This is a genomic window from Plantactinospora sp. B6F1 (assembly GCF_040120695.1).
Lineage (GTDB): Bacteria > Actinomycetota > Actinomycetes > Mycobacteriales > Micromonosporaceae > Plantactinospora.
Genome location: NZ_JBEEAC010000025.1, coordinates 1 through 88,509 on the forward strand (window position 1 = coordinate 1; position 88,509 = coordinate 88,509).

68 protein-coding genes and 1 pseudogene are annotated in these 88,509 nt (G+C 71.9%); 44 read left to right on the forward strand and 25 right to left on the reverse strand.

Features of this window, described 5'->3' with window-relative positions; all coding sequences use genetic code 11:
* Positions 1 to 444: 444 nt before the first annotated feature.
* The gene (locus ABNF97_RS25500) at positions 445 to 900 is read left to right on the forward strand and encodes a peptidase inhibitor family I36 protein (protein WP_349340062.1); all 456 of its coding nucleotides are present in this window, start codon (positions 445 to 447) and stop codon (positions 898 to 900) included.
* 82 nt (positions 901 to 982) lie between these two features.
* On the opposite strand, the gene ABNF97_RS25505 is transcribed toward ABNF97_RS25500, so the two are convergent.
* Positions 983 to 2,014, reverse strand: coding sequence for a CU044_5270 family protein (locus ABNF97_RS25505; RefSeq protein WP_130463531.1), 1,032 nt, complete (start codon positions 2,012 to 2,014; stop codon positions 983 to 985).
* Position 2,015: 1 nt separating this feature from the next.
* Entirely contained in the window at positions 2,016 to 2,564 is a 549-nt protein-coding gene (locus ABNF97_RS25510; RefSeq protein WP_130463532.1) for a sigma-70 family RNA polymerase sigma factor, read from the reverse strand.
* Between the two features lie 630 nt (positions 2,565 to 3,194).
* Here ABNF97_RS25510 and ABNF97_RS25515 point away from each other — a divergent pair.
* Positions 3,195 to 4,913 carry a hypothetical protein gene (locus ABNF97_RS25515; protein ID WP_349340063.1) on the forward strand — a complete coding sequence of 573 codons (1,719 nt, stop codon included), beginning with the start codon at positions 3,195 to 3,197 and terminating at the stop codon, positions 4,911 to 4,913.
* Positions 4,914 to 5,018: 105 nt separating this feature from the next.
* Here ABNF97_RS25515 and ABNF97_RS25520 read toward each other — a convergent pair whose 3' ends face one another.
* Positions 5,019 to 5,960 carry an aldo/keto reductase gene (locus ABNF97_RS25520; protein WP_130463534.1) on the reverse strand — a complete coding sequence of 314 codons (942 nt, stop codon included), beginning with the start codon at positions 5,958 to 5,960 and terminating at the stop codon, positions 5,019 to 5,021.
* 46 nt (positions 5,961 to 6,006) lie between these two features.
* On the opposite strand from ABNF97_RS25520, the gene pdxR reads away from it, so the two are divergent.
* Positions 6,007 to 7,512, forward strand: coding sequence for a MocR-like pyridoxine biosynthesis transcription factor PdxR (gene pdxR / locus ABNF97_RS25525; RefSeq protein ID WP_349340064.1), 1,506 nt, complete (start codon positions 6,007 to 6,009; stop codon positions 7,510 to 7,512).
* Positions 7,513 to 7,528: 16 nt separating this feature from the next.
* On the opposite strand, the gene ABNF97_RS25530 is transcribed toward pdxR, so the two are convergent.
* Positions 7,529 to 10,369 (reverse strand): immune inhibitor A domain-containing protein, encoded by a 2,841-nt coding sequence (locus ABNF97_RS25530; RefSeq protein WP_349340065.1) that lies wholly within the window; start codon positions 10,367 to 10,369, stop codon positions 7,529 to 7,531.
* A 374-nt stretch (positions 10,370 to 10,743) separates the two neighbouring features.
* On the opposite strand from ABNF97_RS25530, the gene ABNF97_RS25535 reads away from it, so the two are divergent.
* Entirely contained in the window at positions 10,744 to 12,021 is a 1,278-nt protein-coding gene (locus tag ABNF97_RS25535; RefSeq protein WP_349340066.1) for a pectate lyase, read from the forward strand.
* Between the two features lie 127 nt (positions 12,022 to 12,148).
* On the opposite strand, the gene ABNF97_RS25540 is transcribed toward ABNF97_RS25535, so the two are convergent.
* The gene (locus tag ABNF97_RS25540; RefSeq protein WP_349340067.1) at positions 12,149 to 13,864 is read right to left on the reverse strand and encodes a dihydroxy-acid dehydratase; all 1,716 of its coding nucleotides are present in this window, start codon (positions 13,862 to 13,864) and stop codon (positions 12,149 to 12,151) included.
* Between the two features lie 100 nt (positions 13,865 to 13,964).
* On the opposite strand from ABNF97_RS25540, the gene ABNF97_RS25545 reads away from it, so the two are divergent.
* On the forward strand, positions 13,965 to 14,987 hold the full coding sequence (locus tag ABNF97_RS25545; protein ID WP_349340068.1) for a zinc-dependent alcohol dehydrogenase: 1,023 nt from the start codon (positions 13,965 to 13,967) through the stop codon (positions 14,985 to 14,987).
* A 362-nt stretch (positions 14,988 to 15,349) separates the two neighbouring features.
* On the opposite strand, the pseudogene ABNF97_RS25550 reads toward ABNF97_RS25545, so the two are convergent.
* Positions 15,350 to 16,213, reverse strand: a pseudogene (locus ABNF97_RS25550) (MFS transporter); the annotation flags it as partial.
* 166 nt (positions 16,214 to 16,379) lie between these two features.
* Between ABNF97_RS25550 and ABNF97_RS25555 the strand changes: the two are divergent.
* A complete protein-coding gene (locus ABNF97_RS25555; RefSeq protein ID WP_349340103.1) occupies positions 16,380 to 16,967 on the forward strand; it encodes a CGNR zinc finger domain-containing protein in 588 nt (195 codons plus the stop codon).
* A gap of 85 nt (positions 16,968 to 17,052) precedes the next feature.
* Here the strand turns inward: ABNF97_RS25555 and ABNF97_RS25560 are convergent, their stop codons facing one another.
* The 3 genes from ABNF97_RS25560 to ABNF97_RS25570 form a co-directional block, all read right to left on the reverse strand.
* Positions 17,053 to 18,063 (reverse strand): aldo/keto reductase, encoded by a 1,011-nt coding sequence (locus ABNF97_RS25560; protein WP_349340069.1) that lies wholly within the window; start codon positions 18,061 to 18,063, stop codon positions 17,053 to 17,055.
* 165 nt (positions 18,064 to 18,228) lie between these two features.
* Positions 18,229 to 19,035 carry an SDR family NAD(P)-dependent oxidoreductase gene (locus ABNF97_RS25565; protein ID WP_349340070.1) on the reverse strand — a complete coding sequence of 269 codons (807 nt, stop codon included), beginning with the start codon at positions 19,033 to 19,035 and terminating at the stop codon, positions 18,229 to 18,231.
* The gene (locus tag ABNF97_RS25570; RefSeq protein WP_349340071.1) at positions 19,032 to 19,877 is read right to left on the reverse strand and encodes a fumarylacetoacetate hydrolase family protein; all 846 of its coding nucleotides are present in this window, start codon (positions 19,875 to 19,877) and stop codon (positions 19,032 to 19,034) included. The genes ABNF97_RS25565 and ABNF97_RS25570 overlap by 4 nt, the downstream gene beginning before the upstream one ends.
* Positions 19,878 to 20,074: 197 nt before the next feature.
* Here ABNF97_RS25570 and ABNF97_RS25575 point away from each other — a divergent pair, with 197 nt between their 5' ends.
* Positions 20,075 to 20,605 carry a DinB family protein gene (locus ABNF97_RS25575; protein ID WP_349340072.1) on the forward strand — a complete coding sequence of 177 codons (531 nt, stop codon included), beginning with the start codon at positions 20,075 to 20,077 and terminating at the stop codon, positions 20,603 to 20,605.
* Between the two features lie 298 nt (positions 20,606 to 20,903).
* Here the strand turns inward: ABNF97_RS25575 and ABNF97_RS25580 are convergent, their stop codons facing one another.
* The 4 genes from ABNF97_RS25580 to ABNF97_RS25595 all read right to left on the reverse strand — a co-directional run bounded on the left by ABNF97_RS25580 (position 20,904) and on the right by ABNF97_RS25595 (position 26,198).
* Positions 20,904 to 21,698 carry a carbohydrate ABC transporter permease gene (locus ABNF97_RS25580; protein WP_349340073.1) on the reverse strand — a complete coding sequence of 265 codons (795 nt, stop codon included), beginning with the start codon at positions 21,696 to 21,698 and terminating at the stop codon, positions 20,904 to 20,906.
* 71 nt (positions 21,699 to 21,769) lie between these two features.
* Positions 21,770 to 22,792: an ABC transporter permease subunit gene (locus ABNF97_RS25585; RefSeq protein ID WP_130463546.1), complete on the reverse strand. Its 1,023-nt coding sequence runs from the start codon at positions 22,790 to 22,792 to the stop codon at positions 21,770 to 21,772.
* Positions 22,793 to 22,802: 10 nt separating this feature from the next.
* Positions 22,803 to 23,984 (reverse strand): extracellular solute-binding protein, encoded by a 1,182-nt coding sequence (locus tag ABNF97_RS25590; RefSeq protein ID WP_349340074.1) that lies wholly within the window; start codon positions 23,982 to 23,984, stop codon positions 22,803 to 22,805.
* A 669-nt stretch (positions 23,985 to 24,653) separates the two neighbouring features.
* Positions 24,654 to 26,198, reverse strand: a complete 1,545-nt coding sequence (locus tag ABNF97_RS25595; RefSeq protein ID WP_349340075.1) for an FAD-dependent monooxygenase — start codon at positions 26,196 to 26,198, stop codon at positions 24,654 to 24,656.
* Positions 26,199 to 26,297: 99 nt separating this feature from the next.
* Here ABNF97_RS25595 and ABNF97_RS25600 point away from each other — a divergent pair, with 99 nt between their 5' ends.
* The gene (locus tag ABNF97_RS25600; RefSeq protein WP_130463548.1) at positions 26,298 to 26,915 is read left to right on the forward strand and encodes a TetR/AcrR family transcriptional regulator C-terminal ligand-binding domain-containing protein; all 618 of its coding nucleotides are present in this window, start codon (positions 26,298 to 26,300) and stop codon (positions 26,913 to 26,915) included.
* Positions 26,916 to 27,095: 180 nt separating this feature from the next.
* On the opposite strand, the gene ABNF97_RS25605 is transcribed toward ABNF97_RS25600, so the two are convergent.
* Positions 27,096 to 27,662 carry a DUF6624 domain-containing protein gene (locus ABNF97_RS25605; protein WP_207230561.1) on the reverse strand — a complete coding sequence of 189 codons (567 nt, stop codon included), beginning with the start codon at positions 27,660 to 27,662 and terminating at the stop codon, positions 27,096 to 27,098.
* Between the two features lie 96 nt (positions 27,663 to 27,758).
* On the opposite strand from ABNF97_RS25605, the gene ABNF97_RS25610 reads away from it, so the two are divergent.
* A complete protein-coding gene (locus ABNF97_RS25610; protein ID WP_130463549.1) occupies positions 27,759 to 29,075 on the forward strand; it encodes a family 43 glycosylhydrolase in 1,317 nt (438 codons plus the stop codon).
* A gap of 70 nt (positions 29,076 to 29,145) precedes the next feature.
* Here ABNF97_RS25610 and ABNF97_RS25615 read toward each other — a convergent pair whose 3' ends face one another.
* Both ABNF97_RS25615 and ABNF97_RS25620 read right to left on the reverse strand, forming a co-directional pair.
* The gene (locus ABNF97_RS25615) at positions 29,146 to 29,595 is read right to left on the reverse strand and encodes an FAS1-like dehydratase domain-containing protein (protein ID WP_349340076.1); all 450 of its coding nucleotides are present in this window, start codon (positions 29,593 to 29,595) and stop codon (positions 29,146 to 29,148) included.
* Positions 29,588 to 29,737, reverse strand: a complete 150-nt coding sequence (locus ABNF97_RS25620) for a hypothetical protein (protein ID WP_349340077.1) — start codon at positions 29,735 to 29,737, stop codon at positions 29,588 to 29,590. The genes ABNF97_RS25615 and ABNF97_RS25620 overlap by 8 nt, the downstream gene beginning before the upstream one ends.
* A 20-nt stretch (positions 29,738 to 29,757) precedes the next feature.
* On the opposite strand from ABNF97_RS25620, the gene ABNF97_RS25625 reads away from it, so the two are divergent.
* On the forward strand, positions 29,758 to 29,943 hold the full coding sequence (locus ABNF97_RS25625; protein WP_349340078.1) for a hypothetical protein: 186 nt from the start codon (positions 29,758 to 29,760) through the stop codon (positions 29,941 to 29,943).
* Positions 29,944 to 29,995: 52 nt separating this feature from the next.
* Here ABNF97_RS25625 and ABNF97_RS25630 read toward each other — a convergent pair whose 3' ends face one another.
* Positions 29,996 to 30,655 carry a methyltransferase domain-containing protein gene (locus ABNF97_RS25630; protein ID WP_130463561.1) on the reverse strand — a complete coding sequence of 220 codons (660 nt, stop codon included), beginning with the start codon at positions 30,653 to 30,655 and terminating at the stop codon, positions 29,996 to 29,998.
* Between the two features lie 141 nt (positions 30,656 to 30,796).
* Between ABNF97_RS25630 and ABNF97_RS25635 the strand changes: the two genes are divergently transcribed.
* The gene (locus ABNF97_RS25635; protein ID WP_130466094.1) at positions 30,797 to 31,708 is read left to right on the forward strand and encodes a helix-turn-helix domain-containing protein; all 912 of its coding nucleotides are present in this window, start codon (positions 30,797 to 30,799) and stop codon (positions 31,706 to 31,708) included.
* On the opposite strand, the gene ABNF97_RS25640 is transcribed toward ABNF97_RS25635, so the two are convergent.
* Entirely contained in the window at positions 31,678 to 32,325 is a 648-nt protein-coding gene (locus ABNF97_RS25640; protein WP_130463562.1) for a response regulator, read from the reverse strand. The two genes, ABNF97_RS25635 and ABNF97_RS25640, sit on opposite strands and share 31 nt — an antisense overlap.
* Positions 32,322 to 33,515: a sensor histidine kinase gene (locus tag ABNF97_RS25645; RefSeq protein WP_349340079.1), complete on the reverse strand. Its 1,194-nt coding sequence runs from the start codon at positions 33,513 to 33,515 to the stop codon at positions 32,322 to 32,324. The genes ABNF97_RS25640 and ABNF97_RS25645 overlap by 4 nt, the downstream gene beginning before the upstream one ends.
* Positions 33,516 to 33,700: 185 nt before the next feature.
* Here ABNF97_RS25645 and ABNF97_RS25650 point away from each other — a divergent pair, with 185 nt between their 5' ends.
* Complete coding sequence (locus tag ABNF97_RS25650) at positions 33,701 to 35,842, forward strand: MMPL family transporter (RefSeq protein ID WP_349340080.1); 2,142 nt, start codon at positions 33,701 to 33,703, stop codon at positions 35,840 to 35,842.
* Here ABNF97_RS25650 and ABNF97_RS25655 read toward each other — a convergent pair.
* Positions 35,829 to 37,217, reverse strand: coding sequence for an MFS transporter (locus ABNF97_RS25655; protein WP_349340081.1), 1,389 nt, complete (start codon positions 37,215 to 37,217; stop codon positions 35,829 to 35,831). The two genes, ABNF97_RS25650 and ABNF97_RS25655, sit on opposite strands and share 14 nt — an antisense overlap.
* 400 nt (positions 37,218 to 37,617) lie before the next feature.
* Between ABNF97_RS25655 and ABNF97_RS25660 the strand changes: the two genes are divergently transcribed.
* Both ABNF97_RS25660 and ABNF97_RS25665 read left to right on the forward strand, forming a co-directional pair.
* A complete protein-coding gene (locus ABNF97_RS25660; RefSeq protein WP_130463566.1) occupies positions 37,618 to 38,607 on the forward strand; it encodes a substrate-binding domain-containing protein in 990 nt (329 codons plus the stop codon).
* Positions 38,608 to 38,789: 182 nt separating this feature from the next.
* Positions 38,790 to 39,704, forward strand: a complete 915-nt coding sequence (locus ABNF97_RS25665) for a cation diffusion facilitator family transporter (protein ID WP_130463567.1) — start codon at positions 38,790 to 38,792, stop codon at positions 39,702 to 39,704.
* Positions 39,705 to 39,849: 145 nt separating this feature from the next.
* On the opposite strand, the gene ABNF97_RS25670 is transcribed toward ABNF97_RS25665, so the two are convergent.
* Positions 39,850 to 40,887 carry a LacI family DNA-binding transcriptional regulator gene (locus tag ABNF97_RS25670; RefSeq protein WP_349340082.1) on the reverse strand — a complete coding sequence of 346 codons (1,038 nt, stop codon included), beginning with the start codon at positions 40,885 to 40,887 and terminating at the stop codon, positions 39,850 to 39,852.
* 291 nt (positions 40,888 to 41,178) lie between these two features.
* On the opposite strand from ABNF97_RS25670, the gene ABNF97_RS25675 reads away from it, so the two are divergent.
* The 11 genes from ABNF97_RS25675 (at position 41,179) to ABNF97_RS25725 (ending at position 57,132) form a co-directional block, all read left to right on the forward strand.
* Positions 41,179 to 43,596, forward strand: coding sequence for a beta-xylosidase/alpha-l-arabinosidase (locus tag ABNF97_RS25675; protein ID WP_130463569.1), 2,418 nt, complete (start codon positions 41,179 to 41,181; stop codon positions 43,594 to 43,596).
* A complete protein-coding gene (locus ABNF97_RS25680; RefSeq protein ID WP_130463570.1) occupies positions 43,593 to 44,588 on the forward strand; it encodes an ABC transporter permease subunit in 996 nt (331 codons plus the stop codon). Before ABNF97_RS25675 ends, ABNF97_RS25680 begins: the two co-directional genes overlap by 4 nt.
* Complete coding sequence (locus ABNF97_RS25685) at positions 44,585 to 45,547, forward strand: carbohydrate ABC transporter permease (RefSeq protein ID WP_349340083.1); 963 nt, start codon at positions 44,585 to 44,587, stop codon at positions 45,545 to 45,547. The genes ABNF97_RS25680 and ABNF97_RS25685 overlap by 4 nt, the downstream gene beginning before the upstream one ends.
* A 56-nt stretch (positions 45,548 to 45,603) precedes the next feature.
* A complete protein-coding gene (locus tag ABNF97_RS25690) occupies positions 45,604 to 47,244 on the forward strand; it encodes an extracellular solute-binding protein (protein WP_130463571.1) in 1,641 nt (546 codons plus the stop codon).
* A gap of 114 nt (positions 47,245 to 47,358) precedes the next feature.
* Positions 47,359 to 48,903 (forward strand): GH39 family glycosyl hydrolase, encoded by a 1,545-nt coding sequence (locus tag ABNF97_RS25695; protein WP_349340084.1) that lies wholly within the window; start codon positions 47,359 to 47,361, stop codon positions 48,901 to 48,903.
* Positions 48,900 to 49,589 (forward strand): YesL family protein, encoded by a 690-nt coding sequence (locus ABNF97_RS25700; protein WP_349340085.1) that lies wholly within the window; start codon positions 48,900 to 48,902, stop codon positions 49,587 to 49,589. Before ABNF97_RS25695 ends, ABNF97_RS25700 begins: the two co-directional genes overlap by 4 nt.
* Positions 49,586 to 51,676 (forward strand): beta-galactosidase, encoded by a 2,091-nt coding sequence (locus tag ABNF97_RS25705; protein WP_349340086.1) that lies wholly within the window; start codon positions 49,586 to 49,588, stop codon positions 51,674 to 51,676. The genes ABNF97_RS25700 and ABNF97_RS25705 overlap by 4 nt, the downstream gene beginning before the upstream one ends.
* Positions 51,673 to 53,832, forward strand: a complete 2,160-nt coding sequence (locus ABNF97_RS25710) for an alpha-glucuronidase (protein WP_349340087.1) — start codon at positions 51,673 to 51,675, stop codon at positions 53,830 to 53,832. The genes ABNF97_RS25705 and ABNF97_RS25710 overlap by 4 nt, the downstream gene beginning before the upstream one ends.
* Positions 53,833 to 53,948: 116 nt before the next feature.
* On the forward strand, positions 53,949 to 54,650 hold the full coding sequence (locus ABNF97_RS25715) for a TetR/AcrR family transcriptional regulator (protein ID WP_349340088.1): 702 nt from the start codon (positions 53,949 to 53,951) through the stop codon (positions 54,648 to 54,650).
* A 294-nt stretch (positions 54,651 to 54,944) separates the two neighbouring features.
* Positions 54,945 to 55,931 carry an NAD(P)-dependent alcohol dehydrogenase gene (locus ABNF97_RS25720; protein WP_349340089.1) on the forward strand — a complete coding sequence of 329 codons (987 nt, stop codon included), beginning with the start codon at positions 54,945 to 54,947 and terminating at the stop codon, positions 55,929 to 55,931.
* 106 nt (positions 55,932 to 56,037) lie between these two features.
* Complete coding sequence (locus ABNF97_RS25725; RefSeq protein ID WP_130466097.1) at positions 56,038 to 57,132, forward strand: NYN domain-containing protein; 1,095 nt, start codon at positions 56,038 to 56,040, stop codon at positions 57,130 to 57,132.
* On the opposite strand, the gene ABNF97_RS25730 is transcribed toward ABNF97_RS25725, so the two are convergent.
* Positions 57,113 to 58,030: a hypothetical protein gene (locus tag ABNF97_RS25730; protein WP_130463577.1), complete on the reverse strand. Its 918-nt coding sequence runs from the start codon at positions 58,028 to 58,030 to the stop codon at positions 57,113 to 57,115. The two genes, ABNF97_RS25725 and ABNF97_RS25730, sit on opposite strands and share 20 nt — an antisense overlap.
* A gap of 217 nt (positions 58,031 to 58,247) precedes the next feature.
* Between ABNF97_RS25730 and ABNF97_RS25735 the strand changes: the two genes are divergently transcribed.
* From ABNF97_RS25735 to ABNF97_RS25795, 13 genes are all read left to right on the forward strand, one after another.
* Entirely contained in the window at positions 58,248 to 59,795 is a 1,548-nt protein-coding gene (locus tag ABNF97_RS25735) for a golvesin C-terminal-like domain-containing protein (RefSeq protein WP_349340090.1), read from the forward strand.
* A 184-nt stretch (positions 59,796 to 59,979) separates the two neighbouring features.
* Positions 59,980 to 60,525 carry a GNAT family N-acetyltransferase gene (locus tag ABNF97_RS25740; RefSeq protein WP_349340091.1) on the forward strand — a complete coding sequence of 182 codons (546 nt, stop codon included), beginning with the start codon at positions 59,980 to 59,982 and terminating at the stop codon, positions 60,523 to 60,525.
* A gap of 66 nt (positions 60,526 to 60,591) precedes the next feature.
* Entirely contained in the window at positions 60,592 to 61,683 is a 1,092-nt protein-coding gene (locus ABNF97_RS25745; RefSeq protein WP_349340092.1) for a winged helix DNA-binding domain-containing protein, read from the forward strand.
* A gap of 537 nt (positions 61,684 to 62,220) precedes the next feature.
* Entirely contained in the window at positions 62,221 to 62,919 is a 699-nt protein-coding gene (locus tag ABNF97_RS25750) for an SIS domain-containing protein (protein WP_130463581.1), read from the forward strand.
* Complete coding sequence (locus ABNF97_RS25755) at positions 62,900 to 63,961, forward strand: putative sugar O-methyltransferase (RefSeq protein ID WP_349340093.1); 1,062 nt, start codon at positions 62,900 to 62,902, stop codon at positions 63,959 to 63,961. The genes ABNF97_RS25750 and ABNF97_RS25755 overlap by 20 nt, the downstream gene beginning before the upstream one ends.
* Positions 63,958 to 65,433 (forward strand): condensation domain-containing protein, encoded by a 1,476-nt coding sequence (locus ABNF97_RS25760; RefSeq protein ID WP_349340094.1) that lies wholly within the window; start codon positions 63,958 to 63,960, stop codon positions 65,431 to 65,433. Before ABNF97_RS25755 ends, ABNF97_RS25760 begins: the two co-directional genes overlap by 4 nt.
* A 1-nt stretch (position 65,434) precedes the next feature.
* Positions 65,435 to 66,796, forward strand: coding sequence for a glycosyltransferase family 2 protein (locus ABNF97_RS25765; protein ID WP_349340095.1), 1,362 nt, complete (start codon positions 65,435 to 65,437; stop codon positions 66,794 to 66,796).
* A complete protein-coding gene (locus tag ABNF97_RS25770) occupies positions 66,793 to 67,629 on the forward strand; it encodes an HAD family hydrolase (RefSeq protein ID WP_349340096.1) in 837 nt (278 codons plus the stop codon). The genes ABNF97_RS25765 and ABNF97_RS25770 overlap by 4 nt, the downstream gene beginning before the upstream one ends.
* Positions 67,626 to 70,718, forward strand: a complete 3,093-nt coding sequence (locus ABNF97_RS25775) for a condensation domain-containing protein (RefSeq protein WP_349340097.1) — start codon at positions 67,626 to 67,628, stop codon at positions 70,716 to 70,718. Before ABNF97_RS25770 ends, ABNF97_RS25775 begins: the two co-directional genes overlap by 4 nt.
* Positions 70,715 to 76,294, forward strand: a complete 5,580-nt coding sequence (locus tag ABNF97_RS25780; RefSeq protein ID WP_349340098.1) for a non-ribosomal peptide synthetase/MFS transporter — start codon at positions 70,715 to 70,717, stop codon at positions 76,292 to 76,294. The genes ABNF97_RS25775 and ABNF97_RS25780 overlap by 4 nt, the downstream gene beginning before the upstream one ends.
* Entirely contained in the window at positions 76,291 to 77,844 is a 1,554-nt protein-coding gene (locus ABNF97_RS25785; RefSeq protein ID WP_349340099.1) for a class I adenylate-forming enzyme family protein, read from the forward strand. Before ABNF97_RS25780 ends, ABNF97_RS25785 begins: the two co-directional genes overlap by 4 nt.
* Positions 77,841 to 80,879, forward strand: coding sequence for a non-ribosomal peptide synthetase (locus ABNF97_RS25790; RefSeq protein WP_349340100.1), 3,039 nt, complete (start codon positions 77,841 to 77,843; stop codon positions 80,877 to 80,879). The genes ABNF97_RS25785 and ABNF97_RS25790 overlap by 4 nt, the downstream gene beginning before the upstream one ends.
* A complete protein-coding gene (locus tag ABNF97_RS25795) occupies positions 80,876 to 81,127 on the forward strand; it encodes a phosphopantetheine-binding protein (RefSeq protein WP_165436778.1) in 252 nt (83 codons plus the stop codon). Before ABNF97_RS25790 ends, ABNF97_RS25795 begins: the two co-directional genes overlap by 4 nt.
* 46 nt (positions 81,128 to 81,173) lie before the next feature.
* Here the strand turns inward: ABNF97_RS25795 and ABNF97_RS25800 are convergent, their stop codons facing one another.
* Together ABNF97_RS25800 and ABNF97_RS25805 are read right to left on the reverse strand one after the other, a co-directional pair.
* Positions 81,174 to 81,929, reverse strand: a complete 756-nt coding sequence (locus ABNF97_RS25800; RefSeq protein ID WP_130463589.1) for an NAD(P)H-binding protein — start codon at positions 81,927 to 81,929, stop codon at positions 81,174 to 81,176.
* 266 nt (positions 81,930 to 82,195) lie between these two features.
* On the reverse strand, positions 82,196 to 82,813 hold the full coding sequence (locus ABNF97_RS25805; protein ID WP_349340101.1) for a response regulator transcription factor: 618 nt from the start codon (positions 82,811 to 82,813) through the stop codon (positions 82,196 to 82,198).
* Between ABNF97_RS25805 and ABNF97_RS25810 the strand changes: the two genes are divergently transcribed.
* The 6 genes from ABNF97_RS25810 (at position 82,796) to ABNF97_RS25835 (ending at position 87,442) form a co-directional block, all read left to right on the forward strand.
* On the forward strand, positions 82,796 to 83,584 hold the full coding sequence (locus tag ABNF97_RS25810) for an ATP-binding protein (protein ID WP_130463591.1): 789 nt from the start codon (positions 82,796 to 82,798) through the stop codon (positions 83,582 to 83,584). The two genes, ABNF97_RS25805 and ABNF97_RS25810, sit on opposite strands and share 18 nt — an antisense overlap.
* 83 nt (positions 83,585 to 83,667) lie before the next feature.
* A complete protein-coding gene (locus tag ABNF97_RS25815) occupies positions 83,668 to 84,501 on the forward strand; it encodes a manganese catalase (RefSeq protein ID WP_130463592.1) in 834 nt (277 codons plus the stop codon).
* A 91-nt stretch (positions 84,502 to 84,592) separates the two neighbouring features.
* Positions 84,593 to 85,822 (forward strand): putative manganese transporter, encoded by a 1,230-nt coding sequence (locus ABNF97_RS25820; protein ID WP_349340102.1) that lies wholly within the window; start codon positions 84,593 to 84,595, stop codon positions 85,820 to 85,822.
* Between the two features lie 11 nt (positions 85,823 to 85,833).
* Positions 85,834 to 86,160, forward strand: coding sequence for a hypothetical protein (locus tag ABNF97_RS25825; protein WP_130463594.1), 327 nt, complete (start codon positions 85,834 to 85,836; stop codon positions 86,158 to 86,160).
* Positions 86,157 to 86,732: a hemerythrin domain-containing protein gene (locus ABNF97_RS25830; protein WP_130463595.1), complete on the forward strand. Its 576-nt coding sequence runs from the start codon at positions 86,157 to 86,159 to the stop codon at positions 86,730 to 86,732. The genes ABNF97_RS25825 and ABNF97_RS25830 overlap by 4 nt, the downstream gene beginning before the upstream one ends.
* 134 nt (positions 86,733 to 86,866) lie before the next feature.
* Positions 86,867 to 87,442: an AAA family ATPase gene (locus tag ABNF97_RS25835; RefSeq protein ID WP_130463596.1), complete on the forward strand. Its 576-nt coding sequence runs from the start codon at positions 86,867 to 86,869 to the stop codon at positions 87,440 to 87,442.
* 36 nt (positions 87,443 to 87,478) lie between these two features.
* On the opposite strand, the gene ABNF97_RS25840 is transcribed toward ABNF97_RS25835, so the two are convergent.
* Positions 87,479 to 88,198: a DUF998 domain-containing protein gene (locus ABNF97_RS25840; protein ID WP_130463597.1), complete on the reverse strand. Its 720-nt coding sequence runs from the start codon at positions 88,196 to 88,198 to the stop codon at positions 87,479 to 87,481.
* Positions 88,199 to 88,509: the final 311 nt, after the last annotated feature.

The following is an 88,509-nucleotide window of genomic DNA, read 5'->3' on the forward strand; positions in this document are numbered from 1 at the left end:
CTACGCTGTGGCACACGGCCACCGCACGATCTTCGGTTGTCCTCACAAACCATCGATGATCAACGCGGTGGCCGTCCTCATGCCCACGCCACGCCCATGGCCGAAGCCAAGTGACGTTGGAGTACTAAGCAAACCTCACGTATCCGCGTTACGGGGTCGCGTCCTGGGCGGAGCCAGGGCTAGCGTCGGCTGCAGGTTGTCCGTCTGTCCAGCGGACGAAACCGCTGGACAGACGGACAAGTCGCAGCCGTGGTGCAGCCACACCTCGGCCGCTGTCGCCCTCATTCCTATCCCGATGAAGGAGGTTGTATGAGGACGCGTTCCAGACTACTCGCAGCTGGGGTAGTCGCTGTTCTCTGCGTGACCGGACTTGCCGGTCCCGCGAATGCTGGCGCTGGCCAGCAGGTGCTGAGGGGATCGTCGGTCGCCTCGTACCAGGGCCGCATGATCGACCTGTCCAAGAGCTGGGAAGACGCCCAGGTCTGTGCCGTACTGTCGCGCAACGACGTGCGCTGCTACGCCTCAACTGATGAGGCCGCCGCCGCGCTCGCTGGCGAGGCGGCCAAGGCCAGCAGCGCCCGTGGCTCCGACGAGCCCGTCTCGCCTATGTCGACCTGGCATGGGTGCCCCGATGACTGGCTGTGCGTCTACGAGCACACGAACTGGGGAGGCCGGCGGCTTCAGTTCAACGACGAGCAGTGGCACTGGCTCGGCGACTACGGCTTCGTGGACCAGACCTCGTCGTGGACGAACAACCAGGGCGGCGGTCTGCTCGGCTGTTCTGGATCCGACTGGGGCGCACTCGGTAACGGCGCAGGCGACAACCGGAACCTCGAAGACTGTGCGGCGTCATCGAGTCTGGGCAGCTACGACAACCAGACCGAACACGTCCACGGCTGACCCTTTCCCAAACGGTTCCTCGTCCAATTAGCAATGCCAGCGTGGGTGGGGTGGCGCCGATCGGCACCACCCCACCCACCGGTTACCGGGGCATCGTCGTGTACTCCGCGCCGAGATAGGACCGGTAGGAGATGACCGCGGGAATTGGGACGTTCAACTTGCCCGCGCTGGTGGTGAGGACTTCCTCGTAGCCGAGGAACACCCCGGTACGCGGGTCGATGATGATCGTGTACTCGGTGGGTAGGCCGTGGACATCGGAGGTCATCGCGAACGCTTCGCCGGTACGGCCGGCCCGGTCGACGACTGTGCCCGCGACGGTCATCCCGGGAAGGTCGGCGAGCAGCCGCAGCGCGGCCGCTCGTTGCGCCGGACCCAGCAGACGCACACCGGCGAGTTCGGCGACGTCTTCCAGGTACTGAACCGGCGCGTCATGCTCGCTCCCGGCGGCGGTGAGCCACCCACGCACGGACTCATCGGCTGGCACGGCACCCCGCCAGCCCCTACGGAACTCGCCCGATCGGTAGTCTGTCACCTCTTCCGACGGCCCGACGCTCCCACCGTCCGCCAGCCACTTCCTCCGCTCCGCGTCCGACCGGAAGGTCGGTGGCAGCGCACGCTTGATCCTCCGACCGGCGTCGTCGTCGGTCCGCCAGGACCGCCACTCCTGCGGAACCACCACGGACGTGGTGTTTCCGCCGGAGACGGCGGAGTTCAGAAACCAGTTCGTCGAATGAAGGTGCTCCACCGTCCCGGGCGGCCGGACCGGCGCCGGGGCGGCCGAAGCGACCTCGGCGAGTTGCCGCAGCCTCGAACCGGCTGATTCGGCACTCACCGACGGCTGGTAGTGCAAGATCGGCGGCGTGGCCGCGTATACCGGCTGCGGCGCACGGGTCGCCTCGATCACGGCACCTGCCGCCACCGCCGTCACGGCAGCCGCTGCGGCGACCAGTAGGAGCCGACGCCGTGGCGCCACCCGCGCCGCCCCGACCACGGCAGGGGTGGACGCGAGAATCCGTCGAAGATCACGCCCCCGACGCTCCTCATCCGGCGGCTGTCCGCCCCGCGCGGGATCCAGACCACCCAGCAACTGCCGCATCTCATCGACAGCACCCATCTCATCCACCCCTTTTCGACACTGATGGCTCCACCACGGGACCGCTGTCCATCCGGTCGCCGCTGACGCGCAGGAGGCTCCGCAGCCGTCGACGGGCCCGCAGCAGACGCATCGCGAACGTCGCTCGCGAACACCCAAGGACCCTCGCCGCGTCCCCAGCGGTCAACCGCTCCCACGCCACGAGCCGCAGAACCTCCCGGTCCACCGCCGCTAACCGGTCGAAGGCCACCGCGACATCACGCCGACTGATCACCCCGTCCGCGTGATCAGCCACCACCGACTGGTCCGGCTCCGCCGCGACCCGCAACGCCAACTCCCGCCACCGCCGACGTCCCCGGACCTCGTTGGCCAACACATGTCGAGCAACGCCGTACAGCCACGCCAACGCGGCGTCGGACGGCACCTCGGCCAGACGACGCCAGGCGACCAGGAACACCTCCGCCACGGCGTCACCGACGTCCGACCCGACGACACGGCGGGCCACATACCGGTGAATATCACCGTGGTAACGCTCGTAGAGCTCGGTGAACCGTCGCTGCGCGGCGTCCATGACACCTCCTACCGTGCTTATGTCCGGCACAGCCCCAAACATCACACACAGCATCAGACGAGTTGCCGGAGAGCATCAGCAGCCAGGCCGGCATTCCACCAGCCGAGGACCCGCAGGCCGCCCGGACCCCGCAGGCCGCCCCAAAATCTGCCGGAGTCGGGTTGCCGGCCCAGAGATCTGCGGCGTTACCCGCAACCCCGCAGCGCTTCCGGATACGCCGCCGCTAACGGAGGACGTCCATCGTTCAGGTCACCGCCAGGCACGCCTGGCTGGCGTGACCCTCGGCTCGAACGCATCCTCACCTACCCCGCGCCACACCCTCGGACAGCCCCAGACACTCCTCCCTTCCACCCGTGACCAACCATCTCGAGGCCCACCGACAAGGTCATCAAGAAAACGACAGATCGATGAGAAAGAGCCACCGACAAAATGCTAAGAAACATTCGACCAAGCCCAGGTCAACGAGCTGCGGGCCGACATTTCAAACGAGAATCTACAACCAGCAACAACTGCCCCGCACAATAGACAGCTTTCTATAACGATGCTCCGGGCATATGCTCACGACGCCCTGTCGGCAGGAGCGCGACGCCGGGCCGGCGGGCGACTGTCGGATGCCCCCGGAGGAACCCGATGCCACGGCGATCCGGAACACCACGCTGGGCGGTCCACGCCGTCGTACTGACGGTGCTGCTGCCGGTGCCGCCCGCCTCCGCCGCGCCGGCCGGGTCCGGGTACCCGGACGGCCGCGACACCCGAGCACCGACGGCGACGCTCGGCCGGCCCCGGGCGGTCGACTTCGCCGTCTACGGCTTCAGCCAGTCCGACGTGCACGAGGAGGACCCACAGGTCTACGAACTCGTCCCCGACGTCACCATCCGGGCCATCGGAAAGTGGTCCACCAACGGCGACGAGGCGACCGACTACAACTTCGCGCAGATCCGGCGCTACCACGCCCGGGGCATCACCTTCATGGGCAGCGGGACGGCCAGCGTCATCTTCCGGCGGGACTTCGCCAGCACCGAGATCTTCGACGACATGTCGACCCGCGACGCCGACAACAACCCGGTGCCGCACGACGAGTTCGGCTTCCCCGACCCGGCCCGCCGGGGCAACATCTTCAATCCGAGGTACCGCGACCACCTGCTCGGCTGGGCAAAGATCCAGATCGACGGCGGGGTGGACGGGATCAACCTCGACGAGGTGAACGCCGGGTTCAGCGGCGGGCAGAAGTACGGCTTCAACGGTAACGAGGGCTTCGACGACTACGCCATCGCCGACTTCAACCGGTACCTGCTGGCGAAGTACCCGACCTTCACCGCCGCCGACTGGACGTCCCGGTTCGGCATGACCGACGACAACCTCGTCCGCGCCGACGTACCCGCCGACGATCTGACCCGCAACTTCAACTACCGCGACTACCTGCGGGCCAACGGCTGGAACCTCGACCCGCTCACCCCCGCCAACCCGATGGCCGCCGAGTGGGGGCGGGTGACCGCCAACCGGATGTACGCCGACGACCACTCGTTCACCGCCAGCTACCTGCGGCGGTACTGGAAGGAGATGGTCGACGAGCTGCGGGCGTACGCCCGGGACACCGCGCGCCGCCGGCTCCTGGTCAGCTCTAACGGCCTGCTGCCGTACGTCGACTTCAACAGCGTCGGGATGTACCCGTGGAACCCCGACGAACAGACCCCGGACTTCCGGGGCGCCGACTACGTGCCGGTGGTCGACGGGCACCTCGACGGCGCGAAGTCGTTGCAGGCCAACTACCGGTACCTCAAGGAGAAGAACCGCGAGATCGCCGGTGACGTGCCGGTGGCGGTCTTCATCGACTGGCCCAGCGACATGATGACCGACTACCAGAACCTGCCGCTCGCCGAGAAGCGGGACTACTGGCAGATCTTCGGCGCCGAGGCGTACGCCAACGGGCTCTTCCCGGCCTTCCACCTCAAGGACACGATCGGTGGCCCGACGGCGGAGCAGTCCGGGATGCTCGACTTCTTCCAGACGTACACCCGGTTCTACCGGGAACACCGGGCGCTCTACCGGGACAACGCACCAGGTCCGCAGCGGGTCCGGGTCGGGGTGGCCAACGTCGCGGCGAGCCTGCTCGTGCAGCGCGGCAGCGGGACCCGGACGCTGCACCTGGTCAACCACAACTACGACCGGGGGATCATCCCGCAGACCGGCGTCGCCGTGCGGGTCGACCTGCCGTCCTGCCCCCGGCGGATCGAGCTGGTCTCACCCGACTTCGCGGGGTCGCGGGCGCCGGCCTGGTCCTGCCGGCACGGCCGGCTCTCGGTCACCGTGGACCGGCTCGACTACTACGACGTGCTCGTGCTGAGCTGACGCTGACCGGCCGGTCAGCCACGACTGCCGGCCGGTCAGCCCCCGTGCCACGCCCGCGCCCGCCCCCGTTCCCACCGGGTCGGGCCACCGGGTCGGGCCGCCGGGTCAGGCCGCCGCGTCGAGCCGGGCCCGCTGCTCGGTGCTGAGCACCAGCGACACCCCGGCCAGGGCCTCCCGCAGCTGCGCGGCCGTGCTCACCCCGACGATCGGGGTGGCGGCCGGGTTGCCACCGGCCAGCCAGGCGAGCACCACGTGGTTGCGGGTGGTGCCGGTCTCCGCGACGATCTCGTCCAGTACCGCGAGCCGGCGCTCGGTGCCCGGGTGCGCGTACTCCGACGGAAGCGGCTTGTCCGCCCGGGTGTACTGGCCGCCGAGCAGCGGCGTGTACGCCCACAGCGACATCTCGGGGTGGCACTCCAGGTAGTCGACCACCTCATCGCTGACCGCGCCGAACCGGTGCACCACGCTCGGCCGGGTCCCGGGGCGGGGCCGCAGGTAGCTGAGCTGCTGCTGCAACACTGTGAAGCCGGTCATCCCGTTGGACCGGGCGATCTCCCGGGCCCGCTCCACCCGCCAGATCGCGTGGTTCGAGCAGCCGAGCGCCCCGACCGTACCGGCGGAGACGAGTTCGTCGAAGGCCGCTACGGTCTCCGCCAGCGGTGTGCGGTGGTCCTCCATGTGTGCCCAGTAGAGGTCGACGTGGTCCACGCCGAGCCGGCGGAGGCTGCCGTCGATCCCGTTCTTGATCGTCGAAGCCGAGAGGCCCTCCGCGGTCTCCGGATACCGGCCGGCCACCGTCGGCTCGCAGCCGACCTTGGTGCTGATCTTGATCCGATCGCGTACCCCCGGTCGCCGGGCCAGCCAGCGACCGAGCAGTTCCTCGCTCTGTCCGCCGTACCCGCTCGGATCCTTCCAGAAGGCGTAGCAGTTCGCGGTGTCGATCCAGGTGCCGCCGGCCTCGACGAACTGGTCCAGGAGTTCGAAGGAGCGCCGCTCGTCTTGGACAGTGCCGAAGTGCATGGCGCCGAGCGCGATGTTGTAGGTCATGACGGCAACGATAGGCGCGATCGGACAGGCGGTACGCTCCAATGTCGTGGCAGATTCCCAGACCAATTCGGCGTGGGCGACGCTGCTGGACATCGAGCCCCGGGAACGTGCCCGGCGTTCCCTGCACGAACGGCTGACCCGCGCGCTGCGGGCCGCTATCCGGGACGGTCGGCTCGCGACCGGCGCCGCCGTGCCGCCCAGCCGCGCGCTCGCCGAGGAACTCGGCTGCTCCCGCTGGGTGGTGACCGAGGCATACGCGCAACTGGTCGCCGAGGGGTACCTGGCGGCCCGGGTCGGCTCCGCCACCCGGGTCTCGTGGTCGCCGGAGAACGCGCCGGCACGCCGCCGCGCGGTGCCCCCGCCGGCGCAGCCACCGGTCCGGTACGACCTGGCACCCGGGTTGCCCGACCTGCGGGCATTCCCCCGTCGACGCTGGACCGAGGCGGTGCACTCGGTCACCGGCTCGGCCGCCCAGTACGACCTCGGTCCACCCGACCCCGCCGGCCATCCGGGACTGCGTGGCACCCTCGCGGAGTACCTGCGGCGGTCGCGCGGCGCCGACGCGCAGCCCGGCTCGGTGGTCGTCTGCGCCGGCATCACCGACGGGCTGTTCCGGATCTGCCGGGCACTGCGGGCCGAGGGGATCGCCGAGGTGGCGGTGGAGGAGCCGGGGTGGGGTCGGCTACGGGAGGCGGTGGTAGGCGCCGGGCTGCGGGTCTGCCCGGTGCCGGTGGACCGGGACGGGTTGCGCGTGGCCGAGCTGGCGCGCTCCGGCGGGGCTCGGGCGGTGGTGGTCGGCGCGGCACACCAGTTCCCGACCGGGGCGATGCTCAGCCCGGAGCGCAGGGCCGAGCTGGTCCGCTGGGCCCGGACGGTGGACGGGTACGTCGTCGAGGACGACTACGACGCCGAGTTCCGGTACGACCGGCGGCCGATCGCGGTGATTCAGGGTCTGGATCCGCGCCGGGTCTTCCTGGCCGGTTCGGTCAGCAAGACCCTCTCCCCCGCCCTCGGCCTGGGCTGGACGGTCGCGCCGCCGGCCCTGCTCCCGGCGCTCCGGGCGGCGAACGCCGTCGCGGCGCCCCCGCCCGTGCTGGACCAGCTCGCCCTGGCCACCTTCATCGACCGGGGTTGGTACGACAAGCACCTGCGCGCGGCCCGACGCCGGTTCCGGACCCGCCGGGACCTGCTCGTGCGGGAGCTCACCGCCCGGGTACCGGACGGCCGGGTGGCCGGCACCGCCGCCGGGCTGCACATCCTGTTGCACCTGCCGACCGGGACCGACACCGCGGCGGTGGTCGCCGGGGCGGCGACCACCGGACTGCGGCTGGCGGACCTCGACGCGTACCGGGCGGAGCCATCCGGGCCGCCCGCGCTCGTCCTCGGGTACGGCAACATCACCGACGCCGAGATCCCGCCGGCGGTCGGGTTACTGCGGGCCGCACTGGACGCAGCGCGGACGGCGCGCCCGCCGGGTCGGCGGGGCCGGGGAATGGAAGGTGGACGGGGCCGCCGCCAACGACCCGCTGGCGGCGGCCCCGGAATCCGGTGATCCGTCCGGTACCGGTTTACGGCGCGCCGGGTGGGACCACCCGGACGACCGCCCACTGGTTGCGGTGACCGGGCTGGAGCAGGTCGAACCGGACACCGAAGTTCAACCCGACCTCGCCCGGGTTGCCGGTGCCGGTCACGACCCCGCCACCCAGGTCGATGCCGTACTGGCTCCGCGCCGGCTTGCCGTTCGCGTCGACGATCCGCACCGAGTACGGTGCGTTGCCCTCGGAGGGCAGCACGACCGACGCGTCGGCGTCGCGGAAGAACAGCGGGTTCGTGGCGTCGAGGTCCGGCCGGTACTCGACGCCCGGGTACCAGCCCCGGCTGTCGGTGAACGACCTGACCCCGGGCTGCGCCTTGAACTTGGTGCAGTACGCGCTGAACGGCTCGTTCGGCGCCTCGAAACACTCGGTGAACGGGTAGGTCCGGCCGAAGCCGAACGCCGCGTTCGACGACTGCGGCCGCGAGGGCAGGTTGTCCAGCCCCGACGGGTCCTTCGCCGCCGCCCGGCCCTGTCGGCGGTACGGGTCGAAGTGCGAGTCCACGATCAGCAGACCGCCCTTGGACCCGATGCTCGGCGGGTCGAACAGGTTGTTGAGGGTCAGGTTCAGGTTGCCGTAGCTGGTGTCCCGGTACCAGACGAGCATGCCGGGGGCGTTGTACGGTACCCGGTTCACCTTCCAGGCACCGTCCCGGTTGTAGTTCGTCTGGTACGCGTACTTCAGGCCCTCGTCGAAGCCGTCGTGGTTGCGCCACTCGGCGAGGTAGTAGTGCGCGTAGGAGAACTCACCGGGCGAGATGGTCCAGCCGGCGCCGGTGGTGGTGGTGAAGCTGCCGACGGTCGCGGTCCAGCCGTTGGCGCCGCTCTCCACGTCGTCGGACCAGACGGTTGCGCCGTCGGCGGTGACCGAGAAGTCGTCGGTGAACCAGCCGGTGTCCTCGAACGCGGCGTCGGTGGCGTACCGCAGCCGCAGTTGCACGGTCTGCCCCGCGAAGCCGGTCAGGTCGACGTAGTCGTGCCGCCACTGCCCACCGGTGCTGCCGGTCAGCCCGTACCGCTTGTCACCGTAGTCGTGCATCCGGCCGTTCGGGTCGGCGTAGCCGTCGTCGGTGGAGACGAGGTCGCCGGCGGAGTCGAAGACCTTCTGCTCGGCCCAGCTGGCGCCACCGTCGGTGGAGACCTCGACGAAGCCGAAGTCCCAGTCCTCCTCGATGGAGTAGTTGTTCCAGAGCCAGAATCGCAGGTCACCGCCGGCCGGCAGCTCCAGGGTGCGGGTCAGCCGCACGTCGGCCCAGGACTGGTCGTTGTTGGTCCACCACTGGCCCTGGCCGCTGTGCGGGGTGGAGAGGCTGATCTGCTTGGGTGGCAGGTTCACCCGCACCCCGTCCTCGGTGCCGACCGGGGTCCGCGAGGTCTGCCCGACCTTGATCCGGGCCGGGTCGTCGCCGGGATTCAGGATCACCGGGTCGGCCCAACCGAGCACGAACTTGTCCCAGATGCCCATGTGGGTCGGGATGCCCTGGAAGATCGGTCCGGTGTGCGAGCCGGCGGACATCAGGTCCCAGAAGTCGACGTCCGAGTCGCCGCCGGAGCCGATGTCGTACAGGTCCGGCAGGCCGAGGTCGTGGCCGTACTCGTGGGCGAAGACCCCGACGCCGGAGTCCTCCGGCTGGACGATGTAGTTGCTGATCATCTTGTCGGTACCCGGGATGGTGTGGCCGGGCACGATGGCGGACGAGTGCGCCCAGATCGCGTACGGACCCTCCGCGCCACCGCCGCCGGACTTGTCCTCACCCGCGTGCACCAACACGAGGTGGTCGACGACGCCGTCCGGCTCGTTGAAGTTGCCGTCGCCGTCGGCGTCCGCGGTGTCCTCGATGTCGTAGTCGGCCCACGGGAAGTCCGGGTTCTGCGCGGCCAGCACGTTGACCGCGTCGATGCCGAGCGCGCTGGGCCCGGCCGGGTTGTCCGGGTGTCCGTTCATGTCCTGGCTGGCCCCGGCCACCCACTCGCCGTCGACCAGCGTGCAGGTGTCGGCGCCGTACCACGCCTCGGAGTGCGGCACGGTCACCCAGGGGGTCGCCTCGCCGTCCACGGTGTACGCGCCCTTGGACATCTCCAGGTACATGTTGCGCATGGTGTAGCCGCGCAGGTCGATGCCGCGCCGACCGTCCGGACCGCGCAGGTCGGTGCGGACCCGCTCGGTGATGCCCTGCCGGCTGTAGAGCATCCGGTTGTAGAACTCGGTGGAGAAGTCCGGCACCCACATCGAGTTGTTGTCCGGGTGCGACGCGTTCGCCGGGTTCGGGATGTTGTTGTGCAACGGTCCGTTCTGGACGCTGCCGGGCACGCAGTCGCGCTCGTTCTCCGGCGTGGTCGCGTCGTCGAAGGTCGCCCGTGGCACCATCACGCCGGTGAAGTCGTCATTGGCCTCGGGGTCGAACTCGACCAGGATGGTCAGCAGCTTCGCGACCTGCGTCTCGTCGGCCCGCTTGTAGCGGATGTGCCGGGGGTTCCTCCCGGTCCGGATCGCCTCGGCCTCGGTCTTGGCCAGCCCTCGGGCCGCCACCGGGTTGCCCTCGGCGAACTTCCGGCCGAACGCGGCCACCGGGTCCGGCTTCGCCTGCTTGATCTTGCGCTTGCCGCCCTGGACCACCACCTCGGGGCCGTCGCTGGGCCGCTCGACCTTCGGGTCGACATAGTTGATGTAGTAGTCCCGCTCGGTCGGCGTGAACCGGGCCGCCCGGTCCGCGGTCGCCGGCCCGGCACCGCTGACCGCCAGCCCGACCGACACGACCAGCAGCACCGGTACCGACGTCGCGAGCAGGCGCTTTCGCGCGCCGGCCCCTCTCATCCCCCCGCCGACTGTCACTCGTCGCACGTCCCTCCCCTTCCGCGCATGCGTGGAGCGAAGCAGCCACCCGGCGCAGCCGTGCGGACACGCGGGCAACGACAGGGACGCTATGCGACGACACGGTCATGGACAACCACCGTTGCCGTTTCGGCATCACACAACCGTCCAACCAGGCAGTCCGGGCAGGTCGGACCATCGGGCACGTTCCCGGCGGAGGGCGTCCGGCCGGTTCGGCGCGGGGGGCGGAAATCGCTCCACGGCTCAATCACCTAGACGAACGTCGATATCTCTACTACAGTGCCGCTCCATCGGCGACAGGAAAGCGCGTTCCTAGGGTCCCTGAACCACCACCCACGCTCCGGAGGTCCTCCGACATGACGCAGCACATGGCGACGACCGGCGTCGTCCGCCCCGTCAGACGCTGGCGGGCGGCAGCCCTCGCCGGCGTGACCACGCTCGCCACGGTGGCGACGATCGGCGTCGTCGACGTCGGCACCGCCTCGGCGGCGACCGTCGACACCAACGCGACCTACGTAGTCATCTCCCGACACAGCGGCAAGGCCCTGGACGTCTTCGAGTGGGCCACCAACGACGGTGCGCCGATCGTCCAGTTCGCCCGCAACGACCTCGCCGTCCAGCAGTGGCGGTTCGTCGACGTCGGCAGCGGCTACTACAAGGTCCGCTCGGTGCACAGCGGCAAGGTGCTGGAACTGCCCAACGCCAACGACGGCACCCGCCTGGTCCAGACGACCGACAACAACAACACCCGACAGCACTTCCGGCTCGCCGACTCCGACGGCGGGCACGTCCGGTTCATCAACCGGCACAGCGGCAAGGCCCTGGACGTCTGGGAGTGGTCGACCGCCGACGGCGCCCCGATCGCCCAGTTCACCGACCTGAACGGCGCCAACCAGCAGTGGCGGCTGGTCACCGTCGGCGGCGGGGGCACGCCCCCGACCACCCCACCGCCGTCGGGAAGCTGGCCCACCCCGACCGGACAGGTCAGCGTCAACGGCACCATCTCGGTCTCCGGCACCCTGGACGGCGGGATGCGCCGGTACTGCTGCATCGGCGACGGCGGTCAGGAAGAGGACCAGGACCCGATGTTCAGCCTCGCCTCCGGCGCCACCCTGCAGAACGTCATCATCGGCGCCCCCGCCGGGGACGGCGTGCACTGCTCCGGGCCGTGCACGCTGCGCAACGTCTGGTGGGAGGACGTCGGCGAGGATGCCGCCACCTTCCGGGGCAGCGGATCGCCGAGCTTCCTGGTCGACGGCGGTGGTGCGCGCAGTGCCAGCGACAAGGTCTTCCAGCACAACGGGCCCGGCACGCTGACCATCCAGAACTTCCAGGCCAGCAACTTCGGCACCTTCTACCGGTCCTGCGGCAACTGCTCGACCCAGCACCGGCGCAACGTCGTCATCCGCAACGTCACGCTGACCCGGCCCGGCAACACCGTCGCCGGAATCAACGTGAACTACGGCGACACCGCCCGGTTCACCGGGATCACCATCGTCAACGACTCCGGCCGGTCCATGGTGATCTGCCGGAAGTACAACGGCAACGACGACGGTGACGAACCCACCCAGGTCGGCACCGGCGCCGACGGCACCAACTGCATCTACTCCTCGTCCGACCTCACCTACCGGTAACAGCCGGCCCGGTCTACCGGTAACAGCCGGCCCGCACCGGGCGGGTCCGCGCGACACATGCGCGGGCCCGCCCACCCCGGCGCCTCGGGCACCGTCCGCCGGCACCCCGGCAACGGCGTCCCGCCGGTCAGTGCGACTCGCGGGCCACCCGGTCGCCGCTGGCACCTACCAGGAACTCCAGGTCGGCGCCGGTGTCGGCGCCGAGCACGGTGTCGACGTACAGTCGCTCCCAGCCCCGCGCCGGCTGGGCGAAGGCGGTGGTCATCGCCTCGGCCAGCGGTCGGGCCGCCAGGTCGCCGGCCGGGATGTCCACGTCGAGCCGACGCGCCTGCACGTCGAGCACGATCGGGTCGCCGGTGCGTACCCGGCCGAGCGGCCCACCGGCGGCGGCCTCCGGCGCGACGTGCAGCACCACGGTCCCGTACGCGGTGCCGCTCATCCGGCCGTCGCAGACCCGCACCATGTCGCGGACGCCCCGGCGCAGCAGCTTCTCCGGCAGCGGCAGGTTGGCCACCTCCGGCATCCCCGGGTAGCCCTTCGGTCCGCAGCCGCGCAACACCAGTACCGAATCGGCGTCGACGTCGAGATCCGGGTCGTCGAGCCGGGCGTGCAGCTCCTCGACCGAGTCGAAGACGACCGCCCGGCCCCGGTGCCGCAGCAGGTGCGGCGAGGCGGCGGCGGGCTTGATGATCGCGCCGGCCGGTGCGAGGCTGCCGCGCAGCACCGCGATCCCCGCCTCCGGCAGCAGCGGCGCGCTGCGGGTCCGGATCACCTCCGGGTCACTGATCTCGTGCCCGGCCAGGTAGTCGCCGATCGGCCGGCCGGTCACCGTCGGCGCCGCCGGATCGAGCAGGTCGGCGACCTGGTTCAGCACGGCCGGCAGGCCACCGGCCCGGTGGAAGTCCTCCATCAGGAAGCGGCCGGCCGGTTGCAGGTCCACCAGCAGCGGTACGCCGCTGCCGAGCCGGTCGACGTCGTCCAGGGTGAGCGGCACACCGACCCGGCCGGCGACGGCCAGCAGGTGCACCACCGCGTTCGTCGAACCGCCCAGCGCGGCCAGCGCCACGATCGCGTTCCGGAAGGACCCCTCGGTCAGCACCTGGCTCGGCCGGCGCTGCTCGGCGACCATCTCCACGATCAGCCTGCCGGTGCCATGGGAGCGGGCCAGCAGCCGGCTGTCGGCGGCGGGCAGACCGGCCGTGCCCGGCAGGGTCATCCCGAGTACCTCGGCGAGCAGCCCCATCGTCGAGGCCGTGCCCATGGTGTTGCAGTGCCCACGGCTGCGGATCATCGACGACTCGGAGGCGAGGAACCCCTCCGGGGAGAGCGTTCCGGCGCGTACCTCCTCGGAGAGTCGCCACACGTCGGTGCCACAGCCGAGCGGCACGCCCCGGAACGTACCGGTCAGCATCGGGCCGCCGGGCACCACCACCGCCGGCAGGTCGACCGAGGCGGCACCCATCAGCAGCGCCGGGATGGTCTTGTCGCAGCCGCCGAGCAGCACCACCCCGTCGACCGGGTTGGCCCGGATCATCTCCTCGATCGCCATCGCGGCCATGTTCCGCCACAGCATCGCCGTCGGCCTGACCTGCGTCTCCCCCAGCGAGACGACCGGCAGGTTCAGCGGCACGCCGCCGGCCTCCCAGATCCCGTTGGCGACGCTCGACGCCACCTCGTCGAGGTGCCGGTTGCAGGGGGTGAGGTCGGAGGCGGTGTTGGCGATCGCGATCTGCGGGCGTCCCTCGAACGCCGAGTCCGGCGCGCCACGCCGCATCCACGCGCGGTGCAGGTAGGCGTTACGGTCCGAACCGGCGTACCACTGATCGCTCCGGAGTACAGGCATACTCTCCATTATCAAGAACAACTTCGGGTACGCCCACGCCGTCCTCCCCGAATCCCGGCCTCGCCACGGCACCGCCGGGTCCGGGACGGTGAGCTGAGGCGTGCGTGCCTTCGTGGTGACCGGTCCGGGTGCGGCCGAGGTACGTGAGGTCGCGTCGCCGGTCGCCGGGGTGGGCGAGGTCGTCGTCGACGTGCTCCGGGCCGGGGTCTGCGGCACCGACGCCGAGTTCTACTCCGGGCTGATGGCGTACCTGCACAGCGGCGACGCCCGTTATCCGCTGCGGATCGGCCACGAGTGGTGCGGAGTGGTCTCCTCGGTCGGCCCCGGCGTGCACGACGGCTGGCTGGGGCGGCGGGTCACCGGCGACACCATGCTCGGCTGCGGCCGGTGCGCCCGGTGTCTCGGCGGACGGCAGCACCTCTGCGCGGACCGGCACGAGATCGGCATCCGGGGCGGCTGGCCGGGTGCGCTCGCCGAGCGACTGCCGGTGCCGGTCCGGGCATTACACCCGCTCCCCGACCAGGTCGACGCGACGCTCGGCGCACTGGTCGAGCCGGGCGGCAACGCGCTGCGGGCGGTCGAGGCGGCACAGGTCGGCCCCGACCGGCGGCTGCTGGTGCTCGGGCCGGGCACCATCGGCCTGCTGGTGGCGCAGATCGCGGCGGCCCGGGGTGCCGAGGTGCACCTGCTCGGCCGGGACGAGCCCTCGCTCGACCTCGCCCGCCGGCTCGGCTTCGGGTATGCCTGGACCGCGCGGACGGTGCCGGAGCCGGCGGCACTCGCCTTCGACGCGGTGGTCGACGCCGCCAACGACGAGCGGCTGCCGGCGTACGCGGTGCAGCGGGTGGAGCCGGGTGGGCGGGTCGTCTACATCGGACTAGCAGAACGGCCGAGCCTGCTCGACACCCGTGACCTGGTACTCAAGGACGTGACGGCGGTCGGTGTGCTCAGCGCCTCCGGCGGGCTCGCCGGCACGATCGAGCTGTACGCCTCGGGAGCGGTCGACCCGCGCCCGCTGGTGGCGGCGACGGTCGGGCTGGACGAGGTGGTGGCCGTGCTGCGGGGCGAACGCGACCCCGGATGGGGCGCCGCCCCGAAGATCCACGTCGATCCGCGCCGCTGAGTGTCGCTCGGCCCGGCCACGCGGCCGGATCGCACCCGCGGGATGCTCGTCGCCCTGGCCGAAGACCCGGCGGGCCGGAGCAGGCGTTCGCCGAACACCAGCAGCAGGGCGATCGCGCCGAGCAGGGCGCCGAGCAGGGCCGTGCTGTGCACGCCGTGGGTCGGCAGCGCGAGGCCGCCGACGAAGGCGCCCGCGGTGATGCCAACGTTGACGGCGGCGGAGACCGTGGCGGCGGCAAGGTCGGAGCGCCCGGGTGCCACCTGGAGCACGAGGCCGCCGAGCGTGGCGGTGAACGCGGCGAACGCCAGTCCGGCCAGGGCGATCAGGGCGACGGCCAGGCCGGGCCGGTGGCCGAACGCGTAGAGCCCGAGCAGTGCCGCCGACTGCAGGACGACGGTCGTGACCAGGGTGAGCCAGGGGCTGCGGTCCACCACCGCTCCGACGGCGAGGATGCCGAGCACGCTGACCACGCCCCGGACCAGCAGGACGGCCCCGACCGACGAGCCGGCGAGCCCGCTGACCTCGGTGATGAACAGGGCGAGATAGGTGTAAGCGGCGATGGCACCGGCGGTCGCCAGCACGGCCACCGCCACCAGCAGCCAGAATCGGCGGACGTCGGGCGTCGCGCCCCGGGCCGCATGTCCGTCCCCGGCCCGGGTCGAGGGCAGCAACGCGGCCACCACGGCGAGCACGAGCGCGCCGAGCCCGGACACCGCCAGGAAGGACGCCTGCCAGCCGGCCCGCTCACCCAGCCAGGTGCCGGCCGGCACGCCGAGGACCAGCGCGACGGTGCCACCGGCAAAGACCACCGCGACCACCCGCCCGCGCAGTGCCGGCCGGAACAGTTCGGCCGCGGCCGGCACCACCACCGCCCAGAACAGCGCATGGGTCGCCGCGGTCGCCATCCTGGCTGCCAGCAACAGCGCGAACGTGTTCGCCAACACGGTGACCGCGTTGCTGACGACGAAGCCGGCCAGCAGCGTCGAGAGCAGCCGTCGACGCGGAACTCTGCGGACCAGCGCCGTCAACGGGACCGAGGCGACCATCACCACCGCCCCGTACACGGTGACCAGCATGCCCACCCGCGCTGGCGCAACGGCGAGGTCTTCGGCCATCGGGAGCAGCAGCCCGACCGGCAGCGCCTCGGCGGTGGTGTAGAGGAACGTCCCACCGGACATGCCCGCCAGCGCGCCCACTGCCCGCCAGTGCCCCATCCGACCTCCCATGGTTACCCCCTAAACCAGTTATGCCGGAAACCGTAGCGCTGCCACCGAACCCGGTCAACTGGTAAAGTCGGTTTCGATGGAAACAGGCGAGGACGGGGCGCGGACACGCGACGACCCGACCCGGACAGGCATTGCCGGAACCCGGGCGGGCGCTGACGTGACGCGGATGCGTCTGGTCGGCGGCAACCTCGCGCTGGACTTCGTCAACACCCGCTCCGGTCCACCCACCGGGCCGCCGGACGACGACGTGCTCACCGGCTATCCCGAACTGGTCGCCTGGGCCGGATACGCGGGTGTCCTCACCGACACGGAGGCGGCGGCGCTGCGCCGGCTGTCCCGCGAGGATCCGGACTCCGCCCGGGTCACCTGCACGCGAGCCCTGCACACCCGCGACTATCTCGACGCGCTGTTCCGGGCGCTCGCCGCCGGTCGGAACCCCGGCCCGGACGTGCTGACCAGGCTGCGCGACGACGCGGCGGACGCGCTCGGCCACGCGCGGCTCGACCGGGGAAGCCCGTACGTCTGGAGCTGGCGGGACGACCGCAGTCTCGACCGACCGCTACGGCCGGTGGTGCACGCGGCGGTCCAACTGATCACCACGGGCGGGCTGGACCGGATCAAGGGCTGCGGCGGCTGCCGCTTCGTCTTCCAGGACGAGAGCAAGAACCGCAGCCGCCGTTGGTGCAGCATGGACGACTGCGGGACCGCCGAGAAGATGCGACGCTACGTGGCCGCCCGCCGCGCACGCAGATAGGTCCGCATCGCCGTTTCGCCGAACACCGCTCGACCGTCGACAGCGGCGCAGTCCTCGATCCGCCACAGGTGGTGCGCCCCGACGATCAGGGCGTACCCGCCCGTCGGGTGGGTACCGGCGCGTCCGGGCGGAGCAGTCCCAACCCGACCAGCTCCGACCAGAACTCGTCGGACGGCGGCTCGGCACCGTGCAGTGCGGCGTTCCGGCGTACCTGCTCGGGGTTGTGCGCACCGACCACCACGGAGGCGACCGCCGGATGGGCGGCGGCGAAGGCGAGCGCCGCCGCCGGCAGCGTCGTGCCGTGTTCGGCGCAGAGCGTGGCGATCGTCCGAGCCCGGTCCAGGATCTCGGCCGAGGCGTCGGTGTAGTCGTACGGAAGTCCGGCGTGCGGCCGCTCGACCGCGAGCAGCCCGCTGTTGAAGACGCCCGCATTGAGCGCCGAGACACCGCGCCGCTCGCACTCCGGCAGCAGCGTGTCCAGTGCCGGCTGCTCCAGCAGGGTGTACCGGCCGGCGATCATCACCGCGTCGATGTCGGTCTCGGCGACGAACCGGTGCAGCACCTGCCACTGCTTCGAGCCGATCCCGATGGCGCCGACCACGCCCTGGGCCCGCAGCTCGTGCAGGGCCGGATAGCACTGCTCCAGCGCCGGTGTCTGGTGGTCCTCCGGATCGTGGATCAGCACCAGGTCGATCCGGTCCAGGCCGAGCCGCAGCAGGCTCGCCTCCAGCGACCGCCGGACGCCGTCGGCGCTGAAGTCCCAGCGCCGCCGGTGGTCGGCGGGTACGTCGAAACCCTCGTCGTCGCGCCGCCCCGCCCCGGATCGGTCCGGTACGAGCAGCCGCCCCACCTTGCTGCTCACGGTGTACCCGTCGCGCGGCAGCGTACGCAGCGCGTCGCCGAGCCGCCGCTCGGAGAGCCCGAGCCCGTAGTGCGGGGCGGTGTCGAAATAGCGGATGCCGCATTCCCAGGCCGCCCGCACGGTCGCCAGCGCCTCGGCCTCATCGACCGCCCGGTAGAGGTTGCCGATCGGGGCGCAGCCGAGGCCCAGCGGGCTCACGGCCACCGTGGAGCGTCCCACCCTGCTCCCGGTCATTCGCCCGCCCGTCGCGCTCGTCGTCGGTCCGATCCGGTCTGCATGGCCGGTAGCTCCTTCCGCGATGCGTGCACCGGTGTGCGTCGTCCCGTCCGCCTGCCTGCCTGCCGATGTGGGATCGTCTCGTCCGTCAGCCTGCCGGCCGATGTGGGATCGTCTCGTCCCTCAGCCTGCCGGCCGGGGCGGGAGCCGCAGCCCGTACATGCCGCCGTCGACCCCGAGCACCGTGCCGGTGATCGCCCCGGACTGCGGGCTGGCGAGGTGGGCGATCGCCGCCGCCACCTCGTCCGCGCCGACCAGCCGGCCGGTGGGCTGGCGGACCCGGAGCGCGGCGAGTTCCGCCGCCGGGTCGTCGGCGGAGTCCAGCAGCCGGCGTACCCAGGGCGTGTCCACGGTGCCGGGGTTGACGCAGTTGACCCGGATCCCCTCCCGGACGTGGTCAGCGGCCATCGCCAGGGTCAGCGCCTGCACCGCCCCCTTGCTCGCGCTGTAGAGGGCCCGGTTGGGTAATCCGGCCCAGGCCGCGATCGAGCAGGTGTTGACGATCGCGGCGTGCGCCGAGCGGCGCAGGTGCGGCAACGCGGCCCGGGTCACCCGGACCATCCCGACCACGTTCACGTCGAGCACCCGGTGCCACTCCTCGTCCGGGTTGCTCTCCACGGTGCCCTGCGCACCGATTCCGGCGTTGTTGACGAGTACGTCGATGCCGCCGAGCGTCTCGACGGCGGTGGCGACCCCGGCGCGTACCGAGGCGTCGTCGGAGATGTCGGTGGCGATGCCGAGCAGGGGTGCGCGGAGACCGTCGGGATTCAGGTCCAGGCAGCCGACCCGGGCGCCCCGGGCGGCCAACAGGGTGGCGGTGGCCAGGCCGATGCCGGAGGCGCCGCCGGTCACCACCGCCGTCAGGCCGGTGAAGTCGCCCCGGTCGGTCGGGAAGCGTACGTCGGCGATCTCCGGTTCGCCGACGCTCATGCCTGTCCCAGTGTCTGGCGCTGCCGGCCCAGTCCGTCGATCTCCAGTTCGACGACGTCACCCGGGCGCAGATACGGCTTCGGCTCGGGCTGGCCGAGCGCCACCCCGGCTGGAGTGCCGGTGTTGACGATGTCGCCGGGACGCAGCACCAGGAAGTGGCTCAGGTAGTGCACGATCTCCGCCACCGGGAAGACCATGTCGGCGGTGTTGCCGTCCTGCCTGAGCCTGCCGTTGACCCAGAGCCGCAGCCCGAGGTTCTGCGGATCGGGCACCTCGTCGGCGGTGACCAGCCAGGGGCCGAGCGGGTTGAAGGTCTCGCAGTTCTTGCCCTTGTCCCACTGGCCGCCGCGTTCGAGCTGGAACTCCCGCTCGGAGATGTCGTGCGAGACGGCGTAACCGGCGACGCAGCCGAGCGCCTCCTCCGGGCTGGCCAGGTAGCGGGCGGTCCGCCCGATCACCACCGCCAGCTCGACCTCCCAGTCGGTCTTGGTGCTGCCGCGCGGCACCAGCACCTGGTCGTGCGGGCCGACCACGGTGTCCGGGGCCTTCATGAAGATCACCGGTTCGGCGGGGAGCGGGGCGCCGGTCTCCGCGGCGTGGTCCCGGTAGTTCAGGCCGATGCAGATGATTTTTCCCGGGCGCAGCGGTGGCCCGACCCGCAGCCCGTCGGGAAGCACCGGCAGACCTTCGACGTCGAGCCCGGCGAGCCGCTCCATGCCGCCGCCGGCCAGGAACGGGCCGTCCAGGTCGCCGACCACTGCGCCGAGGTCGCGCAACCGTCCAGCCCCGTCCAGCAGCGCCGGAGTTTCCTGCCCAGGCGCGCCAACCCGCAACAACCTCACCCGTCGCCCCCCAGAACTCCGTGCCCGACCCGCCAGGAATACCCCCGATGCCTACCAGGTGGCCTCGGGAGGGCACAAGAGCGGTCGTCCGCCCGGGACGACGGCGAATCGTCGGAATAGCGGTCAGAAACTGACCGCTATGAACCGTAGCGTCACGGTGACCAGTACGGCGAGGCGACTTGAAAAGGGTGATGACCATGTCGACGACGACCTCCGAGAGCACCGTGACCGGTGAGCGGGCCGATCTGCTGGAGTCCCTGGGCGGGGCGCGGCACTTCCTGCGCCTCACCGCGCGAGGGCTCAGCGACGAGCAGGCGGCCACCCGCAGCACGGTCAGCGAGCTCTGCGTGGGCGGGTTGATCAAGCACGTGACGGCGGTGGAACACCAGTGGACCCGGTTCATCATCGAGGGCACCTCGGCGATGCCCGCCGGTGACGATCCGGCCGGATACGAGGAGCACGCGGCCGGATTCCGGATGGAACCCGGGGAGACCCTGGCCGGGCTGCTGGAGGAGTACGAGGCCGTCGCGCGGCGCACCGACGAGCTGGTACGCACGCTGCCCGACCTCGACGCCGGCCACGAACTGCCGCCCGCGCCGTGGTTCCAGCCCGGTGCCAGGTGGAGCGCGCGGCGGGTACTCCAGCACATCGTCGCCGAGACGGCCCAGCACGCCGGGCACGCCGACATCGTTCGAGAGGCCATCGACGGGGCCAAGTCGATGGGTTAGCCGGGCGTGGTTCACGGCGAGCCCTCGCGCGGGCTCGCCGTGAGCGGTGCCGGGGTCAGGGAGCGAGGTCTCGGGGTACCACCTGCCCCGTCGGGGCGAAGCGACCGGTCAGCCGTTCCTGGCCAGCGGGGGCTCCATCTGGCTGCCACCGTCGTCGACCCGACCGTCGATCAACACCGCGCCGAGGCTGTAGCCGTAGTAGCCGTTGCCGAAGCTGAACACACCGGCGGCCGCGATGTACGGCGTACACCCGGCGGCTTCCGCCTGGGTGCCGTCGACCCGGCGGTCGCGCCTGGGGTCAGCCTTTCACCGCTCCGGTCAGTCCCCCGACGATCCGACGCTGGAAGATGCTGAAGAAGAGCAGCGCCGGGAGCATCGACAGGGAGGTGAAGGCGAGGACCTTGGCCGTGTCGACCGAGTACTGCGACGCGAAGGCCTGCACGCCGAGGGGCAGTGTGAAGGTCTCCTCCCGGTTGAGGATGAAGAGCGGCAGCAGGTAGCTGTTCCAACTGGAGATGAAGGTCAGGATGCCGACGGTGATGACCCCCGGCTTGGAGAGCGGCAGCACCATCCGCCAGAAGAAGCCGAGCCGGCTGCATCCGTCGATCGACGCCGCCTCCTGGATCTCGTCCGGAATGGCCCGGACGAACGGGACCAGGATGATGATCGTCATCGGGATGGCGAACCCGATCTGCGGGAGGATCACCCCGGGCAGCGTGTTCATCAGGCCGAGGGTTCGGACCAGGATGTAGAGCGGGGTGATCGCCACGGTCAGCGGAAACATCAGGCCGGCGGCGAAGAGCGAGTACATGGCGCCCTGGCCCCGGAACCGGTAGCGGGCCAGGATGAAGCTCGTCATCAGGCCGAGGGTGACCACACCGCCGGTGGTGAATCCGGCGACGATCGTGGAGTTGAGCACCTGTTGCCAGAACACCCCGCCGGTCAGCACGTCGAGGTAGTTTCCGGTCTCCCACGGGCTCGGCCATCCCGCCGGGTCGGTGGTGATCTGCGAGTTCGTGCGGAATCCGCCGATGACGATGTAGGCGACCGGGGCCAGCATCGCCCCGACGAGCAGCAGCGCGACGAAGTACACGGCCGGGCTTCCCCAGGCCGCTCTCCGGCTGGCTCGGGTCGGCCTGCCTGCGGCTACGGCAGTCGCGGACATCAGCGCTTCCCTCCGGTGATCGCGCCCTCGGTGTCACGGCGCAGGACGAACCGCTGGTAGACCAGTGCCACGACGAGCGAGACGAAGAACAGGACCACGGCCACGGCGTTGCCGTACCCGTACTGCCCGGCGTTGCGGCCGTTGGCCACCATGTACGTGGCCATCGTCGACGTCCCGGCCGTGGCGGCGACGTACTGGCCCCAGATGATGTAGACCAGGTCGAACAGTTGCAGGGCACCGATCATCGACAGGAAGGCCCAGATCCGGATCGTCGGCCCGAGCAGCGGCAGCGTGACACGGCGCTGGATCTGCCAGTAGGACGCCCCGTCGATCGCCGCCGCCTCGATCAGCTCGTCCGGGATGCCCTGCAACCCGGCGAGGAAGAGGATCACGGCGAACCCGATGTACTTCCAGGTGAGGATGCCCATCAGGGTCCAGATCGCCTTCTCCGGGTCGGAGAGCCACTCGCTGCGCAGCCAACCCAGGCCGAGATCCTGGAGCACGGAGTTGACGGCCCCGTCGCCCTGGAGCATCAGGCTCCAGCCGGTGCCGACCACCACCTCGGAGATCACGTACGGGACGAAGACGAGTACCCGGATGAGCGTCTGTCCCCGCATCTTCCGGTTCAGCAGCAGCGCGAGCAGGACCGCGGCCGGTCCCTGGAGCACCAGCGACAGCACGACGATCGCGGCGTTGTGCTGTAGCGCGTCGATGAAGGTGCCGTCCTTGAAGATGAACAGGTAGTTCTCGAGTCCCACGAACTCGGTGGGCGGGCCGTACCCCTGCCAGCTGAAGAAGCCGTAGTAGGCGGCCATGACGACGGGGAAGATGACGAAGGAGAGGAAGACGAGCAGCGTCGGCCCCGTCATCAGCGCGATCTCCAGCCGGGCGGGCCAGCCGATGCCCTTCCGGGCGCGGCGCCGGGTCGGGGGCGGCACCACCTGGGCGCCACCCCCGACCGGCGTCACGTCCGCCGACCGGCCCTGCGCGAGCGGCACGCTCTCGCGGTCTGTGTCGACCATGTACGGATCTCTAGGCCCGCTTGGCAGCGGTCTTGACCGCGTTCACGATGTCCTCGGGGCTGCCCTTACCGGCCAGCAGGTTCACCACCGCGGTGTTGAGGGCGTTGCCGACGTTCTGCCCGTAGACCGTGTCCAGCCACTGGGAGACGAACGGGGCCTTGTTGTAGGCCTCGAGCACGGACTTCAGGTGCGTCTCGGTCACCACGCCCTGCGCCTCACTGTTCACCGGCGGCGCGTGGAACGCCTTGTAGTGGGCCTCCTGCACGCTCGTCTGCACCATGTAGTTGAGGAAGGCGGTGCACTCCGCCTTGGGAGCCTGCACGGAGCACGAGTAGCCGTCGACGCCGCCGAGGATGGCGCCGGGCTCACCCGCGCCGCCCTCGATGCTGGGGAACGGGAACCAGCCCAGGTCGGGCAGCGGCTTCTCGTCCGGCGTCAACGAGGCGATGACGCCCGGGTTCCAGGCGCCCATGAGTTCCATCGCCGCCTTGTGGTTGGCGAGAAGGCCGGCCGAGCTTCCCGCGCCCTGCTGGGCCGACGTCGTCAGGAAGCCGGAGTTGAACGGCTTGGTCGCGGCGAAGCTCTGGACGTCCTGACCTGCCTTCAGCCAACAGGGGTCGTCGAACTTCATGGTCTTGGCGGTCTCGGTGACCGTGCTGGTGCTGCACTCGCGCAGCGCGAAGAAGTAGTAGTAGAAGGCGGCCGGCCAGGCGTCCTTGCCGCCGAGGGCGATCGGCTGGGTGCCGGCGGCCTTCAGCTTCTCGACCGCGGTCTGGAGCTCGGCGAGCGTGGCCGGCGGCTGGGTGATACCGGCCTTGGCGAACAGGTCCTTGCTGTAGAAGAAGCCGCCGGGCAGCACCGCCATCGGCATCGCGTAGACCTTGCCGTCGATCGTCTGCGCCTTGAACGACCCCTCCGAAACCACCTTCTTGGTGGCGTCGGTGATCCCGTCCGTGATGTCCATCAGCTGGCCAGCCTTGACCATCGCGGCCATCTTGCCTCCGCCGCGCTGCATGAACACGTCCGGAGCGTCACCGGAGTTGAGCGCGGTCTGGAGCTTGCCGTCCATGTCCTCGTTCTGGATGGACTGGATCTCGATCTTCACGTTCGGGTTGGCGGCCTCGAAGTCGGCGACGGTCTTGCCCCAGAACGCCTTGCCCGGACCCGTCGTGGCGTTGTGCCAGAAGCGCATGGTGACCTTGCCGCCGCTGCTACCGTCGCCCTCCGAGTCCCCACAGGCGACTGTTCCCAGGACGCCCGTCGCCAGGACTACCGACAGAGTCAGTAGCTTTCCTGCCCTCATCAACCTGTCCTCTCTGCCGAGCGCACCCAGGTGGGATTCCATCTGGATGAACGGGAACGCTGATCCCGGTGTCCGGCGTGGACGTGCGTTTCCCTGTTGTCGACAGGCGCCGGTCCGACGGGGCCGGGCTCGCAGCCGCGTACATCCGTCGCCAGCTCCGTCGGGCGTCACCTCAACTGTCCATCGACGGGCAAAGACTCGCAGACGGCATTGAAAATGCAAGACACGTTTCTGAAACTTCCGGGCCTCGGAGAGCGCCGAGGGTAACGCCCTCGTCGCGGTGCGAGGCGGCCACGCCGGTGCCGTCAGGCGATGACGTGTCAGGCGACGCCTCAGCCGCCCCGCCGACGAGCATCGGGTTGCCAATGGCCCGGCAACCACTCGGGTTGCCGGGATCACCGGCGGGCCCACGCACCCTACTATCGGAGAAGTTCCGGAAGATGTTATTGCTTACCCACGGCTACCATCGCCGCTGTGGCCCTGCCGGCCGCACGCTGGCGTGGCTGACACCCGGTTGGCGTCACGGGCCGCCGGCCAATGGAATCGGCCGCGTCCTGGTCAGCCGGTTCCGGACTGTAGCGCGTCGTCGAGCCACCGCCCGAGACGCGACGCCGCGGTACCGCTGCCGCGCCAGGCCAGGTGAGCGTCCGGCCGCACCAGCCAGCAGTCCTGCCGCTGGCGCGGATCGTCGGGAACGAGTCTCACGATCGGGTCGCCGAGGCGTTTGCGTGCCTCGGCGAGGTGCTGACCGGCCTCGCCGGCGGGGGCCAGGAGCGCCCAGCGCTTACCGAGTTCGGCGTGCAGGCGGGTGGGTGTGCCGTCGGGGCGGGTACACGCCAGGTCCGGGACGCGGTCGCCGGGCCGTGGCCGGCGACCCAGCCTGGACCCGGCACCTCGGGCCAGCGGGCCGCGCCGGTACGTCACCCACAGTTGGGACGCGAGCTGGCTGGCGCGACGCTGCACCGACGGCATCGCGGCGACCGGGACCAGCACTCGCTGGCGCAGGAACCGCATGAACGGACTGTCACCCACCTGCAGTCGGGTTGCCGTGGTGGTCTGTTTCAATACCTCGGTCGCCAACGGCCGCCGTTCGGCCTCGTAGGTGTCCAGCAACGCGTCCGAAGCCCTGCCGTGCGCGACCAGGGCGATCTTCCAGGCGAGGTTCTCCGCATCGCCCATCCCGGTGACCATGCCCTGCCCACCGAGCGGGCTGTGGATATGGGCCGCGTCTCCGACGAGGAAGATCCGACCCTGGCGATAGGTGTCGGCCAACCGGCGGTGCACCCGGAAGACCGACGTCCAGACCACGTCCTTGATCTGGATGTCGGTGTGTCCGGTGCGCTGCGGCAGCAGTTCGCGAAACCGTTCCAGGATCTCCTGCTCGCCCTGCCTGTCGTCGCCCGCCGGGTCGTAGGCCATCAGCCGCCACAGGTCGTCCGCGCGGCCAACCTCGCGCATCGGCACCGCGAACACCGGGCCGTCCCGGTGTGGCCAGCCGTGCCCCCCGGCCCGGTCGACCGGCCAGTCGGCGTGCACGTCGGCCAGGAGAAAGTGTTCGGTCAGGCGGGCGCCCGGAAAGCCTATTCCGGCCAGTTTGCGCACGGTACTGTGTGCCCCGTCGCAACCGGCGAGCCACCGACACCGCACCGCCGTACCGTTGCCGAGCACGCCGGTGACCGTGTGCTCGTCCTGGTTGACGTCGACCAGCGGGGTGCCCCAGTCAATGTCGACGCCGAGTTCCTTGAGCCGGCGCCGCAGTTCGGCCTCGACATCCGCCTGCGAGACGTACAGCGCGGGGCGGTCCGTTCCCAGGCCGACGTCACCGAACCGGACCGTCACCGCCGGCTGTCCATCGAGGTATTGCGTGATCGTCAGAGCCGTGAGCGAACGCTCCGGCAGGTCACCGAGACCGCCGAGCCGATCAAGCACCTCCACGCCCCGGGCGTGCAGGATGTTCGCCCGTGACGTCGAGGCCGGTCCCGAGGCGGCGTCCACCACCCGAACGGACACCCCGTGCAGGCGCAACGCGCACGCCAGCGCCAGGCCGGACGGCCCAGCACCGACCACCAGTACATCGGTGTCCACGTCCACCACGACCTCCACGACTGTCTCCTACACGCCGGAACGGTTCCGTTCCATTCACAGGCTAGTCAGCGACCGCGATGGAACGCAACTGTTCCGTTCCGTACTACACTCTGCGCGATGACCGAACCAATCCGAACGCGACCCGCGACCGGCGCGGCTGTGCTGCGGGAACGCGTCACCGACGCGATCACCGCGGCGGCTCTGGACGAGCTCGCCGAGTCAGGCTATGCCCGCATGTCCATGGAAGCGGTCGCTCGGCGCGCCCGCGTCGGCAAAGCCGCCATCTACCGACGCTGGCCCTCGAAACAGGTCATGGTCGAACAGATCGTCAGCGACCTCGCCCGCACCGCCGTCCCGATCCCCGACACGGGAAGCCTGCGCGACGACGTCAGCAGCTACGTCGCGCACGCCACCGCACTCAGGGAGGATCTGCGTACCACCCGCGTCATCGCCGACCTGAGCGTCGAAGCGATCCGTAACCCCCAGTTGGCGCAAGCCTTCTCCGCTGCGCTGCGTGAACCCCGCCGTGTCGCCGGAGCAACGATGCTCCACCGGGCCATCGATCGAGGAGAACTCCCGGTGGACCTCGACGCCGACCTCGCGTTGGACTGCCTCATCGGCCTCACGTACGCGCGCCCGCAATCCCTCACCGCCTCCGGCGAACTCGCCGACCCGTACCAGCAACAACGACTTGTCGACGTCATCCTCACCGCACTGGCCGCCTGCCACCGATAGCGGGCTATCAGCCTCAGCCGTGCTCTTCGGAGCCGCGCACCTGGCCGGCTTCCCGTCCGGCCGTCGGCATGGTCATGGCCGGAACCTGGGGGATCTGGTTCGTCGACGGCTCGTTCGGCTGGCTCTCCTGGCAGACGGTGCCACGGTCAGCGCTGGTCCTGCTCGCCCTCGCCGTACCGCCTACCGCTCCACCTCCGGCGAGGACGACGGTGTGGAGGACGGCGCGGCGGAGAGGTCCCGGGACCGCAGCTGCCGGGCGTACTCGGCCAGGGGTTCGAGCCCGACATCGCGGCGACGGGCGTCCACTCCGGCGGGATCCTCGATCGGCCGTGGCTGGAGGTCGCCCTCGCCGTCCGGGCCGTACCAGAACTGGGTGCCGTAGAGCTGCGGCCGCCCCTCGGCCAGCCGGGTGCGGTCGGTCAGGTACGCCAGGTGCGCCGGCTCCGCCTCCCCCGCCCGGACCGCTTCGGCAAGCAGGGACAGACAGCGGCGCTGGAACCCGGGATCGAGGTCCGCGTGCTGCGCGAGCAGCCAGGCGGCGACCGACGCCTCCTCACCCACCTCGCTGCGGCGGGGCCAGCCGTGCCGGTCGAGCAGCGCGGCCAACCACGCCGTGTTGTCGACGTCCACCGCCTCGATCCGGGCCCGGACCTCCGGGTCGACCTCGCGGCCAGTTGCCTCGGCGCGGGCCCGCTGGTCACTGTCCATCCGCGCGACCAACTCGGCCCCGAGCGCAGCGTCCGGCATCTCCCCAGCATCGTCGAACCCAGGGCAAGGTCACCACCGCCGACTCCGCCGTGGAGAAATCCTTCACGTACGGGATCGGGGAAGTTAGAATTTTCTATGCTCCGAGGTCTCGCTCTCGCGGTCGCCGCGCTCGCGGCCAGCCCAGTGCTCGTCACCCCCGGGGTCGCCACCGCCGCGACGACACCGGCCGCGCTCGTCATCGGCAGCGGCTTCCCCGATCCGGACGTGATCAGGCACGGCACCACCTACTACGCGTACTCGACCAACAGCGCCCACGGGAACGTCCCGGTCGCCACGGCCAGTTCCCTGGCCGGACCGTGGACCCGGCGGCCGGACGCGCTGCCGAATCTCGGCGCCTGGGCCAGCGGCGGCCTGACCTGGGCACCGGACGTCTCGGCCCGGGCCGACGGCACGTTCCTGCTCTACTACACCGCCCGGAGCCGGGCCGTCGGACGGCAGTGCATCGGGGCTGCGGTCGCCACCTCCCCGCTGGGCCCGTTCAGCCCGGTCGGCACCGCACCGCTGGTCTGCAACGGCGGCGAGGGCGGAGACATCGACGCGTCGAGTTTCGTCGACGACACCGGCGTGCGCTACCTGCTCTACAAGGACGACGGCAACGCGATCGGGCAGCCGACCAGCCTCTGGCTGCAACGGGTCGCCGCCGACGGGCTGACCATGCAGGGCTCCCGGGTCGAACTGCTGCGCAACGACCGCCCGGAGGAGGCCGGCGTGATCGAGGCGCCGGTGCTGACCAGGGTCGGCTCCCGCTACGTGCTGTTCTACTCGCTCGGCGGCTACGGCGGCGCCGGATACCAGACCAGCTACGCCACCTCGACCTCGCTGACCGGCCCGTACACCAAGGCGTACCGGTCACTGATCACCACCGCGACCACCGACGGGCACGTCACCGGCCCCGGCGGCGCCGACGTGCTGCGCGAGCCCGGTGGCGACTCCATCGTCTTCCACGGCTGGCTGCCCGGGAACACCGCCCGGGGCATGTACGTGGCGGCGCTCGGCTGGAGCGGCGGATATCCCGTGGTCCGGGGCAGCAGGGTCCGCTACGAAGCCGAGCGCGGCGTACTGCACAACTGTGCCGTACGCAGCACCGCGAGCGCCTCCCAGGGCCAGGTGGTGGCGTACCTCGACCATCCGGACAGCTGGGTCGAGGTGAGCGTCTTCGCCCCACGGGCCGGCGGCTACACCGCGTACCTCAGCTATGCCGCCGGGTACGGCGACGCCCAGCACACGCTGACGGTGAACGGCGGCGCCAGCCAGGTCGTCGACTATCCGAACTCCGGGTGGGAGAACTGGCGGCAGGTGGCGGTCAGCGTCACCCTCGCCGCCGGCCTCAACACCCTGCGGCTGAACCATCGCAGCCGGTGGGCGGAACTCGACCACATCGAGATCGCCTAGGCCGCCTCGAACGCCGCGCCCACCTCGCCGGTACGCATCGCCGGGACGAGCCGGCGCAGCGCGTCGACGGTCATCGGCGTCGGGTTGTTCGCCCGCGGATACTCGGCGGCGCAGCGCCGGGCGATCCGGTCGTCGGCGTCCTCGCCGATCCTGAGCCGGCCCGGCGGTACACCGTCTCGATGGTGTACAGCTCCAGCCGGCCGGTCCGGCCGCTCTTGACCTCGGCGTCGACCACCGTGGAGGTGCGTTCGAGCGCGTCGCCGACGCGTACCTCGGCCAGCCAGCGGCAGGCGTTCCCGCCGTTGAGCCGGGCGGGCGCGTCGGGGACGCCGAGGGCGAAGGCGTCGACGTACTGGGCGCTGAGGAAGGACGGTGGCACCAGTTCGGGCCGGTCGCCGGCCGGCAGATAGGGGTGCTGGGCGAGGCCGGACACCTCGCGGACCCGCTCGGCCCGCCAGCGTTCGCAGGTGAAGGGCGCCCAGCCGGTGCTGTTGCCGACGATCGCCGACGGGTCACGCATCGGGGCCTCCCGCCGCGGTGCGCTCCTCGTCCAGCCAGCTCGCTTCGCGCAGCGCGCTGCGGACCTGCGGGGCGATCGGCTGGTCGAGTTCCTCGTTGATGTGCGCGAGCAGCTTCCAGCGGCCCCGGCAACAGTTCGCCAATCTCCCTGACGCCGGCCGGAATGCGCACCTACAAGGGTCTGATCGCCGCGGCGCGGGCCCGGAACACCGCCTTCCTCGCGGCCCTCACCGAGGACGAGATCGTCCATCTCAACAGCGCACTGGAAAAGCTGGCAACCCTTGCGATCGGCATGGAGCGGGCCGGACCGGACCACGACGGCAGAACAGCCGCGACGATCACCGGCTGACGATTTCCGACCCGATACCTGTCGTGCGGGACCTACCTCGGCCCGGTAGAAGTCACCCGCGCTGGCGTGCCTCGGCCCGGTAGAAGACGTACCGGCCGAACCAGGCCCTGCCCCGACCGTTCTCCGCGACGCCGGTCAGGCCGGCGTCGGCCAGCGCGGCCAGTACCCGCTCGGGGAGGCTGCCCATCACCCGGGGATTGCGGTGCAGGCGGCCCGGGCCGTGCCCGGACGGCGTGCCGTCGATGTCGACCACGTGCAGTTCACCACCGGGTCGCAGCACCCGGCCGACCTCACGCAGCGCGGGTATCCGGTCCTCCTCGGCCAGGTGGTGCAGCATGAACGCGGATAGGACCCGGTCGAAGCCGCCGTCGGGCAGCGGCAGTTCGTCGGCGAACGCCCGCTCGTACCGGATCGGCAGCCTGCTCCGGGTCGCCTTGCGACGGGCGCGGCGCAGCGCGGCCGGGTCCGGATCGATGCCCACCGCCTCGACGTCCGGGACGCGGCGCCCGAGCGCCCGCAGGAGATTGCCGGTCCCGCAGCCGATTTCCAGGATCCGCTGGCCGGGCCGCAGATCCGCCCGGTCCAGAAGCTGCCCGTGCACGCGTCCGACGCCCGCCAGCCGGATGAACGGGTCGTAGAGGGGAAGCAGCCAGTCCTTGCCCATGGCGGGCAGGTAGGAACGCTCGTGGTCGGTGTGGGAGTGTCCCATCATGTCACGCTCCGATATCCGATGAAGTTCAGTCGTACTCTCAGCGTCATGAGCCGCGACGCAACGGACAATGGCGAAACTGTGGGCCGGATGCGACAAACTTCGGTTCCACCGTCCCGGACCGTCGGAGTGACCGGCCAGGGGGTGCCGGTCATCGGGTTCGGCCACGTACCCGGAACCGTCCCGGTCGCGGTGGCCCGGGTCCCGCACCGCATGCCGGCCGCCGACCCGGCCACCGACGGCACGCACACCCACGACTTCCTGGTGCTCTTCTACGCGCATCGGGCCGACGGGACGGTGCTGATCGACGGCCGGACCTGGGCGGTGACCGACGGCGACCTGTTCGTCATCGCCCCGGGCCAGGTCATCTCGGTCGGTCACCCGTTCGAGGAGGTCGCCACCGACGGCTGGACCGTGTGGTTCCCGGCCGACGTGGTACGGCCGGGAATGTCCGGGGCCTACTCGTCGTGGCGGACCCACCCGTTGCTCTTCCCGTTCGCCCGGGGCACGGAACGGGCGCAGCGGCTGCGCATCCCGCCGGCCGACCGGGCGGGCTGGGTCGAGCGGTTCGCCGCGCTGGACGCCGAGTTGCGGGCCCGGCGCGACGGTCACCAGGAGGCCGCCCTCGCCCACCTGACCCTGTTGCTCGTGGCCGCGGCCCGGCTCCCGACCGGCGTCGCCGACCAGCTCAGGTCCGCGGACGAGCCGCTGCTCGCGGCCGTCTTCGACGTCATCGAGCAGCGCTACCACGAGACCATCTCGCTCGCCGACGTCGCCGCCGAACTCGCGCTCACCGCCGGGCACCTGACCACCGTGGTACGCCGGAAGACCGGCCGGACCGTCCAGCAGTGGATCGCGCAGCGCCGCATGCGGCAGGCGCGTCTGCTGCTCGGCGAAACCGACCTGACCGTGGCCGCGATCAGCCGTCGGGTCGGCTATCCCGACGTCAGCTACTTCATCAAACGCTTCCGGGCCGAGCACGGGGTGACCCCGGTCCAGTGGCGCGACGCCGCGCCCGTTCCGGGTCAGCGTTCCGGGACGATGCCGGCGTCGTAGGCCCGGACGATGGCGCCGGCCCGGTCCCGGACGCCGAGCTTGAGGAAGATCGCCGAGACATGCCCCTTCACGGTCCGCTCGCTCAGATGCAGCGAGGCGGCGATCTCGACATTGTTCGCGCCCGACGCCACCAGGCGGAGCACCTCCAGCTCACGGCCGGTCAACGCGGCAACCGAGGAGGCCGGCCGGCCGGCGCGCCGGCCCCGGACCAGCGCCAGTACCCGCGCGGCGACCTGCGGGTCGAACCACGAGCCGCCCCGGGCGGTGACCCGGATCGCGCCGACCAGCTCCGCCGCGGGCGCGTCCTTCAACACGAACCCGGCCGCGCCGGCCTCGACAGCACCCCAGAGCACCTCGTCGTCCCCGAACGTGGTCAGCGCCAACACCGGCGGCGCGTCCGCCGCGCCGGCCAGTCGCCGGGTCGCCTCGATCCCGTCCAGCACCGGCATCCGGATGTCCATCAGTACCACGTCCGGGACCAACCGGCCGGCGAGGTCGACCCCGGCCCGGCCGTCGGCCGCCTCCCCCACGATGGCGAGGTCGTCGTGGGCCGACAGGATCAGCCGGAGTCCCGCCCGGACGAGTTCCTGGTCGTCGACGAGCACGAGCCGGATCACCCGGGCACCTCCACGCCGGTACGGCGCATCGGCAGCGACGCCTCGACCAGCCAACCGTCGCCGTCCGGGCCGGCCGACACGGTGCCGCCGAGCGCGTCGACCCGCTGGCGCATGCCGTCCAGCCCGGTACCGCCACTCCGACCGGCCGGACCGGCTGTCCGGGGCGGGCCGGGTGTTCGCGGCGGGGCGGGTGTTCGCGGCGGGGCGCCGTTGCGTACCGACACGGCGAGATGGTCGGGGCGCCGGACGATCCGGACCACCGCCTCGGCCCCGGGGGCGTGGTGCCGCACGTTGCTGACCGCCTCCTGCACGATCCGGAACGCGGCGAGCCCGGTGTAGGTGTCGACGGACCCGAGGTCGCCGACCAGCTCGGTGCGGACCGGCAGGCCGGCCTCGGCCGCATCCCGGACGAGGGCTTCGATGTCCGCCGCACCGGGCGCCGGCGGTTGCGCGCCACCGCTCTCGGCGGGATCGCGCAGCAGGCCGACGATCGCCCTTACGGACCGCAGGCTGTCCCGGCCGACCCGCTCGGCCCGGTCCAGCGCCTCGGCCGCCGCCGCCGGGTCGCGGTCCAGCACCTGCCGGGCACCGACCAGGTTGAGCAGTACGACGGTGAGCCCGTGCCCGATCGCGTCGTGCACGTCGTGCGCGATCCGGCGGCGCTCGGCCGCGGCGGCGGCGACGTCGAGCCGGTCCTGCGCCTCGGTCAGCGCGGCGACGAGCCGCCGTTCCCGCCGGAGGACTCGGCCGATCAACCAGGTGAACAGCGTCCCGGTGCCGAAGAACACGACGGCGGGATAGTCCTCGCGCCACTCGCCGTCGACCGCGACCAGCGCCACCGGGATGGCGGCCGTGCCGACCACTGCCACCGTCTCAGCCGCCCATGACCGGCCCGTCGCCGCCAGCCAGGCCACCGCGAGCATGGCCAGGAAGACGGCGCCGGGGGCGTCGTACCAGAAGGTGACCAGCGCCGGCACGCCGACGCCGAGCGCCGCCACCGGCCACGGCCCGACCCGGACCTGGCCGGCCAGCAGCGCCCAGGGCAGCAGGGCGACGACGAGCGTGCCGACCAGGCCGACGGTGATGCCGGTGGTCAGGAAGACGAGCAGCGCCGCGGCCAGGGCCGCGAGCGGAAACGCCAGCCCGGTGCCGAACGAGTCGCCCCAGGCCCGCAGCCCCGTCTGCTCCACGCCCGCAGACTACCGCCGGGCCGGCCCGGGACACCCCGTCCCGGGGTACGCCCCGACCCCGGACCCCGGTACGGGTCGATCCGGCCGGCGGCCCCGGACCGAAGCGTTCGTCGGTCCGATGTGGCCGGACCGGCCCGGAACCGACGATTGCGACAGCCCTGTCCCACCAACCCCAGGAGATCGCCGTGTTCCGCAGACTCGGTCACTTCGTCGTCCACCGTCGCCGGCTGGTACTGGCACTGACCGTTCTCTTCGTCGTCGCCGCCGGTGCCGCCGGGTCCGGGGTCTTCAGCCGGCTCGGCGGGGGCGGCTTCGCGGACCCGGACGCCGAGTCGACCCGGGCCGAAGCCTTCCTGACCGAGATCGGCGCCCCCCGGCCCGAACTCGTGCTGCTGGTCGAGGCCGCCGACGGGTTGGAGGATCCGGCGGTGGCGGCGGCCGGTGCCGCGCTGACCGGTGAACTCGCCGACGATCCCGGAGTGCTCGGGATCACCTCGTACTGGTCGACGGGCGGGCGGCCGGCGCTGCGCTCGACCGACGGCAACGCGGCGCTCGTCGTGGTCGACCTCGCCGGAGACGAGGAGCAGGTCGAGGCGGCGGCGGCCGGCATCGCGGCGCGGTACGCCGGAGACCGCGGCCCGCTCACCATCCGGGTGGGCGGCGGGTACGCGATCGACCAGGCCATCGGCGAACAACTCGACAGCGACCTGGTTCGGGCCGAGTTGATCGCGGTCCCCGCGACGCTGCTCCTGCTGCTGGTCGTCTTCGGCGGGATCGTGGCGGCGACACTGCCGCTGGCCGTCGCGGTGATCGCGGTGCTCGGCGCGTTCCTCGCACTGTTCGGGATCACGCAGCTCACCGAGGTCTCGGTCTACTCGATCAACCTGATGACCGGGCTCGGGTTCGGGCTGGCGATCGACTACTCGCTGTTCATCCTGAGCCGGTTCCGGGAGGAGTTGGCCGCCGGCCGGCCGACGTACGAGGCGGTGGTGCGGACGGTCAGGACCGCCGGCCGTACGGTGGCGTTCTCGGCGCTCACCGTGGCCGTCTCGCTCTCGGCGCTGCTGGTCTTCCCGCTGTCCTTCCTGCGCTCGTTCGCCTACTCCGGGGTCGCGGTGGTGGTCTGCGCGGCGGCCGGGGCCCTGCTGACCCTGCCAGCCCTGCTCGCGGTCCTCGGGCCGAGGGTGAACGCGGGGTCGCTGCGGTCACGTCGCCCTGCCCCGGTCCGGCCGGGCCACTCGACCGGGCTCTCGACCAGCCCGGGCTTCTGGTACCGGCTCGCCAACGCGGTGATGCGCCGGCCGGTACCGGTCGCGACCGGAGTGGTGGTCTTCCTGCTGGCGCTCGGCGTCCCCTTCCTCCGGGTCGACCCGGGGCTGCCGTCGCACCAGGCGCTGCCGCCGTCGAGCGAGGCCCGGCAGGTCGTCGAGGCGATCGAGACCGGGTTCGCCGGCAACCGGACCGAGGAGTTCGGGATCGCCCTGCCCGGCGTCGACGCCGACGGCGCGGACGCCGCAGCCGTGACGATCTTCGCCGGCCAGGTCGGCGCGCTCGACGGGGTCGTCGAGGTGACCCCGCACGCCGCGCCGGCCGGCGCCTGGCTGAGCGTGGTGCCCTCCGTCGTGCTGCGCTCCGCCGAGGGCGAGCGGCTCGTCGAGGAGATCCGGGCGCTGGACCCGCCCTTCGACTTCGGCGTCGGCGGCGACGCGGCCGAACTCGTGGACGCCAAGGCCGCGATCGGCGACCGGCTGCCGCTGGCGCTGGCGCTCATCGCGGCGGCCACCGCGATACTGCTCTTCGCCGTCTTCGGCAGCATCCTGGTCCCGGTCAAGGCGATCCTGCTGAACCTGCTGTCGCTGACCGCGACCTTCGGCGCGATGGTGTGGATCTTCCAGGAGGGAAATCTCTCCGGGATCCTCGGCTTCACCGCCACCGGCCAGCTCGACGTGTCGATGCCGATCCTGATGTTCTGCGTCGCGTTCGGGCTGTCGATGGACTACGAGGTCTTCCTGCTCTCCCGGATCAGGGAGGAGTACGACCGCACCGGCGACAACGTCCGGGCGATCGCCACCGGGCTGGCCAGGACCGGCCGACTGATCACGGCCGCGGCCGTACTGCTGGCCGTCTCGTTCGCCGCCTTCGCGGTCAGCGGCATGAGTTTCCTGAAGCTGATGGGGATCGGCCTGACCCTGGCCATCCTGGTGGACGCCACCATCATCCGTGGACTGCTCGTGCCGGCCGTGATGCGGCTCGCCGGCCGGGCCAACTGGTGGGCGCCCGCCCCGCTGCGGCGCCTCCACCAGCGCTGGCACGTCAAGGAGAGCTGACCGGCGCCGACCGGTCGGCGGGCCCGTCCCGGCCGTCGACCGGTTCGGCCCGGCTGCGGACCGGTTCGGCCCAGCTGTCAACCGGTTCGGCCCAGCTGTCAACCGGTTCGGCGCCGGGGACGGAGAGGCAGCCTCCGTCGTCGTCCTGCTGTTCGGCCCGCGCCTCGGCGGGCGGGCGGGTGGCCGGCGCCAGGAGGAGTGCGGGGAGCAGGAGCAGCGGCACCACCAGCAGGGCCCGGAGGCTGCCGACCCGGTCGCCGAGCAGGCCGACCAGGGGCGGCCCGGCCAGGAAAGCGGTGTAGCCGATCGCCGCCACCACGCTGACCCGGGCGGCGGCCCGGTCCTCCTGGTCGGCCGCCGCGCTCATCCCCGTCGGGAAGCCGAGTGAGGTGCCCAGCCCCCAGAGCAGCACCCCGGCCAGCGCCAGCGGCCACGAACCGGCCAGTACCGCCACGGTGGCGCCGATCGCGGCCAGCATGATGGTGCCGAGCAGCACGGGTACCCGACCCCAGCGGTCCAGCGCGACCGTGCCGACGGTGCGGCCGATCGTCATCGCCGCGACGAAGACCCCGAACGCCAGCGCGCCGACGGCGTCGGTCACCCGGTGTCCGTCCACGAAGGCCAGTGCCAGCCAGTCGTTGGCGGTCCCCTCGGTGAAGGCCATCACCAGGAGTAGCAGGCCGATCAGCAGGGTACGCGGCTCGCGCCAGGCGGCCAGCGCGCCGGCGGCCCGGTTGGGGCCGGTCGCCGGATCGGGCCGCGGGACGGCGCGGCGCGGCAGGAACGACCGGACCGCGGGCAGCGTACCGGCGAGCATCACGGCGGCGGCCAGCCCCAGGTGCAGCCCGATCGGTACGCCGAAACGGGCGCTGCCGGCCCCGGCGATCGCCCCGGCCACGGTGCCGAGGCTCCAGGCGGCGTGGAACCGGGGCATCACGGTGCGGCCGAGCCGCCGTTCGACCGCCGCCGCCTCGACGTTCATGGCGACGTCGCAGGTGCCGGAGCCGTAGCCGACGGCGAACAGCCCTACCGCGACGGCGGGTACCGCGTGCCAGCTTCCGGCGGCGATCCCGGCCAGCGCCAGTCCGAGCGCTGCCAGCACGGCCGAGGCGCCGACCGTGCGGGCGGTGCCCAGCCGCTGGGTCAGCATCCCGGCGACCGGCAGCGCCAGCAGCGCGCCGGCGGAGAGCGCCAACAGCAGCAGGCCCAACCGTCCCGGGGTGAGCCCGAGTGCGTCCCGGGCCGCCGGCACGCGGGCGAACCAGGAGGCGACGGCCAGCCCGTTGAGTCCGAAGACCACGGCGACGCCGGTCCGGGCGGTAAGGACCTCCCTCGGTACGACCGATGGCCGGACGCTGCCGGCGGACGTGTTCACCTGGTGACCTCCGCTTCTCGGCTTCCCGCACGACCCGCACCGTCCCGGGAAGGGTCCACTGATCGCACCCCTGGGACCGCTCTCGACACAAGCCGGAAACGGCGGACATGGCGCTCGTCCCGCCCCGCCGCCCGGAAACAGCGGGGAGGCCGCCCGGAAACAGCGGGGAGGCCGCCCGGAAACAGCGGGGAGGCCGCCTGGAAACAGCGGGCATGCCGGGCGCAAACGGCGGGCCGGCGGGCCGGCTCGGCTCGGCGGCTTGGCCGGGGCGGTCGCGCCGTTGCGGCCACGACCGGTTAGCCGACGCATAGCTCGCGGGTGCATCATTTGCCCATGCGTCAGCCTGGTCGTTACGTCGCCGCCCCACCATGCCCGTGTCCGGTCGCGCCGGGGAGCCGGCGTGCCTAGCCGCCCCCCGCGCCGAGCCACCCTGGAGGACGTGGCCCGGGCCGCCGGAGTCTCCCGGTCCACCGCCTCCCGGGTCATCGCCGGATACGGCGCCGCCTCCGAGACCGCCCGGGACCGGGTCGTCGCGGCCGCCACGCAGCTCGGCTACGCGCCCGACCCGGCGGCCCGAGCCCTGGCCACCGGCGCCGGAGTGCGCCTGGTCGTGGCGGTGGCCGGCGCGGTGCCGACGGTGCTGCACGACCCGTACGTCGACCGGGTGGTGCGGGCCGTCGCCGAGGTCTGCGCGCGCCGGGACGTCGGGGTCGCCCTGGAGTGGCTGCCGCTGCACGCGCCCGCCCGACTGCGGCAGCTGGCCGAGGACCGTGGCGTCCGCGGGGTGCTGATGATCAACACTACCGAACTGATCCTGGAGGCGGTGCCGACCGCGCTGGAGGGTCGCGCGGTGTCGATCGGCATCGGCGCCCGGAACGTACCGTCGTTCGACGTCGACAACGGCGGCGCGGGCCGGACCATCGTCGAGCACCTGCTCGCCTCGGGACGCCGCCGGATCGCGATGATCAGCGGCCCGGAGTGGATGCCCTGCACCCGGCGGCCCGTCACCGCATACCACGAGGTGATGCGCGCGGCGGGGCTGCCGAGCCGGTTGGTGCCGGGCGACTTCACCGCCGGCGGCGGCCAGGCCGCGATGCTGACGATCCTGGATCGCTGGCCGGACACCGACGCGGTCTTCGCCAACAGTGACGCGATGGCGCTCGGGGTGCTGGCGGTGCTGCGGCGGCGCGGGATCGACGTGCCGGGCGACATCGCGGTGGCCGGCTTCGACGACGTGCCGTTCGCCGCGCTGAGCGCGCCGACCCTGACCACCGCGAGCCATCCGGTCGAGGAGATCGCCACGGCGGCCGCGATGGCGGTACTCGACCGGGCCTGGGTTCCGCCGGCCACCGCGTACCCGTCCGAGCTGATCCTCCGGGAGAGCGCCTGACGGGTCCGGTCGCCGGTGAGCGAGGCGGGTGACCAGGGGTTACCCGGCGCTCGTCGGCACCGGCCAGCACCGGCATCGGCATCGGCATCGGCATCGGCATCGGCATCCAGTTTCAACTTGCACACATTGCAATGTCCGCATATTTTGTCTCCCGACGACCTCGACGGCGGGAGGCTGGACAGATGGGCGCGGGCCACGACCACGGCGGCCAGGCGATACGGGCCGGCGAGCGCCACCGCCGGCCGCTCTGGGCGGCGGTGGCCGTCCTCGGCAGCGTCCTGCTGCTCGAGGCGGGCGCGGCCTGGTGGACCGGCTCGCTGGCGCTGCTCTCCGACGCCGGGCACATGTTCACTGACGTGCTCGGCATCGGGCTGGCCCTGGCCGCGATCACCGCCGCCACCCGGGCGGCCCGACACGGCCAACGCACCTTCGGGCTCTACCGGCTCGAGGTGCTCGCCGCCCTGGCCAACGCCGTCCTCCTCTCCGGTGTGGCGATCTTCGTGATCGTCGAGGCGTTACGCCGGATCGACGACCCGCCGCAGGTGCTGGCCGGGCCGATGCTGGCGGTCGCCGTCGTGGGCCTGGCCGCCAACATCGTGGCGTTCCTGCTGCTGCGCGCCGGTGCCAGGGAGAGCCTCAACGTCCGGGGCGCCTATCTGGAGGTGCTCGGCGACCTGCTCGGCTCGGTCGGGGTGATCGTCGCCGCCGTCGTCATCGCCACCACCGGCTGGCGCTACGCCGACCCGCTCGTCGCGGTCGCCGTCGGCCTGTTCATCCTCCCCCGGACCTGGCAACTGGCCCGGGTCGCGGTACGGGTACTGGTGCAGGCCGCGCCGCCGCACATCGACGTCGCCGCCGTGGCGACCAGCCTGACCGAGGTACCCGGAGTCGCCGGAGTGCACGACCTGCACGTCTGGACCCTGACCTCCGGGATGGACGTCGCCTCCGCACACCTCGCGCTGGCTCCCGGCGCCGACGTCGCTCCGGTGCTCGCCGCCGCGCGCGCCCGGCTGCACGACGGTTTCGGCATCGACCACTGCACCCTGCAGATCGAGCCGCCCACCACGCACAAGGTGTGTCAGGACGCGGACTGGTGACGGCGGCGGATCGAGCCGGCCGGCAGAGGCGTCGGAGCGGCCGGCACCGAGACGGCCCGCGGGGCGGCCGGCACACAGTGTGGCGAGGCGGCGGGGGCCCGAGACGGCGGGGCGGCCGGTACCGAGACGGCGGGGCGGCCGGTGCTCAGTCCGGCTGTCGGGGTGGCGCGGTGCTCTCCCGGACGACCAGCTCGGTGACGAGGTCGATCCGGGTGGTCGACAGTTCCGCACCCCGGGCCAGATCGAGCAGCATCTGCGTCGCGGTGCCGGCCATGTCGCGCAGCGGCTGGTTGATCGTGGTGAGGGCGGGGCCGATCCAGGAGGCCACCGGCAGGTCGTCGTAGCCGATCACCGAGAGATCCGTCGGCACCTCCAGGCCGAGCTGCCGGGCGGCGCGGAGCACCCCCAGGGCCTGCATGTCGGAGCCGGCGAAGATCGCGGTGGGCCGGTCCGGACGGGTCAGCAGCTCCATCCCGTGCTGGTAGCCGGCGTGCGCGGAGAACATGCCGTACCGGACCAGCGTGGGGTCGACCGGGATGCCGGCGTCGTCGTGCGCGGAGCGGAAGCCTGCGGTCCGGGCCCGGCTGCACAGCACGTCCTCGGGACCGGAGACACAGGCGACCCGGCGGTGGCCCAGCTCCAGCAGGTGCCGGGTGGCGAGCAGCCCACCGTTCCAGTTGTTGGAGCCGACGGTCGGCACCGAGGCCGAGGTCGCGCTGTCCGTGTCGACCACCACCAGCGGGATCGACCGGCGCTGGAGCTGCTGCAGCTGCGGCTCGGTCAGGTGGCAGAGCACCAGCAGCACGCCGAGCGGCCGGCGCAGCAGCACCCCCTCCAGCCACTGCTGCGAGGGCCGGTGCCGGCCGCCCAACTGGGACAGCACCACATCGACCTTGGCGGCTTCGGTGACCGCCTGCACCCCGTGGATGATCTCGGTCGCCCAGCCCGAGGCCAGCTCGTGGAAGACCAGGTCCATCTGCTCCACCTCGGTCGACTGGCGCTTCGCGCGGCGTCGGTACCGATGCCGTTCGAGACTGGCCTCGACCCGGGCCCGGGTCTCGGGCGCCACGTCCGAGCGGCCGTTGAGCACCTTGGAGACGGTCGTCAGGGAGACCCCGACCTCGTCGGCGATGGTCGCGATCGTCGCGGCACCGGTACCGACGATCCGCCGGGATCTCGTCATCGACAGCCTCCGCAACTATCCGAAACTTTCGGTGCGAAACCTTAACACCGGGATGACCGACCGTGGTTCGATCTTGCGGTGGGCTTCGACTGACCCTCCGGGCCACTCCGGGCACGATATGCGATCAGGTCGCCGATCCAGCAGTTCAGAGACCCTTGACACATCTTCGCCGGGACACATAGGTTGCCCCGCACAGGTAACGCAGATATTGCCGAAAGTTTCGAAGATTCGCCGGCCTGACCGCCACACTGCCCCGACCGGACAGTGCCACGGTCTGCCCGAAGGGGTCGCATGAAGAGCCAGTTGCCCGTGGCCGAGGAGGCCACGACGGACATCGCCGCGCCGTGGCGCGATCCGCGACTCTCCGCCGCCGAGCGGGCCGAGGCACTCATCCCCCTCATGACGCTGGACGAGAAGGTCGCCCAACTCGTCGGGGTGTGGGTCGGTGCCGACGCCTCCGGCGAGGGCGTCGCCCCGCACCAGTTCGAGATGATGGACGCCGCACCGGAGTGGGACGACGTGATCCGGCACGGGCTCGGCCAGCTCACCCGCCCGTTCGGCACCGCGCCGGTCGACCCGGTCGCCGGGGCGCGCTCGCTGGCGGCCTCCCAGGCACAGATCGTCGCGTCCAGCCGGTTCGGCATCCCCGCCCAGGTCCACGAGGAGTGCCTCACCGGCTTCGCCGCCTGGCGGGCCACCGTCTACCCCGCGCCGCTGAGCTGGGGGGCCTCCTTCGACCCGGAGCTGGTCGAGGAGGCGGCGGGCCGGATGGCCCGCTCGATGCGCGCCGCCGGGGTGCACCAGGGCCTCGCCCCGGTGCTCGACGTGACCCGCGACTACCGGTGGGGCCGGACCGAGGAGACCATCGGCGAGGACCCGTACCTGGTCGGCACGATCGGCGCGGCGTACGTCCGGGGTCTGGAGGGCGGCGGTGTCGTCGCGACCCTGAAGCACTTCGCCGGCTACTCGGCATCCCGGGGCGGTCGCAACCTCGCCCCGGTGCCGATGGGGCAGCGGGAACTCGCCGACGTCATCCTGCCGCCGTTCGAGATGGCGCTGCGCCTGGGCGGCGCCCGCTCGGTGATGAACTCCTACTCCGAGATCGACGGCGTACCGGTCGCCGCCGACGAGAGCCTGCTGACCGGCCTGCTCCGGGACGAGTGGGGCTTCACCGGCACGGTGGTCGCCGACTACTTCGCGGTCCGTTTCCTGCAGACGCTGCACCGGGTCGCCGCCGACGGCGGTGACGCGGCCCGGCTCGCCCTGCGGGCCGGGATCGACGTCGAGCTGCCCACCGTGGACGCCTTCGGAGCCCCGCTGGTCGAGGCGGTACGCGCGGGCAGGGTCGACGAGGCGCTGATCGACCGGGCCCTGCGTCGGGTGCTCATCCAGAAGGCCGAACTCGGCCTGCTCGACGCGGACTGGCGGCCGGTGCCGGACGACGTCGAGCTGCTGCGCCTGGACGACGAGGTCAGCCAGGACGTCTCGCTGCGGCTGGCCCGGGAGTCCGTCGTGCTGCTGCGCAACAGCGACGGCGTGCTGCCGCTCGCCCCGCGCCAGCGGGTGGCGCTGGTCGGCCCGCTCGCCGACGACCCGATGGGCATGCTCGGCTGCTACACCTTCCCCGCCCACATCGGGGTGCGGTTTCCCGAGCACGGGCTCGGGGTGGAGATCCCCTCGCTGCGCGACGCCCTCGGCCAGCTATACCCCGGGCTGCGGTACGCGCCGGGCTGCGACATCACCGGCGACGACACCTCCGGCTTCGCCGACGCGGTGGCGGCGGCCCGGGAGTCCGACGTCTGCGTCCTCGCCGTCGGTGACCGGGCCGGCCTGTTCGGGCGGGGCACCTCCGGCGAGGGATGTGACGCGGTCGACCTGCGGCTGCCGGGCGTACAGGCCGAGCTGGTGACGGCGGTGCTCGCCACCGGTACCCCGGTGGTGCTGGTGCTGCTGGCCGGCCGGCCGTACGCCCTCGGCGCCGAGTGCGACCCAGCTGCCGCCGTCGTGCAGGCGTTCTTCCCCGGCCAGCGGGGCGGGCAGGCGCTCGCCGAGGTGCTCACCGGCGCGGTGAACCCGTCCGGGCGGCTGCCGGTGAGCGTCCTCCGGGACACCGGCGGAGTGCCCGCCACCTATCTGGCCCCGCCGTTGGGTCACCGTTCGGAGGTCTCCTCGGTCGACCCGACCCCGGCGTTCCCGTTCGGGCACGGGCTGAGCTACACGACCTTCGAGTGGGGTGCCCCGGAGGTCGTCGGGCCTGACGGGCTGCCCGGGGCCGACCCGGACCGGGTGACCGGCTGGCCGGTCGACGGCGAGGTGACGGTGCGGATCCCGGTGCGCAACACGGGCTCCCGGGCCGGCACCGAGGTGGTGCAGCTCTACCTGCACGATCCGGTCGCGCAGACCACCCGGCCGGTGGTCCGGCTGGTCGGCTACACCCGGGTGCCGCTCGCGGCCGGCCAGGCGGCGTACGCGACGTTCGTGGTCCCGGCCGACGTCGCCGCCTTCACCGGGCTGCACGGCCGGCGGATCGTCGAGCCGGGCGACGTGGAGCTGCGGTTCGGCCGCTCCAGCCGGGACCAGGTCGCGGCGATCCGGCTCTGCCTCACCGGCCCCGAACGCGAGGTCGGCCACCTGCGCCGCCTGCTGTCGCCGGCCCGGGTCGAGCCGGCCCCCACGTTCCCGTCCACCGCTGCGGAGGTACGAGGATGAGTGCACCCACGGCCGCGGGCCCACCGCCGGTCACCGTCGAGCCCGATCGGCCGGGCAGTGGGAAGACCGGCCGCCGCTCCCGCAAACACCGCCGGACGTGGCGGCAGGCGATCCGCCGGGACTGGCAGCTCTACTCGCTTGCCATCCTGCCGTTGCTGTTCTTCCTGATCTTCCGGTACCTGCCGATGCTCGGCAACATCATCGCGTTCCGCCGGTTCCGGCCCGGCGGCAACATCTTCGGCGAGTACTGGGTCGGCCTGCGCTACGTGAAGATGTTCCTCTCCGACCCGACGTTCTGGGAGGTCTTCACCAACACCCTGATCCTGGGCACGCTGACCCTGGTGGTCTGCTTCCCGCTGCCGGTCATCCTGGCGCTGCTGCTCAACGAGGTCCGGACCCGCAAGCTCAAGCGGTTCGTCCAGTCGGTCTCCTACCTGCCGCACTTCCTGTCGATCGTGATCGTGGCCGCGATGGTGATGCAGCTGCTCTCCACCGACGGCACGGTGAACCAGCTCGTGAAGCTCACCGGTGGCGACGCCATCCCGTTCCTGCAACGGCCGGAGTGGTTCCGGACCATCTACGTCACCTCCGAGGTGTGGCAGACGGTCGGCTGGGGCACCATCCTCTACCTCGCCGCCCTGACCACGATCGACGACAACCTCTACGAGGCGGCCCGGATCGACGGCGCCAACCGGTGGTGGCAGACCTGGCACGTCACCCTGCCCGGCATCCGGCCCACGATGGTCACGCTGCTGATCCTCAACATCGGTACGTTCATGGCGGTCGGCTTCGAGAAGATCCTGCTGCTCTACAACCCGTTGACGTACCCGACAGCGGACGTGATCTCCACCTACCTGTTCCGGATGGCGTTCCAGTCGAGCAACTTCAGCTACGCCGCCGCGATCGGACTGTTCGAGGCCGTGATCGGGCTGACCCTGATCCTGTCGGCGAACGCGATCTCCCGTCGCACAGTGGGGACGAGCCTGTGGTGACCGTGGACTCCCAAACCGCCCGGCCCGAGACCGCCGACCCGGAGCGGGCCGCCGAGCGGCTCGGCCGGCCCCGGCGACGGCGCGGCATCCAGGACACCCGGGGCTACCGGGTGTTCCAAGTGATCAACGCCATCGTGCTGACCGGGGTCGTGGTGGTGACGCTGTACCCCTTCCTCAACATCGTGGCCCGGTCGCTCAGCGACGAGGCGTACATCATCGCCGGTCGGGTGAGCGTGGTGCCGCGTGGGTTCAACACCGACACGTACCAGCTGGTGATGAAGGACTCGCTGTTCTGGACCAACTACCGGAACACCGTGGTCTACACCGTCGTCGCCACCCTCATCGCGATGGCGTTGACCACCTGCTTCGCCTACGTGCTCTCCAAGCACCACCTCAAGGGCCGGACGGCGTTGATCGGCGTGGCGGTCTTCACCATGTTCTTCAACGGCGGCCTGATCCCCAACTACGTCCTGATCAGCAGCCTGGGCATGACGAACACCATCTGGGCGATCGTGCTGCCGAACGCGATCAGCGTGTTCAACCTGCTGGTCATGAAGGCGTTCTTCGAGAGCCTGCCGGTTGATCTGGAGGAGGCCGCCGCGGTCGACGGCCTGAACACGTACGGGATCCTGCTGCGGATCGTGCTGCCGCTGTCGAAGGCGGTGATCGCCACGATGATCCTCTTCTACGCGGTCTCCTTCTGGAACTCGTGGTTCTCCGCCTTCCTCTACATGGATCGGCAGGATCTGCTGCCGGTCACCGTCTATCTGCGCAACCTGATCGCCGGGGCCGTCGGCGCGGAGAACGTCGGCGCCATCAACGAGGCGAACGAGGTACAGGCCGAGGCGACGCTCAAGGCCGTGACCATCGTGCTCACCACCCTTCCCATCCTGCTGGTCTACCCCTTCGTGCAGCGGTACTTCGTGTCGGGCGTGATGCTCGGCGCGGTGAAGGGATAGCCCGGCAGGCGGGGGTGAGCCGTCGAAACCACGAACCACCAGCGAAAGGAAGCCTGATGTTCCAACGAGCCCGGCGCCGAGCAGCGGTGGTCGCTGCCGGCGCGCTCACGCTCTCCCTCGTCGCCTGCGGCAGTGGCGACGAATCCACGTCCGAGGACCTCTCGGAGAACCGGGTCGGCGCGATGGCCGAACTCGGCGTCAACCAGCAGTTCAAGGCGACCGAGCCGGTCTCCTTCTCCCTTCTCTACAACAACCACCCGAACTATCCGTTGAAGGAAGACTGGCTCTTCTGGACAGAGCTGACCAAGCGGACCAACGTCACGATCGAGCCGGTCGCGGTACCGCTGAGTGACTACGAGCAGAAGCGCAGCCTGCTGATCGGTGCCGGCGACGCGCCCTTCATCATCCCGAAGACCTACCCGAGCCAGGAGGACACCTTCGTCTCCTCCGGCGCCATCCTGCCGGTCAGCGACTACCTCGACCTGATGCCGAACTTCAAGGACAAGATCGAGAAGTGGAACCTGGCTCCTGAGATCAACCAGCGCCGCCAGGCGGACGGCAAGTTCTACCTGCTGCCCGGGCTACACGAGAAGCCCTGGCACGACTACTCGCTGGCGATCCGGACCGACATCCTGCAGGAACTGAACCTGGAGATCCCGAAGACCTGGGACGAGCTCTACACCGTGCTCAAGGCGATGAAGGCGAAGTACCCCAACACCTTCCCGTTCTCCGACCGGTTCAGCCAGCCCAACCCGGCCGGCAACCTGCTGAACATCCTCGCCGCCTCGTACGGCCTGGAGGGCGCCGGCTGGAACTTCCAGCACGTCAGCTGGGACCCGAACGCCAAGAAGCTCTTCTACACCGCGGCCAGCGACAAGTACCGGGACATGCTGACCTACCTCAACAAGCTGGTGAAGGAGGGGCTGCTCGACCCGGAGAGCTTCACCCAGACCGACGACAACGCCCGGCAGAAGCTCGCCAACGGCAAGTCGTTCGTGATCAGCAGCAACGCACAGACCCTGGTCAACGACTACCGTCCGGACCTGGCGAAGACGCTGCCGAAGGCGACGCTGACCAAGATCCCGCTGCCGATCGGTCCGGCCGGCGAGATCAACCCGGCCAGCCGGCTGGAGAACGGCGTCATGATCTCCAAGAAGGCCCGGGACAGCAAGAACTTCGTCGCGATGATGCAGTTCATCGACTGGCTGTTCTACTCCGACGACGGGCAGACGTTCGCCAAGTGGGGCGTCGAGGGGACCACCTTCGTCAAGGACGCCGCCGGCAAGCCCACCCTGCACCCCGACGTCAACGTCATCGGGCTGCACCCCGACGCGCCCAAGCACCTCCAGAAGGACTTCGGGTTCTACAACGGCGTCTTCGCCTACGGCGGCAAGCCCGAGCTGGTGCAGGGCTTCTTCTCCGCAGAGGAGCAGGAGTTCCAGAAGGTGATGAACGCCCGGACGCCGCGACCGGTGATGCCGCCGTTCCCGTTCACCGACGAAGAGCGCGAGCAGGTGTCGCTCTGGCAGACGCCGCTGAAGGACTTCGTCTACCAGGCGACCCTGCAGTTCATCCTCGGCCAGCGTGACCTCGCCCAGTGGGACGCCTACCTGACCGAGCTCAAGGGCAAGAACATGGACGCCTACATGGAGAAGGTGCAGGAGGCGTACGAGCGGTACCAGAAGGAACACGGCTGACCGACCCGGTCCGGTCGTGACCCCGGCGGGCACGACCGGACCGGGCCTCGGCACAGCGGCCCGCCCCGCCCGACCGGGACGGGCGGGCCCGCGCAACACGGAACAGAGGACCACATGCACATCCGCGTACCGGAGCAGCCGATCGGGCAGCTGACCGACGCCTGGCGGACCTGCGTCGGCACGGGCCGCTTCGAACTGGCACTGCGCCGCGACTACCAGGACTCCCTCGCGCTGGTCCAGCGGGAGATCGGCTTCCGGCACATCCGCGGGCACGGGCTGCTCAGCGACGGTGTCGGCATCCACCGGCCGTACGAACACCGGGGTCAGCGCCGGATCCACCACAGCTTCAGCTACGTCGACCAGGTCGTCGACGCCTACCTCGACCTCGGTATCCGGCCCTTCGTCGAGCTGGGTTTCATGCCCGCCGCCCTCGCCTCCGGCGACCAGACCGTCTTCTGGTGGCAGGGCAACGTGACCCCGCCCCGCTCCGAGTCGGAGTGGACCGACCTGGTCAAGGCCACGATCGGGCACCTGGTCGACCGGTACGGCCTCGCCGAGCTGCGCCGCTGGCCGATCGAGGTGTGGAACGAACCGAACCTGGAGCAGTTCTGGCAGGGCGCGGACGAGCCCGGCTACCACCGGCTCTACGAGCTGACCGCGCACGCCGTCAAGGAGGTGGACGCGGACCTCCAGGTGGGCGGGCCGGCCATCTCCCCCGGCGCCGACGAGTGGCTGCCGCGCTTCGCCGACTTCGTCGCCGCCCGGGACGTGCCGGTCGACTTCGTCAGCAAGCACGCGTACACCTCCGGGCCGGCCCAGCACGTGCCGTTCGGGGTGCACCAGACGCTGGCTCCGGCGTCCCGGCTGCTGGAGCAGTTCGGCACGCCGAGAAAGCTGCTCCGGGACACCGCGCTGGCCGGGCTGCCGGTGCACATCACCGAGTTCAACTCGTCGTACCGGCCGGACAACCCGATCCACGACACCGCGTTCCACGCCGCGTACCTGGCACCGGTGCTGGCGGCCGGCGGTGACCTGGTCGACTCCTTCTCGTACTGGACCTTCAGCGACATGTTCGAGGAGGTCGGCATCCCGACCTCGCTCTTCCACGGCGGCTTCGGCCTGCTCACCCACCGCCAGGTCAAGAAGCCCACCTACCACCTGTACGCCTTCCTGGCCCGGCTCGGCGACCAGGTGCTGGCCCGCGGCCCGGACCACCTGGTGACCCGGGACGCCGCCGGCCGGATCGCGGTGCTCGCCTGGGCACCGGTCGACGTCACCGGGGCGGCACCGGTCGACCGGCACGCGGTGGCGCTCTCCGTACCGGTCGGACCGCCCGAGGCGGCCTCGGCCTTCCTGCTCCGCTCGACGGTGACCGAGGAGCTCGGCAACGCCTGGACCGCCTGGTCGGAGATGGGTCGGCCGCGATCGCCGCGCCCCGGTCAGCTCGACGCGCTGCGGGAGGCCGCCGAACCGGCCCGTACCCACCGGAACCTGCCGATCGTGGCCGGCCGGGTCGACCTCGACCTGACCCTGGCCCGGCACGAGGTGACCCTGGTAGAGATCACGGCGGTGGTCGACGAGACCCCGCCGTGGTGGGACGAGGACCGGCTCCTCGGCCTGGCACCGCCGGAGGGTACGCCCGGGAAGGAGCGGGAATGAACGACACGAGGCGGGCCGACGCCCGGTTCGGTACCGGGCCGCTGTCCCGGGCCATGGCCCTGGTCTACACCCTGCTGGTGGTCGAGCTGCTGCTGGTACTGACCACGCTGCCCGGCCTGGTCCCGCTCTTCCTGCTGGAGCGGCACGCCAGCAACCTTCCGCTGGTCGCGCTCTGCGCGCTGCCGCTCGGGCCGGCGCTCTCCGCCGCGCTCTACGCGCTGCGTCACCACCGCCCGGACCTGACCGAGTTGAGGCCGGCGACGCTGTTCTGGCGCGGCTACCGGGCCAACGTCCGGGGCGTACTGGCGATCTGGCTGCCCTGGCTGGCCTGGTTGACCATCGTCGCGCTGAACCTCAGCTACTTCGGCGCCGCCAACGTGCCCGGCTGGTGGCGGGTGCCGCTGCTGCTGGTCGCGCTCGGCGTCACCCTCTGGGGCGTCAACGCCCTGGTGATCACATCGTTGTTCCACTTCCGGGTCCGGGACGTCGCCCGGCTCGCGATGCACTTCCTCGGCTACACCCCGGGGGTGACATTCGGCAACGCCTGCCTGCTGGTGGTGGCGGCCGGCGTTGTCTGGGTCTCCTCCGAGGCGGTACTCGGACTGCTCGGCTCGGTGCTGGTGCTGGCCCTGCTCCGCAACTGCCGCCCGCTGGTCAGCAAGGTCGAAAAGGAGTTCACCGGATGAGCCTGCCCCGGATTTCCAAGGTGGCGTTCGGTGGGGACTACAACCCGGAGCAGTGGCCCGAGGACGTCTGGAAGGACGACTACCGACTCTTCGACGCCGCCCGGATCGACACCGTCACGCTCGGCGTCTTCGACTGGGCGCTGACCCAGCCGGGGCCGGACGTCTACGACTTCACCCTGCTGGACCGGATCGTGCAGCGGGCCACCGAGGAGGGCCGGCAGATCTGCCTGGGCACCGGCACCGGCGCGCACCCCGCCTGGCTGGCCCGGGCGCACCCGGAGGTGACCCGGACGGACTTCGAGGGCCGCAAGCACCGGTACGGGCAGCGGCACAACTCCTGCCCCAGCTCCCCCGTCTTCCGTCGGCTCTCCACCGAACTGGCCCGCCGGGTCGCCCGCCGCTACGCCGGCAACCCTGCGGTCGTCGCCTGGCACGTCGGCAACGAGTACGGCGGCGCCTGCTACTGCGACCTCTGCGCCGCCGGCTTCCGCGGCTGGCTGCGCGACCGGTACGGCAGCCTCGACGCGCTCAACGCCGCCTGGTACACCACCTTCTGGTCGCACACCTTCACGGACTGGGACGAGATCGAGCCGCCGTCGGCGCTGACCGAGCACTGGCGCGGCCCTAACCACACCGCCTTCCAGGGCATCACCCTCGACTACCTGCGGTTCATGTCGGACGCGATGCTGGCCAACTACCGCGACGAGAAGGCGGCGATCCGGGAGTCGGATCCCGACGTGCCGGTGACCACGAACTTCATGGGCATGTACCGGCCGATCGACTACCACCGCTGGGCGGCGCACCTCGACTTCGCCTCCTGGGACAACTACCCGCCGGACGACAACTCCCCGGCCTGGATGGCGCTGACCCACGACCTGATGCGCGGGCTCAAGGGCGGCCAGCCGTTCTGGCTGATGGAGCAGACCCCGAGCTACACCGCGTCCCGGGACGTCAACCCGCTGAAGCGGCCCGGGGTGATGCGGTTGTGGAGCTGGCAGGCGGTGGCGCACGGCGCGGACGCCGTCCTCTTCTTCCAGATGCGCGCCTCGCGGGGCGCCTGCGAGAAGTACCACGGCGCGGTCATCGGGCACGCCGGGCGGCAGGACACCCGGGTCTTCCGCGAGGTCGCCGCGCTCGGTGCCGAACTGGACCGGCTCGGTCCGGCGACACTCGGCGCCCGGACCCCGGCCCGGGTCGCCCTGCTCTTCGACTGGGACAGCTGGTGGGCGCTGGGGATCTCCGACGGCCCGTCCCGGCTGCTGCGCTACCAGCAGATCGTGCACGCGTACTACCGGGCGCTCTGGGAGGCCGGTGCCGACGTCGACGTCGTGTCGGTGACCGCGGACCTCGGCGGCTACCAGGTGGTGGTCGCGCCGGCGCTGCACATGATGAAGGGTGACCTGGCGCGGCGGCTGGCGGCGGTGGCCGAGCGGGGCGGTTCGGTGCTGACCACCTTCCTGTCCGGCCGGGTCGACGAGGACGACAACGCCTTCCTGGCGGACGTGCCCGGTCCGCTCGGGCCGCTGACCGGGATCCGGATCGACGAGTGGGACGCCCGTCCGCCCGAGGTGGTCAACCCGGTACGCCTGCGCGGCGACGACCCGGGCGACGAGGTCGAGGTCGAGTCGCGGCTCATCTTCGAGCTGGTGATTCCGCAGGGCGCCGAGGTGGTCGGCACGTACCAGGCGGACTTCTACGCCGGCACCCCGGCCGTCACCCGGAACAGCTACGGCGCCGGCCACGGCTGGTACGTCGCCGCCGGTCTCGACCAGCCCGGCGTGCACTGGGTGGTCCGCCGGGTACTGGAGCGGCACGACCTCGTCGGGCCGTACGCGGACCTGCCCGACGTGGAGTCGACGGTGCGGGTCGCCCCGGACGGGACGCGGCTGCGGTTCCTGCTCAACCACGGCGCCGAGCCGGTCGAGACGACCGCGCACGCCGCCGGTACCGACCTGCTCGGCGGGGAGCGGATCGCGCCGGGCCAGCCGATCCGGCTCGACCCGACGGGCGTGCTGGTGCTGCGCGAGGATCCGTCCCCGGCCCGACCGGCGACGGGTTCCGACACGGACCGGGGAGGACTGCCTTGACCACCGCCGATCCGACATCTCCGCACCCGGCGTGGTTGCCGCCGGCGGCGTTCCGGGCGATCGGTTCGCGGCAGACCCTGGTCTGCGGCGACGGCACGCTGGTGGAGACGGTGCGCGACGAGGTCGCTCGGGCCTGTGCCCGGTTCGGCGGCACGGTCCAGCACTCCACTGGCGCGGCGACGGAGCCGGAGCGGACCGGAGTCGGCGCCCGGCCGTACGACCTGGTGCTCGCCCTCCGCGCTGCCGGGTCGCTGCCGGCCGGCGCGGCACCGGCGGTCGAGGTCGGCCGCGAACTGGGACCGGACCGGGGCGGGCTCGACCCGGAGGGTTTCGCGCTGGCCCGCCGGGACGGCGTGACGGTGGTGCTGGCCGACGCCCCGGCCGGACTGCTGTACGGGCTGTTCGAGGTGGTCCGGCTCGGCGCGGCGGCGTTCGACGCCGACCGTGCGGTGCGGGTGCATTCCCCGGCGCTGCGGCTGCGGCTGGTCAGCCACTGGGACAACGTCGACGTGCATCCGGTGATGGGACAGGTCGAGCGCGGCTACGCGGGCGGGTCGATCTTCTGGCGTGACGGTGCGCCGATCGGCGACAGCGACCGGATCCGCGAGTACGCGCGGCTGCTCGCCGCCTGCGGGATGAACGCGATGACGGTCAACAACGTCAACGTGCACGGCACGGCGAACCGGCTGCTGACCGACCGGCTCGGCGACGTGGCCGCGATCGCGGACCTGGTCCGCCCGTACGGGATCCGGGTGCACCTGTCGGTCAACTTCGCCGCACCGGTCGCCCTGGACGGACTGCACACCGCCGACCCGCTCGACCGCGACGTGCGAGCCTGGTGGGCCAGGGCCGCCGGGCGGATCTACGGGACGATCCCGGACTTCGGCGGCTTCATGGTGAAGGCGGACTCCGAGGGGCAGCCGGGGCCGTACCGGTACGGGCGTACCCACGCCGACGGCGCGAACATGCTCGCCGACGCCCTGGCGCCGTACGGCGGGGTGGTGCACTGGCGTGCCTTCGTCTACAACCACCGGCAGGACTGGCGGGACCGCTCGACCGACCGGGCCCGGGCGGCGTACGACCACTTCACCCCCTTGGACGGCCGGTTCCGGGACAACGTGATCGTGCAGGTGAAGCACGGGCCGATGGACTTCCAGACCCGCGAGCCGGTCTCCCCGGTGCTCGCGGCCATGCCGGGTACCCGGCTGGCGGTGGAGGTGCAGGCGACCCAGGAGTACACCGGACAGCAGCGGCACGTCTGCTACCTGGGCCCGTGGTGGAGCGAGGTGCTCCGGTTCGCACCCTGGGGCCCGGGCCGACCGACCGTCGCCGCGGTGGTCGGCGGGTCGTCCCGCGACGGCGACCGGACGGCGCCTGCCGGCGACGACGACCGGGGGGTGTCGGCCGGCGGCGGTCTGGTGGTCGTCTCCAACGTCGGTGCCGACCACTACTGGACCGGGCACCCGCTCGCCCAGGCCAACCTCTACGCCGCCGGCCGGCTCGGCTGGGCGCCCGACCTCGACCCGCTGGCGGTCCTCGACGAGTGGATCGACCTGACCTTCACGCCGTCGGCGACCGGCGACCCCGACCTGCTGCGCGGGACGCTGCACGCGCTGCTGGACGACTCGTGGCGCACCTACGAGCGGTACACGGCACCGCTCGGGGTCGGCTTCATGGTCGCGCCCGGTCACCATTACGGCCCCGACGTGGACGGCTACGAGTACTCGCGGTGGGGCACCTACCACTTCGCCGACCGCGACGGCGTCGGGGTGGACCGCACCCGGGCCACCGGAACCGGGTTCACCGGCCAGTACCCGCAGCCCTGGGCGGACCGGTACGAGTCTCTCGACACCTGCCCGGACGAGTTGCTGCTCTTCTTCCACCACGTGCCGTACCAGCACGTGCTGCACTCCGGGTCGACGGTGATCCAGCACATCTACGACACCCACTTCGCCGGGGTCGAGCAGGTGGCGGAGATGGTACGGCGGTGGGAGCGGATCGGCCCGGCCGGTCTGGTGGGCCCCGCGTTGCATGCCCGGGTGACCGAGCGGCTGGCCGAGCAGTTGCGCTCCGCCAGGCAGTGGTGCGACACGATCAACACGTACTTCCTCCGCAAGTCCGGAGTGCCGGACGTCCGGGGCCGCCGGATCCACTGAACCACCGGGCACCACCGAGCCACCGGCCACCACGGAGCCGCCGGGCGTGGCTGCCACCTGCGGTCCGGGCCCGGCCCTGCCTTGTACGATGTCGTTCCGGAGGAGAGTTGAGGTAGGTGGCCAGCCAGACCGAGCCCGGTGCCGAGCCCCGGATCCCGTTGAGCCGCGAGCGGGTGCTGCGGGCCGCGATCAGCGTCGCCGACTCCGGGGGCATCGAGTCGTTGACGATGCGCCGGCTCGCCGAGCACCTCGGGGCCGAGGCGATGTCGCTCTACTACCACGTGGCCAACAAGGAAGACGTGCTCGACGGCGTCGTGGACGTGATCGCGACCGAGATCAACGAGGTCGTCGACCGGATCGACGTACCGGCCGACGGTGCCGACTGGAAGAAGGCCGTACGCCAGCGGATCCTCTCCGCCCGCGAGGTGCTGCTCCGGCACCGCTGGGCGCCCGGGGTCTTCGAGACGCGCACCAACACCAGCCTCGCGGTGCTGCGCTACTACGACGCCCTGCTCGGCCTGATGCGCGCGGGCGGCTTCTCCTACGACCTGGCGCACCACGCGCTGCACGCGCTGGGCAGTCGGGCGCTGGGGTTCACCCAGGAACTGTTCGACCCGAACGGTGGCGACGGCGCCACCGATCCGGCGGCCGGGCTGGCCGAGATGGCCGGGCAGCTCCCCCACCTGGTCGGCATGCTGAGCGAGATCGTCCACGACGATCCCGATTCGACGCTGGGCTGGTGTGACGACCAGGCCGAGTTCGAGTTCGGACTCGACCTGATCCTGGACGGACTGGACCGGATCCGCGAAGGGGCCTGACGACACCCGCGAAGAGGCCTGACGACATCCGCGAAGGAGCCTGACGACCGGAGCCGCGCGAGCGGCCGCTCCCATCGACGACCCGCCAGCCGCTCGCGCAGGCCGATCGGGCCGCCGGTCCCGATCGGACGGTCACCGCCGTCCATCGCGATTCGGCTTGGCGATTTCCCGCGAACCTCTCGACAACCTTACGCCGTACGAGTACCTTACGTTGTAAGACTTACAACGTAAGGGCGGCTGCCGATCTCGATCCGGGGGTCCGCCCGACCCGCATCCCGGAAGAGGGAGACCACGATGAAGGCGGCAGTCCTGCGCGCGTACGGGCCACCGGAGGCCCTGGAGATCACCGACGTCCAACGGCCCGCTCCCGGCGACGACGAGGTGCTGGTCCGGGTCCGGGCCACCTCCGTCAACCCGTACGACTGGCACCACATCCGCGGCGAGCCGCTGGTCGCCCGCCTGATGCCCGACGGCCCCGGACTGCGCACCCCCGCCATCACCGTCCCCGGCTGTGACATGGCCGGCCAGGTGGAGGCGGTCGGCCGGAACGTGACCGGGTTCCGACCCGGCGACGACGTGTACGCCCTGCTCGCCGAGGGCGGCTTCGGCGAGTACGTCTGCGTCCGGGAGGAGCTGCTGGCGCCGAAACCGGCGAACCTGTCGTACGAGCAGGCGGCGGCGGTACCGATGGCCGGCGTCACCGCCCTGGTGGGACTCCGCGACGCGGGCCGGATCCAGCCCGGCCAGCGGGTACTCGTCAACGGCGCGTCCGGCGGGGTGGGCACCTTCGCCGTACAGCTCGCCCGGGCGTTCGGTGCCACCGTCACCGGCGTCTGCAGCACCCGGAACCTGGAACTGGTCGGCTCGCTCGGCGCGGACGAGGTCGTCGACTACACCACCGAGGATTTCACCCGGCGCGGACGCCGCTACGACCTGCTGCTGGACAACGCCGGCAGCCGCTCCGTGTCGGCGTACCGGCGGGTGCTCACCCGTAACGGGACGCTGGTCGCGGTCGGTGGCCCGGCCAGTCGCTGGCTACAGCCCGCCGGCCGGGTCTTCGCCGCGGTCGCGGTGGCTCCACTGGTCTCACAGCGGATCGCCGTGGCCGACGCGGTCCGCTGCCCGGACAAGAGCAACTGCCTGCGGCTGCTGACCCGCCTCATCGAGGACGGCACGGTCACCCCGGTCGTCGACCGCCGCTACCCGTTCGCCGAGATCCACGCGGCCGTCCGCTACCAGGAGGAGGGGCACTGCCCCGGAAAGGTGGTCGTGACGCTCTGAGGACTCGCCGGCACCGCCGGACATGACTTTCGGCAACAACCCGGACAACGCCGGACACGCCGGCCGGAACGACCCGGAGCGGCTCGTCGGGCGTAGGCTGAGCCACGTGGATCAAGAAGACCGGATCGCCCTCTTCCTCGACTACGAGAACCTCGCGCTCGGCGCACGGGACCATCTCGGCGGCCTGGCCTTCGACTTCCGTCCGATCGCCGACGCGCTGGCCGAACGCGGCCGGGTGGTGGTCCGCCGGGCGTACGCCGACTGGTCGTACTTCGACGAGGATCGCCGGATGCTCACCCGGTCGCACGTGGAGCTGATCGAGATCCCGCAGCGGATGGGTGCGAGTCGCAAGAACGCCGCCGACATCAAGATGGCGGTCGACGCGGTGGAACTCGCCTTCGAACGCGGCTACCTCTCCACCTTCGTGATCTGCACCGGTGACAGCGATTTCACCCCGCTGGTGCACAAACTCCGCGAACTCAACAAGCGGGTGATCGGCGTCGGCGTGGAAAAGTCCACCTCGGCGCTGCTCCCGCCCGCCTGCGACGAGTTCCTCTACTACGACCGCCTTGAGGGCGTGGACATCCCCTCGGCCCGTCCACGGCGGGGACGACCGGGCCGGCCGGCCGGCCCGGAGGCACCACCGGCCGGGCCGGACCAGCAGGCGGAGCCTGGACCCGAGCCCGCGCAGGGGGTAGAGGAGCCGGTACGCGACGTCGACACGCTCGCCGAACTGGTCGCGCAGACCGTGGCGGGGTTGCAGGGCAGCTCCAGCGGGGAGGTGACCGCCTCGACGCTCAAGCGCACGCTGCTGCGCAAGGACCCGACGTTCAGCGAGTCCGACTACGGGTTCCGGGCCTTCGGGGAACTTCTCCGGCACCTCGCCGCGCACAACGTGGTCGAGCTGACCGAGGGCCCCGCCAAGGGCGACCCGGGGGTGTCGTTGCCCGAACACGGCGACCGGGAGGTGGCGTTCGGGCTGCTCCGTACCGTCCTGCTGGATCTGGCCGGCGCGGACGGCTCGGTGGCGCTCTCCGGGCTGAAGAACCAGCTCCGCCGGGCACGGCCCGACTTCAGCGAGAAGAAGCTCGGCTACCGCAGCTTCCTCCAGTTCTGCAAGGCCGCCGCCACAAGCGGCGCGATCGAGCTGCGGTGGAGCCCGGACAACGACGACTATCTGCTCACCGCACGTCCCGGCTGACCTCTTCCGGTCCATCGGTCGACGGCTTCGGCCCCGGTGCCGGGCGCTCCTGAGCCGACGACTCGCGCTCCCGAGCCGGCGACTTGCGCTCCTGTGTGGACCGTCGTCCGCCGGTCGACGGCGGGCTGAGTCCGGCCTCACGGGCGGCGTTGCGCAGGAAGCTGCCCGCCACCCGCAGCGCCTCACCCGCCATCTCGCTGACTCTGCCGGCCGAAACCGGCGCAGCCTGCTGCCGGGTGCCCGGCTCCGCTGCGGGCCGGCCCGTACCGGAGGTGGCCGGCCGGTCCGCCGAGCCGGCGGCCTGCCCGCCGCCCGCCCGGCCGGCCGGCTCGGCCGGGCGCTCGATTCCCGGCCCGACCAGAGGCTCGACCGGACCTTCCACGGGTGGTCGCGGCCGGTCGACGGCGGGGGTCACCGGGCCATGCCGGCCGAGCGCCTGCGCCGCGGTACCGTCCAACTCGCGCACCGCCTGCCGCGTGGTCTGGTTCAACTCGTCGACCAGGCCGCCCACCGCATGGGAGAGGATCTGCGGGTTCCGGTCGATGGTGGTCAACGCCCGTTCCAGGATCCGGGTGAGCTCGTCGAGCCGGACCTTGAGCATCGCCGCCGCCTCGACACCCTCGATGTCGAGATCGACCCGCTCCAGGTGAACCCGAACGCCCGCGTCGACCTGCAACAGGTTCGCCAGCCTGGCCCGCAGCGAGAGATCGGCATCCAGCCCGTGCACGCCGAGCCGGATCCGCTCCACCCTGACCTGCGGTACATCCAGCAGGACGTCGGGCTCGGCCTCGGGCACGCCGCGTCCCCGTCCCCCGCCGCCCGGGCTCCCGTTCCGCCGGGCGTCGCGCTGGTTGCCCGTCGTGTCCTCCGGCGGCTCCGCCGACCGATCGTCCCGCATCGCCCGTCCTTCTCGTTGATCGACCCATTTCGGGCTCGCCGCCGGCGTACCCGGTTTCCGGGCGACCACGCCTCCGGCCCGCGATCAGGAGTCCGGTGCTTTCGCGGACATCGAGTTGCCACTTCGGAGATTCTTGCCAACTAGACATCGGCACGTGACAATAACCTCCGCACGCGTACCGATCTTCGACCCCGCCCCTGCCCGCACGGGAGACGCCATGCGACGATCAGCCCTCGCCGTCCCGTTATCCGCACTGGTCGCCTTCGTCGGCCTCGGCGCGACGCCCACCCCGGCGGTCGCGGTCATCGTCAGCTCCGACGTCGGAACGCTCGCCACCACGTCGCTGGCACCTGGGCTCTCCCTGAGCACCGCTTCGACCACCAGTCCGAACCGGATCAACATCCTCACGGCGAACCTGTCCGAGCCCACCCTGAAGCCGAAGCACCTCAATCCCGGAACCGTCGGGGCCACGGCCTCCCTGTCCAGCCAGGCGAACCGGGTGGGTGCGGTCGCCGCGGTCAACGGTGACTTCTTCGACATCGGTGCCACCGGGGCACCCCGGGGCGTGGGGCTGGACGACGGCGCACTGCTGCACGGCCCCGCCTCCGGCTGGAACAACGTGGCCGCGCTGTACGCCAACGGCACGGGCACCCGGGGCGGGGTGGCCGAGATCTTCCTCGACGCGAAGATCACCCTGCCCGACGACACCCAGCTGACCGCCACCAACCTCAACTCGCCGAACATCGCCGCCAACGGCATCGGCGTGTACAACGCGCTCTGGGGCGACGAGCCACGCAGCCAGGCACTCGACGGTGCCACCCGGAGCCGGGAGGTGGAGATAACCGACGGCCGGGTCAGCCGGGTCAGCAGCACCCCGGGCGGCAAGGTGCCGGTCGGGTCCGTCGTCGTGCTCGGCGTGAACGCCGGCGCCGACGCCCTGGCCGGGATCGCGGTCGGTGACGAGGTCACCGTCAACTACTCGCCACGCAGCGGCGCCGGAGCCCCCCAGGTCGCGATCGGCGGCAATCTCGTACTGCTCAGGGACGGGGTGGCCACCACCGTCTCGCATCCGCGGAATCCGCGTACGGCGGTCGGCTTCTCCGAAGACGGCCTCACCATGTGGTTGGTGGTGGTGGACGGACGGTCCAGCGCCAGCGTCGGCATGACCTATGTGGAGCTCGCCAGGTACATGAAGTCCCTCGGCGCCGACGACGCGATCAACCTCGACGGCGGCGGCTCCAGCACCCTGGTCGCCCGGATGCCGGGAGCAACCTCGGTATCGGTCCGCAACACCCCGTCCGACGGCGCCCAGCGGGCGGTGCCGAACGGGATCGGCTTCGTCTCCACCGCACAGGCGTGGAGCACCACGATCGACAACACCACGGCCGACCGGTTCACCGCGAGCGCGAACTGGGGCGTGTCCAGCTACTCCAGCCAGAGGTTCGGCGCCGACTACCGGTTCGCCGACCCGGTCCTGTCGAGCGACGTCGCCTGGTACCGGGCGAACATCCCGGAGACCGGCAGCTACGCCGTCTCGGTCTGGTATCCGGCCGACCCCGGGTACAACGACTCGACGCCGTTCATCATCGCCACCACCAGCGGAAACCAGACGGTACGGGTGAACCAGCGCGCCAACGGTGGCCGCTGGGTGTCCCTGGGAGTCTTCACGCTGGCGGCGGGGGACGCGAACACGGTGGGAGTGAGCCGGTGGACGTCGGGCACCGGTTACGTCATCGCGGACGCGGTGCGGATCACCCGGGTCTGAGCGCGTCGGAGCCCCGGCCGCCCAGGACCGCGGGAATGCCGCAGGCGCAGGCGATGCACACCCCGATCGCGGTGAGAGGCTGACGACGACGTCCACGTGAAGGCTGCGGGATGTCGCCGTCAGCCACGCCGGACGGCGAATATTCGTTTGTCGGCCGCGGCGACGGCCCCTTACGGTCCAGGCCATGCTCCTTCGGGAAGAACAGGTTCACGACCATGAACCGGTTCGCGTCATCCATCGGCGTGCCTTTGGCGCCGGACATGGCGAGACCGTCGCGAAACTGGTAGACGCGCTGCGCCGCGACGATCCCACCGCTGCTTCCTTCGTCTCCGAGGAGACGGATGGGGTGGTGGGGCACATCATGTTCAGTCGGTGCCTGCTCGACGCACCGCGGCGACTTGTAGACGTCGCGTCACTGAGCCCGCTCGCCGTCGCACCGCAGTGGCAGCGCCGTGGCGTCGGTTCCGCGCTCATCCGTCGTGGCCTGCAGGAACTTGACGAACGGGGCGTGCCGCTGGTGTTCCTGGAAGGTGACCCGCGATATTACTCACGCGCTGGTTTCAGCCCGGCCGGAGAATACGGCTTCCGTAAACCGTCGCTGCGTATCCCTGACCAATGTTTCCAGGTGGTCAGGCTGTCGGCATACGAACCCTGGATGACCGGGACGTTCGTCTACTCGAGTACGTTCTGGAAATACGACTGCGTTGGTGGGCGCGACACGGAGGCCTGAGCGCGCGAGCCCCCTCAGCCTGTCCGGCCCGGCGCGGCTGTCGGTGCCGCCGCCTAGGGTAGAGGGATGATCGATCGGCGCCAGGTGATGAGATTCCGCGTTCAGGCGCAGCATCTCGACCGGGTCGAGGGCACCCTCGGGGACACCGCCGTGCTCGACATCGGGGTACAGGAGACCGGCCCGGACGGCGGCAGGTGGGCGCTGGCCAACCGCGGGGTCGAGGTGGTGACGTTGTCCGCGGAGGACCTGATCCTGCTGTGGACCGCGCGAGGTGCTCCCCACCTCTATCGCCGGGCTGACGCGGGCAGGGTCGCGGCGGCCGTCGAGCCGTTCTCCGACGCTGACGCGGGCAAGCGCATCTACGACGCCGCCAAGCCCCTGAAGGCGGCCGGCATCGGCATCCTGGCCGCCCTCGACGAGGTAGCCGCGCAGATGCGAGCCGTCGTCACCGGGCCGATGGTCAAGGGAGACGTCTCCGGGCGCCTGGCCGAGGCGATGCCCGAGCCGTACCTGCGGTTCTGCCGACCGTGCGACGCCACCCATCTCTACGAGATGCCGTTCCGGTTGGCCGCCGTCCGGGCCGGGCTGGAGCTGCAACTCGACACGTCGCCGCCGGTCCTGCGGCCCAGCGCGGAGTTGGCGAAGGCCGTCGCCCCGGACGAGCGGTTCGACCTCATCCGTGCATACCTTCGTCTGCTCGGCCCGGCCACTCCCAAGCAGGTGGCCGACTATCTCGATGCCCCGGTCAAGGATGTGAAGGCACGCTGGCCCGAAGATGTCGTCGAGGTGATGGTCGACGGCGTGGCACACTCGCTCCTCGCTGCCGACGAATCGGCGCTGAAATCGGCAGACACCAGCACAACCCGCCTGCTCGGCCCGTTCGACCTCTTCCTCCAGGCGAAGGACCGGGCAACCCTGGTGCCGAGCACGGCCCACGCCAGGGAGCTGTGGCCGGTGCTGGGCCGCCCCGGTGCCGTGCTGGTCGACGGTGAACTGGTCGGCACCTGGCGACCCCGCAAGTCCGGCCGGACGTTCAAGGTCGCCGTTCAACCGTGGCAGAAGCTGCCGGCGACCACCCGCAGCACCATCGTCGACCAAGCCGAACGCCTCGCCGCGTACCGCGCCGTTCCCCTCGCCGGCGTCGAATTCGCCGCCTAGCGAACTTCACTGTCCGCACCGGGCCAGCCACCCCGGTCGGCGCGCTCAGCTGACCAGCGGACCACCATCGGCCGTGCGGAGCAGCACGGCTACCTGTCGCTGCCGTCCTGTCCCCTCGTCCTCATCCGACAGCCGGGCCCGGCGCGGGTTGATGAGCTTTGGGCAGCGGTCGATTTCGGGACCGAGCGGGCCGGAAACGGCCAATAGCGGTATTCCGCCACTCCGTCAATTCGCCGATTTTGCCGACGAACGCGCAGGCCAGAGCCGATGAACACGGGCACGGGGTTGCTATGGTCATCAATGGTTGTTATCTTCCACACGGGTCACGGGGGAACGGCGACCTAGCGCAGCGCTGCGGTCTGTCACCGTCCTCGCACAACGTGTCGAGGAGGAGCCTGCATTGGTCGGGCAATGGACGTCAAAAATTGCGCTGCGGCCGCCGCGGTGGAGTATCCGACAGTCACCAGAAATGCATTCCGGATGTGATGCGCCCAGCCGGTTCAGACTCCAATCGGCCGCATTCCGGTGACCGTGCCGATGAATGACAAGCCCGCTCCCGGAGCCCGCCTGGTCTCCGCGCCGACCGGCGCCGAGACGGTGGTCAAGCAGTACGTCGACGACCTGACCCTGGCCCTGGCGCAGCTCGAGACCGGCTCGGTGACCGACCTGCTGGAGACGCTGGTCCTGGCGCTGCACTCGGGCAGCCGGGTCTTCGTGGCCGGCAACGGCGGCAGCAGCACGGCCGCCATCCACATCGCCAGCGACCTGATGGCGGCGGCGGGCAACCTCGGCGCCGCGCCACAGGTCGTGGCGCTGACCGAGAACATCGCCCGGGTCACCGCGATCGCCAACGACCACTCCTACGACGAAATCTTCTCTCGGCAGCTGGTCGGGTGGGGCCGGCCGCACGACGTGCTGCTGCTGCTCAGCGTCAGCGGCGACTCGACCAACCTGGTCCGGGCGGCGAGGGTCGGCCGCCGGCTCGGGATGACCGTGCTGGCGGCGCTCGGCAACCCCGGTGGCCTCGCCCGGCTCGCGGACCGGCTCGTCGTCTTCGGCCAGGCCGACTACGGCCTGACCGAGGACCTGCACGTCGCGCTCGGCCACATGGCGGTACGGGTGCTGCGTGGCGGCGATGCCTGCCGGTACACCGGCGCCACCGGGGACGGCGCGCCGGCCGGTGCCGGAGCGGAACGCGAAGAGGTTGGCGAGCTCGGTGACCCACTACAGTTCTAGGCTCTTCCTCACCATTCGGTACCTCGTCGGCCTTCTCGGGCTGACCCTGACGCGGACCTCGACCGAGCTGACCAGCTATCGGATCCACGCCGGCCACGGGCGGTACGACGACTCCCGCCCGCTCCCCGCCGACCTGGCGACGCTGCTCGACGACCGCAATCCCGACCTCGTGGCGCTGCGGGAGCGCTACCGCCGGCTGGAGTCGCCGTTCCGGCCGGGCCGGTTCTGGCGGCGGAGCCGCCGGCTGCGCGACCTGAACCTGCGGTACTTCCGCGGCGACAACGCCTACGTCTGGCAACTGCGCCAGCTCGGCGACAACGCCCGGCTGAAGTTCTTCCTCTTCGCCCGGTACGTCAGCTCCCTGGACAGCCAGAAGCTGCTCGACCGGACCGGCGAGGACGGCGCCTTCGGCTGCTGGACGTTCGACTTCGACAGCCTGCCGACGTCCAGCCGGGACCTGCTCGACTCGATCAACGAGATCTACTTCCTCGACCGGCACTGGGGTCTGCTCTCCAGGACGGACTTCACCGTCGTGGACATCGGCGCCGGATACGGCCGCCTCGCCCACCGCATGGTGGAGGCGGTCCCCGGACTGACGCGCTACCTCTGTGTCGACGCGATCCCGGAGTCGACCTTCCTCAGCGAGCACTACCTGAGATACCGCAGGGTCGACCATAAGGCGACCGTCCTGCGGCTCGACGAGATGGCCGACGAGGTGGCGGCCCGGCGTCCCGACCTGGCGGTCAACATCCACAGCTTCTCCGAGATGCCGATCTCGGTGATCGAGGCCTGGATCGCGCTGCTGGCCAGGTGCGGCGTACCGACGCTCATGATCGTGCCGAACGAGGGTGACCGGCTGCTGAGCCTGGAGGACGACTACCTCCGCCGCGACTTCGCCCCGGTCCTGGAGCGGCACGGCTACGTCCTCGCCGCCCGCGAGCCCACCATCGCCGATCCGGACGTGCGCGACCTCGTCGGCGCCGGCGACTGGTTCCTGCTCTACCGCCGGCGCGGCACGGACCCGACCCCGGAGGCGCGATGACCGGCGGTGGGGTGCCCGCCCCGGCGCCGCGCGACCGGTTGTCGCTGGAGTTCACCGGGCTGGACGCGGGCAGCGGCGAGCTGACCTGGGGACAGCGGTTCGTCTGGAACATCCTGGAGTCGCTCGCCCCGGCCAACCACTACCTCAACATCCGGTTCCGGGTGCACCTGCCGGTCGACGCCACCCGGGAGCGGGTACTGGCCGCCCTGGACACCCTCGTCCGCCGTCACGAGGTGCTCCGGACCCGGTTCACCGTCGGCCCCGACGGCGAGCCCCGGCAGCACCGCGACCCGGCGGGCGAGCTGCCGGTGGAGATCCGCGAGACCGACCCGGGTCGGGTACGCCGGCTCGCCGAACAGGCCGAGGAGCGGCTCTGGCGGGAACCGTTCCGGCACGGGTCCGAGTGGCCGCTGCGGGTCTGCCTCGTCGTCGCCGACGGCCGCCCCCGGCAGGTCGTGTTCGTCTTCTCCCACCTCGCCGTCGACTCCTGGGGATGCTTCGTGCTCCGCCGGGAATTCCTCGAACTGCTCCGGAACCAGCACGCCGCGCCGGCCCTCGCCGGCTGGCAGCCCCTGGCCCGGGCGGCCCACGAGGCATCGGAGCCGGGTCGCCGGGCCAACGACCTCTCCCTGGCCTACTGGCGCCGGGTGCTCGACACCATGCCGCAGACCGCGTTTCCCGTCCCGCCCGGGCCGGCCGAGACCCCGCGCTTCCCGGGCGTCGAACTGCACTCGGTGGCGCTGGCCTCCGCCACCCGGGCGGTCGCGGCACGACACCGGGTCGGCCCGGCCGCCGTCCTGCTCGGCGCGCTCTCGACGATCATCGGCATCCGGACCGGCGCCTCGGCCGTGCCGCTGTTCCTCGCCGGGGGCAACCGGTTCACCCCGCAGGACGCCGCCTCGGTGGGGACCTTCTACCAGGGCGCACCGGCGGTGATCCGGCTGGACGGCGCCTCGCTGGCCGGCACCATCCGCGAGGCGCACCGGGTGTCGACGCTGGCGTACCTGCGCGGCCAGAGCGATCCCCGGGACGTCGCGCGGCTGCTGGACACCGTGCGGCACCGGCGTGGGGTCGACATCGACCTGTCCAGCACCGTGAACGTGGTGCCCGAACCCGGTGCCCCGGGGCCGCCGCCGGTGCCGCACGACGTCGCCGACCTGCGCGGGCTGACCGGATCCACCCGGGTGGCGGACCTGGAGGGCCGGGACAGCGAACGACTGACGTTGTACGTGCACGTCAAGGCGCTGCGTTCGCGCGCCGTACTCGAACTCTTCGCCGACAGCCGCTACCTGACCGCCGCCGACGCCCGGAAGCTCCTGACCGGGCTGGAACTCGTGCTGATCGAGATGCTCGACGTCGGGGACCTCGACGCCGGCCGGGTGGCCGACCTGGTCGGGATCGCCCCGCAGGCCAGCGCGGAGAGCTGCCCGGCGGAGCCGGATCCCGCCGTACCCGCACCGCTGGGGGGCTGACGTGCTCTCCGTGATCATGCCGACGTACAACCAGGTCAGCTGCCTGGATCTGACCCTCGGGTCGCTCGCCCGGCAGACCGCCGACCCGGACCGGTTCGAGGTGATCGTGGTCGACGACGCCTCGGTCCAGGACGTCCGTGCGGTGGTCCGCCGCCACGAGACCGAGCTGCAACTGCGGTACGTCCGGCACACCACCAACCGGGGCCGGTCGGCGGCCCGGAACTCCGGGGTCGCCCGGTCCCGGGCCGACCTGCTGCTGCTGATGGACGCGGACTCCTACGCCGCCCCGGATCTCGTGCGACGGCACCTGCGCCGGCCCGGCGATCCGGTGGGCGAGGTCGTCTACGGCCGACGGGTCGAGCCGAGCTGGGGAACGTTCGCCCGGCTACGGCAGGCGGTACCCGACGAGGCCGAGCTGCTGCCGATGGAGGGCGACCACCGCGACCTGCCGGGGCGGGCCGACGGCGACTTCGACGTCTACCGGCGTACCGGCTGGATGTTCGGGTTCACCCACAACCTCTCGCTCCCCCGCGAGCTGTACCAGCAGGTCGGAGGCTTCGACGAGGCGTTCGTCCAGTGGGGATACGAGGACACCGACTTCACGTACCGGATATACCGGCACTTCGGCCGGGACAGCGGCCGGTTCCGCTACGACCCGGAGGCCGTCTGCTACCACACACCGCACTTCCGGGACTGGGCGACCGAGTGGGAGAAGACCAAGCCGGTCCTGCCGTACCTGGTCCGGAAATACCGGCACTACGACATCGAGTTCTTCACCCACCCGTCGGACAACCACCGGCGGGTGGCCCGGACCCTGCCGTTCTACGAGGACTGCCGCGAGTTCGTCCGCGACCACCCGGACCGGGTCACCGGGGACACCGTGCGCAAGCTCGTCGACGCGCCGGAGACCGAGCGCAGCCTCTGGATCGGATTCGACGTCGAATCGGCGGCCTCGATCGGCCGGGACACGAGCATCGACCACGCCGTCGCGTACGGGCCGGACAATCCACACCTGTTCGGAGTCCGGACGCCGTACCCGGACGGTGCGTTCGACCGGGTGGTCCACCTCGACCTGTGGCGCATGCTCACCCCGATCGACCTCTCCGCGCTGATCCTGGACAGCCTCCGGATCGCCGACGCGGCGCTGCTGGTCCAGTCGAAGGGAGTGCGCCGCGACCCCGCCGACGGGATCGGCATGCTCGACGACCTGGACTACCTCCTCGCCATGCTCACCCCGCGCTACCACGCGGCGATCTCGTACGCAGACGACGAGCTGGCCGTCGTCACCGTGACCCGACCCCGGTCGCCGGGGGCGGCCCCGCCACCCGGCGCCGGCTCCCCGGGAAGTGGTGGACGGTGGTGACGGGCGGCCCGGTCTCCGCCGTCGCCTTCGACCTCGACGGCACCCTGGTGGACCTCGAACGGTTCCACCACGACGCCCTGCTGCGGGCCGCCCGGGAGGTCGGGGTCGCACTCACCTGGGACGACGCGCTGCACCGGCTCCCGCACTTCATCGGTGGTCCCGACCCACGGGTGGCGGCGGAGGTCGCAGCGCTGTCCGGTGCCGGGGTCGCGCCGGCCGAGGTGCTCGCGGCGAAGCGCCGGTACTTCTCCGCCCTGGTCGGCGCCGCCGACGGGATCGTGCCGCGTGCCGGGGCCGCCGAGCTCCTGGACCGGCTGGCCGGCCGGGGTGTCCCACTGGCCGTGGGTACCGTCACCGAGCGGGAACCCGCGCTCGGCATCCTGCGCCGGGCGGGACTGCTCGGGCACTTCGGCGCGGACCGGGTGGTGGCGGCACGGGACGTACCGGAGCTGAAGCCGGCGCCGCATGTCTACCGGGAAACCGCGCGCCGGCTCGGCGTGCCGCCGCAGGACCAGTTGGTCTTCGAGGACTCGGTCACCGGCATCACCGCCGCCAGGTCGGCCGGCAGTCCGGTGGTGGCGATGCCCACCGTCTCCGACCCGGGATACCTGGCGTCGATCGGTGCGGCCGGCGCCACGGCGGTCTTCCCGGACTGGCACGACCCGGCACTGCCGCCGCTGCTCGATCGCCTGCTGTCGGCCGGCCTCGATCGCCTGCTGTCGGCCGGCTCCGCAGCCGCGACCGCCGCCGGGAGCGACGGACGTCCGGGGTCTCCGGGGCGGCGTCAGCGCACCGATCCGGACCCATCTCCCAGGGAGGCGTGTCGGCCATGACCGAACCCGATCGCGGGCCGCTGACCCCGGCACAGCGGCGCCTCTGGTTTCTCGACCGGCTCGACCCGGGCGACGCCGCCTACACCATCTCCACCACCGTCCTGCTCCGGGGCGACCTCGACGTCGACCGGCTGGTCCGGGCGTTCGACACCGTGATCGCCCGGCACGAGAGCCTGCGTACCCGGTTCGTCGAGTCCGGCGGGGTGCCGGTGCAGGAGGTGCTGCCACCGCGCCCGACGCCGGTGTCCCGGATCGAGGTGTCCGGTGAGGCCGAGGCCCTGGCGGCCGTCGAGGAGCTGATCGCCCGTCCCTTCGACCTCGCCGCGGGACACCTGGTCCGGGTCGGCCTGCTCCGCCTCGACCCGCGCACCCACGTGCTCTGTACCGCCGTGCACCACATCGTCGGCGACGGCTGGTCGATGAACCTGCTCTACCGGCAGGTCGCGGAGGTGTACCGGGGGATCGACCCCGCCTCCCCCGGCCTGCGCTACCTCGACCACGCCCGCGCCCGGGACGCGGTCGACGACGCCGCCGCGCTGGCGTACTGGCGGACGGCGCTGGCCCGGCCACCCGTACTCGAACTGCCGCCGGACCGGCCCCGCCCGGCGGTACGCACCTCGGCCGGCGTCTCGGCGGCCCGCGAGCTCGACGGCGAACTGTGGGTCCGCGTACAGCACGCGGCGCGGCAGCTGCGCTGCACCCCGTTCATGCTGTTGATGACGGTCTACCAACTGACCCTGGCCCAGGTCAGCGGCGAGCACGACATCTGCGTCGGTACGCCGGTGGCCGGTCGCGACGACGTGGCGGCGGAGTCGGTCTTCGGCTACTTCACCCGGATGCTGGTGCTGCGCGCCGACCTCTCCGGTGACGTCACCGTCCGCGATCTGGTGCTGCGGACCCGGGCGAGCTGCCTCGGCGCCTTCGCCCACCAGGAGATCCCGTTCGAGCAGCTCGTCGCCGACCTCGGTCTGCCGCGCGACCCGGGCCGGAATCCGCTGTTCCAGGCCACCTTCACCCTGCACTCCACGATGGACGTCTCGGCGACCGGCTTCGAGGGCTTCGACGGCGTCACCGTCGAGGCGTTCGGGGAGGGATCGCGGCGCACCATCACCGACGTCGCGATGGACGTCTTCGTCAGCTCGACCGCGATCAACGTCCGCTCCGACGACGTCCGGATGGACATCCTGCTCACCTGTAGCGCCGACCTGTTCGAGCCGGCCACCGCCGCCGGGCTCGCCGACCGGTTCACCGCCGTGCTGCACGCCGTGCTGGCCGACCTGGACGCCCCGGTGCGGGCACTGCCGCTGGTCGACGGGACGGCGCAGGCCGAGTTGCTGCGGATCGGCACCGGGCCGGCGATCGCCGACGGCCCGCCGCCGCTCGCTCGCATCGCGCGGGCGGCCGACGCCGCACCCGGGGCGGTCGCCCTGGTCAGCGGCACCGACCAGGTCAGCTACCGCGAGCTGTGGACGCGCGCCGGTGAGCTGGCCGACGCACTGCGTGCCGCCGGAGTCGTGCCCGGGCAGCTCGTCGGGGTGAGCCTGCCGCGCGGCACCGACCTGGTCGTCGCCCTGCTGGCCGTCTGGCGGGCCGGCGCCGGCTACGTGCCGATCGATCCGGGACTGCCGCACCGGCGTCGCGCCGCGCTGGTCGCGCAGGCCGCGGTCGCCGCCGTGATCACCCTCGACGGCGTGCGGGCCGGCTCGACCACGCCGAACTCCGCGCCCGACCCCGGCTACGTCCTCTTCACCTCCGGATCGACGGGTACCCCGAAACCGGTGCTCGTCGGTCGCGCCGCCCTCGCGGCACGCGTCGGGTGGATGGTCGAGGCCTACCGGCTGACCGGCACGGACCGGGTCGTGCAGTTCGCCGAACTCAGCTTCGACACCCACGCCGAGGAGATCTGGCCCACCCTGGCGGTCGGCGGCACCCTGGTGCTGCTTCCCGACGGGCCGCAGTCGCTGCCGGAGGTGCTCGCCGCCGACCCGGCGATCACCGTGCTCGACCTGCCGACCGCGTACTGGCAGGAGCTGCTGGACCTTGTGCCGGCCTGGCCGGCCGCGCTGCGGCTGGTGATCCTCGGCGGTGAGCAGGTGGACGCGCCCGCGGTCGCCCGCTGGCGGGACCGGCACGGCGACCGGATCCGGCTGACCAACACGTACGGGCCGACGGAGGCGACGATCATCGCCACGGCGGTCGACCTCGGGGCCGCCGACACCGATCGCCGGCCACCGATCGGACGGCCGATCGGCGGAGTCCGGGCGTACCTGCTCGACGAGGCTGGCCGGCTGGTGCCGCGCGGGGCGGTCGGTGAACTCTGCCTGGCCGGTGCCGGCCTCGCCGACGGCTATCTCGGCCGGCCGGACCTGACCGCCGAACGGTTCCGCCCCGACCCGTACGGCGGTGGCCGGCTCTACCGCACCGGCGACCGGGCCCGCTGGCGCCGGGACGAGCCGGTACTGGAGTTCCTCGGCCGCCTCGACCGGCAGCTCAAGGTACGCGGCGTGCGGATCGAGCCCGGCGAGGTCGAGGCGGTGCTGACCGGGCATCCCGAGGTGGGTCAGGCCGTGGTCACCGCGCTCGGCGAGACCCTGGTCGCGTACGTGACCGGCGCCGCCGACGTCTCCGAGGTCCGCGCCCACGCCGCCGACCGGCTGCCCGCGCTGCTGGTGCCGAGCGTGGTCGTACCGCTGGCCGCGCTCCCGTTGACCCCGCACGGCAAGGTCGACCTGGCCGCGCTGCCGGTGCCGTCGATCGGCGACGAGGCCCGGGGTGCGTTCGAGGCGCCACGGACCGACGCGGAGGAACTGGTCGCCGCGGTCTTCGCCGAGCTGCTTCCGGTCGACCGGGTCGGCGCGACCGACGACTTCTTCGCCCTCGGCGGGCACTCGCTGCTCGCCGTCCGGGCGATCGCCCGGCTGCGCGCGGCGGTCAGCCTGGACCTGCCGGTCCGGCTGCTGTTCCAGCACCCCACCGTCGCCGGCTTCGCCGGCGCGGTCGAGGCGGCGCTGATTGCCGAGATCGACCGGCTCACCGAGGACGAGGCGGCGGCACAACTCGCCGCCGCCGCCGGGACGGGGGGATCATGACCGTCGTTCCCGACCAGCTTTCCGCCACCAAACGGTCGCTGCTCGCCGCCCGGCTCAAACCGGCGGTCGCGCCGGCCGAGGTCGTCCCGGTCCGGCCGGCGGGGGCGCCGGTTCCGCTCTCGCTCGCCCAGGAGCGGCTGTGGTTCATGGAGCAGTACGCGCCGGGCACGACCGCGTACACCGTCCCGGTCGTACTGCGGCTGCGCGGGGCGCTCGTCCCGGCCGCGCTGGCCACCGCCCTGGACACGGTCGCGGCACGCCACGAGAGCCTGCGAACGCGCTTCGAGGCCACCGCCGACGGCCGGCCCGTGCTGCACATCGCCGAGACGGTGTCGATCGGGCTCGTCGTCGCCGAGGCGGCCGGAGCCGACCCGGCGGCCCGGGAGGAGTGGGTGCGGGCGGCGGTCCAGGCCCGGCTCGCCGAACCGTTCGACCTGGCCCGGGGTCCGCTGCTGCGCGCCGCGCTCTACGCCGTCGGTCCCGACGACCACGTGCTGGCGCTCACCGTGCACCACATCGTCTGCGACGGCTGGTCGGCCGAGCTGCTCGTCGGCGAGGTGCTCACCCTGCTCGCCGCCGCCGGGCCGGCCGGTCCGGTCGATCCCCTCCCGCCACTGCGCCGCCAGTACGGCGACTACGCGCTGTGGCAGCGGGAACGGCAGCGGCAGCGGCTCGCCGACGGTACCCGGGACCGCGACGTCGCCTACTGGCGCACCCGGCTGGCCGGGGTACCTCCGCTGGAGCTGCCGACCGACCGGCCGCGACCCGCCGAGCCGACCTTCCGGGGCGCGCCGGTCGGGGTGTGCCTGGACGCTGCCGTGACCGAGGCGCTGCGCCGGCTGGCGCTCGACCACGGCGCCACCCTCTACATGGTGGTGCTCGCCGCCTATGCGGCGGTGCTGGCCCGGTATGCCCGGCAGCACGACTTCGCGGTCGGGTCACCGCAGGCCGGGCGCAGCCACGCCGAGCTGGAGCCGATGATCGGCATGTTCGTCAACATGTTGATCACCCGGGTCGACGTCACCGGCGACCCGACCTTCCCCGAGCTGCTCGCCCGGATCCGGGACACCGTGCTGGACGGGTACGCCCACCAGGAGCTGCCGTTCGAGCAGCTGGTCACCGAGCTGGACGTTCCGCGTGACGTCGGGCGGTCCGCGATCTTCCAGGTGGCGCTGGCGATGCGGACCCCCGGCGGGTCCGGTGGCACACCGAAGCCGGGGCTGGCCGTGGCGCCCTTCGTGGTCGAGGCGGTGGCGGCCCGGTTCGACCTGGAACTCGACCTGGTGGCCGGGGAGACGCTCTCCGGCGCCCTCATCTACAACCGGGACCTGTTCGGCGCCGACACGGTCGAACGGATCGCCGGCACCTTCGTCGAGTTCGTGCACGCGGTCGCCAGCGACCCGGACCGGCCGCTGAGTCACCTGCTCACCCTCGGCGGAGCGGCCCGCGAGCAGGTGCTGATCGGCTGGAACGACACCGCCGCCGACTTCCCGGAGAACGTGACCCTGCACGAGCTGGTGCAGGCCAGCATCGCCGCCACCCCGGACGCGCCGGCGGTCACCTTCGAGGGGTCCACGCTGAGCTACCGGGAGCTGTCCGTCCGGGCGAACCGGGTCGCCCACCGGCTGCGCGAGTACGGGGCCGGGCCGGGAAGACTCGTCGCGGTCTGTGCGCAGCGGAGTCCGGACCTCGTCGTCGCCCTGCTCGGCGTACTTGTCTCGGGTGCGGCGTACGTGCCGCTGGATCCGGACCACCCGGCCGAGAGGCTCGGCTTCATGCTCGCCGACGCCGACCCGGTGGCCGTGCTCACCGCCGGGGCGGCCCGGGCCGAGCTGCCACCGACCGACCGGCCGGTGCTGGCCCTCGACGACCCGGCCACCTGGGCGGGGGCGGCCAGCACTGCCCCGGAGCCGCTGGCCGGTCCCGACGACCCCGCCTACGTGATCTACACCTCCGGCTCGACCGGGCAGCCCAAGGGGGTGCTCAACGGCCATCGCGGCGTCGTCAACCGGCTGCACTGGATGCAGCGCCACTACGGCCTGACCGCCGCGGAGACCGTGCTGCAGAAGACCCCCGCCGGCTTCGACGTCTCGGTCTGGGAGTTCTTCTGGCCGCTGCTGGTCGGAGCCCGGCTGGTGCTGGCCCGCCCGGACGGGCACCGGGACGCCGACTACCTGCGCGACCTGATCGTGGCCGAGGGCGTCAGCACGGTGCACTTCGTGCCGTCGATGCTGGCGATGTTCCTGGCCGAGGAGGGGGCCGCGGCATGCCGCCCACTGCGGCGGATCATCTGCAGCGGCGAGGAACTCCCGGTCGACCTGGCGCTGCGTACCCTCGCCGCGCTGCCCGACGCCGAACTGCACAACCTGTACGGGCCGACCGAGGCCGCCATCGACGTGACCGCGTACCACTGCACCGCCGAGAAGCTGGCCGGCGCCGCCCGGGTGCCGATCGGCGCGCCTATCGACAACATCCGGGTGTACGTGCTGGACGAGCGGGGCGAGCCGCTGCCGGTGGGCGTACCGGGCGAGCTGTACCTGGCCGGGGTGGGGCTGGCGCACGGCTACCTCAACCGTCCGGAGCTGACCGCCGAGAGGTTCGGCACCGGGCCGGACGGGGAGCGCCGCTACCGCACCGGCGACCTGGCCCGCTGGCGGCCGGACGGGACACTCGACTTCCTCGGCCGGATCGACGGGCAGGTGAAGCTGCGCGGCCTGCGGATCGAACCGGGCGAGATCGAGGTGGCGCTGCGCGACCAACCCGGGGTGCGCGACGCCGCCGTCGTCGTCCGCGAGGACAGCCCGGGAGACCGGCGGCTGGCCGCGTACCTGGTCGGCACCGCCCCGGTGGACACCGCCGCGCTCCGGCTCGCCCTCAAGCGGCGGCTGCCCGACTACATGGTGCCGGCGACCTTCGTCGAGCTGCCCGAGCTGCCGTTGAGCCCGAACGGCAAACTGGACCGGCGCCGGCTGCCCGCCCCGCCCCGGGTCCGCGACGTCGGTGCCGCGTACGTGCCGCCGGGCACGACGACCGAGATCCTGCTCGCCGGTGTCTGGGCCGAGGTCCTCGACGTGCCACAGGTCGGCCTCGACGACGACTTCTTCGACCTCGGCGGGCACTCGCTGCTCGCCGTCCAGGTCGTCGCGAGGCTGCGTCGCGCGGCCGGGGCGGGCGTCTCCGTGCTGGACCTGTTCACCCACCGCACCGTCCGCGAGCTGGCCCGGCTCGTCGCGGCGCCGCCGGAGCAGCGCGGCCCCCGGGACCTGGTGCACGAGCTGACCCGGCCGGTGCCGGCGACGGCACCGGGCCGCGGCGCCGCGCCGGACGCGCCGGACCAGGGCCGTCGGGGCCAGCGGGTACGCACCCTGGTCTGCGTGCCCTACGGGGGTGGGAGCGCGGTGGTGTACCAGCCGCTCGCCGACGCGCTGCCGGCCGGGCACCGGCTCTTCTCCGTCGCCATCCCCGGGCACGACGTCGGGCTGGACGAGGCGGCGCTCCCCTTCGACGAGCTCGCCGAGCGCTGCACCGCCGAGATCCTGGCGAAGGTCGACGGGCCGCTGGCGCTCTACGGCCACTGCGGCGTCGGCTCCGCGCTCACCGTCGAGATCGCCCGCCGGCTGGAGCAGCACGGGCGGGAACTCGACGCGGTCTACATCGGAGCGATCTTCCCGTTCGCCCGGCCGCGCAGCCGGGTCTGGACGGCACTGTCCCGGCTGACCCGGATGGAGTCGCTCCGCTCCGACAAGGCGTACGCCAACTGGCTGACCTCGATGGGCGTCGACATGAGCGACATCGAGCCGGAGCAGGCCCGCCAGATCATCCGCAACATGCGCCGGGACTCCGACAGTGCCGAGGCGTACTTCACCCGGCTCATGCACGCCGGCACCGAGCGGCTGCGTGCCCCGGTCATCACCGTCGCCGGCGAGCGGGACCCGGCGACCGAGTTCTACGCCGAGCGGTTCACCGAGTGGCACTTCCTCACCGACCGTACCGCCGTCGTCGTGCTCGACGAGGCCGGACACTTCTTCCTCAGGTGGCGGGCCGACGAGCTGGCCGAGATCGTCACCAGCGTCGACGCCGCGGTGGTGGCGGAGCGAGCGGAGCCGCTGACCCGCGCGGAGCGCGGCGCGCAGGCCACCTGGTGGCTGCACGGCACCTCCCGGTCGGCCAGCCGGGTAGCCACCTCCGGGCCACAGCCGAGCATGGGCCGGTTCCTGGTCATCGCCCTCGCCCAGCTCATCTCGATCCTCGGCTCGACCCTCACCGACGTGGCCCTGCCGCTGTGGGTGCTCAAGGAGACCGGGTCGCTGCTGAACTTCGCGCTGCTCGCCGTCGCCGGGCTGGTGCCCGGTCTGCTGGTGCTGCCGGTGGCCGGCGCGATCGTCGACCGGTACAGCAGACGCGGCGTGATCCTCTGTGGCGACGTCGGGGCGGGCGGCACCCAGCTCCTGCTCGGTCTCCTGCTCTGGACCGGCTCGCTCCAGATCTGGCACATCTACCCGCTGATCGCGCTGCTGTCGGTGTCGCTCACCTTCCAGCGCCTCGCCTACAACTCGGCCATCGCGCAGCTGGTGCCGAAGCAGTACCTCGGGCACGCCAACGGCGTCGTACAGATGGTCACCGGCGTCGCCACCATCATGATGCCGCTACTCTCGGTGGCGCTGCTCGCCGTGATCGACCTCGGCGGCATCCTCGTCATCGACGTGCTCAGCTACACCGCCGCGATCGTCATCGTGCTGCTGGTGCGGTTTCCCCGGACACTCGCCTGGCGCCGCCGGGAGAGCCTGACCGCCGAGATCCGCGAGGGTCTGCGCTTCTCCTGGGGACACCGGGGCTTCCGGTCGCTGCTGTTGTTCTTCATGAGCCTCAACGTCTTCCTGTCGCCGCTGTTCATGATGCTGACCCCGCTGGTACTGGCGTTCGCCGGCATCGACCAGGTCGCCCAGGTCTCGGTCGCGGGTGGCGTCGGGGCGTTCCTCGGCGGCCTGGCGATGAGCGTCTGGGGCGGGCCGCGGCATCGCCGGCTCTTCACCGTGCTCTGCTGCACGCTGGTGCTGGCCGGCTTCTGTCTCGTCATCGGTCTGCGGCCGACGCTGTGGGTGATCGGGATCGGCGCGTTCGGCATCTCGATGTGGCTCGTCCTGCTCAACGGCGTCTACACGACGATCGTGCAGGTCAAGGTCCCGCAGCGGTTCCACGGCCGGGTGTTCGCCATCAACACCGTGATCGCCTGGTCCACCCTGCCCCTCGGCTGGACCCTGGTCGGCCCGGTCGGTTCCCGCCTCCTCGAACCGCTGATGGCCCCGGACGGGCTGCTCGCCGGCACGGTCGGCCGGGTCATCGGGGTCGGGCACGGCCGCGGCATCGGCCTGCTCTACCTGCTCCTCGCGGTCGCCATCGCGGCCGTGGCGCTGGTGGCGATGCGGCTGCCCCGGATCGCCCGCTTCGACGACGAGGTGCCGGACGCCCAGCCGGACGACCAGGTCGGGGTGGAGGCGCTGCGCCGCCGGGCCGCGCCCGCCGAGCCGCAGTCCGGCGCGGAGCGGCCGGCCAGGGATCGGGTGGCGGCCCGGTGAGCGCCCGCACCGCCGGCCGGGTCGCGCTGACCGTGCCGCAACTGCTCGCCGGCCGCGCCGCAGGCGAACCGTCGCACGTCGCCGTCACCCAGGGCACCGCCACCCTCGACCTGGGCGGCTGGCAGGCCCGGACCCGGGCGACCGCCGCCGGGCTGCGGGGGGCGGGCGTACGCCCCGGCGACCGGGTCGGCCTGCTGTACGGCGCCCAGGACTGGATCGGGTACGCCTGCTCCTACACCGGGGTGCTCGCCGCCGGTGCGGTCGCGGTACCGCTCTCCACCCGCAGCGCCCCGGCGGAACTGGCGTACATGCTGCGGCACAGCGGCGCGACGGCACTGCTGCACGGACCGACCGCGACACCGCCGGAGGTGCCGATCCGGCTCCGCTGGGGCCCCGACGACATCGCGGGGCTGCCCGAGGCCGGCCCCACGACCGGGCCGCGCCCCGGTGACCCGGCGCAGATCCTCTACACCTCCGGCACGACCGGTCGGCCCAAGGGGGTCACCGCGACGCACGCCAACCTGACCCACGGCCGCCGGTTGAACCCGCCGCTGCGGGCCCTGGCCCACTCCCGGCAGTTCCTGCACGCCTTCCCGATCGGCACCAACGCCGGGCAGACCATGCTGTTCAACGCGCTCGACGCACACGCCGGGATGCTGGTCACGGCCCGGTTCGGCCCGGAGCACTTCGCCCGGCTGATCACGCGGCACCGGGTGGGCAGCGTCTTCGTGGTGCCGGCGATGGCGATCGAACTGCTCCGCTCGGGCGCGCTGGGCCGGCACGACCTGACCAGCGTGGTGCTCTTCGGTTCGACCGCCGCCGTCCTGCCGCCCGCCGTGGCGGCCGGGCTGGCCGCCGCGCTGCCGGGCGCCACGATCGTCAATTACTACACCTCGACCGAGGCGGCGCCGACGCAGACCAGCGTGGTGTTCGAGCCGGGTCGCCCGGCCGCGCTCGGCAGGGTCGTCGCCGGTGGCGCGCTGCGGGTCTGCGACGACGCCGGCCGGCCCTGCCCGGCCGGGGTGACCGGCGAGGTGTGGTTGCGCTGCGCGGGTACCGCCCGGTCCTATCACAACGACCCGGCGGCCAGCCGGCAGGTGTTCCGGGACGGCTGGACCCGGATGGGCGACCTGGGATATCTCGACGCCGACGGCTACCTCTACCTGGTCGACCGGGAGAGCGACGTGATCAAGAGCGGCGCGGACAAGGTCTCCACGGTCGCGGTCGAGGCGGCCCTGCACGAGCACCCCGAGATCGTCGAGGCCGCCGTGCTCGGCCTGCCCGATCCGGTACTCGGGACGACGCCCGTCGCCGCGCTGGTGAGCACCCGCCCGCTCCGCCTCGCCGAGGTACGCGGGTTCCTCGCCAGCCGGCTGGCGGGCCATGAGCAGCCGAGCCGGATCGTCCAGGTCGACGCGCTGCCCCGCAACGCCGGGGGCAAGGTGGTCAAACACCGGCTGCGGCCGCTCTTCGACCAGCCCGAGCCACCCGTCGACGCATCCGGGCACCGGCCGGGCGGGGCAGCACGAGAGGAAACGGCGAAACCATGACGCAGGCAGTCCCGATGACCCTTGCCCAGCAGGGCGTCTGGTTCACCGAGCGGGCCGGCGGCGCCTCGACGGCGTACCTGCTGGCGGTGGCGCTGACCGTGCCGGAGCCGGTGGAACCGGCGACGCTGGACCAGGCGTGGGCCGGGGTCACCGGCCGGCACCCGCTGCTCGCCGCGACCGTGCGCGAGGCGGACGGCGTACCGCTGCTGGTGCCGACCGACCCTGCGCCGGTCGAGCACCGCGCGGTCGGCGCGGCGGCGCTCGCCCCCGCCGTCGCCGCCGAACTCGGCGTCGGCTTCGACCTCACCGCCGGCCCGCTCGCCCGCTGCGTGGCGCTGCGGGTCGACGACGGCCGCACGGTGCTGCTGGTCGTCGCCCACCACCTGGTGCTCGACGGGGGCGGCAAGGACGTCCTCACCGCCGACCTGGCCGGGGCGCTCGCCGGCCGGCCACCCGGCGCCGGGTCGGCCGCCCGGCTCGGCGCCGCCGTACGCGCCCAGGCCGACCGGATCGCCGAGGCGCTCCCGGCAGCCCGCGACTTCTGGTCCGCGCGCCCGGCACCGGCCGCCGAGGTGGTCCTGCCCGGACTGACGGGTACGCCGGCCGCCGTCGAGGCCGCCGCGCAACTCGATCTCGACTGGGGCGAGGGCCTGGACGTCGCGCTGACCGCCGGGGCCGCCGCACTCGGGGTGACCCGGTTCGAGGTGCTGCTCGCGGCCGTGCACGCGGTACTCGCGCGCTACGGCAACGGCACCGGCTCGGTCGCGGTCGACCTCTCCACCCGCTCGGCGGAGACCGCCGAGGAACTCGGGATGTGGGTCAACGAACTGCCGGTCACCGTCGGTGTCGACCTGGAGTCCTCCTTCGCCGAGCTGGTACGCGCGGTGCGGGCCGAGGCCCGGGCCGTCTACCGGCACCGCGAGGTACCGCTCGGGCGGGCCCTGCCCGGCCTGCCACCCCGGCCGGCCCTGGCGCCGGTCTCGGTCAGCTACCGGCGGGCGACCGAGGCACTCTCCACCGTGGATCTGCTGCTCACCCCGCCGGCGATACGCAGCGCCCTGCACCTGCATCTGGTCGACACCCCGGCCGGGCTGATCGGGCGGCTGCACGTACCGGCCCGGCTGCCGGTCGCCTACGCCGGGCGGATCGCCGGACACCTGCGTACCCTGCTCGCCGCCGCGCTGGCCGAACCCGGCCGGCCGGTCGGCGACCTGGACCTGCTCGTTCCTGCCGAGCGGGCGCTGCTCGACCGGCTGAACGCCACCGCGCGGCCCCGCCCCGTCGGCACCGTGCTGGACCTGGTCCGGTCGACCGCCGTGGCCAGCCCGGACGCGGTGGCGGTCCGCGGCGACGACGGCACGCTGACCTACCGGGAACTGGTCGCCGCCGCGCACCGGATCGGCCACCGGCTCCGGCGGCACGGCGTCGCCTCCGGCGACCTGGTCGGACTCTGCGCCCACCGGGGCGTCGAACTCGTCGCCGGGATGCTCGGCATCCTCGCCGCCGGGGCCGGCTACCTGCCGCTGGATCCGACCCATCCGGCGAGCCGGCTGGAGTTCCTCGCCACCGACGCCGGAGCGAAGCTGGTCCTCGGCCACGTCGAGGCCACCGCCGCCCTGGCCGGGGTACCCGTCGAACTGCTGCCGCTCGACGGCCTGGCCGCCGACGCCGACGAGCCCGAGACGGTGCCCACCGCCACCGACCCGGACGGGCTCGCCTACGTCATCTACACCTCCGGTTCGACGGGACGTCCGAAGGGCGTCGAGATCGACCATCCGGCGTTGCTGAACCTGGTCGCCGCGATGACCGAACTGGTCGGCGCCGACCCCGCCGACCGCTGGCTCCACCAGACCACCATCTCGTTCGACATCAGCGCACTCGAACTCTTCGCACCGCTGTGCACCGGCGGTCGGGTGGTGGTGGCCGCCGACGCGACCGCCCGCGAGGGTACGGCGTTGGGCCGGCTCATCCGGGACGCCGGGATCACCCACGTGCAGGCCACCCCGTCGAGCTGGCAACTGCTGCTCGACTCCGGCTGGAGTGGCGCCCCGATCACCGCCCTCTGCGGCGGGGAGGCGCTCCCGCTCCCGCTGGCCCAGCGGCTGCGTCCACGCGTCGACCGCCTGGTCAACGTCTACGGCCCGACCGAGACCACCATCTGGTCCACCGCCGCCGAGATACCGGCCGATCCGTCCCGGATCACCATCGGCGGTCCGATCGCCAACACCACGCTGCACGTCCTGGATGCCCGGCTCCGTCCGGTGCCGGTCGGCGTACCCGGCGAGCTGTGCATCGGCGGTGTCGGGCTGGCCCGGTCCTACCGGGGACGGCCGGAGCTCACCACCGAGCGGTTCGTGGTCGACGCGACCGGCCAGCGGCGCTACCGCACCGGTGACCGGGTGCGGCTCGGCACGGACGGCGCGGTCGAGTACCTCGGCCGGGCCGACAGCCAGATCAAGCTGCGCGGGTACCGGATCGAACCCGGCGAGATCGAGCACGCGTTGCTCGGCGCGCCCGGGGTCGCCCAGGCCGCGGTGGCGGTCCGGGACGGCGAGCTGGTGGCGTATCTGGTGGGCACGGGCGAGCTGGCGGCAATCCGGGCGCACCTCGCCGGTAACCTGCCCCGGTACATGGTCCCCAGGGACTTCCTCCGGCTGGACCGGCTGCCGCGTACCCCGGCCGGCAAGCTCGACCGGGCCGCCCTGCCGAGCCCGGAGCACGCCGACCTCGCGGCGCCGTCGAACGGTGCCGAGGAGCCGGCCGGGCTGGCGGAGAGTGGGGCGCTGACCCGGACGGTGACCGACATCTGGCGGGAGGTGCTCCGGGTCGACGAGGTCGGCCCGGACGACAGCCTCTTCGATTTGGGGGGCCACTCGCTGACCATCATGCAGATCACCGCCCGGATCCGGCAGGCCCTCGGCGTCGAGGTGCCCTTCGACGTCTTCTTCGACACCCCGACCATCGACGGGGTGGTCAGTTGTGTCGAAGAGTTGCGACAGGAGGAGCGGGAGTTGCGACAGGAGGAGTCCGCGTGAGTGTCCCCGATCTCCGGCGCGACCTCGCCACCCTGGTCGTCGAGGCCAGCGACGGCCAGATCAGCGCGGCGGATGCCCTGACCGAGGCCGAGTCGCTCGGACTGCTCGGCCTCACCTCGATCGGTCACGTGCGGCTGATCCAGGCCGTGGAGCAGCGCTACGGCGTCGTGGTGGAGCCGGACGACGACGTCTCGGCGCTGGACACCGTACCGGCGCTGGCGGACTATCTCCGCGAGCGGGGAATCTGACCGGCCGTCCCGGACCCGATGGGGGGCCAGCGGGGCATGCCTGCGGCTACCTCCCGCCGGTGTCCAGCGCGCGCCGGTCCGCCAGCCGGATGCTACCGGTCCGGGCCTCGCCGAGCGGGACCAGCGCGTCGTCGGCCACCACGGCGCCGAAGTATCCGGCGGCGGGATCGCTCACCACCTGCCGGGGATCCTGCTCCGCGCGCAGCACCGACCGGATCACCTCGTCGAGGCGGGACCGCTCGGGGCCGGTCACCTCGACGATGCCGCCGACCGGTGCACCGAGTGCGACGTCCGCCACCGTGGCCGCCACGTCGTCGGCGGCGATCGGCTGGAAGAGCACCGGTCCCAGGCGTACGGTGTCGCCGTCGGTCCCGGTATCGGCGATGGCGTCGAGGAACTCGAAGAACTGGGTCGCACGCACGATCGAGTGCGGGACCGCGGATGCCGCGACGACCTTCTCCTGCGCCACCTTGGCCCGCATGTACCCGACGTTCGGCATCCGGTCCGCGCCGACGATCGACAGTGCCACGTGGTGGCCCACCCCGGCCGCCGCCTCGGCCGCGAGCAGATTCCGGGCGGTCGTCTCGAAGAACTCCAGCGCGGCGGCCGGCTCGAAGGACGGTGCGTTCGACACGTCGACGACGACCGCGGCTCCGTCGAGCGCCTCGGCCAGTCCTTCGCCGGTGACCGCGTTCACCCCACTCCTCGGCGATGCCGCCACCGCCTGGTGCCCCTGCGCGGCGAGCAGCTCCACGACCTTGCTCCCGATGAGTCCGCTGCCCCCGATAACGACGATCTTCATCTTGATCCTCTGGTTCCGTTCCGTGGCGCCGGATCGCGCCCTGTCATCCAGGACGACCGGGCGGGACGGTGGTTCGTGACGGCGGCCGGACGGCCACTACCGGCTACTGTCTCCCGCCGGGTCCGCGGTCTCCCCTGGCCTGGTGTCTCCCCCCGGCCTTCTGTCTCCCCCGGCCTGGTGTCTCCCCCGGTGAGCGGACCTGACACGTCATCGGTGTCCCCGGGTGACCTGCGCCCACAATGCCGACGGCAGGTCGCGTGGAAGGCTCACAGCAGGCCGGCGTTGCCGGCCACGGCGGCCGCCTCCGTCCGGTTCGACACCCGTAGTTTGCGTAGCAACGACGCGGTAAGCCGTTTCACCGTGCGCTCGGAGAAGTTCAGCTCTTCAGCGATTTCGACCGTGCGGCAGCCCTTCGCAATAAGCTGCAGGAGACGGCGTTCCGCGTCGTCCAGCGTGGTCGTCGCCGGCAGTCCGTTGTGCGCCGGGCGGAGCAGGGCGGCGAGCAGGCCTGCGGGGAGCACCGCCCACCCGTCCAGGATCGCCAGCAGCGGCGGCAGGAGTTCCTCCGGCTCGCTGCTCTTCGGCAGGTAACCCTCCGCGCCGGCACGCAGGGCCTGCACCATGAGGTCGAGGTCGTCGAGGCCGGAGATCGCGACGATCCGTACCCGGGGGGTGGTGCGACGGATCGCGGCGATGGCCCGGATCCCACCCGGGGCGGGCATGTGCAGGTCGACCAGGACCAGATCGGGTACGCAGCGACGGACCGTGGCAGCGGCGGCGGAGGCGTCGCCGGTCGATCCGACGAGCCGGGCCCGCCCCTCGGTGCTGGCCGGAAGCAGGAGTTCGAGGCCGCGGACGAAAAGGGGATGGTCATCGACCAGCACGAGCCGGAGGGGCGCGGATTCGGACACGGGGCGGCGTTTCCCGCTCTGCGCCCGATCATGCCCGGCCAGCCGGAGACCGCTCATTCCGCCGGTATCCGTGCTCGACCGGGCGACCAGGCGCTGCTGCTGCGGATGTTCTGTCACGAACTGCGGTCGCCGATCGAGTCGCTGCGCTCACTGACCCGCGCCCTCGCCGAGGATTCAGCGGCGCTGCGCCCGGACGAACGGCGTGCCATGGCCGCGCTCGCCCGGGAACAGGCGACACACCTGGCAGGCCTGTGGCGGCAGGCGGTGGCGACGACACAGAGCCTGGCGGAACCGGTCGACCAGCCGGTCCCACTGCGCCAGGTGCTACCGGTCGCGGTCGCCGCCGGGGCACCGCAGCGGTTGACGGTCCGGCTCACCCGTGGCGCCGGTGGCCGGCTGGTGCACGCCGACCGGGTCCGTCAGATTCTCCGCAACCTGGTGGAGAACGCCCTGCGGCACGGCCCCGCCGAGGGTCGGGTCCGGGTCTGCGCCTCGGTGCGGGCCGGGGCCCTGGTCCTGGTGGTCACCGACGAGGGCCGGTCGTGCGAACCGCTGTTGGCCGCGTTGCGCCGTACCGCGCCGCCGCCGGGAGTTTCCGGGCTGGGCCTGTGGATCGTGCGGCACCTGGTCGCCGCGGAGGGCGGCACGATCACGGCGTATCGCGCGGCGCACGGCGTCGCGGTACGGGTGAGCCTGCCGCCGCGACGCCGCCGCCCCGGTGACGCGGACGCCCTCGCCTGCTGACCCTTTGGTGCCACCGGTTGACCCCACCGGGCCATCGGAACGGGTACCCGGGCACGGTCTGCCGCTTCTACCAGGAGGACACCGTGTTCAGCCACATCAAGGACCTGCAGTTCGAGGCCAAGCCCGATGCGCCCGACGCCGCCTTCGCCCGCCGCCTACAGGAGGTGCTCGGCGGCAAGTGGGGCGAGATGACGGTCGCCAACCAGTACCTCTTCCAGGGCTGGAGTTGCCGCCTGCCCGGCAAGTACAAGGATCTGCTGCTCGACGTCGGCACCGAGGAGATCGGGCACGTCGAGATGATCTGCGTCATGATCGCCCGCCTGCTGGACAGCGCTCCGCTCTCCCTGCAGGAGGCGGCCGCCGAGGACAACCCGATGCTGGCCGCCATCTACTCGGGACAGAATCCGGCGCACTTCATCCATTCCGGCGGCGGTCCGTTGCCGGTGGACAGCAGCGGAGTGCCCTGGAACGGCTCCTTCATCACCGCCAGCGGAAACCTGCTCGCCGACTTCCACCTCAACGTCACCGCGGAGGCCCAGGGCCGGCTCCAGGTCGCCCGGTTGTTCAACATGACCGACGATCCCGGTGTCAAGCAGATGCTGCGGTTCCTGCTCGCCCGCGACACGATGCACCAGAACATGTGGCTGGCCGCGATCGAGCAGCTCAAGGAGGACGGCATCGAGGAGATGCCGGTCCCGGAGGCGTTCCCCGACGCCGAGCAGGAGAACCAGTTCGCCTACCAGTACATCGACTTCTCCGCCGGTGGGGAGGCGGCCGAGGGGCGGTGGGCCGCCGGCCCGAGCCCCGACGGCAAGGGGCGGTTCAGCTATCAGGCGACCGCGACCGCGCACGCGGAGGCGCCGCAGCTTCCTCCGGGCGACCCACGCCTGCACTGCACGCCGCCGGCCGGTAGCTGACGGCCGGCGCCCCACCGTCCCATTCCGTCCCGCTGCGCCGGTCCGTCGCCACGACGGCGGACCGGCGCGGCCCAGCTGGAAGACAACGATCATGATCGAGCTATTCGCCCGCCCGTTGGCGGACGCGTTCATGCAGGTCGGGGTCTACGTCGCGGTGATGGTCGCACTCTTCGGCTGGCTACGCTGGCGGTACGGCGACCGGGTCACCGACCATCTGACCCTCCGCCCCCGGCTCGGCCCCCTGGTCGGCGCCGTGCTCGGCGTCAGCCCTGGCTGCGGCGGCGCCATCATCCTGATGCCCCTGTACGCGCGCGGCAAGGTCTCCTTCGGAACGGTCGTCGCCGCCCTCGCGGCCACCATGGGCGACTCGTCCTGGGTGGTCATCGCCGCCGATCCGGTCTTCGCGCTCAGGATCCATGCACTGCTCTTCGCCGTGGGCCTGGTCACCGGCTACACGGTGGACCTGCTCGGGATCGACCCGGCCAACGCCCTCCCGGGCCGGACGCGGCGGTCGAGCCGACGCCGGACCGCCGTGCCGGGGTACGGCGCGAGCGACCCCGTGCCGGCGTACGGCGCGAGCGTGCCGACGGGCGCCGCGTCCGCGTGCCCCGCGGCCCGGGCCGGCACCGACGACCGGGCCGGAACGCCCGTCGCCCGCCCGGCGTCGGCGACCCTGGCCGTTGCCCTGCCGGCCGGCGCCGAGCCCGGGCGTCCCGCCGGGATGTCCCTGGTCTTCTGGGGACTCACCATGCCCGCCTTCCTGGTGTCGGTACCGGTCGTGTTCCACGCCGTCGACCAGCGACGCCTCACCGGCGCGCTCGGCGGCGTCGACCCCTACCTCGCACTCGGCTGCTGCGGGACCCTGGTCGCGCTGCTCATCTTCGCCGCCGGTCGGGGCCGGTTCGCCGACGACACGGTGGCCACCGCCTCTCCGTCGACCCGGCGGGAGGCACTGCGGCACAGCGCTCACGAGGCCTCGTTCATCACCGTCTGGGTGGCGGTGGCCTATCTCGGATGGCAGATCCTCAGCACCACCACCGGATTCGACGGTTCCCAACTGGCGTTCGCCGGAGCCGCCGGTGTGCTCGTCGGAGCGCTGATCGGGCTCATCCCCGGCTGCGCCGTACAGATCGTCTTCACCGGCATCTTCGTCACCGGCGGCCTGCCCGTGACGACGCTGGTGGCGAACGCGATCAGCCAGGACGGGGATGCCCTGATCCCACTGGCGGCGCTGCGCCGCCGCGCTGCCGCGACGGCGACGGTGATAACCACCGTCCCGGCCCTGCTGGTCGGGCTGGGACTCCTGGTACTACTCCGCTGAAGGAGGCAGAGATGCCGAGCCCGACCACCCCGACGGTCGTACCGCCCGATCCCGGCACCGACGGCTGGGCCTGTGACTTCGTCACGCTGCGCCAGGCGCGGAGGAAACTGGGTGTGCTCGCCGCCCTGACCGCTGTCGCGCTCTCCACCGGGGTCTCACCCTGGCTCTCCGCCGGTCTGCTGGCGCTGACCGTGCTGATCCCGGTCGCCCTGGTCGGCCATGGCGGATGGCAGATGTTGCCAGCCCTGGTGGCCGGAGCCCGGGACACATGGAAGCCGCTGTGCCGGGAACAGCAGCGTACCGACGTCGACCGGACCGGAGAGGGTGACGAAACGTGACAGCAGGGGTGAAGCAGGACGTCCTTGATCTGCTGACCGAACAGCACCAGCAGATCAAGGCGCTCTTCGGCCAGCTCGGCCGCGCCGAGGGAAACCAGAAACGCGAGCTGTTCCAGGATCTGGTTCGGCTACTCGCCGTGCACGAGAGCGCGGAGGAGATCGTGGTGCACCCGGTCGCGCAGCGCAAGATCGACCGAGGTGACACGGTGGCCGGGCGGCTCCGGCACGAGGAGGACGAGGCCAAGCACGAACTCGCCGCCCTCTACGACCTCGGCGTCGACCACCCGGACTTCGACCGCCGGTTGGCGAGATTCGCCGACGCGGTCGTCGCGCACGCGACCCGGGAGGAGACGGAGGAGTTCCCGTCGCTGCGCCGCAGCCTCTCCGCGGCCCAGCTCGGCCGGATGGCGGGCGCACTGCGCGTCGCCGAGTCGATGGCGCCGACCCGCCCGCATCCACATTCCGGCGAGTCCGCCTCGGCGAACCTGATGGCCGGCCCGCCGATGGCGGTCTTCGACCGGATCCGCGACGCCGTACGCGACTGGCGCGAATCCCATCGGGACCAGGACTGACCCTGAACCTGGCCGGGCCGGCCCGGCGGTGCTGAGTCGACAGTCGGCAGTGGCGGACGTACGCACACCCGGGCATCGGGACGGGCGCACACCCGGGCATCGGGGCGGGGCCGGGCTGTGGCAGGGTTCGGGCCATGCCCCAGCTCCTGGTCCTCACCGGCCCGATCGCGGCCGGCAAGAACACCGTCGCGGATCGGCTCACCCGACGGCTGACCGGGGATGGCCGCACCGTCGTGATCGTGGACGTCGACGAGGTCGCGGCGATGGTGGGCCCGCCCGGCGCGGGCAGGGCCGGGTTGTGGTTCGCCGCCCACGAGGCGCACGGTGCCCTCGTCGGGCAGTGGATGCGCTCGGACGTCGAGTACGTCGTGGCGGTAGGACCGTTCCACACCGACGTGGAGCGCGCGGCACTCACCCGTACGCTTCCGGACGACGCGGCCGTGCTGTGGGTCGTCATCGACGCTCCGGTGTCCGTGACGTTCGCCCGCGCACAGGCCGACCCGGGCCGCGTGCTCTCCCGCGAACCCGGGTTCCATCACCGCGCGCACCAACGGTTCCGAGAGCAGTTGCCGACGATCCCGGCCGATCTGACCTTCGACTCGGAGAAGCTGGACGCGGAGCGGATCGCGACCGGGATCGCGGAGAGGCTCGGCCTCGCCGGCACTGCCCTGCCCGACCGACCGGGTCAGGACGGGCAGTCGAAGAGGTAGCTGCCATGCGGTCCGGTCGCGGCGGCGGGTGGGTCGTCAGACCGCGCCGTGACGGGCGGGGGCGGCGAGCTGGCCGTGGAGGTGGACGGCGAGCAGGGTGAGCCAGAGCAGTCCGATGACGACGGTGATCCGCTGGAACAGTCCGGCTAGGCCGACGAGCCCGGCGACCTGAGCGAATCCGGCGCTGGCCAGGATGTCTCCGGCCAGGAAGGCGAGCCCGGTGAGGGCCGAATAGCTCGCCCATCCGTGCCGACGCTCCCCGACGAACCTGCGGGTGAAGACGAAGCAGGCGGCTGCCAGCGCCGGGAAGGCGAACAGGGCGAACCCGTCGTGCAGCGCCCCGGAGGTGGTGTACTCGGCCGGCACTTCCGGAGTGCCGGGTGGGTACCCGCTGATCGGGTCGGTGACGAACACGCCCGCGCCGAGCAGCCCGATCGCCCAGACTCCGATGAGCAACGGTCCCCAGGTCGCCGCCCTGCCCGGCGCGAGTGCCCGCCGCACCCCGACCGCGAACGCCAGGGTGAGCAGACCGCAGAGGAGGAAGTTGACCGTCTGGGTCCAGCCATGGGGGCCAAGGGCGAGCGAACTGACCGGATGCCGCAACGGGTCGTAGTCGTCGCGGGTGGCGCCCTCGATCAGGAATGCCAGGACGAACAGCGGCCCGGCGACGATGCCGCAGCGGAGCAGCGCCCGGGTCCTCCGGCGGGGACGCGGGGCGGGGGGCGTGCTCGCGGGTTGCAGGGTGATGGTGGTCATCGCTGACCCCTTTCGGCCGTGCCGGCGGGTACCCGTCGAGTTTGTCAACTTACGTTGACATCGCCGCGCTGTCAACTGCGGTTGACAGCGGCGGTTCCGGTAGGCCTGCGGCCAGGTGTGGGTTCTCAGCGGAGTTGATCCGTTCTCACTGGACCTGATCCGTACCTGATCCGTTCTCACGGAACGGGACTGTACAAATAACGGCTGATCGACCGATCAAGGGAGAGACGCCAGATGACGACCGAGACCACCGTGGGACAGCCGGCCGCTGGGCCGGTGGGTGCGGTCACGGATGAGCAGTTGATCGCGAT

What these genes read in the sequence shown, in the direction of transcription:
- ABNF97_RS25500 (WP_349340062.1), top strand. Translation starts at nt 445, where the DNA reads ATGATCGACCTGTCCAAGAGCTGGGAAGACGCCCAGGTCTGTGCCGTA.
- ABNF97_RS25505 (WP_130463531.1), bottom strand. Translation starts at nt 2,014, where the DNA reads ATGGGTGCTGTCGATGAGATGCGGCAGTTGCTGGGTGGTCTGGATCCC.
- ABNF97_RS25510 (WP_130463532.1), bottom strand. Translation starts at nt 2,564, where the DNA reads ATGGACGCCGCGCAGCGACGGTTCACCGAGCTCTACGAGCGTTACCAC.
- ABNF97_RS25515 (WP_349340063.1), top strand. Translation starts at nt 3,195, where the DNA reads ATGCCACGGCGATCCGGAACACCACGCTGGGCGGTCCACGCCGTCGTA.
- ABNF97_RS25520 (WP_130463534.1), bottom strand. Translation starts at nt 5,960, where the DNA reads ATGACCTACAACATCGCGCTCGGCGCCATGCACTTCGGCACTGTCCAA.
- ABNF97_RS25530 (WP_349340065.1), bottom strand. Translation starts at nt 10,369, where the DNA reads ATGAGAGGGGCCGGCGCGCGAAAGCGCCTGCTCGCGACGTCGGTACCG.
- ABNF97_RS25535 (WP_349340066.1), top strand. Translation starts at nt 10,744, where the DNA reads ATGACGCAGCACATGGCGACGACCGGCGTCGTCCGCCCCGTCAGACGC.
- ABNF97_RS25540 (WP_349340067.1), bottom strand. Translation starts at nt 13,864, where the DNA reads ATGCCTGTACTCCGGAGCGATCAGTGGTACGCCGGTTCGGACCGTAAC.
- ABNF97_RS25555 (WP_349340103.1), top strand. Translation starts at nt 16,380, where the DNA reads ATGCGTCTGGTCGGCGGCAACCTCGCGCTGGACTTCGTCAACACCCGC.
- ABNF97_RS25560 (WP_349340069.1), bottom strand. Translation starts at nt 18,063, where the DNA reads ATGACCGGGAGCAGGGTGGGACGCTCCACGGTGGCCGTGAGCCCGCTG.
- ABNF97_RS25565 (WP_349340070.1), bottom strand. Translation starts at nt 19,035, where the DNA reads ATGAGCGTCGGCGAACCGGAGATCGCCGACGTACGCTTCCCGACCGAC.
- ABNF97_RS25575 (WP_349340072.1), top strand. Translation starts at nt 20,075, where the DNA reads ATGTCGACGACGACCTCCGAGAGCACCGTGACCGGTGAGCGGGCCGAT.
- ABNF97_RS25585 (WP_130463546.1), bottom strand. Translation starts at nt 22,792, where the DNA reads ATGGTCGACACAGACCGCGAGAGCGTGCCGCTCGCGCAGGGCCGGTCG.
- ABNF97_RS25590 (WP_349340074.1), bottom strand. Translation starts at nt 23,984, where the DNA reads ATGCGCTTCTGGCACAACGCCACGACGGGTCCGGGCAAGGCGTTCTGG.
- ABNF97_RS25600 (WP_130463548.1), top strand. Translation starts at nt 26,298, where the DNA reads ATGACCGAACCAATCCGAACGCGACCCGCGACCGGCGCGGCTGTGCTG.
- ABNF97_RS25605 (WP_207230561.1), bottom strand. Translation starts at nt 27,662, where the DNA reads ATGCCGGACGCTGCGCTCGGGGCCGAGTTGGTCGCGCGGATGGACAGT.
- ABNF97_RS25610 (WP_130463549.1), top strand. Translation starts at nt 27,759, where the DNA reads ATGCTCCGAGGTCTCGCTCTCGCGGTCGCCGCGCTCGCGGCCAGCCCA.
- ABNF97_RS25615 (WP_349340076.1), bottom strand. Translation starts at nt 29,595, where the DNA reads ATGCGTGACCCGTCGGCGATCGTCGGCAACAGCACCGGCTGGGCGCCC.
- ABNF97_RS25625 (WP_349340078.1), top strand. Translation starts at nt 29,758, where the DNA reads ATGCGCACCTACAAGGGTCTGATCGCCGCGGCGCGGGCCCGGAACACC.
- ABNF97_RS25630 (WP_130463561.1), bottom strand. Translation starts at nt 30,655, where the DNA reads ATGATGGGACACTCCCACACCGACCACGAGCGTTCCTACCTGCCCGCC.
- ABNF97_RS25665 (WP_130463567.1), top strand. Translation starts at nt 38,790, where the DNA reads ATGGGCGCGGGCCACGACCACGGCGGCCAGGCGATACGGGCCGGCGAG.
- ABNF97_RS25670 (WP_349340082.1), bottom strand. Translation starts at nt 40,887, where the DNA reads ATGACGAGATCCCGGCGGATCGTCGGTACCGGTGCCGCGACGATCGCG.
- ABNF97_RS25675 (WP_130463569.1), top strand. Translation starts at nt 41,179, where the DNA reads ATGAAGAGCCAGTTGCCCGTGGCCGAGGAGGCCACGACGGACATCGCC.
- ABNF97_RS25680 (WP_130463570.1), top strand. Translation starts at nt 43,593, where the DNA reads ATGAGTGCACCCACGGCCGCGGGCCCACCGCCGGTCACCGTCGAGCCC.
- ABNF97_RS25690 (WP_130463571.1), top strand. Translation starts at nt 45,604, where the DNA reads ATGTTCCAACGAGCCCGGCGCCGAGCAGCGGTGGTCGCTGCCGGCGCG.
- ABNF97_RS25695 (WP_349340084.1), top strand. Translation starts at nt 47,359, where the DNA reads ATGCACATCCGCGTACCGGAGCAGCCGATCGGGCAGCTGACCGACGCC.
- ABNF97_RS25700 (WP_349340085.1), top strand. Translation starts at nt 48,900, where the DNA reads ATGAACGACACGAGGCGGGCCGACGCCCGGTTCGGTACCGGGCCGCTG.
- ABNF97_RS25705 (WP_349340086.1), top strand. Translation starts at nt 49,586, where the DNA reads ATGAGCCTGCCCCGGATTTCCAAGGTGGCGTTCGGTGGGGACTACAAC.
- ABNF97_RS25720 (WP_349340089.1), top strand. Translation starts at nt 54,945, where the DNA reads ATGAAGGCGGCAGTCCTGCGCGCGTACGGGCCACCGGAGGCCCTGGAG.
- ABNF97_RS25730 (WP_130463577.1), bottom strand. Translation starts at nt 58,030, where the DNA reads ATGCGGGACGATCGGTCGGCGGAGCCGCCGGAGGACACGACGGGCAAC.
- ABNF97_RS25735 (WP_349340090.1), top strand. Translation starts at nt 58,248, where the DNA reads ATGCGACGATCAGCCCTCGCCGTCCCGTTATCCGCACTGGTCGCCTTC.
- ABNF97_RS25740 (WP_349340091.1), top strand. Translation starts at nt 59,980, where the DNA reads ATGCTCCTTCGGGAAGAACAGGTTCACGACCATGAACCGGTTCGCGTC.
- ABNF97_RS25745 (WP_349340092.1), top strand. Translation starts at nt 60,592, where the DNA reads ATGATCGATCGGCGCCAGGTGATGAGATTCCGCGTTCAGGCGCAGCAT.
- ABNF97_RS25750 (WP_130463581.1), top strand. Translation starts at nt 62,221, where the DNA reads ATGAATGACAAGCCCGCTCCCGGAGCCCGCCTGGTCTCCGCGCCGACC.
- ABNF97_RS25760 (WP_349340094.1), top strand. Translation starts at nt 63,958, where the DNA reads ATGACCGGCGGTGGGGTGCCCGCCCCGGCGCCGCGCGACCGGTTGTCG.
- ABNF97_RS25775 (WP_349340097.1), top strand. Translation starts at nt 67,626, where the DNA reads ATGACCGAACCCGATCGCGGGCCGCTGACCCCGGCACAGCGGCGCCTC.
- ABNF97_RS25780 (WP_349340098.1), top strand. Translation starts at nt 70,715, where the DNA reads ATGACCGTCGTTCCCGACCAGCTTTCCGCCACCAAACGGTCGCTGCTC.
- ABNF97_RS25790 (WP_349340100.1), top strand. Translation starts at nt 77,841, where the DNA reads ATGACGCAGGCAGTCCCGATGACCCTTGCCCAGCAGGGCGTCTGGTTC.
- ABNF97_RS25800 (WP_130463589.1), bottom strand. Translation starts at nt 81,929, where the DNA reads ATGAAGATCGTCGTTATCGGGGGCAGCGGACTCATCGGGAGCAAGGTC.
- ABNF97_RS25810 (WP_130463591.1), top strand. Translation starts at nt 82,796, where the DNA reads ATGGTCATCGACCAGCACGAGCCGGAGGGGCGCGGATTCGGACACGGG.
- ABNF97_RS25820 (WP_349340102.1), top strand. Translation starts at nt 84,593, where the DNA reads ATGATCGAGCTATTCGCCCGCCCGTTGGCGGACGCGTTCATGCAGGTC.
- ABNF97_RS25825 (WP_130463594.1), top strand. Translation starts at nt 85,834, where the DNA reads ATGCCGAGCCCGACCACCCCGACGGTCGTACCGCCCGATCCCGGCACC.
- ABNF97_RS25835 (WP_130463596.1), top strand. Translation starts at nt 86,867, where the DNA reads ATGCCCCAGCTCCTGGTCCTCACCGGCCCGATCGCGGCCGGCAAGAAC.
- ABNF97_RS25840 (WP_130463597.1), bottom strand. Translation starts at nt 88,198, where the DNA reads ATGACCACCATCACCCTGCAACCCGCGAGCACGCCCCCCGCCCCGCGT.